This window comes from uncultured Flavobacterium sp., from assembly GCF_963975515.1.
GTDB lineage: Bacteria > Bacteroidota > Bacteroidia > Flavobacteriales > Flavobacteriaceae > Flavobacterium.
The window spans coordinates 1-115,343 of record NZ_CAXBGY010000010.1 but is presented as its reverse complement, the minus strand read 5'-3'; the positions used below and the strand labels follow the sequence as shown (position 1 = coordinate 115,343).

The 115,343-nt window shown below is 29.8% G+C and carries 103 protein-coding genes, 1 tRNA gene and 1 other RNA gene (1 of these 105 running past the window's edge); 42 read left to right on the top strand and 63 right to left on the bottom strand.

What is annotated here, in order from left to right:
• A protein-coding gene (gene ppk1, locus AAC008_RS11835; RefSeq protein ID WP_339889500.1) for a polyphosphate kinase 1 crosses the window boundary here: on the top strand, positions 1-343 show its 3' end. Its footprint begins 1,769 nt before the window's first position; only the last 343 of its 2,112 coding nucleotides appear in the window; its start codon lies off the left edge, out of view; its stop codon occupies positions 341-343.
• Positions 344-364: 21 nt separating this feature from the next.
• Entirely contained in the window at positions 365-1,255 is an 891-nt protein-coding gene (locus tag AAC008_RS11830; RefSeq protein ID WP_339889493.1) for an exopolyphosphatase, read from the top strand.
• A gap of 6 nt (positions 1,256-1,261) precedes the next feature.
• On the opposite strand, the gene AAC008_RS11825 is transcribed toward AAC008_RS11830, so the two are convergent.
• From AAC008_RS11825 to AAC008_RS11815, 3 genes are all read right to left on the bottom strand, one after another.
• Positions 1,262-1,666, bottom strand: a complete 405-nt coding sequence (locus AAC008_RS11825) for a BLUF domain-containing protein (protein ID WP_339889492.1) — start codon at positions 1,664-1,666, stop codon at positions 1,262-1,264.
• Positions 1,667-1,704: 38 nt separating this feature from the next.
• Complete coding sequence (locus AAC008_RS11820; RefSeq protein WP_339889491.1) at positions 1,705-3,549, bottom strand: DNA polymerase III subunit gamma/tau; 1,845 nt, start codon at positions 3,547-3,549, stop codon at positions 1,705-1,707.
• Between the two features lie 100 nt (positions 3,550-3,649).
• Complete coding sequence (locus AAC008_RS11815) at positions 3,650-3,946, bottom strand: hypothetical protein (protein WP_339889490.1); 297 nt, start codon at positions 3,944-3,946, stop codon at positions 3,650-3,652.
• Between the two features lie 117 nt (positions 3,947-4,063).
• On the opposite strand from AAC008_RS11815, the gene rnpB reads away from it, so the two are divergent.
• Positions 4,064-4,395, top strand: an RNA gene (gene rnpB / locus AAC008_RS11810) — RNase P RNA component class A.
• 23 nt (positions 4,396-4,418) lie between these two features.
• Positions 4,419-5,087, top strand: coding sequence for an FAD-binding oxidoreductase (locus AAC008_RS11805; RefSeq protein WP_339889489.1), 669 nt, complete (start codon positions 4,419-4,421; stop codon positions 5,085-5,087).
• A gap of 3 nt (positions 5,088-5,090) precedes the next feature.
• Here AAC008_RS11805 and AAC008_RS11800 read toward each other — a convergent pair whose 3' ends face one another.
• Genes AAC008_RS11800 through AAC008_RS11790 form a run of 3 tightly spaced genes read right to left on the bottom strand, consistent with a single transcriptional unit; the run spans position 5,091 to position 7,229 of the window.
• The gene (locus tag AAC008_RS11800) at positions 5,091-5,675 is read right to left on the bottom strand and encodes an RsmD family RNA methyltransferase (RefSeq protein ID WP_339889488.1); all 585 of its coding nucleotides are present in this window, start codon (positions 5,673-5,675) and stop codon (positions 5,091-5,093) included.
• Positions 5,672-6,484 carry a DUF3822 family protein gene (locus tag AAC008_RS11795; RefSeq protein WP_339889487.1) on the bottom strand — a complete coding sequence of 271 codons (813 nt, stop codon included), beginning with the start codon at positions 6,482-6,484 and terminating at the stop codon, positions 5,672-5,674. Before AAC008_RS11795 ends, AAC008_RS11800 begins: the two co-directional genes overlap by 4 nt.
• Positions 6,468-7,229, bottom strand: a complete 762-nt coding sequence (locus AAC008_RS11790; RefSeq protein WP_339889486.1) for a hypothetical protein — start codon at positions 7,227-7,229, stop codon at positions 6,468-6,470. The genes AAC008_RS11795 and AAC008_RS11790 overlap by 17 nt, the downstream gene beginning before the upstream one ends.
• A 123-nt stretch (positions 7,230-7,352) precedes the next feature.
• Between AAC008_RS11790 and AAC008_RS11785 the strand changes: the two genes are divergently transcribed.
• The 5 genes from AAC008_RS11785 (at position 7,353) to AAC008_RS11765 (ending at position 11,216) form a co-directional block, all read left to right on the top strand.
• Complete coding sequence (locus AAC008_RS11785) at positions 7,353-8,777, top strand: AAA family ATPase (RefSeq protein WP_339889485.1); 1,425 nt, start codon at positions 7,353-7,355, stop codon at positions 8,775-8,777.
• Positions 8,778-8,833: 56 nt separating this feature from the next.
• On the top strand, positions 8,834-9,391 hold the full coding sequence (locus tag AAC008_RS11780) for a DUF4126 domain-containing protein (protein WP_339889484.1): 558 nt from the start codon (positions 8,834-8,836) through the stop codon (positions 9,389-9,391).
• Between the two features lie 44 nt (positions 9,392-9,435).
• A complete protein-coding gene (gene kdsB, locus AAC008_RS11775; protein ID WP_339889483.1) occupies positions 9,436-10,161 on the top strand; it encodes a 3-deoxy-manno-octulosonate cytidylyltransferase in 726 nt (241 codons plus the stop codon).
• A 61-nt stretch (positions 10,162-10,222) separates the two neighbouring features.
• On the top strand, positions 10,223-10,693 hold the full coding sequence (locus tag AAC008_RS11770) for a hypothetical protein (RefSeq protein WP_339889482.1): 471 nt from the start codon (positions 10,223-10,225) through the stop codon (positions 10,691-10,693).
• A 34-nt stretch (positions 10,694-10,727) separates the two neighbouring features.
• Positions 10,728-11,216: a hypothetical protein gene (locus AAC008_RS11765; protein ID WP_339889481.1), complete on the top strand. Its 489-nt coding sequence runs from the start codon at positions 10,728-10,730 to the stop codon at positions 11,214-11,216.
• On the opposite strand, the gene AAC008_RS11760 is transcribed toward AAC008_RS11765, so the two are convergent.
• On the bottom strand, positions 11,200-11,862 hold the full coding sequence (locus tag AAC008_RS11760) for a fused MFS/spermidine synthase (protein ID WP_339889480.1): 663 nt from the start codon (positions 11,860-11,862) through the stop codon (positions 11,200-11,202). The two genes, AAC008_RS11765 and AAC008_RS11760, sit on opposite strands and share 17 nt — an antisense overlap.
• A 55-nt stretch (positions 11,863-11,917) precedes the next feature.
• On the opposite strand from AAC008_RS11760, the gene AAC008_RS11755 reads away from it, so the two are divergent.
• Entirely contained in the window at positions 11,918-12,466 is a 549-nt protein-coding gene (locus AAC008_RS11755; protein ID WP_339889479.1) for a 1-acyl-sn-glycerol-3-phosphate acyltransferase, read from the top strand.
• Between the two features lie 73 nt (positions 12,467-12,539).
• Here AAC008_RS11755 and AAC008_RS11750 read toward each other — a convergent pair whose 3' ends face one another.
• Positions 12,540-12,995, bottom strand: a complete 456-nt coding sequence (locus AAC008_RS11750) for a helix-turn-helix transcriptional regulator (RefSeq protein WP_339889478.1) — start codon at positions 12,993-12,995, stop codon at positions 12,540-12,542.
• Between the two features lie 292 nt (positions 12,996-13,287).
• Between AAC008_RS11750 and AAC008_RS11745 the strand changes: the two genes are divergently transcribed.
• From AAC008_RS11745 to AAC008_RS11735, 3 genes are read left to right on the top strand one after another with little or no spacing between them, the layout of a single operon-like run.
• Positions 13,288-14,448 (top strand): M14 family zinc carboxypeptidase, encoded by a 1,161-nt coding sequence (locus AAC008_RS11745; protein ID WP_339889477.1) that lies wholly within the window; start codon positions 13,288-13,290, stop codon positions 14,446-14,448.
• 58 nt (positions 14,449-14,506) lie between these two features.
• On the top strand, positions 14,507-14,986 hold the full coding sequence (locus tag AAC008_RS11740; RefSeq protein WP_026715565.1) for a winged helix-turn-helix transcriptional regulator: 480 nt from the start codon (positions 14,507-14,509) through the stop codon (positions 14,984-14,986).
• A gap of 46 nt (positions 14,987-15,032) precedes the next feature.
• The gene (locus AAC008_RS11735; protein ID WP_339889476.1) at positions 15,033-15,533 is read left to right on the top strand and encodes a DinB family protein; all 501 of its coding nucleotides are present in this window, start codon (positions 15,033-15,035) and stop codon (positions 15,531-15,533) included.
• Between the two features lie 46 nt (positions 15,534-15,579).
• On the opposite strand, the gene AAC008_RS11730 is transcribed toward AAC008_RS11735, so the two are convergent.
• The 4 genes from AAC008_RS11730 to aroB form a co-directional block, all read right to left on the bottom strand.
• The gene (locus AAC008_RS11730; RefSeq protein WP_339889475.1) at positions 15,580-15,927 is read right to left on the bottom strand and encodes a DNA primase; all 348 of its coding nucleotides are present in this window, start codon (positions 15,925-15,927) and stop codon (positions 15,580-15,582) included.
• Positions 15,928-16,014: 87 nt separating this feature from the next.
• Positions 16,015-16,986 (bottom strand): deoxyhypusine synthase family protein, encoded by a 972-nt coding sequence (locus AAC008_RS11725; RefSeq protein WP_339889474.1) that lies wholly within the window; start codon positions 16,984-16,986, stop codon positions 16,015-16,017.
• A 49-nt stretch (positions 16,987-17,035) separates the two neighbouring features.
• The gene (locus AAC008_RS11720; RefSeq protein ID WP_339889473.1) at positions 17,036-18,439 is read right to left on the bottom strand and encodes an arginine decarboxylase; all 1,404 of its coding nucleotides are present in this window, start codon (positions 18,437-18,439) and stop codon (positions 17,036-17,038) included.
• Positions 18,440-18,723: 284 nt separating this feature from the next.
• The gene (gene aroB, locus AAC008_RS11715) at positions 18,724-19,794 is read right to left on the bottom strand and encodes a 3-dehydroquinate synthase (RefSeq protein ID WP_339889472.1); all 1,071 of its coding nucleotides are present in this window, start codon (positions 19,792-19,794) and stop codon (positions 18,724-18,726) included.
• A 97-nt stretch (positions 19,795-19,891) separates the two neighbouring features.
• Between aroB and AAC008_RS11710 the strand changes: the two genes are divergently transcribed.
• The gene (locus AAC008_RS11710; protein ID WP_339889471.1) at positions 19,892-21,058 is read left to right on the top strand and encodes a proline dehydrogenase family protein; all 1,167 of its coding nucleotides are present in this window, start codon (positions 19,892-19,894) and stop codon (positions 21,056-21,058) included.
• A gap of 56 nt (positions 21,059-21,114) precedes the next feature.
• Here AAC008_RS11710 and AAC008_RS11705 read toward each other — a convergent pair whose 3' ends face one another.
• From AAC008_RS11705 to AAC008_RS11690, 4 genes are all read right to left on the bottom strand, one after another.
• Positions 21,115-24,000 (bottom strand): choice-of-anchor J domain-containing protein, encoded by a 2,886-nt coding sequence (locus tag AAC008_RS11705; RefSeq protein WP_339889470.1) that lies wholly within the window; start codon positions 23,998-24,000, stop codon positions 21,115-21,117.
• 127 nt (positions 24,001-24,127) lie between these two features.
• The gene (locus tag AAC008_RS11700; protein WP_339889469.1) at positions 24,128-27,886 is read right to left on the bottom strand and encodes a T9SS type A sorting domain-containing protein; all 3,759 of its coding nucleotides are present in this window, start codon (positions 27,884-27,886) and stop codon (positions 24,128-24,130) included.
• Positions 27,887-27,998: 112 nt separating this feature from the next.
• On the bottom strand, positions 27,999-30,401 hold the full coding sequence (locus tag AAC008_RS11695) for a thiamine pyrophosphate-dependent enzyme (protein ID WP_339889468.1): 2,403 nt from the start codon (positions 30,399-30,401) through the stop codon (positions 27,999-28,001).
• 167 nt (positions 30,402-30,568) lie between these two features.
• Positions 30,569-33,394, bottom strand: coding sequence for an aminopeptidase (locus AAC008_RS11690; RefSeq protein ID WP_339889467.1), 2,826 nt, complete (start codon positions 33,392-33,394; stop codon positions 30,569-30,571).
• Between the two features lie 148 nt (positions 33,395-33,542).
• Here AAC008_RS11690 and AAC008_RS11685 point away from each other — a divergent pair, with 148 nt between their 5' ends.
• Positions 33,543-35,528: an endonuclease gene (locus AAC008_RS11685; RefSeq protein WP_339889466.1), complete on the top strand. Its 1,986-nt coding sequence runs from the start codon at positions 33,543-33,545 to the stop codon at positions 35,526-35,528.
• Positions 35,529-35,589: 61 nt separating this feature from the next.
• Here the strand turns inward: AAC008_RS11685 and AAC008_RS11680 are convergent, their stop codons facing one another.
• Together AAC008_RS11680 and uvrA are read right to left on the bottom strand one after the other, a co-directional pair.
• A complete protein-coding gene (locus tag AAC008_RS11680; RefSeq protein WP_339889465.1) occupies positions 35,590-36,315 on the bottom strand; it encodes a TIGR00730 family Rossman fold protein in 726 nt (241 codons plus the stop codon).
• Positions 36,316-36,345: 30 nt separating this feature from the next.
• On the bottom strand, positions 36,346-39,177 hold the full coding sequence (gene uvrA, locus AAC008_RS11675; RefSeq protein WP_339889464.1) for an excinuclease ABC subunit UvrA: 2,832 nt from the start codon (positions 39,175-39,177) through the stop codon (positions 36,346-36,348).
• 105 nt (positions 39,178-39,282) lie between these two features.
• Between uvrA and AAC008_RS11670 the strand changes: the two genes are divergently transcribed.
• The gene (locus AAC008_RS11670) at positions 39,283-39,804 is read left to right on the top strand and encodes a hypothetical protein (protein WP_339889463.1); all 522 of its coding nucleotides are present in this window, start codon (positions 39,283-39,285) and stop codon (positions 39,802-39,804) included.
• A 41-nt stretch (positions 39,805-39,845) separates the two neighbouring features.
• Here the strand turns inward: AAC008_RS11670 and AAC008_RS11665 are convergent, their stop codons facing one another.
• The 3 genes from AAC008_RS11665 to AAC008_RS11655 form a co-directional block, all read right to left on the bottom strand.
• A complete protein-coding gene (locus AAC008_RS11665; RefSeq protein WP_339889462.1) occupies positions 39,846-41,663 on the bottom strand; it encodes a chloride channel protein in 1,818 nt (605 codons plus the stop codon).
• A 58-nt stretch (positions 41,664-41,721) separates the two neighbouring features.
• Entirely contained in the window at positions 41,722-42,387 is a 666-nt protein-coding gene (locus AAC008_RS11660; RefSeq protein ID WP_339889461.1) for a DNA alkylation repair protein, read from the bottom strand.
• A gap of 132 nt (positions 42,388-42,519) precedes the next feature.
• Entirely contained in the window at positions 42,520-43,107 is a 588-nt protein-coding gene (locus AAC008_RS11655; RefSeq protein ID WP_339889460.1) for an acyl carrier protein phosphodiesterase, read from the bottom strand.
• Positions 43,108-43,321: 214 nt separating this feature from the next.
• Between AAC008_RS11655 and glmM the strand changes: the two genes are divergently transcribed.
• Both glmM and AAC008_RS11645 read left to right on the top strand, forming a co-directional pair.
• On the top strand, positions 43,322-44,722 hold the full coding sequence (gene glmM / locus AAC008_RS11650) for a phosphoglucosamine mutase (protein ID WP_339889459.1): 1,401 nt from the start codon (positions 43,322-43,324) through the stop codon (positions 44,720-44,722).
• 67 nt (positions 44,723-44,789) lie between these two features.
• Positions 44,790-45,296: a hypothetical protein gene (locus AAC008_RS11645; RefSeq protein ID WP_339889458.1), complete on the top strand. Its 507-nt coding sequence runs from the start codon at positions 44,790-44,792 to the stop codon at positions 45,294-45,296.
• Positions 45,297-45,301: 5 nt separating this feature from the next.
• On the opposite strand, the gene msrB is transcribed toward AAC008_RS11645, so the two are convergent.
• Genes msrB through AAC008_RS11605 form a run of 8 tightly spaced genes read right to left on the bottom strand, consistent with a single transcriptional unit; the run spans position 45,302 to position 52,161 of the window.
• A complete protein-coding gene (gene msrB / locus AAC008_RS11640) occupies positions 45,302-45,742 on the bottom strand; it encodes a peptide-methionine (R)-S-oxide reductase MsrB (protein WP_339889457.1) in 441 nt (146 codons plus the stop codon).
• A 4-nt stretch (positions 45,743-45,746) separates the two neighbouring features.
• Positions 45,747-46,430 (bottom strand): aspartate/glutamate racemase family protein, encoded by a 684-nt coding sequence (locus tag AAC008_RS11635; RefSeq protein ID WP_339889456.1) that lies wholly within the window; start codon positions 46,428-46,430, stop codon positions 45,747-45,749.
• Between the two features lie 5 nt (positions 46,431-46,435).
• Entirely contained in the window at positions 46,436-47,362 is a 927-nt protein-coding gene (locus tag AAC008_RS11630; RefSeq protein ID WP_339889455.1) for an L-histidine N(alpha)-methyltransferase, read from the bottom strand.
• A gap of 8 nt (positions 47,363-47,370) precedes the next feature.
• Entirely contained in the window at positions 47,371-48,528 is a 1,158-nt protein-coding gene (egtB, locus tag AAC008_RS11625) for an ergothioneine biosynthesis protein EgtB (protein WP_339889454.1), read from the bottom strand.
• 3 nt (positions 48,529-48,531) lie between these two features.
• Positions 48,532-49,746 (bottom strand): alpha/beta fold hydrolase, encoded by a 1,215-nt coding sequence (locus AAC008_RS11620; protein WP_339889453.1) that lies wholly within the window; start codon positions 49,744-49,746, stop codon positions 48,532-48,534.
• A gap of 9 nt (positions 49,747-49,755) precedes the next feature.
• Entirely contained in the window at positions 49,756-50,271 is a 516-nt protein-coding gene (locus tag AAC008_RS11615) for a peptide-methionine (S)-S-oxide reductase (protein ID WP_339889452.1), read from the bottom strand.
• Positions 50,261-50,542 carry a DUF427 domain-containing protein gene (locus AAC008_RS11610; RefSeq protein WP_339889451.1) on the bottom strand — a complete coding sequence of 94 codons (282 nt, stop codon included), beginning with the start codon at positions 50,540-50,542 and terminating at the stop codon, positions 50,261-50,263. The genes AAC008_RS11615 and AAC008_RS11610 overlap by 11 nt, the downstream gene beginning before the upstream one ends.
• 53 nt (positions 50,543-50,595) lie before the next feature.
• Entirely contained in the window at positions 50,596-52,161 is a 1,566-nt protein-coding gene (locus AAC008_RS11605; protein WP_339889450.1) for a YdiU family protein, read from the bottom strand.
• A gap of 93 nt (positions 52,162-52,254) precedes the next feature.
• On the opposite strand from AAC008_RS11605, the gene AAC008_RS11600 reads away from it, so the two are divergent.
• On the top strand, positions 52,255-53,871 hold the full coding sequence (locus AAC008_RS11600) for a S41 family peptidase (protein WP_339889449.1): 1,617 nt from the start codon (positions 52,255-52,257) through the stop codon (positions 53,869-53,871).
• Positions 53,872-53,933: 62 nt separating this feature from the next.
• On the opposite strand, the gene AAC008_RS11595 is transcribed toward AAC008_RS11600, so the two are convergent.
• Together AAC008_RS11595 and AAC008_RS11590 are read right to left on the bottom strand one after the other, a co-directional pair.
• Positions 53,934-54,314 (bottom strand): PUR family DNA/RNA-binding protein, encoded by a 381-nt coding sequence (locus AAC008_RS11595; RefSeq protein WP_339889448.1) that lies wholly within the window; start codon positions 54,312-54,314, stop codon positions 53,934-53,936.
• 68 nt (positions 54,315-54,382) lie between these two features.
• The gene (locus tag AAC008_RS11590) at positions 54,383-56,134 is read right to left on the bottom strand and encodes an ABC transporter ATP-binding protein (RefSeq protein ID WP_339889447.1); all 1,752 of its coding nucleotides are present in this window, start codon (positions 56,132-56,134) and stop codon (positions 54,383-54,385) included.
• A gap of 190 nt (positions 56,135-56,324) precedes the next feature.
• Here AAC008_RS11590 and AAC008_RS11585 point away from each other — a divergent pair, with 190 nt between their 5' ends.
• From AAC008_RS11585 to yajC, 4 genes are all read left to right on the top strand, one after another.
• Positions 56,325-57,428, top strand: coding sequence for a Glu/Leu/Phe/Val dehydrogenase dimerization domain-containing protein (locus tag AAC008_RS11585; RefSeq protein ID WP_339889446.1), 1,104 nt, complete (start codon positions 56,325-56,327; stop codon positions 57,426-57,428).
• A 75-nt stretch (positions 57,429-57,503) separates the two neighbouring features.
• Positions 57,504-58,445 (top strand): transcription antitermination factor NusB, encoded by a 942-nt coding sequence (nusB, locus tag AAC008_RS11580; protein ID WP_339889445.1) that lies wholly within the window; start codon positions 57,504-57,506, stop codon positions 58,443-58,445.
• Between the two features lie 12 nt (positions 58,446-58,457).
• Positions 58,458-58,931: a DUF1573 domain-containing protein gene (locus AAC008_RS11575; protein WP_339889444.1), complete on the top strand. Its 474-nt coding sequence runs from the start codon at positions 58,458-58,460 to the stop codon at positions 58,929-58,931.
• 9 nt (positions 58,932-58,940) lie between these two features.
• The gene (yajC, locus tag AAC008_RS11570; RefSeq protein ID WP_339889443.1) at positions 58,941-59,213 is read left to right on the top strand and encodes a preprotein translocase subunit YajC; all 273 of its coding nucleotides are present in this window, start codon (positions 58,941-58,943) and stop codon (positions 59,211-59,213) included.
• A 6-nt stretch (positions 59,214-59,219) separates the two neighbouring features.
• On the opposite strand, the gene AAC008_RS11565 is transcribed toward yajC, so the two are convergent.
• The gene (locus AAC008_RS11565; protein WP_339889442.1) at positions 59,220-59,798 is read right to left on the bottom strand and encodes a DUF1801 domain-containing protein; all 579 of its coding nucleotides are present in this window, start codon (positions 59,796-59,798) and stop codon (positions 59,220-59,222) included.
• A 142-nt stretch (positions 59,799-59,940) separates the two neighbouring features.
• Here AAC008_RS11565 and rimK point away from each other — a divergent pair, with 142 nt between their 5' ends.
• A complete protein-coding gene (gene rimK, locus AAC008_RS11560; protein ID WP_339889441.1) occupies positions 59,941-60,813 on the top strand; it encodes a 30S ribosomal protein S6--L-glutamate ligase in 873 nt (290 codons plus the stop codon).
• A gap of 52 nt (positions 60,814-60,865) precedes the next feature.
• Here the strand turns inward: rimK and AAC008_RS11555 are convergent, their stop codons facing one another.
• The 3 genes from AAC008_RS11555 to fumC all read right to left on the bottom strand — a co-directional run bounded on the left by AAC008_RS11555 (position 60,866) and on the right by fumC (position 63,856).
• The gene (locus AAC008_RS11555; RefSeq protein ID WP_339889440.1) at positions 60,866-61,072 is read right to left on the bottom strand and encodes a VF530 family protein; all 207 of its coding nucleotides are present in this window, start codon (positions 61,070-61,072) and stop codon (positions 60,866-60,868) included.
• 74 nt (positions 61,073-61,146) lie between these two features.
• Positions 61,147-62,385 (bottom strand): peptidase T, encoded by a 1,239-nt coding sequence (pepT, locus tag AAC008_RS11550; protein WP_339889439.1) that lies wholly within the window; start codon positions 62,383-62,385, stop codon positions 61,147-61,149.
• Between the two features lie 73 nt (positions 62,386-62,458).
• Positions 62,459-63,856 carry a class II fumarate hydratase gene (fumC, locus tag AAC008_RS11545; protein ID WP_339889438.1) on the bottom strand — a complete coding sequence of 466 codons (1,398 nt, stop codon included), beginning with the start codon at positions 63,854-63,856 and terminating at the stop codon, positions 62,459-62,461.
• A gap of 187 nt (positions 63,857-64,043) precedes the next feature.
• Here fumC and AAC008_RS11540 point away from each other — a divergent pair, with 187 nt between their 5' ends.
• On the top strand, positions 64,044-64,217 hold the full coding sequence (locus AAC008_RS11540) for a hypothetical protein (RefSeq protein ID WP_339889437.1): 174 nt from the start codon (positions 64,044-64,046) through the stop codon (positions 64,215-64,217).
• Between the two features lie 63 nt (positions 64,218-64,280).
• Here AAC008_RS11540 and AAC008_RS11535 read toward each other — a convergent pair whose 3' ends face one another.
• Positions 64,281-66,740 (bottom strand): TonB-dependent receptor, encoded by a 2,460-nt coding sequence (locus AAC008_RS11535; RefSeq protein ID WP_339889436.1) that lies wholly within the window; start codon positions 66,738-66,740, stop codon positions 64,281-64,283.
• Positions 66,741-66,826: 86 nt separating this feature from the next.
• Positions 66,827-67,168, bottom strand: a complete 342-nt coding sequence (gene arsC / locus AAC008_RS11530) for an arsenate reductase (glutaredoxin) (protein WP_339889435.1) — start codon at positions 67,166-67,168, stop codon at positions 66,827-66,829.
• Between the two features lie 67 nt (positions 67,169-67,235).
• Between arsC and AAC008_RS11525 the strand changes: the two genes are divergently transcribed.
• Positions 67,236-68,171 (top strand): type II CAAX endopeptidase family protein, encoded by a 936-nt coding sequence (locus AAC008_RS11525; protein WP_339889434.1) that lies wholly within the window; start codon positions 67,236-67,238, stop codon positions 68,169-68,171.
• A 12-nt stretch (positions 68,172-68,183) separates the two neighbouring features.
• Positions 68,184-69,230, top strand: coding sequence for an AMP-binding protein (locus AAC008_RS11520; RefSeq protein ID WP_339889433.1), 1,047 nt, complete (start codon positions 68,184-68,186; stop codon positions 69,228-69,230).
• Here the strand turns inward: AAC008_RS11520 and AAC008_RS11515 are convergent, their stop codons facing one another.
• The 5 genes from AAC008_RS11515 to prfB form a co-directional block, all read right to left on the bottom strand.
• Entirely contained in the window at positions 69,231-70,847 is a 1,617-nt protein-coding gene (locus tag AAC008_RS11515; protein ID WP_339889432.1) for a M1 family metallopeptidase, read from the bottom strand.
• 7 nt (positions 70,848-70,854) lie between these two features.
• Entirely contained in the window at positions 70,855-71,379 is a 525-nt protein-coding gene (locus AAC008_RS11510; protein WP_339889431.1) for a hypothetical protein, read from the bottom strand.
• 91 nt (positions 71,380-71,470) lie between these two features.
• Entirely contained in the window at positions 71,471-73,114 is a 1,644-nt protein-coding gene (locus AAC008_RS11505) for a pseudouridine synthase (protein ID WP_339889430.1), read from the bottom strand.
• Between the two features lie 76 nt (positions 73,115-73,190).
• Positions 73,191-74,819: a carboxyl transferase domain-containing protein gene (locus AAC008_RS11500; RefSeq protein WP_339889429.1), complete on the bottom strand. Its 1,629-nt coding sequence runs from the start codon at positions 74,817-74,819 to the stop codon at positions 73,191-73,193.
• 89 nt (positions 74,820-74,908) lie between these two features.
• Positions 74,909-76,007 (bottom strand): peptide chain release factor 2 gene (gene prfB / locus AAC008_RS11495; protein WP_339889428.1). Its coding sequence is split into 2 segments (ribosomal slippage): positions 74,909-75,943 and positions 75,945-76,007, totalling 1,098 coding nucleotides; the frame shifts between segments, so codons are not numbered across the junction.
• Between the two features lie 47 nt (positions 76,008-76,054).
• Here prfB and AAC008_RS11490 point away from each other — a divergent pair.
• Positions 76,055-77,080, top strand: a complete 1,026-nt coding sequence (locus tag AAC008_RS11490) for a GntG family PLP-dependent aldolase (protein ID WP_339889427.1) — start codon at positions 76,055-76,057, stop codon at positions 77,078-77,080.
• A 64-nt stretch (positions 77,081-77,144) separates the two neighbouring features.
• Here AAC008_RS11490 and AAC008_RS11485 read toward each other — a convergent pair whose 3' ends face one another.
• Positions 77,145-77,468: a YbaB/EbfC family nucleoid-associated protein gene (locus AAC008_RS11485; protein WP_339889426.1), complete on the bottom strand. Its 324-nt coding sequence runs from the start codon at positions 77,466-77,468 to the stop codon at positions 77,145-77,147.
• A gap of 144 nt (positions 77,469-77,612) precedes the next feature.
• Here AAC008_RS11485 and AAC008_RS11480 point away from each other — a divergent pair, with 144 nt between their 5' ends.
• The 3 genes from AAC008_RS11480 (at position 77,613) to AAC008_RS11470 (ending at position 82,416) form a co-directional block, all read left to right on the top strand.
• A complete protein-coding gene (locus tag AAC008_RS11480) occupies positions 77,613-79,673 on the top strand; it encodes a S9 family peptidase (protein WP_339889499.1) in 2,061 nt (686 codons plus the stop codon).
• A gap of 80 nt (positions 79,674-79,753) precedes the next feature.
• Positions 79,754-80,794, top strand: a complete 1,041-nt coding sequence (locus tag AAC008_RS11475; protein WP_339889425.1) for a cysteine synthase family protein — start codon at positions 79,754-79,756, stop codon at positions 80,792-80,794.
• 134 nt (positions 80,795-80,928) lie between these two features.
• Complete coding sequence (locus tag AAC008_RS11470) at positions 80,929-82,416, top strand: aminotransferase class V-fold PLP-dependent enzyme (RefSeq protein WP_339889424.1); 1,488 nt, start codon at positions 80,929-80,931, stop codon at positions 82,414-82,416.
• Here AAC008_RS11470 and AAC008_RS11465 read toward each other — a convergent pair.
• Positions 82,413-83,288, bottom strand: a complete 876-nt coding sequence (locus AAC008_RS11465) for a lysophospholipid acyltransferase family protein (RefSeq protein WP_339889423.1) — start codon at positions 83,286-83,288, stop codon at positions 82,413-82,415. The genes AAC008_RS11470 and AAC008_RS11465 overlap by 4 nt on opposite strands.
• 83 nt (positions 83,289-83,371) lie before the next feature.
• Here AAC008_RS11465 and AAC008_RS11460 point away from each other — a divergent pair, with 83 nt between their 5' ends.
• Positions 83,372-84,013 carry a rhomboid family intramembrane serine protease gene (locus tag AAC008_RS11460; RefSeq protein ID WP_339889422.1) on the top strand — a complete coding sequence of 214 codons (642 nt, stop codon included), beginning with the start codon at positions 83,372-83,374 and terminating at the stop codon, positions 84,011-84,013.
• Positions 84,014-84,055: 42 nt separating this feature from the next.
• Positions 84,056-84,748, top strand: coding sequence for an SIMPL domain-containing protein (locus AAC008_RS11455; protein ID WP_339889421.1), 693 nt, complete (start codon positions 84,056-84,058; stop codon positions 84,746-84,748).
• Positions 84,749-84,803: 55 nt separating this feature from the next.
• Here AAC008_RS11455 and AAC008_RS11450 read toward each other — a convergent pair.
• From AAC008_RS11450 to AAC008_RS11430, 5 genes are all read right to left on the bottom strand, one after another.
• Positions 84,804-84,884 (bottom strand) — tRNA-Tyr (locus tag AAC008_RS11450).
• A 175-nt stretch (positions 84,885-85,059) separates the two neighbouring features.
• Complete coding sequence (locus AAC008_RS11445) at positions 85,060-86,184, bottom strand: TlpA disulfide reductase family protein (RefSeq protein ID WP_339889420.1); 1,125 nt, start codon at positions 86,182-86,184, stop codon at positions 85,060-85,062.
• A gap of 88 nt (positions 86,185-86,272) precedes the next feature.
• Positions 86,273-87,685: a rhodanese-like domain-containing protein gene (locus AAC008_RS11440; protein ID WP_339889419.1), complete on the bottom strand. Its 1,413-nt coding sequence runs from the start codon at positions 87,683-87,685 to the stop codon at positions 86,273-86,275.
• Between the two features lie 145 nt (positions 87,686-87,830).
• Positions 87,831-88,586 (bottom strand): sulfite exporter TauE/SafE family protein, encoded by a 756-nt coding sequence (locus AAC008_RS11435; RefSeq protein WP_339889498.1) that lies wholly within the window; start codon positions 88,584-88,586, stop codon positions 87,831-87,833.
• Positions 88,587-88,618: 32 nt separating this feature from the next.
• The gene (locus AAC008_RS11430) at positions 88,619-89,251 is read right to left on the bottom strand and encodes a Crp/Fnr family transcriptional regulator (RefSeq protein ID WP_339889418.1); all 633 of its coding nucleotides are present in this window, start codon (positions 89,249-89,251) and stop codon (positions 88,619-88,621) included.
• Positions 89,252-89,332: 81 nt separating this feature from the next.
• Here AAC008_RS11430 and AAC008_RS11425 point away from each other — a divergent pair, with 81 nt between their 5' ends.
• Together AAC008_RS11425 and AAC008_RS11420 are read left to right on the top strand one after the other, a co-directional pair.
• On the top strand, positions 89,333-89,920 hold the full coding sequence (locus AAC008_RS11425; protein ID WP_339889417.1) for a hypothetical protein: 588 nt from the start codon (positions 89,333-89,335) through the stop codon (positions 89,918-89,920).
• Positions 89,921-90,298 carry a YchJ family metal-binding protein gene (locus AAC008_RS11420; protein WP_339889416.1) on the top strand — a complete coding sequence of 126 codons (378 nt, stop codon included), beginning with the start codon at positions 89,921-89,923 and terminating at the stop codon, positions 90,296-90,298.
• A 100-nt stretch (positions 90,299-90,398) separates the two neighbouring features.
• Here the strand turns inward: AAC008_RS11420 and AAC008_RS11415 are convergent, their stop codons facing one another.
• The gene (locus tag AAC008_RS11415; protein ID WP_339889415.1) at positions 90,399-91,298 is read right to left on the bottom strand and encodes an SIMPL domain-containing protein; all 900 of its coding nucleotides are present in this window, start codon (positions 91,296-91,298) and stop codon (positions 90,399-90,401) included.
• A gap of 161 nt (positions 91,299-91,459) precedes the next feature.
• On the opposite strand from AAC008_RS11415, the gene AAC008_RS11410 reads away from it, so the two are divergent.
• The 4 genes from AAC008_RS11410 (at position 91,460) to AAC008_RS11395 (ending at position 97,574) form a co-directional block, all read left to right on the top strand.
• Positions 91,460-92,374: a hypothetical protein gene (locus AAC008_RS11410; protein WP_339889414.1), complete on the top strand. Its 915-nt coding sequence runs from the start codon at positions 91,460-91,462 to the stop codon at positions 92,372-92,374.
• 1 nt (position 92,375) lies between these two features.
• Positions 92,376-92,918: a hypothetical protein gene (locus AAC008_RS11405; RefSeq protein ID WP_339889413.1), complete on the top strand. Its 543-nt coding sequence runs from the start codon at positions 92,376-92,378 to the stop codon at positions 92,916-92,918.
• A 488-nt stretch (positions 92,919-93,406) separates the two neighbouring features.
• Complete coding sequence (locus tag AAC008_RS11400; protein WP_339889412.1) at positions 93,407-97,156, top strand: PAS domain S-box protein; 3,750 nt, start codon at positions 93,407-93,409, stop codon at positions 97,154-97,156.
• Positions 97,157-97,175: 19 nt separating this feature from the next.
• The gene (locus tag AAC008_RS11395; RefSeq protein ID WP_339889411.1) at positions 97,176-97,574 is read left to right on the top strand and encodes a response regulator; all 399 of its coding nucleotides are present in this window, start codon (positions 97,176-97,178) and stop codon (positions 97,572-97,574) included.
• Between the two features lie 77 nt (positions 97,575-97,651).
• Here the strand turns inward: AAC008_RS11395 and AAC008_RS11390 are convergent, their stop codons facing one another.
• Both AAC008_RS11390 and AAC008_RS11385 read right to left on the bottom strand, forming a co-directional pair.
• On the bottom strand, positions 97,652-98,077 hold the full coding sequence (locus AAC008_RS11390; RefSeq protein WP_339889410.1) for an SseB family protein: 426 nt from the start codon (positions 98,075-98,077) through the stop codon (positions 97,652-97,654).
• Positions 98,078-99,289: 1,212 nt separating this feature from the next.
• Positions 99,290-100,288, bottom strand: coding sequence for a metal-dependent hydrolase (locus tag AAC008_RS11385; protein ID WP_339889409.1), 999 nt, complete (start codon positions 100,286-100,288; stop codon positions 99,290-99,292).
• Positions 100,289-100,981: 693 nt separating this feature from the next.
• On the opposite strand from AAC008_RS11385, the gene AAC008_RS11380 reads away from it, so the two are divergent.
• Genes AAC008_RS11380 through AAC008_RS11370 form a run of 3 tightly spaced genes read left to right on the top strand, consistent with a single transcriptional unit; the run spans position 100,982 to position 103,565 of the window.
• Entirely contained in the window at positions 100,982-101,758 is a 777-nt protein-coding gene (locus AAC008_RS11380) for an ABC transporter permease (protein WP_339889408.1), read from the top strand.
• 10 nt (positions 101,759-101,768) lie between these two features.
• Positions 101,769-102,545 carry an ATP-binding cassette domain-containing protein gene (locus AAC008_RS11375; protein WP_339889407.1) on the top strand — a complete coding sequence of 259 codons (777 nt, stop codon included), beginning with the start codon at positions 101,769-101,771 and terminating at the stop codon, positions 102,543-102,545.
• A 27-nt stretch (positions 102,546-102,572) separates the two neighbouring features.
• Positions 102,573-103,565: an MlaD family protein gene (locus AAC008_RS11370; protein WP_339889406.1), complete on the top strand. Its 993-nt coding sequence runs from the start codon at positions 102,573-102,575 to the stop codon at positions 103,563-103,565.
• Positions 103,566-103,865: 300 nt separating this feature from the next.
• Here AAC008_RS11370 and AAC008_RS11365 read toward each other — a convergent pair whose 3' ends face one another.
• The 11 genes from AAC008_RS11365 to AAC008_RS11315 form a co-directional block, all read right to left on the bottom strand.
• Positions 103,866-104,540, bottom strand: a complete 675-nt coding sequence (locus tag AAC008_RS11365; protein WP_339889405.1) for an ABC transporter ATP-binding protein — start codon at positions 104,538-104,540, stop codon at positions 103,866-103,868.
• Position 104,541: 1 nt separating this feature from the next.
• On the bottom strand, positions 104,542-105,804 hold the full coding sequence (locus AAC008_RS11360) for an FtsX-like permease family protein (protein WP_339889404.1): 1,263 nt from the start codon (positions 105,802-105,804) through the stop codon (positions 104,542-104,544).
• Positions 105,801-106,796, bottom strand: a complete 996-nt coding sequence (locus AAC008_RS11355) for an efflux RND transporter periplasmic adaptor subunit (RefSeq protein ID WP_339889497.1) — start codon at positions 106,794-106,796, stop codon at positions 105,801-105,803. The genes AAC008_RS11360 and AAC008_RS11355 overlap by 4 nt, the downstream gene beginning before the upstream one ends.
• Before the next feature lie 1,121 nt (positions 106,797-107,917).
• On the bottom strand, positions 107,918-108,319 hold the full coding sequence (locus AAC008_RS11350; RefSeq protein ID WP_339889403.1) for a hypothetical protein: 402 nt from the start codon (positions 108,317-108,319) through the stop codon (positions 107,918-107,920).
• A gap of 113 nt (positions 108,320-108,432) precedes the next feature.
• Positions 108,433-108,996, bottom strand: coding sequence for a hypothetical protein (locus AAC008_RS11345; RefSeq protein WP_339889402.1), 564 nt, complete (start codon positions 108,994-108,996; stop codon positions 108,433-108,435).
• Between the two features lie 11 nt (positions 108,997-109,007).
• On the bottom strand, positions 109,008-110,024 hold the full coding sequence (locus tag AAC008_RS11340) for a hypothetical protein (protein ID WP_339889401.1): 1,017 nt from the start codon (positions 110,022-110,024) through the stop codon (positions 109,008-109,010).
• 4 nt (positions 110,025-110,028) lie between these two features.
• Positions 110,029-110,703, bottom strand: a complete 675-nt coding sequence (locus AAC008_RS11335; RefSeq protein WP_339889400.1) for a DUF4280 domain-containing protein — start codon at positions 110,701-110,703, stop codon at positions 110,029-110,031.
• A gap of 17 nt (positions 110,704-110,720) precedes the next feature.
• The gene (locus AAC008_RS11330; RefSeq protein WP_339889399.1) at positions 110,721-111,497 is read right to left on the bottom strand and encodes a hypothetical protein; all 777 of its coding nucleotides are present in this window, start codon (positions 111,495-111,497) and stop codon (positions 110,721-110,723) included.
• Positions 111,494-113,299 (bottom strand): DUF2235 domain-containing protein, encoded by a 1,806-nt coding sequence (locus tag AAC008_RS11325; RefSeq protein WP_339889398.1) that lies wholly within the window; start codon positions 113,297-113,299, stop codon positions 111,494-111,496. The genes AAC008_RS11330 and AAC008_RS11325 overlap by 4 nt, the downstream gene beginning before the upstream one ends.
• A 3-nt stretch (positions 113,300-113,302) precedes the next feature.
• A complete protein-coding gene (locus AAC008_RS11320) occupies positions 113,303-114,394 on the bottom strand; it encodes a DUF2931 family protein (protein WP_339889397.1) in 1,092 nt (363 codons plus the stop codon).
• Positions 114,395-114,561: 167 nt separating this feature from the next.
• Positions 114,562-115,343 (bottom strand): phage baseplate assembly protein V (locus AAC008_RS11315; protein ID WP_339889396.1); only part of this gene is annotated, 782 nt, incomplete at its 5' end.

The following is a 115,343-nucleotide window of genomic DNA, read 5'->3' as shown; positions in this document are numbered from 1 at the left end:
CATTAGGGCAATTAGTATTGTTGATAATTATTTGGAGCATTCAAGAGTCTATATTTTTTCTAATGAAGATAATCCAGAAGTTTATATCTCTTCTGCAGATTTTATGACAAGAAACTTAGATGCTAGAGTAGAAGTAACTTGCCCTATTTATGATGATGAAATTAAAAAAGAGTTAATCGAAACTTTTCAGATTTCTTGGAAAGCAAATGTAAAAGCTAGATTACTTAATGGAAGTTTAGAAAATAAATACAAAAAAATAAATGGTGAAAAACCTTTTAGAGCTCAATTAGAAATGTATAATTATTACAGAGATAAATTAGATGTAATTTATCAAAATTTATAAGCCAAAATTAAAAAAATCTAGATGATTACTATAAAAAAATATGCTGCAATAGATATTGGTTCCAATGCGATGCGACTTTTGGTAACCAACATTGTTGAGCAAAAAGATAAGCCTACACAGTTTAACAAAAGTTCATTAGTTCGTGTGCCTATTCGTTTGGGTCAAGATGCTTTTACTGTAGGAGAAATTTCTGAAGAAAGTATCGATAGAATGATTGATGCTATGAAAGCTTTTAAATTATTAATGAAAGTTCATAAAGTGGAACGATATAAAGCTTGTGCAACTTCAGCAATGCGTGAAGCTTATAACGGAAAAGATATTGTAGAGTTAATCAAGAAAAAAGCCGATATAAAAATCGATATTATTGATGGAAAAATGGAAGCTGCTATAATTGCTGCGTCTGAATTAAAACATTTCATCAACAAAGATAAAACTTATTTATATGTTGATGTTGGTGGTGGAAGTACAGAGTTTTCTTTATTTAATGACGGTAAAATTGTAGCTTCGAAATCATTTAAAAATGGTACAGTTCGTTTACTAAATAATATGGTAAATGACATTGTTTGGACAGAAATTGAAAAATGGATTAAAAACGCTACTGCAGAATATGATAATATTACTCTAATTGGCTCTGGTGGAAACATCAATAAGTTATTCAAATTGTCCGAAAAACATCAAGATACTCCTTTGTCTTATGTGTATTTGAATGCGCAATACCAAAAGCTTAACGCAATGACTTATGAAGAAAGAATTTCAGAAATGGGTTTAAATCCTGATAGAGCCGATGTAATTATTCCTGCAACGAGAATATATCTAAAAGCCATGAAATGGAGTGGTGCAAGACAAATTTATGTGCCAAAAATTGGACTTTCGGACGGAATTGTGAAGGCTATGTATTACGGTAGAATTTAAGTTTTTTTATTTTTTACTATCCAAAATTTTCTCAACAGAAGCCCAAAATCTTAATGAAGCTCCTATTGATTTATCAGCAAAACGAGATAATAATTTATAATTGTTGACGAATATTATTTCACTCTCATTTTCTGGTGAAAAAAAGCCCATATTCCAATTTTCAAAATACCTTTTTTCAGAATTGTTTTCCCATAGCAATTCTATTTTATGATGACTTTTATCTTTTAATATTCTATCATAAGTTGATAAAACACTTTTTTTATCTCCTTCTAAAATTTGAATAAAAAAATTATTGTAATAGATTAAACAATCTGTGATTTCTAACTTTGAATTACAACAGACTGACTCATCTAAAATTAAATTCAAAATATTTTGATTTAATTCAGTCATTGATATTGATTGATACGTCAATTGGTAAATTTGTATGCTGTAATGTTAAGGCGTTTTATTTAAACATCCAAATCAAAAGTTTTTCTCAATAAATCTATAGCAGGATTTATGTTTCTTAATCTTTCGTATTTATCATCTGGTGTAAAAGCGTATTTCTTTTCAACAGTTTCATTTACTTTTACATTAATTACAATGTCGTGATTGTGTAGTTTTCCACGTAAATAACCAATTAATTCAACACAACCTGATAAAAAATCTTCTTTAGTACTTTCGTTTGGAAGTTCTAAAGTAATTGTTGTTCCATCTAAAATTGGTTCATTCATTAACATATAAGTTGATAATAACATTTTACCAGTATCAGACATTCTTTGAGCAAATTTATTCCAGAGCAAAAGCATATCCGTCTCAGTAAATTTTTCAGAAGGCAATTCTCCTAAGTGTTTTAAATGTTGACTTTGTTTGGCTTCCAACTCTTTTTTAGCACGCAAACCAGCTAATGATAAAGCAGAAATAGGTTTTTTTGTTGCTAATTGTTGCCCCAAAGTTTCGGGAATGATTGCAGAAGTCTCTTTTGCCTCAGAAGGTTCAACAGTTTGTTTTATTTCAGTAGTATTTTCTGTAATTTGTTCAGTTTTCTCTGTCAACGGAACACTTTTTTCTTCAAGCTCAGCACTAATCACTGATGACTTAACACTTGCAACTGAAATCTGCTGACTGCTTTCTGCAACCTGCTCACTGACTATTGAAGACTGAACACTGCCAACTGATTTAACTTCAGTAATAGAATAAGAATTGTTTCTAAAATGAGTTGCAGGAATTATAAATGTGTTAGGCTTTTTTTTTTCTCCATCAAAAGTGATAGAGGCTAATTGCATCAAACATAATTCGACCAATAACCGCTGATTTTGACTGATTTTGTAATTTAAATCAGTTGTATTGGCTAAATCAATTCCTTTTAGTAAAAAGTCTTGCGAAGCTTTTTGAGATTGTGCACTATATAAAGCTTTAGCTTGTTCTCCAGAATCTAACAAAATTAAAGTAGAAGGAGTTTGACAAACCAATAAATCTCTAAAGTGTGAAGCTAATCCAGCAATAAAATGATGACCATCAAATCCTTTAGCTAAAATATCATCAAAAGCTAAAAGCAATTCTGGAATTTTATTTTCTAGAATTAAATCAGTAACTCTTATATAATATTCAAAATCAAGAACGTTTAGATTTTCATAAACGGCTTGTCTTGTCAAATTATTTCCACAATAAGAAACCACTCTATCAAATATTGATAAGGCATCACGCATGGCACCATCAGCTTTTTGAGCAATAATGTGTAAAGCATCATCTTCAAAACTTACCCCTTGTTCGGTTGCAATTTCTTTTAAATGTTCTTTAGCATCATTAATGGTAATTCTTTTAAAATCAAAAATCTGACAACGCGATAAAATCGTAGGTAGAATTTTATGTTTTTCTGTAGTTGCTAAGATAAAAATTGCGTGTCTTGGAGGTTCTTCTAAAGTTTTCAAAAACGCATTAAATGCAGCTTGAGATAACATATGAACCTCGTCGACAATATAGACTTTATATTTTCCGGTTTGTGGTGGTATTCTAACTTGGTCAATGATATTTCGAATGTCATCCACACTATTATTAGAAGCCGCATCTAATTCAAATACATTGAAAGAAAAATCTTCATCAGGATCATCATAACCTTCTTGATTGATTTTTCGAGCTAATATTCGAGCACAAGTTGTTTTTCCAACACCTCTTGGTCCTGTAAAAAGTAAAGCTTGTGCTAAATGATTATGTTCAATGGCATTAAGTAATGTATTAGTAATAGCTTTTTGCCCTACAACATCTTTAAATGTTTGCGGACGATATTTTCTGGCTGATACTATAAACTGTTCCATTGAATTGAATTGGTATACAAATGTAATTTTTAAATCATCAAATCACAAATTCCAAATTCCAAAAAAGGGTTAATGTTACTAAAAGTTATTCACAATAATTTTATGAAAAATCTCTAATAGATAAGTCAATTAAAATTTTATCAGCACCATTAAATGAATTTGCAGCAAAACCAGCTACAAAAACACCTTTTTGCCCTGATTTTGATTTTATTCCATAAACCATAGACTCATCGTCAGGATTTGAATTTCCTTCATATCTATAAATATGTTCAATCTCAAAATTATCAGGATTGTCTATGATTTCTTGATCGTTGATGTTATAGTCGTATTCAAATCCTTTTTCTTTTAATAGTTTTAAAGCCTCAATTACTGTTGCATAATGATATACCTTTCTCATAAGAACTTAATTTTCAATTAATAATAGTAAATAAATATACATAATTTAAATATTTAATGAGCCCAAATAATTGTTAAAATAACAAATAAATAATTCTATTAAAATCCTTACATTTGCAGCGCAGACCGCTTTATCGTCGTTCCGATTCGTTGGAAGGGAGGAAAGTCCGGACACCAAAGAGTAGCATAGCGGGTAACACCCGTCATTTCGATTTATCGAGATAGGACAAGTGCAACAGAAAGTATGTACAGGTAATGCTGTAGTGAAACCAGGTAAACTCTATGTGGTGAAATGTCAAGTATATCAGCATTTAAGGATTACTCGTCCGTTGTTGAAGGGTAGACAGCTTGAGTCATAAAGTAATTTATGATCTAGATAAATGATAAAGAATCTTTTTATTTTTCGAAATAAATTGAGAACAGAATCCGGCTTATAGGTCTGCTTTTTTTTAATTATATTAGTTTTAATTTTTATGAATAAAGTAATTGTTAAAGTAAAAGAATCACAGTTTATTAATTATGATGTTAAACGATTTGTGGTCGAAAAACCTGAGGGATATGAATTTATTCCAGGTCAGGCTGTAAATATTTCCATTAATGAACCTGATTGGAAAACTCAAAAAAGGCCTTTTACTTTTACAAATCAAAAAGAAGCTAAAGATTTAGAGTTCATTATTAAAATCTATAACGATCATAATGGTGTAACTAATAAGTTAGCTGGAATTAATGCAGGTGATGAATTAATATTACACGATATATTTGGAGCTATTCATTATGAGAAACCTGGAGTTTTTATTGCAGCTGGAACTGGAATTACTCCTTTTTTAGCTATTTTTAGAGACTTATATAAACAAAATAAGTTACGTGGTAATAAGTTGATTTTTGTCAATAAAACATCATTGGATGTAATTGCAGGTCAAGAATTACAGCGAATGTTTAAAGAAAATTTTAGACCAGTTTTTACAAGAGAAGGCGTTGTAGGATTTAGAGGCAAACGTATAGATAGAAACTTCTTAATTGAAAATATAGTAGACTTTAGCCAACATTTTTATGTTTGTGGCCCTTCTGAATTTGTAGAAAAAGTTGTTAAAAATTTAAAAGATTTAGGTGCTAAATCGGATAGTTTGATTTTTGAAGAATAATCTTTAAACATCATTTTCATTTTCTTCCACAAAATCATCTTCTTCCTCTTCTTTAAATTCAAAGAAAGAGAAAACAGTTCCTCCATATCTTTTAGCAAATGAAAAATGAATCATGTGTTCTAGAGAAGTGTCTTTAGAATGTTCAATAATAAACATGCCTTCTTCATCTAAAATATCATTTTCAAAAATTAATGTAACGATTTTTTCAAAGTCAACTTGAGTTAAATGATAAGGTGGATCTGCAAAAATAATATCATAACTATTTTTACATCTTTCCAAATAGGTAAAAACATCTGACTTTAAAGCTGTAATGTCAAAATCAAATTCAGTTGCGGTTTTTTTTATAAACGAAACACAGCCAAAATCACCATCAACAGCAGTAATTGGATGACTTCCTCTTGAAGCAAATTCATAGCTAATGTTTCCTGTTCCTGCAAACAATTCTAAAACACGTAATCCAGCAAAGTTAAAGTTGTTGTTTAAGACATTAAATAAGGCTTCTTTTGCCATATCTGTTGTTGGTCGAACGGGCAACTTTTTTGGTGCTTGTATTCTTCTACCTTTATGCTTTCCTGAAATGATTCTCACGAGTTGAATAGTATAAAATGACGTAACATATCTTCATTGGTTACATCATGTGTTTTTGATTGATTTGAAACATCTAATAAATTACAATTTCTAACAAACTTGTAAGCTATTTTATAAAATGAATCTTCTTTTGAAATGTTTCCAAATAATGAAATTCGAATTACTTCGGGATTTAATTGCAATTGTTCAAATGTAAATAATATATAATAGATAAAATCTTCGGGTGAATTATATTCAAATGAGTTAAATAAAAGCAATTCTTGATTTCTAACAACTACAATCTCAAAATGGTTTTCTTGAAGATGAACAAAAACTTGTTTTTCATCTACATTTTTTGATCTGTCTAATATTTTTTGAACTAATAAAGTATTTGTGTTCTTGTACTCAAAACTCTCAAATTGATCCAATAAAAAATTATTAATATTCACAAAAGGAACATAGACATTGTTAATTTCATAATTATTTAATTCATCAGCAACAAAAAAATCAGTTTCAAAAACTTTGACATTATACTGAAGATAACTTGCTATATTATCTTTGTCAAATAAAGGCTTTGGAACAAAAGTGTTAATGTTATTATCATGAAGAATAATTACTTCATCATATGCTTTAGTTAAAATAGAGTTATCAATAAAAGCATTCCACAATTGACCATCAATTACTTCATTTTGTTTAAAAGGAACCGAATTTTGAACTAATACTTTATTGGTAATTGTATCAAAGACACAAAAAGAAAGTCCACTCAAGGAAACCTGAATGGACAACTTTTTATAATTACGTTGAGTTATGTCGTTAATCGTTACTACCATATTTTTTTGGCCAATTTCCAGTTAAGGTAACATCTTCTAATGAACCTAAAACTATTTTATCTCCATTAATTTCGTCAATAGATACCTTTTTCTTTTCTTGTTCTAATAAATCTTCATCCATTCCTTTTAAGACAGCATTTTTGTCTATTTCAACTTGTAAAGTAGGGAAGGCTTTATCTTTAACAATAATTGAACTTGTTTTCATAGAAACTGGAACTTCAAAATCTTTTATTTTAAGAACATTCATTCTTTTATATCTTTCAGAATTTTTAAATAATGAATCTTTTACAGCTTTAAAACCTAGTGATCTAGTTACAACTTCATCTTTAAAATAACCACCTTTACCTGATGCGTCAGTAGTAATTCTAAAAGCTGCATTTCTAGCAACATCTGGCACAGATGTATCTTTTCTAGTGATAATTTCAAATCGAGCAGTTTCAATAAAGTTAACTAATGAATCAAATGTAGGTGCATAATTACCTTTAATTGATTTATAAGCCATCTGAGACTTTTTAATATCTTGCATCTTATTTACTGCAGTTTCATATCGAATAGCCTTTTCTTCATCAAAACGAATAGGAGCCATAACAGAACTGTAAATTAAATAACCAAAAACTCCAGAAACAATCCATAATAATATAGAAAAGAATATTCTGTTTTTTGGTGTTGCGATTTTATCAAAAATCTTTACCAATGCAAAGATTACAATAATAAGTAATACAAAAAAGATAGCTAATTTTAACATTTGATTTCTTAATTTTTTAGTTTAATAGGTAGGCAAATCTACAAATTTTTTTTCTTCTCAAAAGAATTTCTTAAAAAAATCATCAGTATATTTGAAAAATAATAAAAGCCAATACAAAAAATAATGACTTCAAACCTGTTTTACAAACTTTTACGTGATAATTTTCCATTTGAACCAACATTAAAACAGGACATTTTTTTTCAAAAAGTAGCCGATTTTGTAATTAATTCTTCTAATGACGAACTTTTTGTGCTAAAAGGCTATGCCGGAACTGGTAAAACAACCGTGATTTCTACCATAGTCAATCAACTTAAGAACGTAAACCAAAAGTATTTATTGTTAGCTCCAACTGGTAGAGCAGCAAAAGTGATTAGTAATTACTCCCAAAAACCTGCTTTTACTATTCACAAGAAAATATATTTCCCAAAAAAAGCAAGTGGTGGTGGAGTCAGTTTTACCTTACAGCCAAATAAATTCACAAACACTGTTTTTATAATTGACGAAGCTTCTATGATTTCTGATACAAATCAAGAATCTAAATTATATGAAAACGGTTCACTTTTAGATGATTTATTGTCATTTGTAGATTCGGGTAAAAATTGTAAAGCTATTTTCGTTGGAGATACAGCCCAATTACCACCAGTGCATTTAGATGTAAGTCCAGCTTTAAATATTGATTCACTTTCGCTTCATTATAACAAAAATGTACATCATATAGAATTAGACGAAGTAATGCGTCAAGAAGAAGATTCAGGAATTTTATTTAATGCAACCGAATTACGTGAGATTTTAAAATCACATTTCATAGATACTTATAAGTTTAATCTAAACGGCTTTAAAGATATCGTTCGTTTGCAAGATGGTTACGATATTCAAGATGCTATTCAAGATGCTTTTAGTAATTATGGTTTAGAAGAAACTGCGTTTATTGTTCGATCTAACAAAAGAGCCAATCAATATAATGAGCAGATTAGAAGCAAAATTTTGGGAAAAGAAAACGAAATTTCTTCTGGTGATTATATGATGGTTGTAAAAAATAATTACTTTTGGTTAAAAGATTCAGATGAAGCTGGTTTTATAGCCAATGGTGATATTATTGAAATCTTAGAAATCAGAAATATTAAAGAACTTTACGGTTTCAAATTTGCAACTGTTAAAATAAGAATGGTCGATTATCCCAATCAAATTCCGTTTGACACTATATTATTATTAGATACTATTAAAAGTGAATCACCATCTTTAACGTATGAAGAGTCAAACAAGTTATATCAAGAAGTAATGCTTGATTACGAAGATGAAACTACAAAATATAAAAAATTTCAAAAAGTAAAGAACAACGAATATTTTAATGCATTGCAAGTCAAGTTTTCTTACGCAATTACTTGTCATAAATCACAAGGTGGTCAATGGAACACGGTTTTTATTGAACAACCATACTTACCAAACGGAGTTGATAAAGATTATATAAGATGGTTGTACACAGCAATGACAAGAGCCAAAGAAAAGTTATATTTAATAGGATTTAAAGATGAGAATTTTATAGAATGATTTTCAGAAGACAGATTTTCAGATAGCTTTTTAACCTTTTAACCAAAATAGAAATAATGACAGAAACAATAATAAGCATATTACTAGGATTTGGATTAGCTGCTTCAGCTGGTTTTAGAGTATTTGTACCTTTATTTGCCTTGAGTTTAGCTACTCATTATGGTTATGTTCCTGTTGGAGATTCCTTTACTTGGATTGGTGGTTTACCAGCTATTATTTGTCTTGGAATTGCAACTGCTGTAGAAATTAGTGCTTATTATATTCCTTTTATTGATAATTTATTAGATACAATTTCAATTCCGTTAGCTACAATTGCTGGTTCTGTAGTTATGGCTTCAACTTTAATGGATTTAGATCCAATGCTAACTTGGGGATTAGCCATAATTACTGGTGGTGGAACTGCTGCTGCCATTACAACATCAACTGCTGCTGCACGAGCCACTTCAACGATAACAACTGGTGGATTAGGAAATAATTTAGTTTCCTCAACCGAAACTGCAACAGCTTCTTTTGTATCTATTTTAGCAATTTTTGCTCCAATTATAGCCTTTATTGTAGTACTTCTGATTATTTTTGTCGGAATTAAGATGTTTAAAAAGGTTTTTTCTTCTTGAAAATAGATTTTCAGACAACAGACAACAGACAACAGACAACAAAAATGAAAATAATAGCCGTAATACCAGCAAGATATGCTTCTACAAGATTTCCAGCTAAATTGATGCAAGATTTAGGAGGAAAAACTGTAATTCTAAGAACGTATGAAGCCGCAAAAAAAACAAATCTTTTTGACGATGTTTTTGTAGTAACGGATTCTGATTTGATATTCAAAGAAATTATTTCCAATGGTGGAAAAGCCATTATGTCTATAAAAGAACACGAAAGCGGAAGTGATAGAATTGCAGAAGCGGTTAAAAATATGGATGTTGATGTTGTGATAAACGTTCAAGGAGACGAACCTTTTATTGACGAAAATCCATTAAAAGCTTTGATTGAAGTTTTTAAAAATGATAAAGATAAAAAAGTAGATTTAGCTTCGGTAATGTGTCAGATTACTGATAAACAAGATGTTGAAAACCCAAATAACGTAAAAGTAATCACAGACCAAAACGGATTTGCCTTATACTTTTCACGTTCTGTAATTCCTTTTCCAAGAGAAGAAAACGTTGGTGTTCGTTACATGAAACACATCGGAATTTACGCTTTTAGAAAAAAAGCTTTATTAGATTTTTACAGTTTGCCAATGCTTTCTTTAGAAGCTTCCGAAAAATTGGAGCAACTTCGTTATTTAGAATACGGAAAACGCATTAAAATGATTGAAACCAATCACATCGGAATTGGAATTGATACCAAAGAAGATTTGGAACGAGCTAGGAAGATGGTTTAGACAATATTTATAGTGTAAAACACGTTTATAGAAAAAGATTAACAATTAATAAATATGAATCATGAAAAACTTAAAACAACTTAAATTTAGTTTAGTAATTACCATTTTATTTATGTCAACATTTTCATCATGTAATAATGACGATGATAGCTCTTCTTCCAATGTAAATAATCCAAATGATGTGATCAATATCGTTAATAATGGAACTTGGCGAATTACTTATTATTTTGACACAGATCAAGAAGAAACAAACACATTCACAGGTTATAATTTTACTTTTGGAGCTAATAGTGTTTTAACAACGACTAATGGAACTAATACTTATACAGGTATTTGGTCAGTAACGGATAGTAATAGTAATGATGACAGTATAAGTGATTTGCATTTTAATATTGCTTTTGCATCACCAACTGAATTTGAAGAATTAACTGATGATTGGGAAATAACGGAGAAATCGGCAACGATTATAAAACTTAGAGACGTTAGTGGCGGAAATGGTGGAACGGATTATTTAACATTCACTAAGAATTAAAATGTAATATAAAATCAATTTCCGGATAATAATTATGGATAAAAATTTAAAGGAAATTTCAAAAATTTACTTATTTGGAATTGCACTTTTTTCATACTTGGCACTTATTAGTACTGTATATTTAATTTGGATGATTTTTACAGATATTTTTTTAATGAATGGTATTCCTTTTAAAACCTCATTTTGGATTAATAGCTGTATTTCATTATTCTTATTTATAGTTGGAATAATTTTTTCATTAAAGTTTATAAAAAAAACGAAATCTGTAAATTATTTTAAATATTTAATTATTGTAGTAGTAATATTAATTTTAGCTCAATTACTACAATTCCTATTAGCTATTTTTCATATTGAATTTCTGTTAGAAAATTATTCTGGTGAATTTGATAAATATTATAATGGTGAAAATAAAAAAGCAATTTATGGAACTTATTATGCGCTTTTTGAATATTTACAATATCTTTCAATTGGATTGATAGTTTTCATAAATATAAAAAAATCAAAAATCAATTCAATTTCTTAATTGTAAACAACTCATTATGCTCTTCAATTTTTGGATACATTCGTAAAGAATACTCTTCCTTAAATTTTGAACGATACAATTTGTTTCTTTCTTTATCTTTTTCGGTTAAAACCATTGTGTTGAATAAAATAAATCCGTTTACGTTCAATAATGTATTTACGTGATTGATAAAAAAGTCTTCAAACAAAAAATTAGGCATTACTGTGTCTTGAAAAATATCTATAATTATTAAATCATATTTCTCTGTAGTTTTTAGAACAAATTCAAAAGCATCATCATTTACCAATTCTAAATTTTCAACTTCATTTAATTTGAAATATTGATTAGCTAATTCAAGTACATTTTTGTCTAATTCGACACCAGTAATTTTTCCATTATATTTTATTTCGTCCACTAGTGTTTTTATAACACTTCCACCAGCAACACCAAGGACCAAAATATGTTCAAAATTTTTGATTCTTTCAAAACCAATAAAGCGCAATCCTTTTTTTAGAGCTCTTTGTAAACTTCCATAAGAATAATTTGTGTTTTTAGAATCTAGAACCAATTTACCATTATTCCATGTAACTTCTAGGGTTTTATTTATATCAGAATTTTGTTTGTGTATATTTATAGGAAATAAATAACTCAATAATTTTTGAAACATTATCTTTGTAATTGGTTGTAGCGTAAAGATAAAATTTATTTTAAGAAATAAAAACATGAAGAAAACGATATATAAGTTTATTTTTTCAAACCTATTTGGTTGGAAAGTTGTGGGTGACATAGATGATAATATAAAAAAATGCATTGTCATTGCAGTTCCACACACAAGTTGGTGGGATTTTTTCTTGGGAATTTTTTCAAGAGCAATTTTAGAGAAAGAAATTAATTATGTTGGAAAAAAAGAATTATTTGTTTTTCCTTTTGGCTATTTTTTTAAATGGACAGGAGGAACACCTTTAAATCGTCAAGCCAAAGAAAACAAAGTTGATTCTATAGCTAGAATATTTGAAAGCAAAGAAGTTTTTAGATTAGCGATTGCACCAGAAGGAACAAGAAAAAAAGTTTCAGAATGGAAAACCGGATTTTATTATATTGCTTTAAAAGCAAATGTTCCAATTCTACCAGTAGCATTTGATTATGGAAAAAAAGAAGTGGTTTATCACAAACCATTTTATCCAACAGGAAATATTGAAGAGGACATGAAAATTCTTCATTCTTACTTTATAGGTGTAAAAGGTAAAGTAGCCGAAAATAGTTTTGAATAATTAAATAGTCATTTTAATAAAAAGAAAAAATCTTCAATTTATATTGAAGATTTTTTTTTTACGCTTATGTGAATTATGGGATGTAATTTTTAAAAGTACCATTTTTAAAAAAGACAACGATTCGATCTATTTCACTTTCAGAATGATTTTCAGAAGTTGAAATTTGTGTGACTTTTTTCTCTTCATGAACTTCATTTTTTTCTTCAACTTTCTCTTCATTTTTATTTGAAAATAAATCTTCATTTAGATTAGGTTCAGTTTTTCTTTCTGGTTGAATAATTGTTGGAGCAGGAGTAAAGTCATCTTTTGGAAAACTTCCTTTTCCATTTAAAATCCATTCTAAAGTTACTTCAGGAAACTCTTCCGCTAGTTTCATAATGAAATCTAAACTAGGTTTATTTCTTCCTGAAAGTAGGTGTGACATACTCGAACGTTGCACACTAATTTTATCTGCAAATGATGAGGCTGTTAAACTATAATATTCTAAAACTGTTTCTAATCTTTTGATGAAATCTTCGATGTTTACCATTGTAAATAGTGTAAATGAAATAACTTGTTACAAATGTAAATAAATAGTATTTGAAACGCAAATTTACTTTTGTAAACATGATTTTTACATTTAATTAAAACATTAGATAAAGATATTTATACTCCTGGTTACTAATTACTTAATTGTATTTTCTTGTTTGGTGTATTATTGTAAACATTATGGTTCTTAATAGGTGTTTTGTACGTTTACATAAGTAAATTATCTATTGATTTTAATTGTTTACAAATGTAAATTATAAGTTGTTTACATTTGTAATTCATAAATGTAAACTATGTTATACGAAGAAATATTCTCTACTTACACTAATAAAAATATTAAAGGTAGACATATCATAAACAAGTCTATTGAACCAATTTTAGAAAAATTAAACACTGATTTTAAAGTTAAGATTGAAGGAAAGTCAGTCTTAGAAAAGCCAATTTATTCTGTGCAATTTGGTCATGGAAAAACTAAAATTTATATGTGGTCTCAAATGCATGGTGATGAATCAACTTGTACAAAAGCCATTTTAGATTTGTTTGAAATCTTATCAAATGATAAAGATTATGCTACTTTTATTCAATCAACTTATACCTTATATATAGTTCCGTTAGTAAACCCAGATGGTGCAGAAGTTCATACAAGAGAGAACATAAATAAGGTTGATTTAAATAGAGATGTAAATGAATGTACGCAACCAGAAAGTAAAATTTTAAAGCAAATATTCGAAAACTTTCAACCTGATTACTGCTTAAATATGCACGATCAAAGAACTATTTATGGAATTGGAGAGACTAATAAATCGGCAATTATTTCATTTTTAGCTCCAGCTTATAATCAAAATCGTGAGATTAATCAATATCGTTCAAAGGCAATGCAAATTATAGGAAAGATGAATAATGTGTTGCAAAATTACATTCCTGGTCATGTAGGAAGATATAATGATGCTTATTGTGACAATTGCTTTGGAGATTACTTTGCCTCTAAAAATGCAGTTACAATCTTATTTGAAGCTGGTCATCATCCAAATGATTATGCAAGAGATATTACGAGAAAGTATATTTTTATAGGACTTTTAGTAGCTTTTGATAAAATTCACGAAAACGATATAGTTGATGATAATAATTCAGAATATTTCATTATTCCTGATAATAAAGTCAGTTTTTTTGATATTCTTTACAAAAATGTGAAAATAATTGAAAATGGTAACGAAAAAATAATTAATTTTGCATCTCAATATAAAGAAGTAGTTAAAGACGGAATTATTGTTTTTGAACCTTATATAGTAATTATTGAAAATAATACTCAAAATTACTTTGGACATATTGAATATGATTTAGAAGGAGAACTGTTTTATTCTACTTATTGTTCTATTCCTGAAAACGATGTTAAATCTGATTTTTTTATCGGAAAAAACAATGAATTCATCGATGGAATACTAAAAATAAAATAAATACGTTCTTTTATTTAAAAAATTTTATTTTTTTTGCACAAAATTTATAAATAATAATATGAGTAAGTATAGATTAGACGAGGTAGATCATCAAATTTTGGATATGTTGATTGATAATACTAGAGTTCCTTTTACAGATATAGCTAAAAAGTTGCTAATTTCTGCAGGAACAGTGCATGTAAGGGTGAAAAAGATGGAAGAAGCAGGTATTATTCAAGGTTCTTCATTGACATTGGATTATGAAAAACTAGGTTATTCATTTATTGCTTATGTTGGGGTTTTTCTTCATAATACATCACAAACTAAATTTGTTTTAGAGCGTATTAGTGAAATCCCTTTTGTTACTGTTGCTCATATCACAACCGGTAAATTTAATATTTTCTGCAAAATTAGAGCAAAAGATACTAAACATGCCAAAGAGGTTATCTTTATGATAGACGATATTGAAGGAGTTTATAGAACCGAAACAATGATTTCTCTGGAAGAAAGTATCAATGACAAAAAACGATTGATGCATACAATATTTAAAGAAATGTAAAATTATATAAGCCTCTTAATCGAGGCTTTTTTTATAACTATATATTATGAATAAAAATGAATACGCTCCCTACTTTGAGACTTACATAAGTTTATCTAATGACTTAAATATGCCAAATGATTTTATATCTAATATGAAGAGTTGTGTAGATTTTTTTCAATCTTTACCAACTGAAAAATTAGATTATCGTTATCAAACAGGAAAATGGTCCATAAAAGACATTTTATTACATTTAATTGATTGCGAAAGAATATTTCAATATAGAGCTTTGCGAATTTCGAGAAACGATAAAACAGCTTTACCAGGCTTCGAAGAAAATGATTATGCAATTGAAGCAAAGGCAACAAATCGTTCTTTAGATAGCTTATTAGACGAATATAAATCGGTAAGAAATGCAACTGTTACGTTATTTAATTCTTTTACTGATGAAGAATTGAAGCGAGTAGGTAATGCTTCTGGAAAAGATATTTCGGTTAGAGCAATCGGCTTTATTATTCTGGGACATGAATTACATCACATAAATATTATTAAAGAAAGATATTTATAAATTTATTAAATAAAAAAAGCACTCATATCGAGTGCTTTTTTTGTTTTTATTCTTCTTCCTCTTCTTCATCAGAAGGTTTATCTGAAATGTTTTCTTCTTCATCGTCTTCATCATCAATTTCTAATTCTAAATTGTCTGTTGGTGTTTCAACGTCTAAATCATCATCTACTTCATCTTCATCATCAAAATTTTCAATTCTGTCAGCTAGTTTAGTACTTACTTTTACTAAAAAAATAGTATCTTCTGTTCGTACTTCAACTGCTTCAATAGCTTCATTTTTAGCGTTTTTAAATCTAATGATATCTGAATCATCATACCCATCTGGAAATCTATCCACTAGTAGTGTAAGGATTTCGTTTGTTAATTTAGCGTAATCAACAATTACTCGTTTCATTGTGTAGGTTTTAATCTTAATATATTTTTCAAAAGTAACACCCAATTTTATATTATCAAAGAATTATTTTCAAAAAAATAAAAATAATTAATTTCCTAATATATATGCAAAAATAAGCGGTGCCACTATGGTTGCATCAGATTCAATTATAAACTTTGGCGTATCAATATCTAATTTACCCCATGTAATTTTTTCATTTGGAACTGCTCCTGAGTAAGAACCATAACTAGTTGTTGAGTCAGAAATCTGGCAAAAATAGCTCCAAAAAGGAATTTCAGTCATTTCCATATCTTGATAAAGCATTGGAACTACGCAAATAGGGAAATCACCTGCGATTCCACCACCAATTTGGAAGAAACCTAATCCTTTTCCATCAGAATTTTTTGGATACCAATCAGCTAACCACATCATGTATTCAATTCCACTTTTCGTGGTTGAAACTTTTAGTTCTCCTTTAATACAATATGAAGCAAAAATATTACCCATTGTACTATCTTCCCAACCTGGAACAACTATTGGTAAGTTTTTTTCTGCAGCTGCAACCATCCAAGAATCTTTAGGGTCAATTTCGTAATATTGCTCTAAAACTCCCGAATTAATCATTTGATACATAAATTCATGTGGAAAAAAACGTTCTCCAGATTTATCAGCTTTGTTCCAAATATCAAATAAATGCGATTGCAATCTTCGAAAAGCTTCTTCTTCAGGAATGCAAGTATCAGTCACACGATTGAAGTGGTTGTCTAATAAATCTCTTTCTTCTTGTGGTGTTAAATCTCTATAATTTGGAATTCTTTTGTATGAATTATGAGCCACTAAGTTCATAATATCTTCTTCCAAGTTTGCACCTGTACATGAAATAATGTGTATTTTATCCTGACGAATCATTTCGGCTAATGATTTTCCCATTTCAGCTGTACTCATTGCACCAGCTAAAGTTACCATCATTTTTCCGTTATCTAATAAATGTTCTTCATATCCTTTTGCTGCGTCAACTAAAGCTGCTGCGTTAAAGTGTAAAAAATTATTTTCTATAAATTGACTAATTGGTCCTTTCATTTTCTTTTGTTTATTTGTTTAACTGCTAAATCATTAAACTGTTTGATATTTATTCTTTTTTTACGTACCCTAAAATATTCATAATATCTTCAGCTTTTTGTTGTTCTGAAAATAATTCTGTTGCTATAATTCCGTTTTCATCTCTATCAATTAGGATATGTTTGGGTTGTGGAATTAAACAGTGATGTAAACCTCCAAATCCACCAATTGTTTCTTGATAAGCACCAGTGTTAAAGAATCCAATGTATAAAGGTTTTTCTTTATTATATTTTGGTAAATATACTGCATTCATGTTTTGTTCAGAGTTGTAGTAATCATCACTATCACATGTTAAACCTCCTAGCAAAACTCTTTCGTAAGTGTCATTCCAACGGTTGATGGCTAACATAACAAAACGTTTGTTAATTGCCCAAGTATCTGGTAAAGTAGTTATGAATGAACTATCAATCATGTTCCACTTTTCTCTATCATTTTGTTGTTTTTGGTATAAAACCTGATAAATTGCTCCACCACTTTCTCCAACAGTAAATGATCCAAACTCAGTAAATATATTTGGAACAGCAACTTCTGCATCATCACAGGCAATTTTGATTTGATTGATGATTTCGTCAATCATGTATTGGTAATCATATTCAAAAGCTAATGAATTCTTAATAGGAAATCCACCACCAATATTTAAACTATCAAGTGCAGGACATTCTTTCTTAAGAGCAATGTATACTTTTAAACATTTTAATAATTCATTCCAATAATAGGCAGTATCACGAATTCCAGTGTTTATAAAGAAGTGAAGCATTTTTAATTCCACTTGTTTATTATCCTGAATTTGTTTTCTGTAAAAAGGAACAATATTTTTATAACCTATTCCTAATCTAGAAGTATAAAATTCAAATTTTGGTTCTTCTTCGGCAGCAATTCTAATTCCTATCTTGAATTTACCGTCAATTTGTTCTTGTAATAAGTCTAATTCTTCGTAATTATCAATTACTGGAATTGTATTTTTTTGTCCGTTATTAATTAAACGAGCGATGTTATCTACATAAGCATCACGTTTGAAACCGTTACAAATTACATAAGTTTTCTTAGTAATTTTTCCTTCAGCTAAAAGGTTTTCAACGATATTGATATCAATTGCTGATGAAGTTTCAATGTGAATGTTATTTTTAAAAGCTTCATTCATTATAAACTGAAAATGAGAACTTTTTGTACAATAGCAATATTGATAATTACCTTCATACTTATGTTTTTCCATCGCTTTTCTAAACCAACCTTTTGCTTTGTTGATGTTGTTAGAAATTTGAGGTAAATATGTAAATTTTAAAGGTGTTCCGTATTGTTCGACCAATGCCATTAAATCAATATTATGAAACTCAAGATTGTCTTTATTCAGTTTGAATTCTTCTTGAGGAAAATAAAATGTTTGATTTATTAAGTCGTAATATTTAGTGTTCATTAGTTTTTGTTCTATTTGTTGTTAATTAAAAATTTGAAAATCAGTATTTTAGATAATTCAAACCCTAATATTAGCAAATATAACTACTAATTTTTCTTTAAAAGTTTTGGACAGTAAAAACAATTCAACGTTTAATTCATAAAACAAAGAAGTATTCAATTTTAGTTCAATTGATTTTTTGTCTTTTTTCTCTGAAGAGTTAGTATTAAATGTATATGCGTTATCTTTCATTGCAACAAAGGTAAAAATTAATTTACTTTTTTGTAAGGTATTGTATTATTTTTTTACAATGCCTTATAATCTTCAAAAGATTTGTAAATCAATTGATTACCTGCTTCTTCGTTGATTTTTGATTTTCCAATTCCATCTAATAAGGCAAATTGTATTTTTCCGAATTCATTTTTCTTATCATAAATCAATAATTCGATGATTTTTTCAATGTCATTTTTTTCAAATGAAATAGTATCAAAAATGTCTTTGATGATGAATTTTATTTCTTGATACTCTTCTTTAGAAAGCAAGTTTTTTTCCATTGAAATATGACTTTCTAATATCATTCCAACTGCAACAGCTTCACCGTGAAGTAATTTGGTTTTAGCTTCATTTTCTAAAAAGTAACTTTCAATTGCATGACCTAATGTATGTCCAAAATTTAAAGCTTTTCTAATTCCATTTTCAGTTAAGTCTTCAGAAACTATCTTGTTTTTTATTTCAATGGATTCATGGATTAAACTTTCTAAATCTTCTGAATTTAAGGCTGATAAATCTTTGAATTTATTCCAATAGTTCACGTCATAAATTAGACCATGTTTTAACATTTCGGCTAAACCAGAGCGCATTTCTAATTGGGGTAATGTTTCTAAAAAAGAAGAAACAACTACAACAGCTTTAGGTTCACGAATGATTCCAATTTGATTTTTTAATTGACCTAAATCAACGCCATTTTTTCCACCAACAGAAGCGTCAACCATTGATAATAGTGTAGTAGGTACATTTATAAAATCAATTCCTCTTTTAAAAGTACAAGCCACAAATCCACCTAAATCAGTAACAACGCCACCACCAAGATTGATTAAAATACTTTTTCTATCGCCACCTGATTCAGTTAAGGAATGCCATAATTGCAAACAAGTTTCGATGTTTTTATGTTCTTCACCATTTTCAATTTCAATGATTTCAATTTCAACTTCAGTCGCTAAGTTGGCTAGAAAAGTAGGTAAACAATATTGGCTTGTATTTTCATCAACTAAAACAAAAATCTTCGAATAAGCTGTTGGTTTTAGGATTGATGACAAATAAGAATAACCATCTTCATTAAAAAAAATAGAATAGGTAGTGGCTTTTATAGTTTGCATTTTTATAAAGATTCAATTTAGTGCAAAATAAGGTAAATTTTATTTAAAAATAAGTAAGACTAACGTATATTTGCATAGATTTTTTGAATTTAAAATAATGGAAAAAATATTTACAAATACACAAACTGCTTTTGCGTTAAAAAGTGATTCTGAATTAGAAAGGGCTTACTTTTTGTTTAAAATGATTGAAAGTCAACCACTTGTTAGAATTGGAACGGCTGTAACTAACTTTGCTTTAAAAGCTCATTTACCAGTTGAAGGATTAATTCGTTCAACGGTTTTTGATCATTTTTGTGGTGGAGTTAATGAAAAAGATTGTTTAACTGTTGTAGATAACATGTTTACAAAAGGAGTTTCTGCTGTTTTAGACTATTCAGTGGAAGGTAAAGAAGCAGAAGATCAATTTGATGCAGCTTTTGATATGGTTATGAAAACGATTGAATTTGCTAAAGAACGTGATGCTATTCCGTTTGCTGTTTTTAAACCAACTGGTTTGGGACGATTATCTTTGTATCAAAAAGTTGGGGAGAAGAAAGAATTAAATGCATCTGAACAAGCAGAATGGAATAATGTTATATCTCGTTTTGATAAATTATGTAAAGTGGCTCACGAAAAAGATGTTGCCGTTTTAATCGATGCTGAAGAAAGTTGGATGCAAGATGCAGCTGACGATTTAGTAGCTCAAATGATGAAAAAATATAACAAAGAAAAAGCTATTGTTTTCAATACCTTGCAAATGTATCGTTGGGATCGATTAGATTATTTGAAAAAATTGCATGATGAAGCTAAAAATGAACATTTTGTAATTGGAATGAAATTGGTTCGTGGTGCCTATTTAGAAAAAGAAAACGAAAGAGCTAAAGAAAAGGGCTATAAATCTCCAATTTGTGCTTCTAAACAAGCTACAGATGATAATTTTAATGCAGCTGTTGATTATATGTTAGATCATATTGATTCCATGTCCATTTTTGCTGGAACGCATAATGAAGAAAGCTCATATATGTTAATGCAACAAATGAAAGAAAGAAATATTGCTCCAAATGATACAAAAATTTGGTTCGGACAATTATATGGAATGAGCGATAATATTAGCTACAATTTAGCGGCTCATGGATATAATGTTGCTAAATACTTGCCTTTTGGACCTGTTAGAGATGTGATGCCTTACTTAATAAGAAGAGCAGAAGAAAACACTTCTGTAGCTGGACAAACTAGTAGAGAATTAAGTTTGATTAAAGCAGAAAAACAAAGAAGAAAATTATAAATATGAAAAATCCCGATTTTAATTGAATCGGGATTTTTTTTGAAGTTTATTTTGGTCTAATTCTTAATTAACTTCTTTGTTATTTTTCCATTATTTTCTGTTGAGATAGCAATTATATAAATACCACTATTGAAATTTGATAAGTCAATACGTTCAACTTTTGATTGACTTTGATAAACTACTTTTCCTAACATATCATGAATTTGAATTGATTTGATATCAATAGTTGAAGTTCCATAATTTATGTTTAATATATCATTTGTTGGATTTGGATAAATTGAAATTTCATTTGATAAGAAATTTTCAGTTGATAATGGATTAACAAATGTAGTTTGAAATGTATTTGTAATGATTGCAGGATTAAAATCAAAGTAAATTTCGGCTGTATTTGGAATCATATCGTTAACAGCAAAACCAGGATTTGGCTTAATTTTGAAAGAAACATAGCCTTGACTTAATTCTTCACTTACCGAATTGCTTGGTAAATTAATATCAGCAAACTTCCATGTTAGTTGGTTATTATCCTTTGTTAAAATATAATTATGACTTGCATCAATCATTCTTAATGTTGTTGGATTTAACTGTGAATTTAATGCATCTTGAATTTCAACGTTTATGGCATCAGCCGTTCCTGTATTTTGAAAACGAATGGTGTAGAATAAATAATCATCTGTTGTAAATGAATTGATATTTATGGTTTCACCGTGAGCCTCCATTTTATCATTTGGATCATAAGCACCTATAATGACTTGATTTATATTAAATGAATTATTAAATGAATTAACATCTGTAGCTGTTGAAGTTATTGTGGCAGAATTAGTTATTATATCACCTAAATTAACAACTGGAATATTTGGAACATACATTTCTACAGAAAGATATCTAGTTTCTTGAGGTAATAAATTAGTATAATTTAAAGTAAAACCAGAAGAATTTATAATTGCTGAAGTGTTACTAACACTGGTTATGGCTACATCAGGGTCTTTTGTAAATGATATTACACCACTTGAAGTAATTGTTCCGTTGTTCTTAAAAACTATTGTGTTATAATATGTGAAACCAGGTCTTGGTGAACTTCCACCAATGTATAAACTTTCATCAAGAAATGGTTGATTAACGCTGATTGGAAAAAAGTATTCGTTATTGCTTGGGTTTGTTGAAATAATTAAATCATCATATATTGATAAAGATGACAAATAACTGCTATATTCTGAATCAATTATAAAACTAGCATCAACTAGTTCAACAGAATAAACTTCGTTCAAATTGGTTATGCCCGAATATGCATTTCTAAATATAGGACTTCCAGAATTATTTTTCTCTAACTGGAATGTACCATTAGTAAAATAAGGTTCGTTATTCTGTTTTACAGTGTCATTGTTTAAATCAAGAAATGCTTTAAAAACCATATCTTCAAAATCACAACTCAATTGGGACATTGTATTACTATATATAAAACAATTTGCATCTTGTTGGTTTTGTAGATGAACATTTACATTAGTTCCATTTGTAAATGGTCCAAACTGCATTGTTCCTGGTGATGTTATTGATGGAACAACTGTTGGAGAAGCAGGTGTACTTGTTCCTACTATAGAAATAGCAGTTCCCATATTATAAATATTTGCTTCAATGAAAAAAGTATCTGGAATGTTATTACAATTTGAAACTTTTTCAAAATCAACATACATGTTAATACAACTACCCTCCTGAATTGTTAAAGTATAATCTACAGTTTGAGGCTGTGCCAAACTAGAAATTACTATGTAATAAGTTTGTCCAGCAGTTGGAGTAAAAATAATTCTATCTGGTGTTGTAGTTCCATTTCCTCCAGTATTACCAGCAACACAACTAACACCCACATTTGAACATGAATTATAGATAAATAATCCTGACCAAGTAGAATTTGTTTGCGAACTAATTATTAAAGAATTTGAGCTTGTTGCTGTAAAACTATAAAACACATCATTTCCATCTAAATAGGTTCCAGTTGTTCCACAACCAGAACTACCGGGAATTCCGTCAATCAAATCTGAATGATAAGCTGTGTTACCTGTAGATTGAAATGGTAAGTTACTAACAGGGAAAGGTTCTGCACAACTTGAGCCTATATTTAAAGTACAAAAATTATATGGTCCAACCCATTCACTTTTATAGATAGAGGTGCACAAGCTTCTTACATAATAATCATAACAGGTATTTGAAGTTAAACCTGTAACTGTATACGGAATAGTATTTGTTATTGTTCCAGTACCGGAAGGATTTGTTCCTGCAGGAATAATTTCAACTTCCCATTGTGTAGCGCTACTTGGGTTAGTCCAACTTAAATCTGCTGATGTTGTTGTGTTATTTGTAGCTGTTAAATTTATAGGATCTAAACATTGTTCTGCAAAATCAACATCATCAATTATCCAACGATCACCATTATTATTTGTCATTACAAATGCAACATAAACTTGTAGGCCAGCAAAAGCAGATAGTGAAACTATTTTTTCTTCACATACATTATATACTGCATTTAAATCTGTTTCATCCCAAGTTTGGATAGTTGTAAAACTTGCAACATCAGTTTGAGAAACTGTAGATACTCTAATAGTATAAATACTGCCAAAATTTGCAGCTAAAGTTTGTTTTGTAGAAAATCGAAGCTGGCCGTTATTTGGAATCAAGACTTGTGGTGTAACTAACCAATCTTCTGCAAAAGTTCCATTTGCAACTGTTTCTTTGCTTAAATATGCGGAACGACCATTACAAGAACTTGGTGAAGGAATAACGCTCCAAGATTGAGCAAGTCCAATTCCATTATCAAAAACTTTCCATGTACCTGAATTTAAAATCCAATTTCCTCCAGTTGGAACTGATGTTCCTTCAAAATCTTCAAATTGTGCATAAGAAGCGAAAGAAAACAGCATAAACATAAAAATGTAGAAAGTAGTTTTATTCATATTTGAAAAAGCTTGTTAGTTGGTTAAAAATCAAATATAAACATAATTTATTTTTAAAAATTCGATTTGTAAAAAAAAAATCCTCAAAAATTAATTTGAGGATTTATAGTACTTATTGAAATCTATATCAATTTTTAATTAATTTCTTAACTATTTTACCACTATTTTCTGTTGAAATTGTTATTAAATAAATTCCACTATTTAAAGAAGATACATTTATTAATTCCGTTTTCGATTTAGTTTGATAAACCACTTTTCCTAATAAATCATGAATTTCAATTGATTTTATGTCAATAGTTGAAGTTCCATATTTAATATTTAATATTTCATTTGTTGGATTTGGATAAATTGCTATTTCATCCAACAAGAAATTTTCATTTGACAATGTATTAACAAAAGTTGTTTGAAATGTATTTGTAATGATGGCTGGATTTGAATCAAAATAAATTTCAGCAGTGTTTGGGATTATATCATTTACAGCAAAACCAGCATTTGGTTTTATTTTGAAGGAAATAGATCCTTGACTTAATTCTTCATTTTGAGATAATGGTGGTAAGTTTATTCCAGGAAAGTTAAAAGTTAAATTATTTCCATTTCTTACTACCTGATAGTAATGAGTTGAGCTTAATATTCTAATTGTTTCAGGATTTAACTGAGAATTTAAAACATCTTCTAATCTAACATTTAAAGCATCTGCTGTTCCAGTATTTTGAAAACGAATCGTGTAGAACAGATAATCATCGGTTGTAAACGTATTTATTAAAATTTGTGGTCCATGATTCTCAATTTTATCATTCGGATCATAAGAGTTAACAATAGACTGAATAAGTTGATCATCATTGTCGCCTAAGTTAATATCAGTAGTAGATGAAGTTATACTTACATTTGCAGCTACTGAATCTCCAATATTTACAATAGGAACATTCGGCAAAGACATACTTACAAAAACAGTTCTTGACTCTTGAGGTTGTAAGTTGGTATAATCCAAAGTAAAACCATTAGTATTAATGATAGCAGATGCATTATCTGTAGTTACCATGGTTGCTTGACTTGGTTTTAGAAATGTAACAGTTCCATTTACTGCAATTACTCCATTATTTTTTATGACAACTTTGTTTTTGTAGGTTAAATTTGGTCTTGGAGGAGTTACAGGAAGTATATTAACTCTAACATCTGTAAAAGGCTGAACTACACTTATTGGAAAATAAAAAAGATTGGAAGCTGTTAATGCTGCAATACTTAAATCATTATATGTAGTTGTAGAGTTTAGAAAACCATTATATTCAGAATTAACTGAGAAACTAGCATCAATTAAATCAGTAGGTAAGGCAGGATAAATTTTATATTTTCCTGTAGAAGAAATATAATTTGTAAATGTTCCTGAATTATTTGTATCAACTAAGAATTCACCACTATTAAAATAAGTTTCGTTATTTTCTTTTGTACCGTTATTATTTAGGTCTAAAAAGGCTCTTAAATCAAGATTGTTATTAGCTGCTCCATTTAATTCAATATTTACAACACCAACTTGGTTGCTAAAATTGGTTACTAAAATTATGTAATATTGACCAGCTATTGCATTAGGAATACTTATTTGTTCTACTGATGCTGCAGAATAACTACAGCCAATTACATTATTTGGAATGTTTATATTTCCATCAGGAAAATCATATAAACTACCACAACTTGTTGCTAGCTCTTGAGCTGTAAATGGACCCCATAATGAATAGTCAATATCAATTCCGCTACCACCACTTGTTACTTGGGTAATAACACCAGATAAATTACCAGTTTCATTTACTTGAAAATAGAACCAATTTGGATTAGGTGTTGTGAATAAGCAATTAATATTTCCATAACTTGGAAAGCCAACTATATTTTGATATTGTACTCCAAGACCAGTTATTTCACTTGAATTACCACAATCTAATGATCTTATACATATATCAAAATTAAGTATTTGATTTTGTAGCAAAAAAGTGTTAAATATTCTAATTTTATACTCTTGCCCAATTACTAAATTTGATGCAATTCCACTTGTAGTATTGCTGCATAAAAATTCTATTTGATTTGAGCAGTCATTATTGTAAACAGCAAAAGAGATATTATTGTTATTGCCAATAATATTGTTTAATGATATACTATGAGAAGTATTTAGTGCCGTAAAATGAAACCAAACATCATTTGTTGATGCAGTACCACAAGTATAAGTTGAACTTGAAGGTGTTGCACTAGTTAAAGTTCCAGAAGTAGCCGATTGACATTCAGTAGAGCTATTAACAACTACATTAATTGAATTTGTACATAAATCATTTGAAGGAGAAGGAGGAAATGTAGAAACACAGATATCAAAAGTTGTTGTTTGTAAAGGTGTAGCCGTTTCTGAATAAACTCTAATATAATAAACTTCTCCTACTATAAAACTATTGTAACTACTCATGTTAAGTTGAGTACATTGAAGCTGAGTTAAATTATCACATGCATTTGTTGTACTAGATGAAGCATAAACAGTTAGATTTAAATTTTGAGTCGAACCAACTATATTTTGAATATTTATTATGTGTGAGGTTTCTGTAGCTGTAAAAGAATACCAAACATCGTCATCAGCTGTTCCAAGACAAGCATTTGTTTGTGGAGATGAAGTTGCTCCATAAACAGAGCCAGATGTTACATTTGTACATACTCCATTTGCATTAACATTTAATACGAAAGCATTATCACAATTGTCATTAGATGGAGCAGGAGGAGGAACAATACAACTTGTATTTAAAGTAAAAACACCTTGATTGGTTCCAAAACCAAAAACATAGACATAATAAATAGTTCCAGTAGTAGTTGCAATTTGAACTTGAGATTGATTTCCACAAGAATTATCATTTCCTGTAACACAAGTAAAAGCTCCACAACTTCCTGTAAAAACTTGAATTTTAGTATCAAATGCAGATCCACATAATGAAAAAGTAGTAATATCACCATTTCCTACGTAAGAATACCAAAGTCCTCCAGAACCAGCAGAAGTTCCACATGTAGTCGTTGGAGCACCTGTAGTTGTTGCTCCTACTGTTGTTTGTGTTACTGTACTTGAACAAGTGATAGGTATCGCACCAGAACACAAATCATTTATTGCAGGACAAAATGTCTGAGTTAACGCTGTACTATTTTTAAAACAATTTACATCTTGTTGATTTTGAAGGTTAACTTGAACATTGGTTCCGTTTGTAAATGGGCCAAATTGCAATTGCCCACTACTTGTCAAAGTTTGAGATGTTGAAGCAGGTGTTGTAGTTCCAACTATAGAAGTTGCTGAACCCATACTTGTAACATTAGCATTTACAAAAAATGTGCCAGTTCCACTAGCACAATTAGAGGCAACTGCAAAAGTTGCATTCATATTAGTACAGGTGTTTTCTGTTATTGTTAAAGAATAAGGAATATTTTGGTTATTAGTATTAGTAGCCCAAGTTGAAATTACTATATAATATGTTTGACCAACTGTAGGGTTTATAATTACAGAATCAGCAGTAGTAGTTCCATTTCCTAAGGTACTACCTGCAACACAACTAACTCCTATATTTGCACAATTATTATAAACAAATAAACCAGACCAAGTTGAGTTTGTTTGTGAAGTTATTGTAATTGGATTTGAATTAGTTGCTGTAAAACTATAAAATACATCATTTCCATTTAAATATGTTCCTGTAGTTCCACAACCACTAGAGCCAGGTGAACCATCAACTAAATCTAAATAATTAGATGTGTTATCTTGGGCAACATATGGAATACTAGTTATTAGAATTGGATCTTGGCAAGTAGTACCAATTTGTGCGTACGTTTGGCTAATAAAAAACGAAAATAAAATGAATAACTTAATGGTAGTTTTGTTCATAGTTGATTGAGGTTTGGGTTAATGTTTTGATAGTCAAATATAAACAAAAAAGTTTTGGAAAATAAAATTTGTAAAAAAAAACCTCAAATTTAATTTGAGGTTTTTTTTATTTCTAATACAAACTAGAATATTTACTAGGATTAGCTTCATTCATTATTTCATAAACCTTTTCAAAGACATCTTCAATACTTGGTTTTGAGAAATAATCACCATCAGTTCCATAAGATGGTCTGTGTGGTTTTGCAGCTAAGGTTTGTGGTTTGCTGTCTAAATAGTTATAAGCTGATTGATTTTCTACAATTTCTTGTAACATGTAAGCACTTGCTCCACCAGGAACATCTTCATCAACCACTAATAAACGATTTGTTTTTTGAATACTTTTTACGATATCATGATTTAAATCGAAAGGTAATAAAGATTGAACATCAATAATTTCTACATTGATATCATGTTCTTGTAATTCTTTAGCTGCTTGTTCAACAATTCTAATCGTTGAACCATAAGAAACTATTGTTATGTCTTTTCCTTCTCTAATGGTTTCAACAACTCCAATTGGTGTAGTGAATTCTCCTAGATTAGTAGGCATTTTTTCTTTTAAACGATATCCATTTAAACATTCAATAACTAAAGCTGGTTCGTCTGTTTGCAATAATGCATTATAAAAACCTGCAGCTTTGGTCATGTTTCTTGGTACTAAAACGTGGATTCCACGAATAGCATTGATAATCATTCCCATTGGTGAACCTGAATGCCAAATTCCTTCCAATCTGTGTCCACGTGTACGAATGATTAAAGGTGCTTTTTGTCTTCCTTTAGTTCTATATTGAAGTGTCGCTAAATCATCACTCATGATTTGAATAGCATACAATAAATAATCTAAATACTGAATTTCAGCAATTGGTCTTAAACCTCTCATTGCCATTCCAATTCCTTGTCCTAATATAGTTGCTTCACGAATTCCAGCATCTGAAACTCTGAATTCGCCATATTTTTCTTGCATTCCTTCTAAACCTTGGTTTACATCACCAATATTTCCTGCATCTTCCCCAAAAACTAAAGTTTCAGGATATTTTGAAAAAATAGCATCAAAATTATCTCTAATTACAACTCTTGCATCAACATCTTCTGCTGCATTATCAAAAGTTGGTTTAATTTCGTTTATTTTTGAAATAGCATCTTTTGATGAAGAGAATAAATGTGAACTAAATTTAGGTTGTATAGTTTCTTTATAACCAAAAATCCAAGTTGATAAATTAGCTCTACTGTCTTCATTTTTGATAAGACGTAAAACTTTTCTAGCTGTTGAAAGTGTATCTTTTCGGATTGGTTCTTTGATAGATGCTAAATCAGCAGCATATTTATCAATAAAGACTTTGTTCGAACTTGTTGAAGCAATAGTGTTTAACAATTCTACTAATTCATCACGTTCTGTTTTAATAGGGTTTAAATAAGCATTCCAAGCTGCCTTTTTACCTTCTAAAACTTCTTTTTTGATTGATTTTTCTAACTCTTCAATTTCTTCAGCTGAAGTAATATTATTTTCAATTGCCCACGTTTTCATTTTGGCTAAACAATCAAAATCAGCTTCCCAAGCTAAACGATCTGCATTTTTATATCTTTCGTGACTTCCAGAAGTAGAATGTCCTTGTGGTTGTGTTAATTCTTGAACGTGAATTAAAACAGGAACGTGTTCTTCTCTAGCAATTTTTGAAGCTTTTTGATACGTTTCAATTAAAGCTGGATAATCCCAACCTTTAACTCTTAATATTTCGTAACCATTATTATCTTCATCTCTTTGAAATCCTTTTAAAATTTCAGAAATATTTTCTTTTGTAGTTTGATATCTTGCGTGAACCGAAATTCCATATTCATCATCCCAAACACTCATTACCATTGGTACTTGTAAAACTCCAGCAGCATTTATTGTTTCAAAAAATAAACCTTCAGAAGTTGAAGCATTTCCTATTGTTCCCCAAGCAACTTCATTTCCATTTATTGAAAAGTTAGTTTTATTGGTAATTCCGTTTACGTTTCTATATATTTTTGAAGCTTGAGCTAATCCTAACAAACGAGGCATTTGTCCAGCAGTAGGAGAGATATCAGCACTTGAATTTTTTTGTAAAGTCAAGTTGTTCCAATTTCCATTTTCGTCTAAACTATGAGTTGCAAAGTGTCCACCCATTTGACGACCAGCACTCATAGGGTCATTTTCCAAATTGGTATGACCATATAAACCAGCAAAAAATTGTTCGATATTTAATGCACCAATTGCCATCATAAAAGTTTGATCACGATAATAACCAGAACGGAAATCACCATTTTTAAACGCTTTCGCTAAGGCTAATTGAGGAACTTCTTTTCCATCACCAAAAATTCCAAACTTAGCTTTTCCTGTTAGAACTTCTTTTCTACCAAGAAGACTACATTCTCTACTAGTAATAGCAATTTTTAAATCAGAAAGAACTTCTTGCTTGAAATCTTCGAATGAAATATTTTGTTTGGTTTTTGCTTCCATAAAGTATACAATTGGGTTTGGTACAAATTTAATAAATAGAATGAATATTTTACGCTTTTTGAAATAGTTTTTTAAACATAAAATAAATTATTCATAAAATATAGCTTTTTTGTTAAATATATGTGACAAAAAGTTACTTATATGTGATTATCTTTCAATAAATATAACTAAAACCATTTTCGGGTAAATAGAGAAATTAATGTTTTTGGACTTAATGTAACTACAAAACGTATTTTTTGACTATAATTTGGTTGATTTAGTTCAAAACCATTAGTTGACTGAACAGGAAAATATAATTCAAAGTAATCTGGCACAAGGTTTAAGCGAATTCCACTGTCATAAATAAATTTAGGTTTTATAGATTTGTTTTTAAACAACCCAACATCACTATATACTTCAATCCAATTCCAAATGTTAAAACTTCCATTAATAGTAGAAATCCATTGGTTTGCATATCTAGTATCAAACTTAGATTTAAAACCACCTTCTCCCATAACGTATTGTTGGCTAAATATTCCAGTTGACTCAGAACGACCTAATAAGCTATAATTGAATAAATAATCAGTAGGTCGATCCACTCCAAAACTAAAAAAATCTGAATTTGTGCTTCTATACATGAAAGTTCCAATATAAAAACGAAGGTTTATTCTTCTGTTGTCTTCAAAAAGCTTTCTATATTCAATTTCAGCGGCTATTTTTCCAAATGAATTTGCAATTTGTAAATCGGTGTGAAAGGAGTAATATTTTGTTATTTCTGACTGAATATTGTAATATCTAGCATTAAAAACAGAGTAATTATCTGTATTTGAATCAGTTGTGAAACTAGATTTTTCTCTATTTACATAGTATTGCGTTAATTGAATGTATTCATTTTTATTGTACCTAAAATTATTATCTCTAAACCTAAACTGAATAGTTGGAATAATTCTAGTATATAAAGCCTCTGGTGCATAATGAGAGGTTGATGCAGACATAGAATAGCGTATATTGTACAAACGGCCTTCACGAACATTTTGATTTACCATTCCGGAAATGCCTCCAACAATTTTTTGTGTATTAGATGAATATTCTGGAGAAATATCAAAAGTAAAAGGTTTGTTTAAGATGGAACGATTGTTGATTTTCATTCCAATTTTTATACCATCATATAAATTATATTCGGCCGTTGGAACATAAAAAATTTGATTGTAATATGGGTTTTCTAAATCTTTAAAAAAAGTAAATTTTAAGGGTCTATTATTGAAAATAAATCCATTTAATGAGTGCCAATTGTTTCTTAGATTAAATTCAGGTACTTCTGTTTTATAGTTTAAGACTAATTTGTCAATATTATTTCTTGGAATTACAAAAGTTGTATCTTTTTTTATATTTGTAAGCCATTTTTTGTAAACAATAGTGTCGTTACTTATACCATACAAAGGAATTGGTACATTGGTTAAAGTTTTGTTTTTAATTGAAACACTTATTGAATCCTTTTGTTTTTTAATAACGCCAAATTTAAAATCAATTAAATCTCTTTTATTAATTACTGTATTAAAAAACCAATCAATGTCTTTTTGTGCATTTTGATTTAAAATATATTCAAAGTCATATCTTGAGGTTTGTACACTATTATTCATATTCAAAAATTCAACTATACTTTTTTGAACTATATTATTTTCTAAATAAGAATCTAAATAACGTAAACTTAAACCTGCTCTATATTTTCCGGCTATCTGTTCGTTGAATTTAATTAAAGAATTTTTATCACTTCCTATTGGTTGATCCAAGTTTTTTCTAGCCATTAATAAATAAACATAATAAAATTGATCATTAAAATCTGTAGTAAGAATATTATAGCCTTTTAATAATTTTATTTTTGATAAACTTCCCATCATTTTGAATTTTGGATAGTGATAATCAATGTAATTCATTAAAATATACTGTTGAATTCCTTCTTCAATCCAATGGTCTTTTCTGTGGTTTATTAGGATTTTTTCTTTTAATAAATTATTCAAATAAGTCTTTAAAAAGCGCACTTCAAATATAAACTCATCTGGAAAAGGATTTATGAAAGAAGGTAATTGATTAACACCATAAAAAGGATTTTTATTATAATCATCGTTGGAAACAATAATTTTATTTTCTTTTGGGCTTCCAATTTGACTAGAAACATATTTAGTAACTTTATCAATAACTAAAGCTATTTCAATTTCAGATAAACGTTTGTCTTCAAAATTAGAAATTACTTCTACATTTTCATTTTTATAACTTTTGAATGAAACTGCATTAATTGGTTCTAAAATTAAAGAAACTGTTTGTCTTCTTTTTGCGGTTAGGGTGTGTTTTTTACTAGCTAAATCTTCAAACAACTCTTTTTGATTAAAATCACTAAAAACCTGATAATTTTTCGGAAATTCAATATCAATTTTATAATCGCTAACAGCATTCGAAATGTCATCTAAATTTTCATTACTTTGAGCTATAAATTGTTTGTTTTCATATCTTGGAATTGATAGAAACCAATCTTTTAGGTTTATTTTTCCATTATTATCAAAACCGTATTTTGTAAATTTTTCATTTGGAATTTTTACGATATAATTAAAAAGAAATTTCTGTTGAGAATTTGGTAATATGGGTTTGTTTAAACAAAGTTTTATAAGATCGACCCTTTCATCAAAATATTCCCATATAACTTGATTAAACTTTTCGTCTACTACAGCGTTTATTTTTGTAAATCCTCTATCTTCCTCTTTGGCTAAGTGAAAAACTCTTGAAAATTCATCTGAAAATCGTTTAGCTAGTGCAGAATTTTTTGAAGAAAAGGCATTATTCCAATCATTTAATAAAATTGAATGCAGTGTATCACTTGTGTTATTTGCATACAAAATTTCTTGTTGAATGTATAAAAGGTGTTTTTCAGTATCAACTTTTACATTCAAATTTATACTATGTTGAGCCCAAACATTAGTTTGAAGCAATAGTATGATTAGTATGAAACGAAATGTTTTCAAATTTTAGCAATTTTTTGAGTGTAAATATAGCAAAATCAATAGTTAAGAAGCACTATATGCTCAATATTTTTATTATAAATTAATATTAGTTTAACGATGATTTCTTTTCATTCGCTATTAAAAGGTTATCTTTGAAAAAAAAAATATTATGTCAAAAAAAATACTCTTAATTTTTTCACTTTTTATTTCAAATTTTATTTTTTCACAAATAGTTATAAATGAAGTAGATGGTGATAATCCTAGTACTGATTTTTACGAATTTATAGAATTGAAATCAAGCACGCCAAACTTATCTCTAGATGGGTATGTGTTGGTTTTTTATAATGCAGGTAGTTCTGCACCTTATTCAGGAATTTCAAGCTATTACACTTTTGATCTAGATGGTTATGTAACGGATATAAATGGAATTGTACATGTTGGAAATACTCAAGTGTCTCCAGCTCCTGCAGGAAACATTCCAAATAACACCATTCAAAATGGTCCAGATGTAGTGGCACTATATTTAGGAAGCGATACAGATTTTCCATTTTTCACAGCAGCTACTAATGTTAATTTAATTGATGCAGTAGCTTATACCAATAATGCATCTAATTATCCTACTGCTTTAATGAATATTTTAGGAATAACTATTTGTTCTGCAGATATTGAAAATGCGACTTCTACATCAAAGTCAGTTCAAAGAAAAAACGATGGTACTTATGAAGTAAAAATTCCAACTCCAGGAGCAAATAATGATGGCTCAGGGATTCCTATAACAAGAATAAATATAACTACATCTTCAGCCGAAGTTGATGAAGCAACTAGTTTAACAATAACTTTTACTGCAAATTTGGCAATCTCTGGAAGCGATTTAAGTTTTACCTATGTTTTAGATAATGGAAGTTTTAATTCAAGTGATTTTACAGGAGATTTAAATGTAATTATTCCAGTCGGACAAACAACAGTTGTTAAAACAATACAATTGTTAAACGATGGAGTTAATGAAGATGATGAAACATTAAATATATATGTAGCCACTGTTCCTACGGGCTATATGATGAACCGAAATAACGTTAAAGTAAGAGTTCATGATGCAAATTTTATTGTACAACCTTGGGGAACACCTTTGAATCCAACTTTTGGAATTGTATCAAGTACAGCTCCAGCTGGATATTATAGTACAATTAATGGTTTATCTGGAACTACATTAAAACAAGCTTTGCAAGATATTATTGCCAATCCAAGTGTTGTACATGCTCAAAATTATGGTGATGTAGAAACTATATTAAAAGTTAGTGATATTAACCCATTAAACAGTAGTCAAGTTTGGTTAATGTATGTGGAACAATCACGTTCAAAATTAGATTATCAAACGAGTAACTATAATATTGGGGTTTGGAACAGAGAACATATTTTTGCACAATCTAGAGGTGGTTTTCAAGATGGAACTTCTTCCACAGCAGACGGAATTGATATTTGGTTGCCAACAAATGCAAATGATTTATTGACAGGTCATGGTGATGCGCATCATATTAGAGCAGAAGATGGTTCAGAAAACAGTTTTCGTAGCAATAAAAATTTTGGAAATGTAAATACTTCTACAATGTATGCTGGACCAACTGGTACATTAGGTTCGTGGAAAGGTGATGTAGCAAGAGCGTTAATGTATATGGATGTAAGATATAATGCTTTAAATGTTGTTAACGGTGATGTTTCAGAATCACCAACAGGTTATATTGGAGATTTAGCTACATTGTTACAATGGCACCAACAAGATCCACCAGATGATTTTGAAATGAATAGAAATAATTATATCTATACATGGCAAATTAATAGAAACCCATTTATTGATAATCCAGATTTAGCGAGTTATATTTTTGGAAGTAATGTGGGACAACCTTATACTTTAGGAAACGATAATTTTGTAGCTTCAAAAGTTGTGGTTTATCCAAATCCAACAACAGATTATATTATAATTGCTGGAATTGAATCTGAAGCTAAAGCTGAAGTTTTCTCAATCACTGGACAAAAGATAAAAGAAGTTAAATTTACAAATGAAGTTACACTTTCATTAAATGATGTAACGGCTGGAGTTTATTTGGTTAAGGTTTCAAATGAAAACTCAAGTATTATTAAAAAGATTATTGTTAGATAGTTAGATTTTTAAAATAAGTCATAAAAAAAAGTCCTTCGTTTTGAAGGACTTTTTTGTTTTATTAAAAGTTAGGAGACAAATTATATTTCTTATAGAAAGTATCTAAAGCCTCTAAAACTTGATCTTCATTATCTACAATCTGAATCAAATTTAAATCATCTGGACTAACTGTTTTAAACTTTTCAATTAACATAGTTTTTACCCAATCCATTAAACCGGACCAAAACTCTGTACCTACTAAAATAATTGGAAATTTAGCGATTTTCTTAGTTTGGATTAAAGTGATTGCTTCAAACAATTCATCTAATGTTCCAAATCCACCAGGCATTACTACAAAACCTTGTGAGTATTTTACAAACATTACTTTTCTAACGAAGAAGTAATCAAAATTTAAGTTTTTATCTCTATCAATATAAGGATTAAAATGTTGTTCAAAAGGTAATTCAATATTTAAACCTACTGAAGTTCCACCACCAAAATGAGCTCCTTTATTTCCGGCTTCCATTATTCCTGGACCACCACCTGTAATTACTCCATAACCTCCTTTACTTATTTTGTAGGCAATTTTTTCGGCTAATAAATAATTTGGATCATCTGATTTTGTTCTAGCTGAACCAAAAATAGATACGCAAGGACCAATTCTTCCCATTGCTTCGTATCCATTTACGAATTCGGACATAATTTTAAAAATTGCCCAAGAATCGTTAGTTCTTATTTCATTCCAAGTCTTTTGCTTTAGTTTTTCTTGTATTCTTTGATCGTCATTTTCGTATTGATCTGTTGACATATTCTTTTCTTTTATAATTAAACAAACATGCTAAATTAATTCTTTTTTCAAGAATTGCGCTGTGTAACTTTTTTTATTTTTTACAATTTCTTCTGGTGTTCCTTTTGCAACTAATTGTCCACCGCCTTTTCCACCTTCATAACCAATATCAATTACATAATCGGCAAGTTTGACTACGTCTAAATTATGTTCAATAATTACAACAGTATTTCCTCTGTCAACTAATTCATTTAAAACACCCATTAATACTCTAATGTCTTCAAAATGCAATCCTGTTGTAGGTTCATCCAAAATATAAAAAGTATTTCCTGTGTCTTTTTTAGATAATTCTGAAGCTAATTTAATACGTTGTGCTTCACCACCAGAAAGTGTCGTACTTTGTTGTCCTAATGTAATATAACCTAATCCAACATCTTGAATGGTTTTTACTTTTCTATATATTTTTGGAATCAATTCAAAAAAATCAACCGCTTCATCAACTGTCATATTCAACACATCTGAAATTGATTTTCCTTTGTAACGAATTTCTAAAGTTTCCCTATTAAAACGTTTTCCCTGACAAGTTTCGCATTCTACATAAACATCAGGCAAGAAACTCATTTCAATAGTTCTAACTCCAGAACCTTCACATGTATCACATCTTCCACCTTTAACATTAAAACTAAAACGACCAGCTTTGTAACCACGAATCATGGCTTCTGGTGTCATGGTGTAAAGTTTTCTAATTTCAGAAAACACATCAGTATAAGTGGCTGGATTACTTCTTGGAGTTCGACCAATCGGACTTTGATCAATCTCAATTACTTTATCTATATGTTGAAGTCCTTCAATCTTTTTGTAAGGTTGTGGTTTTTTTACACCATTAAAAAAGTGAGCATTTAAAATAGGGTAGAGTGTTCCGTTAATCAAAGTAGATTTTCCTGAACCTGAAACTCCAGTAACGCAAATCATTTGGCCTAATGGAAATTCAACCGTAACATTTTTTAAATTATTTCCTGTTGCACCAGATAGTTTTAAGATTTTTCCGTTTCCTTTTCTTCTTTCCGTTGGAACTTCTATTTTCATTTTACCACTCATGTATTGAGCAGTTATGGTATTTTCTTTTAATAATTCTTTTGGTGTTCCTTCGCTTATTATTCTTCCACCAAATCTTCCTGCTTTTGGACCAATGTCAATTACGTAATCAGCACGTTCAATCATGTCTTTGTCGTGTTCTACAACTATGACTGAATTTCCTATATCACGTAAGTTTTCTAAAGATTTTATAAGCCTTTCATTATCTCTTTGATGTAAACCAATGCTAGGTTCATCTAAAATATACAATACTCCAACTAATTGTGAACCAATTTGTGTTGCCAATCGAATTCGTTGTGCTTCACCACCAGAAAGTGATTTTGAACTTCTGTTTATGGTCAAATAATTCAATCCAACATCTAATAAAAATTGCAAACGAGCTTCAATTTCTTTGATAACTTCAACAGCGATTGCATTTTGTTTTTCGGATAAATATTGCGGTAATTCTTTGAACCAATCAAATAATTCATTGATATCCATGTGAACTAACTCACCGATATTTTTTTCGTTAATTTTAAAATAAAGTGATTCTTTACGTAAACGACTTCCTTCACAAGCTGGACAATCATTTTCGTCCATGAATTCCTTTGCCCAACGTTTTAAAGAAGCTGTGTTGCTTTCTTCATATTGATTTTTAATAAAATTTGAAATTCCTTCAAAATCAATTTTATAGTCTTTGGTAATTCCCATTACTTTTGAAACTACTTCGAACTTTTCATTTCCACCATTCAAAATCATATTCATAGCTTCTTGAGGAATAGTTTCAATAGCATCAGAAAGTTTGAACTCATATTTATGAGCAATAAGTTCTAATTGTTTGAAAATCCAAGTCGATTTCATTTCACCTAATGGAGCAAAACCACCAGCTTTTATGGATAATTTTGGATTTGGAACAATTTTTTTCAAATTAATTTCATTCACAACACCAAGACCGTTACAGTTTTCACAAGCACCTTTTGGAGAATTGAATGAAAAATTATTTGGCTCTGGATTTGGATAAGAAATACCAGAAGATGGGCACATTAAATTACGACTAAAGTATCGTACTTCTTGACTTTCTTGTTCAATAACCATTAAAATATCATCACCGTGATACATGGCTGTTCTGATAGTTTCAGTCAAACGTTTATCAGTGTCTTCTGTTTCGTCAATTGCCATTCTATCAATAACGATTTCGATATCATGCATTTTATAACGATCGACTTTCATTCCGACATCTAAATCACGAATTGTTCCATCAACTCTAACTTTTAAGAAACCTTGTTTAGCAATTTGTTCAAAAAGTTCGCGATAATGACCTTTACGAGAACGTACTACTGGAGCTAAAATATTGATTCGTTTACCATTGAAATCATTAAGAATCAATTCCTTAATTTGTTCATCAGAATAGGAAACCATTTTTTCTCCCGTATTGTAACTATAAGCATCACCAGCTCTAGCGTACAAAAGACGTAGAAAATCATATATTTCAGTAATCGTTCCAACGGTTGAGCGTGGACTTTTACTAGTAGTTTTTTGTTCGATGGCAATAACCGGAGAAAGTCCGTCAATTTTGTCGACATCTGGACGTTCTAAACCACCTAAAAATTGGCGTGCATAAGCAGAAAAGGTTTCAATGTACCTTCTTTGTCCTTCAGCATAAATAGTATCAAAGGCTAATGATGATTTTCCTGAACCTGAAACACCAGTGATTACCACCAGTTTTTCTCTTGGAATTATTACATCTATATTTTTTAAATTATGGACACGAGCTCCAATAATTTCGATAGTTTCTTCTGTTTTCAACATAATTTTTGGCAAAAAGCAAAGATACTATTTTTAAAGAGAAATTTTGAATAACATATTATAGAATTTAGTTAAGATTTTCTATTTTTGAATAAAAAATTATAGAATATGAAGTTACTAGGAATAGGTTCAAGAATAAAGCATAACGAATATGGTGTAGGAGTTGTTACAAACGTTTCTCCAAAATTTTATTGGGTAACTTTTATCGAAAATGGATTAGAAACTATAGAATTAGATTCTGAACTTGAAGTTATTGAAGCTTTAGAAGACGAAGTAGATTCAGTTAGTTTTTTTGAAGTAGAAAAAGCTCTAAAAAATTTGTTAGAAAAATATAGTGACATTGGACCTAAAGTCTCTATTGCTGACAAATGGAAAGGTGGAAAAATACTTTTAGAACCAGGAACGCAAACTCAAAATAAAGAAATTCCGATTGATACTTTTTTTAACAAAATTGTAATGGTTAGAGATCGATTACGTGTTATGGAACAAAAAATAAATTCAAGTAATTTAGAATCTTCAGAAAAAATTGAATTACAGCAATACATTACAAGATGTTATGGAAGTTTAACTACTTTTAATGTCTTATTTAAAAATTCTAGTGACTTTTTTGTGGGAGAAAAATCGAAATAATGTACCAAGTCTTTCTGAGTGTTAATTTAGAAAGACTTTTTTTATTCAATAATCATTTCTTTTAATTTTTCTCGATACTTTACAAGTACAAATTGTTTAGAAACAAAACCAATAAATTTTCCGTTTTTTAAAATAGGAAGAATAGTTGAACCACTGTTTTCAAACTTTTCCATGACTGTTTCCATAGTCTCATCATAAAAAATGATTTCTTTTGGCTGTTGCATTACTTCATTTATCGTAGTGTATTTTATTTTAAATGGAGAAAATATATACTTCCTAACGTTATCTAAATAAATTAGTCCTTCTAACTCTTCTTTATTATTCAAAACAGGAAATACAAATTGATCAGTTTGCTGAATTTTTTCAATTAATTCCTCTAGATTTGGAGTAATTGAAATAGTTATGTAATCTGTTTGTATAAGTTTTGATAATTCTAAAGAAGTCAATATGTTTTTGTCTTTGTTATCTGTAAAAACTTCTCCTTTGTCTGCTAAATGTTTAATGTCAAATGAATAAGGTTCAAAACGTTTGGAAATAGCATAACTTACAGAAGAAACAATCATTAAAGGAACCATTAATTCATAACCACTTGTTATTTCAGCAATCAAGAAAATAGCTGTTAACGGTGCGTGAAATAAGCCACTTAAAACTCCAGCCATTCCAACTAAAGTGAAATTTGTAATAGGTAATTTGGCTAGTCCAATTAAATTCACAAAATAGGCTAATACAAATCCTAAATAAGAACCCACAAATAGAGAAGGAGCAAAGTTTCCTCCATTTCCACCAGAACCTAATGTTAGTCCAGTTGCAAAAACTTTAACCATCATTGTTGCTCCAACGAAGAATAATAAAATCCATTTGTTGTCTCCAAAACCATGTAGTAATGTGTTTTCTAATATTTTTTCGGGATGATTATCTGCAATGGTTTTAATACTGGCATATCCTTCACCAAAAAGTGTTGGAAATAAGAAAATTAATATCGCCAATAATCCTGCACCAAATAAGGCTTTTTGATATATTCCCAATTTACTTTTACCAAAATAGTTTTCAATTTTTCTAAAATTACGAGCATAATAAATGGAGACTAATCCCGATAATAAACCCAATAAAACATAAAAATGAATGTTATGATAATCAAAGCTTTGTACGTTTTTAAAAGAAATTAAAATATCTTCATCTAATACAATTGTTGAAATTAATGCTCCAGTTGCAGCACTAATCATAATCGGAATAAAAGCGGTGATACTTATTTCTGCTAAAACGACTTCAATCGCAAATAGAACTCCAGCAATTGGAGCGTTAAATGCAGCTGCAATTCCGGCTGCTACACCACAAGCTAATAATAAACTTCTATCTTTATAACTTAATCTATAATTTTGAGCATAGTTGCTACCAAAAGCAGCACCAGTAACTGTAATTGGTGACTCTAATCCGGCACTTCCTCCTAAACCAACAGTTAAGGAACTGGTTATAATTTGCGAATACAATTGTTTTTTTGGAAGAATTCCATCTTTTTTTGCAACTGCATACATGATGTGTGAAGTTCCTTTTTGAATGCTTCCGTCTAGGAATTTTTTTACTACAAAAACAGTTAAAATAATTCCAATGACAGGTAAAATACTATTACTGTAAGGTAAATGAAGATAACCGTCTAAATATTGTGAAAATTGATAAACTTTGTGAGCAAAAGCTTTAAGAATTATTACTGCTAAAGCCGAAGAAATTCCAACCAAGACACAAGAAAAGTAGATAAATTGTCTAGGCGTTAAAAATGTTTTTAAAAGAAAAATAAATCGCTCTAATCGCTTAAAGTTTTTACTTATAAATCGAAAAAAAGGATTGACTTTTTTCGTGGACATTCTTTTGTTTTTTGAATTCTTGCGAAATTACCATTTTTGAATGGAATGTGAAAGATTTTTAGAGTAAACGTATCGCTTCTTTTTGACTTAATGGTTTTAAGTTGGTTGATTCAACATATTGTTTGACACCATTTGGATTGAAACGACTATAATCACGCAAAGCCCAACCGATTGCTTTTTGGATAAAAAACTCTTTAGAATGCTTGTGTTTTTCACATTCAGCTTTCAATAAATCGAAATTAGTATTTTCTTTATAGCTCAATTGAAATATTATTGCACTTCGATTTAACCACATGTTTTCTGAATTGGAAAAACGTTCAATAACTTTTAGCATTTCCTCTGGAAATTGTTCTAAATAACCACCAACTAAATATTTGGCAATAAAATCAACAGTGTCCCACCAAGAATTAGTAATTACTAGGTTTTCAATTAGTTTTATATCTTCAAGAATAAAATTCTTTTTAATTTCTTTTTGGATTAAATCAATGGCACAATGATGAAATTCTCGTTCTTTTTCTTGAAATAATTCCCAAGTAATAGTTCTGTAATTTGATTTGATTTCTGGTTTATGTTTTAAGTAAACTGATTTAAAAATAGTTCTTCGTTGTACAGTTTTAATTCCCAAACACGAAAAATTGTTTTTTAAATAATTTTCCATAGGAATTGCCATTTCACGATTGGAATTTTTATGCAATTCAAATTTAAGTTCTTCTACAAAAGGCATATTTATATTTAACACAGATTAGCACAAATTTACACAAATTAAATAGTATGATAGAATTAGCTCAAAAAATACAGTTATGAAATTTTCGGATAAAAAAAAATCTGTGATAATTTGTGTAAATCTGTGTAAAAATTAATTTAGTTCAATCAATTTTTCTTTTACATGATTTCGTAATTCTTCAAAAAACAAAGTAAATTCATTTTCAAAATCATCATAAAACGATTCTAACTCTTCTACTGAAAATTGCATTTTAGATTTGAATTTTGTTCGATAATCCATTTGAAATAAAATCTTTGAAATACCTTCAATTGTAGCATAACTTTCCAACCAATTTTGCTCAATCATTATAGGAAGAATTCGTTGTGTTTTTGGTGTTAAAGCTTCAAAATTATCTTCAAGAGATTGGTAAAAACGAAAAACAAAACTAGTTAAAGATTCATCCGAATATTTTGTCCAATTCTTAGCTAAAAAATGATCATATAAAATATCTACAATCACACCAGAATAATGTCCATAACGTTCATGAAGTCTGTGTTTGCTGATTCTAAACGTTTTATTTGCATCTGTGAATGTATCAATATAACGGTGTAAAATAATTCCTTTTTTAATTTCTTCTGGATACTCCAAATAATCGTTTCCACGAATTCCATCAGCCATAAAATTGCCAATTTTTATAAAATCGTTATTGTCTGAAAGGTAAATGTGGGCTAGGAAATTCATTAAATAGGTTAAAAAGTTAAAAGGTTAAAAGGTTAAAAGGTTAAAAGGTTAAAAGGTTAAAAGGTTAAAAGGTTTTGCAAAAAATGAAATGTAAATGTACAAATTTTTAAATCACTATTATTTCTTATGTATTACTTTACTTATATTTGTCAATATTTAAAAAATAGGACAACTCATAACCTTTTAAACTCTTAAACTTTTAAACCAAAAAACAATGACTTTAATAAAATCAATATCAGGAATTCGTGGAACTATTGGAGGAAAAGTAGGAGAGAACCTTACACCAGTTGATGCTGTGAAATTTGCTTCAGCTTATGGAACTTTTTTAAAGCAAAATTCCAATACTAAAACTCCAAATTCCAAACTGAAAGTGGTTATAGGAAGAGATGCGAGGATTTCTGGTCCAATGATTCATAATTTGGTTCAAAATACTTTATTAGGTTTAGGAATTGATGTAATTGATTTAGGTTTATCAACAACGCCAACTGTCGAAATTGCTGTTCCAATGGAAAAAGCTGATGGTGGAATTATTTTAACAGCTTCTCACAATCCAAAACAATGGAATGCTTTAAAATTGCTAAATGCAAAAGGGGAATTTTTAAGTGGTGCGGAAGGAGAATTAATTTTGGAAATTGCTGAAAGTGAAGCTTTTGATTTTGTTGATGTAGATTCATTGGGTGAAGTTACGGTGAATGATTCGTACATGGATATTCACATTGATGAAGTGTTAGATTTACCTTTAGTTGATGCTGAAGCGGTGAAAAAACGTAAATTCAAAGTAGTTGTTGATGGTGTAAACTCTTCTGGTGGAATTGTGATTCCGAATTTATTAGAACAAATGGGTGTTGAAGTCGTGAAATTATATTGTGAGCCAAACGGTCAATTTCCTCATAATCCAGAACCTTTGAAAGAACATTTAGGTGATATTTGTAAATTGGTTTTAGATGAAAAAGCTGATTTTGGAATTGTAGTTGATCCTGATGTGGATAGATTAGCTTTCATTTCTAACGATGGTGAAATGTTTGGGGAAGAATATACTTTGGTTGCTTGTGCTGATTACGTTTTGAGCAAAACCTCAGGAAATACGGTTTCTAACATGAGTTCGTCTCGTGCTTTGCGTGATATTACGAACAAGCATGGTGGAAATTACCAAGCAAGTGCTGTTGGTGAAGTCAATGTGGTGGAATTAATGAAGAAAACTAATGCTATTATTGGTGGTGAAGGAAATGGTGGAATTATTTATCCAGAAAGTCATTACGGAAGAGATAGTTTGGTTGGTGTAGCGTTATTCTTGACGCATTTAGCTAGTTTAGACATGACTGTTGCTGAATTAAGAGCAAGTTATCCTCAATATTACATGAGCAAAAATAAAATTGAATTAACACCACAAATTGATGTTGATGCCATTTTAGAAGCCATGACAGAAAAATACAAAAACGAAGACATCACTACAATTGATGGTGTAAAAATTGACTTTGCTGAAAATTGGGTTCATTTAAGAAAATCAAACACAGAACCAATTATTAGAATTTATACAGAAGCACAAACGCAACAATTAGCAGATGATTTAGCGAATAGAATTATTGGTGAGATTAAAGAAGTGGCTGGGATTTAAGAAAGTTAGCAGTGTTCAGTGTTTAGTTGGTAGTTGATTAAACCTAAAGAAAATAATAAATATTTGAATGATTGAAACGCTTACTTATTTAAGATATGTTCTAGTTGTCTTGATTCCGGTTGCCATACTGATTGGTGTTTATTTTGGAGTAAAACAAAGTCTTAATGTAAAATATATAAAAAAAGCAATATTATCATTAGTTACGTTTTTTAGTATTCCAGTCTTAATATTGCTTTTAAATATTTTTCTTGAAAATTTAATATTAAATGATATTAAGAAAAATTTAAAGAATGCAAATTTTAATAATTCTGAAATTACAATTAATGGTAAGCAAACAAATGTAACTATTAAAGGAATAAATGATTTAATTTCAAAAATGGATTATTCAGGTCATTTAATGAATAGAACTCATGATTTAGAACCATATAAAATAACAATTTATAATTATAACAAAGATAATTATTCATTTACATTTTATAGAAATTCAGAAGATAGTACTTTATATAGATTGTATACAAATGAATATAATTATGAACTAGAATTATCAAACGTTAATACAGATATTTTTAAATAATCTATTTAAACCTTCTTCATAGAAACAGCATTTATACAATAACGCAAACCACTTGGTTCTGGTCCATCAGGGAAAACGTGACCTAAATGAGCATCACAAGTATTGCAAACCGCTTCAATTCTAACCATTCCAAAGGAAACATCTTTTATGTAACCAACTGCATTTTCTGTAATGGGTTGAGTAAATGAAGGCCAACCTGTTCCGCTTTCAAATTTTTCACTTCCATCAAATAATAACGAATCACAACAAACACAACCGTAAATTCCAGGTTCAAAAAGCGAACATAATTCGGAACTGTGTGGTCGTTCTGTTCCTTTTAATCGTGTGACTCTATATTGTTCTTCTGTTAATTGGGCTTTCCATTCAGCATCTGTTTTTACTACTTTTTTATCTGGTTCAGGATTTCCGTTTTTTGCAAAAGCTATTAAGTCATTCCAGTTTAGCATAATTTTAATTTTTTAAAGTTTCTAGTGCTGCGTTACATTGTAAATCAATGGTGTCAACCCAATTTGTTTTATTTTTTATAGTCGCAAATGCCATTGATAATTCTGTACAAGCCACAATAAAAATAATATTTTCTGAATAGGTTTGTGTCAGTAATTGATAACATTTTTTTGTTTTTGCCTCATCAGTACTTTCAAAATATACTTTTCTCAAAGCATCAACTTGTTCAATAATTTTTTCAGTCGGAGTAATCAATTTATGCTTTTTTGGAACAAATGACTTTAAATAATCATCTTGCATCGTAAAAGCTGTTCCTAAAATTATAATATTTGAAACACCCTCAACTTCGTTTAATTTTTTGTTTATTAAATTTCCAACATGACAATAGGGTTTAGTTATTTTAATTTTATTTAAAACAATATCTAATGCCTTGTGCATTGTATTATTTACCAAAATAGCAGAAGTAATATCTTGTTGGTCTAAATACTTTATCGTTGGAGTAATTAAGTCAGCCACTTTTTCCATTTCATAAGGTAACAAAGCATTTATTTCTTTAAAATTTAAAGAAACGAGTAGGATAGGACACGAATTTCCTTTCCCATTCTTTTGTTCGTACAAAGCGTTTATTTTCTCATAAAAATAAGATGTTGCTCTATAACCAATGCCACCAATTATTCCAATGGAACTCATTTTTTTTACTTTTTGAATAAACTTATTGCATAATTTTTTCCTTCATCTAAAAAATGCTCCACGCTTTTAAAACCAATATTATTTTTAAAATTTTCAATGGTTTTTAAACTGTATTTTTGAGAAATTTCCGTGTGAATCATTTCGTTGGCTTTGAAATTAATTTCCTTATCTCCAATAGTTACAGTTTGCCTGATTGTGCTAAAAATATAACTATAAGTTGTTCCAGAAATTGGATCGTAATAAGGATAATGATCAAATTTTTCTAAATCAAAATTTCCGTTTAATTCACGATTAATTCTCTTCAACAGATTCATATTAAATCTTTTGGTAATTCCGTTTGCATCGTTATAAGCTGCCAATACTTTATGAGGATTTTTTTTCAAGTCAAAACTGACCATCAAAATATCACGTTCGTCCATCATGTCATATATTTTTTTCATGAACAACTCTGCGCTTTCGTTGTCATAATTTCCAATCGTACTTCCTAAAAACAAGATGATTTTTGGATTATCATGAACCAATCTATCTAAGGTTTCAAAATAATCACCAGCAATAGGATACATTTCGATAGATGGAATATGTTCAGTTATGTTCTTCTTATTTGTTTCTAAAACATCGGCAGAAATATCCAAAGGATAATAGACCACTTTCTTGTTTAAATCTGAAATTCTTTTTAGAAAATGCTTTGTTTTTGAACCATCTCCAGCACCTAAGCCTACTATGTCAAAACTATCATAGCCAAAACTATTTACAATTTTTTCCGTTTGTTGATTCAGGATTTCTAATTCACATTTTGGAAGATAATATTCTTCCATTTGCATTATTTCTTGAAAAATCTTGTCACCAGCATCATCATAAAAATATTTAGACGACAATGTTTTTTGAGGCTTCGAAAGTCCTTCGATTATTTCTTTGTAAAATGTTTGATTCATTTATTTTTTTATTTTTTTGCAAGTCTTATTCCAGAAAAAATCCAACGTGAACTGGTGTGGAAGAAATTCCTATAGGTTTTACGACTGTGATTTTGTGATGTTGCTATAGAAGAACCTCTTAAAACGTGTTGGTTCACCATGAATTTACCGTTGTATTCTCCCAATGCTCCAGCTGCTTTTTCAAAATTAGGATAAGGTAAATAAGCACTTGATGTCCATTCCCAAAGTTGACCATAATTCAATTTTTCAGAAGCAATTTCCCATTCAAATTCGGTTGGTAAACGCATTCCTTTCCATTCTGCAAAAGCATAAGCTTCGTAATAACTGCAATGCATTACAGGTAAATTTGGGTTTACTTTTTCTAATCCATTAAAAGTATAGTAATGCCAATCCCCTTCAATTTTATACCAATATAAAGGTGCTTTTATGTTATTTTGATTGATAAAATCCCAACCTTCAGCGTGCCATAAATTGAAATCTTCGTAGCCACCAGCATTTATAAATTCAATAAATTCAGCATTTGTGACTAATTTATTCGCTATTTCTGTATTTTGAATATATGTTTTATGAACGCCTAATTCGTTGTCAAAACAAAAGTTGTCATTGTTGTGTCCAATTTCGTAAACACCTTCTTTTATCTGAATAAATTCTGGTTTTTGTAATTCTTCTTTTAAATGCATTTCAGTTTCAAAAGAAGGAAAAGTGGGTTGATTTCCTAAAATGAATTTTATGTCATAAGCCAATAATTCCTGATGTTGTTCTTCGTGATTTATTCCAATTTCAAGTAAGTTCAGTATTTCATCGGAAGGATTATTTTTAACTAAAGCAATGATTTTTTGGGTAACATATTCTCGATAAGATAAAACTTCTGAAACAACAGGTCTAGTCATTAAACCTCTGTTTGGTCGTAAAACTCTTTTTCCTGCATTGTTGTAATAACTGTTGAATAGAAATCCGAAATCTTCATGAAAAACTTCGTAATTTTTATCAAATTGAATCAAAATAAATTGTTCAAAAAACCATGTAGAATGTGCTAAATGCCATTTTGGTGGTGATACATTTTCATTAGGTTGAACCGAATAATCTTCAATTTCCAAGGGTTTACAAAGGTTTTCTGTATTCGTTCGAGTTATTTTAAATTTTTCTAGTATTGTTTCAATCTTCATATGTTATTGTTCAATAATTTCTGTTTCAAATTTTACTTCACTTGCCAATGTTTTGTGTACAGGGCATTTTGAAGCTATTTCTTTCATTTTTGTTTTTTGTTCAGAAGTCAAATCACCTACAAATTTTAATTTTTTTGTGATAAAATCAATGGAACCAATCTTTTCACCTAAATCATCAACATGTTTTTTGGAATGTGTGATGTAAACAAAAACTTCTTCTAGAGGCCATTTTTTTCGTTCAGCATATAATTTTATGGTCATAACCGTACAAGCTGCTAAACCAGCCGTTAATAATTCGTAAGGTGAAGGTCCAAAATCATCTCCACCAACACTTGAAGGTTCATCAGCTATTAAAGTATGATTTTTAGTTTGAATTTGTGTAGTGAAATTGTCTTCCAATAAATTAAGATGTCCAACTAATTGTTCACCTTCAGTGGAAAGCATGGAGTTTTCTTTTGTTTCAAAATAACGTTGCACCCAAGCACCAATTAGATTTCCTATGTAAACACTATCTTCTTTTTTAGACAACAAATGATCGGCATTATCTAATGAAATAAAACTTTTAGGATGTCTTGCTTTTATATAAAGTTGTTCTGCATTTTCAATTCCAACAATGGTATCCGTTGGGGAATGCATTATCAATAAAGGCTTGCGTAGTTTTTTTACGATTTCTGGTAAATCTGTTTTATCAAAATCATCTACAAATTCTTGATCAACCACAAAGGGTCTTCCTCCAATATTTACTGAAATATCACCTTTAGTTGGAACATCATCTAATTGATGAGAAAATAGATTTTTAACGTGATTTACAGTTGCTGGAGCAGCAATAGTTACAACGGCTTTGATATCATCTAGTTTTGAAGCTGCTGTTAAGACGGCTGCACCACCCAGAGAATGCCCAATCAATAGGCTAGGAGCGTTGTAATTTTCTTTGATGTACTTATGAACGCTGATTAAATCATCAACATTTCCTGAAAAATGACTTTCTGCAAATTCACCTTCGCTATTTCCTAAACCTGTAAAATCAAAACGAATTACTCCAAAACCATGATTGGTAAGCGAACGGCTGATATTTCGAACGGGTCCAAAACTTCCGCTACACGTAAAACAATGTGCAAAAATGGCAAAATGATTTGGTTTTTGATTCGCAGGAAGTTCTAAATAAGCATTAAGAGCGTTTCCTTTTGTATTTATAATATTTAGTTTTTCGCTTTTCATGATTCTAATTTATTGTAATTTATTAAGTTTTTCCGTATTAACAAATGAGCTGAATTGATTTAACAGTTTTTTTAACTTTGGATTAACGATATTTTTACAAAATGGTTTTTCTGGATCTTTGTAGTAATAATTAAGTTGTTCTTTAATATTAAGTTGGAACGAATGAAAAGGTAAAACTTGAGTTATAATTTGTGCTTTAAAATCTTTTTGTAAAATTTTAATTATTTTTTCGGATTTTACTTGTTGTTCCTCATTAAAATAATAAATAGCGGAACGATACTTTTCACGCATGGAGTGATTGGAAGTACAACTATGAGTATGTAAATGAATTTCAATTAAGGTTTCAAGACTGATGCTGTTTTCATTAAAATCGATAAGTATAGCTTCTGAAAGACTTTTATTCTCGTTTGTAGAAGCAATCCAACCTTGTTCAACCTTGTTTATTCCAATTAAAGATTGAAAAATGGCTTCAGTACACCAATGACAACTTCCACCAAAACCAATTTTATGATGTTTATTTTTCAACAGTTACACCTTTCCAAAAGGCAACATATCCTTTTATGGGAGTAAATCCAGCTTTTACTTCTGGATAAAACCAAGCTGCATCTTTGTTTTCGTTTCCTTCTACGTTGATATTGTAATAACTTGCAACACCTTTGTAAGGACAAGTTGTGTGTGTTTGAGATTCTAAAAAGAATTCTTTTTTAATACTTTCAGCAGGGAAATAATGATTTCCTTCTACGACTTGAGTTTTATCACTTTCTGCGATAATTTGATTGTTCCAAATAGCTTTCATAGTTTCGTTTTTTTTAATCTGAACTTGTTTCAGATTCTGTTGATTATTAAAATTTAAGAACTACATGACAATGCAGAACAACCTACTTTATTTTTAGCCCAATCGGGTCTTTTCGTAAACCATTTTTCATATTGAGGTTGTTCCTCGTATGGTTTTAGAAGCATTTCATATAATTCGTTGAGCAAATTATAGTCTTCTTTATCAGCATCATCAATAGCTAATTGAGCCATATAATTTCTCAAAACGTATTTTGGATTAACCAAATTCATGGCTTTTTTTCTGTCTGAATCGGATTGATTTTCAGATTTTAAATGATTGATATACAAAGTAAACCAATACATCCAAGTATCATAAATCGTGTCTTTTACTTCACCTAATTTATAAAATGAATCTTTGATTTTCTCAAAAGTATTTTCAACGGAATCATTTTTAGAAACTTGACTTAAATTTCGAAAGAAAATAGTCATGTCTGTTTCTGTTAATTTTAGATTCTCAGTTAAAAGATAGACGATATTTTTAGACACTTCGTTTAAAATTTCAAAACCTAACTTATTGTGCATCATATGAATATAATCAACTTCATACTTAATAGGAAAGTTATTCAGAATTTTCTCTAGAGGTTTCACTTCTTCAATTAAAGGAAACAAAGCATTGGCTAATTGCAATAAATTCCACTGAGCAACTTGTGGTTGATTTCCAAAACGATAGCGTTTATGCTCATTATCTGTTGTATTTGGTGTCCAATTTGGATTATAATCCTCAAGCCAGCCATAAGGCCCATAATCAATTGTGATTCCGTGAATGGACATGTTATCTGTATTCATTACACCATGTACAAAACCAACACGTTGCCAATGCACAATCATTTCACGAGTTTTATCAGCAACAGCTTCAAAGAATTCCAAATATTTTTCTTTTCCTTCAGTTTTAATTTCAGGATAATAATGTTTGATGGTATAATCGGTCAATAATTGAATATTTTTACTGTCTTCGCGTGAAGCAAATAATTCAAAATTTCCAAATCGAATAAAACTTGGTGCCGTTCTACAAACAATAGCTCCTTTTTCATAATCGGAATTTCCGTTGTACATAATATCACGTAAAACCATGTCACCACTTGTAAATAAAGCCAATGAACGCGTTGTTGGAACTCCTAAATTAAACATAGCTTCACTACATAAGTGTTCTCGAATGGAAGAACGTAAAACGGCTAAACCATCACCACGTCTAGAGTAAGGGGTTTTTCCAGCACCTTTTAATTGAAACATTGTGCTTTTTTCGTTATGTGTTGCTTCAAAAAGTGTTATAGCTCTTCCGTCACCTAATTGTCCAGCCCAATTTCCAAATTGATGACCAGCATAAGCCATTGCATAAGGTTTAGAGTTTTCTAAAACAGTATTTCCTGTAAAGACATTTAAAAATTCTTCTGTTTTTGTTTCTTCTGAAGAAATGCCAAGACTTTTAGCAACTTCATTAGAAACATGAATTAAACTTGGTTTCTTTGGTTTCACTGGATTTACATAGGAAAAAGCAGCTTCTACGACTTGTCTTGTCTCGTTTGATTCAATTAAATCAGCTGGTAATTCATTTGTGAATGTGTTGTTTATTTTTTCTTTCAATTTTAGCATAGGTAAAATTACAAAAATTACATTTTATTTAACTTTCTCATTTCATAAAAAATGGTTAATTTGTCAATCAATCAATTGAAATTTATGAAAAAATACTTTTTTTACGGAATTCTTGTTTTATTTTTAAGCAATTGTTCATCATATCAAAAACATAATGCTTTAATAGGAGCTAACTTGTCTGTTGAAGATCAAATTGAAGATGTAAACTATTTAGAACAAAAATTGGAGAAAATTCAACCTAGTTTACATCAATTTATTTCAGAAGAAGAATTAAGAAGAAAATTTGATAGTGTTAGAAGTACCATAAATATTCCGTTAAAACCAAATGAATTTTATTTTAAAGTTAGTCCGCTTTTGGCTTCAATTCGTCAAGGTCATGCTGCTATGAGTCCATTAACTCTTAAATATTCTAATAAAGAATCAAAGGAAATGAAGAAAAAAGGACTTGGACCAGTTTCACAATTTGATTATAAATTTATAGAGAATAAACTATACATTGTAAAGAATAAATCCAAAGATTCAACGATTCAAGAAGGAACAGAAGTTGTTTCAATTGATAATGTGACTCCACAAGAATTATTTTCAAAATATAGAAAAACTTATTCCTCAGATGGTTATAATGAAACATTTATTCCTTACGCATTTACGATGCGTTTTGGTTCTTATATTTTTTATGAATTGGGATTAAAAGATAGTTTGAACTTTAAATTAAAATGTTATGATTCTGTTTCTACCAAATTAATTAAAAGATTTCCAGATAAAAAAACAGATGCAAAAGAAGTAAAAAAAGACTCAACTTCTCCTGCAAAACCAAAAGAGAATATTGTAAAAAAGTTGACTAAAGAGGAAAAAAAATTAGCTAAGAAAAAGAAAGAAGAAAAAGAAGAATATGAATATAATTATGGATATGACAAAGCAAATAAAGAATTTACTAAAACTTTAACCTTCACAGATATTGATAGTTGTACTGCTGTTTTTAAAATAAAAAATTTTTCAAAAGGAGGATATAAAACGGCATATAAAGATGTTTTTAAATTATTAAGAAAAACGGATACTAAAAATTTAGTTTTAGATTTAAGAGGTAATCCTGGAGGAAGATTAAATGAAATCCATGAATTGTATTCTTATTTAACAGCTGATTCCACTTTTCAATTGATTGAAGAAGCAAAAATGACTTCAAAAACTAGCTTGTTACAAGCTGATTATTTAGGATCTATGCCAAAATCATTATATATTTTAGCTATTCCTACTTATCCTGTTTATGCTACTGTTTTAATGTTGAAAACTAGAAAAGATGAAAATGGGGATTATCGTTTTAGAATGAAAAGCAGCAAAGAAAAACCTCATAATGCAGATTATTTTAAAGGTAAAATCTATGTTTTAATCAATGGTGGAAGTTTTTCTGCAGCATGTATAATTTCGTCTAAATTGAAAGAAAATCCAGAAATTACATTTGTTGGTGAAGAAACTGGTGGTGCTTTTAATGGAACAGTTGCCGGTAGAACTTCTACTTATGAATTACCTAATTCAAAATTAAGAACACGCTTATGGATTATGGATATTGCTGCAACTAATAAAACAGATGAAAAGGGAAGAGGTGTTTTTCCCAATAAAGAAATAATTCCGACAGTAGATGATTTGTTATCTGGTGCTGATCCTGAATTAGAATGGATTAAATCAGATATTGATAGTAAAAAATAAGAATTAAAAAAGCCATTATAAATTAATATAATGGCTTTTTCTTAATTATAATTTAGTTGAAATTAAATATCATCAAAACTAATATCGGTGAAGTTATTTTTTGTTGATTCTTCATTTACATCTTCTAGATTCTCAAAAATTTCTTTCTTAAAATCCTTTTGATGTCTTTCTGAAATAACTTCTTCTCCTTTATGTTCTAAAACATAATCCGTCATTTCGTCTAAAATTTCTTTAAATGCTGCAAAATCTTCTTTGTATAAATAGATTTTGTGTTTTTTAAAATGGTATGATCCATCTTCTTCCGTGAACTTTTTACTTTCTGTGATTGTAATATAATAATCGTCAGCTTTTGTTGATCTAACATCAAAAAAATAAGTTCTTCTTCCTGCTCTTAATACTTTAGAAAAGATATCTTCCTTTTCATACATGTCTTTATCGCTCATAATCCTTCGTTCTTTTTTACGTTTAAACTCAACCAAAATTCTAAAAAAAAATAGTAAAAAACAATAGTTTAGTAAATTTCTTTTTCTAAAAGTTGTTTATTATATAACTCCTTATAATATCCTTCAACTTCTATTAATTGATTATGAGAACCTTGCTGAATAATTTTACCTTCATCTAGTATAATAATTTTATCAGCATTTTTAGCTGACGAAACTCTATGACTCACAATTATTGTAGTTTTTTGTTGCGATAATTGCATTAAATTATTCAATATTTGTTCTTCAGTTTCTGTATCAACAGCGCTTAAACAATCGTCTAAAAGCAATACAGGAGCTTCTTTGATAAAGGCTCTTGCAATCGAAACACGCTGTTTTTGTCCACCTGAAAGTGTAATTCCTCGTTCTCCTAAAATTGTATCATAACCTTGAGAAAAATTAATAATATTATCGTGAACAGCAGCTTTTTTTGCGACTTCAACGATTTCCTCATCTGTAGCATTTTCTTTACCAAACTTGATGTTGTTTTTTATAGAATCTGAAAATAAAAAGGCATCTTGAGGCACAACTGCAATACTATCTCTTAAATCATTAATGTTTAGTTTTTTAATAGAAATATCATCAATTAAAATCTCACCAGTTGTTGTGTCATATAATCTACTAATTAAAGTTAGGATAGTCGACTTTCCTGAGCCTGTTTTTCCTAATATTGCTAATGTTTTTCCTTTTTCAACTTCAAAAGAAACGTTTTTAAGTGCTTCTATATTTGTGTCATCATAGGTAAATGAAACATTGTTAAACGAAATTTTTCCGTCAATATGCGACTTTTGAGTAGTAAAATTTTGAATATCAGATTCCGTATTTAAAAACTCATTTAATCTTTTTTGAGAGGCTTCGGCTTCTTGAATCATCGATGAAACCCAACCTAAAGAGGCAACCGGCCAAGTTAACATATTAATGTACAATATAAACTGTGCAATAGTTCCAATGTTTGGAATATTTCCATTGATATACATCATTCCACCAGCATAAATAACTACCAAATTCGATAATCCAATTAGTAATATCATCAGTGGTCCAAAATAAGAATGAGTTTTAGCCAGCGATAAGTTTTTGTTTTTACTTTCTTGAGTCAATTCGCTAAACTCTTTTGCTTTATTGTTTTCTAATGCATAGGCTTTAACAACTCTTATTCCAGAAAAAAATTCTTGAGCGAAAGAAGATAAAGTAGATAGGTTTTGTTGGTATAAACTACTTTTTTTATGAATTTGAGCACTAATTTTAAAAATACTATAAGACAATAAAGGCAGAGGTAGTAAGGAATATAATGTCAGTTTTGGGGAAATATTATACATATAAACAATTACTACTCCAAAACGAATAAAAGTATTAAGAGAATACATAACAGCTGGTCCAACGTACATTCTAACTTTACTTACATCTTCACTAATTCGATTCATTAGATCACCTGTTCTGTTTCTTTTATAGAAACTCTGTGATAATTTTTGATAATGATTATAGACTTCGTTTTTTAAATCAAATTCAATGTGCCTTGACATTACTATTAAGGTTTGTCTCATTAAAAAAGTCAATAAACCAGCAATAATTGTAGTTGCTAAAATTATTAAAATATTATACAATAGCTCTTTTCGGGCAAAAGCAGGGTTTGTTTTAGCAAATTCTTGAATAGTGTTTATTGAATTTCCAATGTATTCTGGAGTATATAAAGAGAAAATTTGAGCTAAAATTGTAAATAACAACCCTAAAAAAAATCTATATTTATATTTGATGAAATACTTATTTAGGTATTTTAATTCTTTCATTTTTGTAAAAAAAGTAATTTTTTAATATTAATTTAATAAAAAAAAGCAAAACAATGTAATTATTGAATTGTTAGTTAATGGTTGGATTATTAATAATTTATTAAAATAATTCAAGGTTTTTGAAATATCTCAAATTTATACTTAATTTTGTTCTTCAAAAATAAGAAAATAATAATTTAACAATACAACTATGACTTCAAACATTATACCTGTAAATGAAATCCATAAAGTTGATCCAGTTTTTGGTCAAATTTCATTCGATGGTCATGAACAAGTGGTGTTTTGCCACGACAAAGATACTGGTTTAAAAGCAATAATTGGTATTCATAACACAATTTTAGGACCAGCATTAGGTGGAACAAGAATGTGGAATTATACAAATGAATGGGAAGCACTAAATGATGTTTTACGTTTATCACGTGGAATGTCTTTTAAATCTTCTATTTCGGGATTGAATCTTGGTGGTGGAAAAGCAGTTATCATTGGTGATGCTAAAACACAGAAAACGCCAGAATTAATGAGAAAGTTTGGTGAATTTGTAAATTCTTTATCTGGAAAGTATATTACGGCAGAAGATGTTGGTATGGAAACTAAAGATATGGATACAGTTAGAGAAGTTACACCTTATGTAACGGGAATTTCTGAATCGAAAGGTGGTTCTGGAAACCCTTCTCCTATAACTGCTTATGGAGTTTATATGGGGATGAAAGCTGCATCAAAATATCAATTTGGTACAGATAACCTTGAAGGTAAAAAAATATTAGTTCAAGGAATTGGACATGTTGGTGAAGTTTTAGTTGAACATTTAACTAAAGATGGTGCAATAGTTACTATTTCTGATATTAACGAAGATAGATTACATCAAGTTGGAGCTAAATATGGTGCGAAAATTTTTAGTGGAGATAATTTATATGGTTCTGAAGTAGATATCTACGCTCCATGTGCGTTAGGTGCAACTATTAATGATGATACCATAAAAATGTTAAAAGCTAAAGTTATTGCTGGTGCTGCAAATAATCAATTGGCAAATGAAGTAATTCACGGACAAATATTAAAAGATAAGGGTATTTTATATGCACCTGACTTTTTAATTAATGCAGGTGGTGTAATTAATGTTTATTCTGAATTAGCTAAATTATCTAAAGCAGAAGTAATGGAAAAAACAGAAAATATTTACAATACTTCATTAGAAATTTTTAAGCATGCTGATGCAAATAACATTACAACACATCAAGCAGCGTTATTGATTGCTCAAAAAAGAATTGATGACAGAAAAAAAGAAAAAGCACAATAATAAACTATAAAAAGTGTATTTTTGCAGAGCGAAAGGTAATTCTTTCGCTTTGTTAATTAAAAAAGTTCTTATACAATGTTGAATAGAAGACATATTCGAGTTAAAGTAATGCAAAGTATTTATGCCGTTCACCAGCATAAATCAGACGATTTAAACAGAGAAGAAAAATTTTTGTTTTATAGTATTGAAGCTATTCAAGAACTATATCTTTTGCTTTTTTCAGCCCTTATTGAGCTAAAAAACAAAGAAGAAAACTATCTTAATTTAGCATCTAAAAAACATTTAGCAACTGCTGAAGAAAAAAAACCAAACAGAAAGTTTGTACAAAATGAAGTGCTAAACTTATTAGAAGATCAATCGAGTTTATCTGTAGCAATCGAAACAAAAAAAATCAATCATTGGAAATTAAATGATGATTTAATTTTGCAACTGTTAGAAGATATTAAAAAATCTGACATTTACATTGCTTACATGGCTTCAGATGTTTCATCTTTTCAAGAAGATGCTAAATTTGTTGTAGATTTATTTGTAAAAGTCCTAGCTCCTAATGATAGACTATATGATTATTTGGAAGATAATAAATTGACTTGGATTGATGATTATGCTTTAGTAAATACTTTTATTAGTAAACAATTAAAGCAATTAAAAAACCCATCTAGTATAATTGATATCCCTAGAGTTTATAAAGACGAAGATGATAAGGATTTTGCTAAACAACTTTTTGTTAAAACACTTTTAAATGAAAGTGAATTAGCTAAAGAATATGTAAATAAAACGCCAAATTGGGATTCTGAAAGAATTGCAGAAATTGACACTATTTTATTAAAAATGGCTATTTGTGAATTGTTAAAATTCCCTTCAATTCCCGCTAAGGTAACAATCAACGAATATCTAGAAATTGCTAAAGAATACTCTACACCAAAAAGTAGTATCTTTATCAACGGAATTTTAGATAATTTGATAAAAGATTATAAAGAAGAAAATAAAATGAATAAATCAGGAAGAGGTTTAATGTAAATTATAAATAATATGAAAATTAAATTATTACCAATTATTGCAGTTGCTACTTTGTTTTTAGTAACTTCTTGCAAAGAAAATGCTTCATCAAAAATTACAGAAGCAGACATGAAAGTCGCTAATGAAGTTTCTGCAACTTCAGGAAAATTACCTGTTTTAGAATTTGATAAAACAGAACATGATTTCGGAAACATTAACGAGGGTGACAAAGTAACAACAGAATTTATTTTAAAAAACACAGGTGATGCTGATTTAGTTATTGTAAGCGCTGTAGGAAGTTGTGGATGTACAGTTCCTGAACCACCAAAAGAACCAATTAAACCAGGAGAATCTGCTCCAATTAAAGTTACTTTTGACTCTAATGGAAAACCTGGTCAACAAGAAAAAACAGTTACTATTACATCAAATACTGCTGTTGGTAAAGAAACTTGTAAAATAAAAGCCAACGTAAAACCAAACCCAAACAAACCTGTTTTAAAACACTAAATACTAATTATGGATTCAAGTTTAATAATACAAATCGTTTTAATGATTGCTGTTTTTTATTTTTTACTAATTATGCCTCAGCAAAAAAGAGCTAAAAAAGAAAAAGCTTTTGAACAAGGTATAAAAGTAGGTGATAAGGTGATAACAAAATCTGGAATTCACGGAAAAATTGCAGAATTAGCTGCAGATTCAATTGTAATTGAAACAATGGCTGGAAAAATAAAAATGGAAAGAAGTGCTATTTCTATGGAAATGAGTTCTAAAATGAATGCACAGAAATAATATAAATTATTTTCTATATTTATCATGTAAACCGATGTTCGAAAGAATCATCGGTTTTATTTTTTCTAAACGATTAGTCTTTGTCTTCTCTTGTTTTGCTTCGTTAATATATTCCATAAATTCTCTTTGTTTATAAGGGGTAAATAGCTTGAAAGCTTTTTTTAAATTTAAGTTAGTTTTAAATTCAGTATCTAGTAGTTCACAAGATATTTCAGCTTTATTTTTTGGCTTTATTTTTAAACCTTTTTCTTCATTTTCTATGGCTTCATTAATATAATTTAGAATTATTTTTTCATCTATTTCTTTAATTGAGTTAAATCGCATTTGGCGTAAACCTTTAGTGTTTTCTTTATTTGCATTGATTAATAACTTATTTTCATCTTTTAAAAAAACACCATTGAAAAACCAAATTCCGAAATATGACTTAAAACTACCAACTCCAATTATATTTTTATTGATGTGTGTATAAACTGGTGTGTCCCATTTTATAGTTTCAACAAGTATTGTTTTATTGATGATGGATTTTAATAATTCTAATTCTTCTGCCCATTGATTGGTCTTGCCCCATGCTTTTTTTTCTGCCATTATGTATTTTTAATAAATATATAAAAAAAGACTGTAATTACATTACCTCACTTCATTTTATGTTTTTTTAATTATTTTCTTGATTTCACCAATAATAATCGTAACTTATCAGACTATAATTATAAAAAAAATAACACAATAAATGAAAATTGGAATTCTATCAAGAAACAGTAAATTATATTCAACAAGAAGATTAGTTGAAGCTGGTGAAAAATTAGGTCATGAAATGCATGTAATAGATCATTTAAAATGTGATTTAGTAATAGAAAAGAAAGCACCTTCAATAGTATATAAAGACACAAAGTTAGAAGGTTTTGATGCTATTATCCCAAGAATTGGAGCATCTGTAACGTTTTATGGAACAGCTGTTGTTCGACAATTTGAAATGATGAAAGTTTTTACTGTAGTAGAATCACAAGCATTAGTACGTTCAAGAGATAAGTTAAGAAGTCTTCAAATTCTATCTCGTGCAGGTTTAGGTTTGCCAAAAACTGTTTTTACTAACGACACAAGAAATGTTCAAGCAATTATTGAAGAAGTTGGTGGTGCTCCTTTGATCATAAAATTGCTTGAAGGAACTCAAGGTTTAGGAGTAGTTTTAGCAGAAAATGCAAAAGCGGCTGAATCTGTTTTGGAAGCTTTTCATGGTTTGAAAGCAAGAGTAATTGTTCAAGAATTCATCAAAGAATCAAAAGGTGCAGATATTCGTGCTTTTGTTGTTGATGGACAAGTAGTTGGTGCTATGAAACGACAAGCAAAAGAAGGAGAATTTCGTTCAAACTTACACCGAGGTGGAAGTGCTGAAATAATCGAATTAACAGATGAAGAAGAAACTATGGCAATTAAAGCAGCCAAAGCAATGGGCCTAGGTGTTGCTGGTGTTGATATGCTTCAATCTGCTCGTGGACCGTTAATTCTTGAAGTAAATTCATCTCCAGGTTTAGAAGGAATTGAACGTGCAACGGGTCAAGATATTGCTGGAAAAATAATGAAATATATTTCTAGAAACGTATAATATCTTAAATAAATAGAAAAAGTGTAAAGAAAATCAATTCTTTACACTTTTTTTATTTTATACTTTTCAAATATAATTGTTCTACTTTTTCTCTAGCCCAAGGAGTTTTTCTTAAGAAAGTCAAACTCGATTTTATAGTTGGATTAGAAGTAAAACATTTAATATTTATTTTTTCTCCTAAAATTTCAAAACCATAATCAGCGACTAATTTTTCTAAAATATCGACTAGTTTTATTCCGTGTAATGTATCTTTGTTCATCTTTTTGATGTTCAGATATTCAGAAAACGGATTTTCAGACGTCTAAATATCTGAAAATCCGAATATCCAAAAATCTATTTCTTAGCTGTTAACTCAACGATTTTTACAATAACTTCAGTTGCTTTTACCATACTTTCAACTGGAACATATTCATATTTTCCATGAAAATTATGTCCACCTGCAAAAATATTAGGACAAGGCAAACCTTTATATGATAATTGAGAACCATCAGTTCCACCACGAATTGGTTTGATTAGTGGTTCAATTCCTAATTCTTTCATAGCTTTTTCAGCAATTTCAACAATATGAAAAACAGGAGTTACCTTTTCTTTCATGTTGTAATATTGATCTTTTATAACCACTTCACAAATGTTTTCTCCAAATTGCTTTAGGTAAGAAGCATTAAATTCATCGGCAATAGCATAAATCATTTTTTTGCGAGCTTCAAATTTTTCTTTGTCATGATCGCGTATAATTAATTCAACAGAAGATTCTTCAAGTGAACCATTTAAATGATGCACATGGAAAAATCCTTCATAATCTGTAGTTCTTTCTGGAACTTCATTTTCTGGTAATTTTGCAATAAACTGACTTGCCAATAACATTGAGTTAATCATCTTTCCTTTAGCATAACCAGGATGAACGCTTTTTCCTTTGAAAGTAACTTTCGCTCCAGCTGCATTGAAATTTTCATATTCCAATTCACCAATCTGACTTCCGTCCATTGTGTATGCCCATTCAGCACCAAACTTAGCCACATCAAATTTATGAGCACCACGTCCAATTTCTTCATCTGGTGTAAATCCAACACGAACTTTTCCATGTTTAATTTCCGGATAATTAATTAAATGTTCCATAGCCGTCATGATTTCTGTAATTCCAGCTTTATCATCAGCACCTAATAGAGTAGTACCATCAGTAGTAATAAGGGTTTGTCCTTTATAAAGTAACAAATCTTCAAAATAACTTGGAGATAAAATTATATTTTGTTCTGCATTTAAAACAATGTCTTTTCCATCATAATTTTCAATGATTTGTGGATTTACATTAGCTCCTGTAAAATCTGGAGTTGTATCAAAATGAGAAACGAAACCAATTGTAGGAACTTCATGTTCAACATTACTAGGTAAAGTTGCCATGATGTATGCATTTTCGTCAATGGTTACGTCTTGCATTCCCATTGCTTTTAACTCGTCTACCAATTTGTTTGCCAAATCCCATTGTTTAGCTGTACTTGGTGTTGTATCTGAATTTGGATCAGATTCTGTATCAATTGTTACGTAACTAATGAATCTATCTATTATTTTTTGCATTTTTTATTTTTTATTTTTATTTTCCGTTGGCTAAAGCCGAACGGCAATTCAGCAGTAAACTGCTCGCTGAAAACTATTTTAAAGAGCCAACCATATCTTCGGGTTTAACCCAAGCATCAAAATCTTCTTCCGTTACATATCCTAAACGAACCGCTTCAATTTTTAAAGTTGTTCCGTTTTTGTGAGCTGTTTGAGCAATTTCAGCAGATTTATAATATCCTATTTTAGTATTTAAAGCAGTAACTAACATTAATGAATTATCAACTAATTCTTTAATTCTTGAATAATTGGGAACAATTCCAGAAGCACAATGCTCGTCAAAAGACATACATGCATCACCAATTAATCTTGCTGATTGTAAGAAATTAGCAGCCATCATTGGTTTAAAAACATTTAATTCATAATGACCTTGAGTTCCACCAATTGTGATTGCCACATCGTTACCCATAACTTGAGCACAAACCATAGTTAAAGCTTCAGATTGTGTTGGGTTAACTTTTCCTGGCATAATTGAAGAACCTGGTTCGTTTTCTGGAATAATGATTTCTCCAATTCCAGAACGAGGACCAGAAGCCATCATTCTAATATCGTTTGCAATTTTATTTAATGAAACAGCTAATTGTTTTAATGCTCCATGAGATTCAACAATTGCATCGTGAGCTGCTAAAGCTTCAAATTTGTTTTCAGCAGTTACGAAAGGCATTCCTGTAAATTTTGCAATATATTCTGCTACTTTTACATCATATCCTTCTGGAGTATTTAATCCAGTTCCAACAGCAGTTCCACCTAAAGCTACCTCTGATAAATGAGATAAAGTATTTTTAACCGCTTTTAATCCGTAATTTAATTGAGCCACATAACCAGAAAGTTCTTGTCCCAATGTAAGTGGAGTAGCATCCATTAAGTGTGTACGTCCAATTTTCACTACATTCATATATTCTTTTGACTTTGCAGCCAAGGTATCTCTTAATTTTTCAACTCCAGGAATTGTAACTTCAACCACAGCTTTGTAAGCTGCAATGTGCATTCCTGTTGGATAAGTATCGTTTGAAGATTGTGATTTGTTTACATCATCATTTGCTTTAACAACTGGTTCTCCTTCACCAATTTTGAATCCGGCTAAAACTTGAGCTCTGTTTGCAACAACTTCATTTACGTTCATGTTACTTTGTGTACCAGAACCTGTTTGCCAAATTACTAATGGAAATTGATCGTCTAATTTTCCAGCTAAGATTTCTTCACATACTTGTGCAATGGCGTCTCTTTTTTCAGTTGAAAGAACACCTAAATCACAATTTGCGTAAGCTGCAGCTTTCTTAAGGTAAGCAAATCCCATAATTACTTCTCTTGGCATTGAAGCTGAAGGTCCAATTTTAAAGTTATTTCTTGAACGTTCTGTTTGAGCTCCCCAATATTTTTCTGCAGGAACTTTAACTTCACCCATGGTGTCTTTTTCTATTCTGTATTCCATTTTATTTTGTTGTTTGATAATTAGATTTTTCGATATTTCGATTAATCGAAGAGTCCATTAATCGAATAATCAAATTCCCTTCAAATTTAATCATTCTAAAACCTTTTAAAAAATAATTTGAAGTATTTATTGTTAAAAATAATAATTACTCTATCTTTGAAGAGAATTCATTAAAATCCGGAAAAACATGTTTGAATTTGATCAGTATTTAGGCTTTTTATTATTCTTAACCATCTTAACGATTGGTTTTTGGGTTATGTTCTTTTTAGTTGCATTTGTTCCTTATTGGATTGGTGGTGCAATTATGGAATTAATCAAAGAGAAGAAAAATAAAAACAAAGAAGACGAAGACGAAAAGTAATTTTTGTTTTGAATCAAAAAAAAAGCTCTTTAGTACTAAAGAGCTTTTTTTATATTTTGTATATTATGGTGTTCCCATCATTTCATCTCCACCACCTTCATTACTTCGTTGATTCTCACGTTCTTTTTTCTTGTTGAATCTATAAGTAAAGGCTAAAGTTATTTGTCTTTGTCTCCATTGAAAAGTTGAATAAGAGGAAACATTATCTAAATCTACTGTATTTCTTCTTTTTCTTGTGTTAAATAAATCACTAACATTCAAAGCAAGTGAACCCTTGTCTTTTAAAATATCTTTACTAAACGATAAGTTTACAGTTGTCATATCTAATCGTTTACCTTGTGCATTCTTTTGTGCAGCATTATAAGTTGCATTTGTTTGCCAATCTATTTTATAAGGTAAAGTTACTCTTGATGTTAATCTAGTAAACCAAGTTGAAGCAACATTATCAAAGTTTTGAACTACTTCATCTCCTTGAAAGTTTGTATATGAATAATCTCCTTGATTTTCTACTCTATAAAAATTGAAATTACCATTTAAACGCCACCATTTGTAGGGAGTATAATTCGCATTCATTTCAAATCCTGTTCTATATTCTTTAGCCAAGTTAATTGGAGTACTAATGATTACTGGAGTATTTACAATTACACCGTCAACATTGGTCGTTACAAAGTCACCTGATTCTTTTCTGATGAATTCGAAAGTATTATCAGTAACATTTAAATATATAGAAGAGTTAAAAGTAATTCTGTCCCATTTTTTTAAAAAACCTAAATCTATCACATTGGTATAAGAAGGATTTAAATCTGGATTACCTTGAAAAATATTAATATTACTAGAAAAACTTGAAAAAGGATTTAAGAACCTTCCTCTTGGTCTATTAATTCTTTTACTATAACTTAAAGTAACATTGGTATCATCATTTATTTCATAATTTAAAGTAGCAGAAGGAAAGAAGTTATTGTATTTTTTGGTGTTGTAATCATTGACAGTAATTGAATTTACTTCAATATTACTATCTTCCCATCGTAGGCCAAAAAAGTATGAGAATTTATTAAATTTAGAACCATATTGAGCATAAAATGCATTTACATGTTCTTTATATTCAAGTAAGTTTGTAAAAACAGAATTTTCGTTAACTTTAAAATCGGTTAAGTTATTTTGAAAATTACCACGATAACCAGCTTCGAATCTTGAATCTTTTCCAATTGGTAATACATAATCAGCTTGTAATAAGTTTCTTAATTGCGATTGATTATTAAGCGTAACATCCGTAAAAAGAGTTGAAGGATCACCTACAATTTGGTCATAAATTATTGAGTTTTCATTATCTTGATTTTTAGAAAAAGCAACATTTGCGGTTAATTTATGATCTTCTTTTTCAAATTGTTTAGTAAAAATAGAAGAATATTCAATACTATATTCCTTGCTCAATTGGTCGTTTAAACGATTTCTAACGTAAGTTGGATTAAAATCAGCATCATAATAATTAAAAAAAACATCATCTGGATTTGAGCCTGATTCTTTAGAGAAAGTTAGGGCATGTGTCCAAGAAGCCGTTTTAGTTAAAAATAAATCAATTCCATAATTTGCATTGAATGTTCTATTTAAACGTTGATTAGTTCTTTTTTCATAAATAAAGCTATTCGTTGTTCCATCATTATTAAAATACTGTGCATCAGTTGAAGAATTTCCTGGTGCATCTCTATAGTTATATCCAAAATTTGAAAACAAATTAAACGATTCACTTCTGAAATTAATATTTGATGACAAGCCATAAGCAGCAGGATCACCAACAGAAGCTATAACAGAACCATTTATTCCTTGTGCTTTTCCTTTTCTTAAAACTATATTTATAATTCCACCACCACCTTCAGCATCATAACGAGCAGAAGGATTTGTAATTACTTCGACTTTTTCAACAGAATCTGCTGGTAAAAGTTTTAATGCATCAGCAATATTTATACCTGCTAATCCAGAAGGTCTACCATCAATTAAAATTCTTACATTTTCATTTCCACGTAAGGCTACTGTTCCATCAGGATCAACAGTTACGGAAGGAACATTATTCAAAACATCACTCATTGTGCCCCCTTTAACCATCATGTCTTGTCCAACATTATAAACACGTTTGTCTAGTTTGAATTCAACAGTAGATACATCTGCAATTAATACAACTTCTTGTAGCTGTGAAACATCTGGTTCTAAATAAACTATACCAAAATCAGTATCTGAGTCAATAACCTTATTTTTAACTACAACAGTTTTTAATGAAATAAATTCATAACTAATAGTATAAGTTCCTTTAATAATATTTAAACTGAAACTTCCTTTTTCATCGGTTACACCACCCGTTACTATTTCTGTGTTTTCTGTGTTTCTAAGAACAACTGTTGCATATTCTAATGGTGTATTTGTACTTTTTTCGTAAATTTTTCCACTTACGGTTACTTTAGCCATTTGTGCTATTCCTGAATACGAAATCAAAAGTAAAGTAAAGGCTGATAATAATTTTTTTAGTCTCATTAAATTTGCTGTTTTATTTTTTGTAGATAAGACTGCAAAAATACCCTTTGGTTTAAGCTACGAATCACAAAAGTTTGTTAAAAAATTTATAGAATTTCCTTAATTTTTTCTTTTGGTCTAGCAACAACTGCTTTATTTCCGTTTACAATGATTGGTCTTTCGATTAGTTTAGGGTTTTCTACCATGGCCATTATAATGTCATTATCAGAAAGTTTCTTTCCTTTATATTTTTCTACCCAAATAGCTTCTTTAGTTCTAACTAGTTCCATGGGTTTGTAATTTAGCTTTTTAAGGATATCAACCAATTCTTCTTTATTAAGAGGAGTTTCTAAATATTTTATAATTTCATAAGGCTGATTTATGTCGTCTAATTCGCAAATTCCTTCACGTGACTTTGTACATCTAGGATTATGGTAAATTTTTATCATGTTTTATTAGTTTTGGGTTATAATTTTCGGTAAAAAATACTATTTTAGACAAAAATAAAAAAATAATATGTTTATTGCACAAGGATTAAAAAAAGGTAACGATTTTTGGAAGTATTTAGTTGGTTCTGTTTTTGTAATTCTAGCTTCATTTATTGGTCAAATTCCTATAACGATTGCTGCTCTAATGAAAACACTTTTAGCAGGAAAACCATTACCTACTAATGAAGAAGATTTGTACGCTTTATTTGATTCAAATGCTCTACTTTTTCTAATGTTAATATCGTTTGTGTTTGCAATATTTGGATTATATTTTGTTGTGAGAAAATTTCATAATCAAGATTTTAAAGAAATTATTACTTCAAGAAAAAAGATAGATTGGAAACGATTTTTTGTGGCATTTTCTATTTGGGCAATTATTTCAATCTCACTAATTCTACTATCTTATTTTTCTGGTGATTCTGAAATTGTTTTGCAATTTAATTTAATTCCTTTTTTAATTTTATCAGCTATAGCGCTACTTTTAATTCCCATTCAAACTAGTACAGAAGAATTGGTTTTTAGAGGTTATTTAATGCAAGGTTTTTATAATTTATCAAAAAACAAATGGTTTCCATTAGTAATGACATCTGTAATTTTTGGTGGTATGCATTGGTTTAACCCAGAAGTTGCAGAAATGGGGCCAATTATCATGGTTTACTATATTGGAACAGGACTTTTCTTTGGTATAATTACCCTTATGGATGAAGGAACAGAATTAGCCTTAGGTTTTCATGCATCTAATAATTTAATTTCTGCACTTTTAATTACGGCAGATTATAGTGTTTTGAGAACAAATGCAATCTTCAAAGATTTGTCAAAACCAGAAGTAAATTACGAAATTTTTATGCCTATTCTTTTTTATATTATTTTACTAATAATTTTTACTAAAATTTATAAATGGACTAATTGGAAAGAAAAACTAACAGGAAATCACATAGAAAAATTTAATGAACCAACAATTTAATTTAAAATAAAGATGACAAAATATATTCCTAATTATAAAAATGTTCATAATAAATTTAAACTAAACGGCTTTCACCTTAAGGCAGAAGATTTATGCCGTGTAGCTTATAGTTTTATTAAAGAAGGTGAAGATTTTGAAAAACCTGTTGGTGATTTTATTTTAGATTGGTTTGATACTAAAGATTTTATTGAAATGAAAACTTCGGGTTCAACCGGAAAACCCAAAAAGATTAGAATAGAAAAACAAGCTATGGTTAATTCAGCTTTAGCTACAGGAGATTTCTTTGGTTTAGCAGCTGGTGATACTATTTTGAATTGTTTGCCAGTTCAATATGTTGCTGGAAAAATGATGTTCATTCGTGCCTTTATTTTAGGTTTAGAAATGGATTTTGTGGCACCAAGTTCACATCCTTTAGAAACCATTGATAAACAATACGATTTTACAGCTATGGTTCCGCTTCAGGCTATGAATTCAATTGATTTATTGCATAATTTTAAAACTATTATTATTGGTGGATCTGCAGTTTCTAAAGATTTAGAAAAAATATTGAAACCTATAAAATCAAACATATATGAAACTTATGGAATGACAGAAACCATTACACATATTGCTGCAAGAAAATTGGGAGAAAAAGCATTTACAACTTTACCTAATGTTGTTTTATCACAAGATGAAAACAATTGTTTGTTAATTCATGCTTCAGCTATTTCAGATGAAATTATTCATACAAATGATATTGTAGAGTTGCTTTCTGAAAATAAATTTGTGTTTTTAGGTAGGTTTGATAACGTAATTAATAGTGGTGGAATTAAATTAATTCCTGAACAAATTGAAGCAAAGATGCTACCTTTTATCAAAAACCGTTTTTTTGTAACAGGTAAAGCAGATAAAGAACTGGGAGAACATTTAGTGCTTGTTGTTGAAGGAAAAGAACAACCAATCGATTTGAGTAAAATTACAACTTTAGATAAATATGAAAAACCAAGAGAAGTTATCTTTATAAATAAATTTAAAGAAACTGCAACAGGGAAAATTATTCGAAAAGAGAGTTTGGTTTAATTAATGTACCTTAATATAATATTTATCCGTTCTAACTTTAATTTCATCTGGAATTGAAACAACTGGAATAGGTGATACCTGAAATTCATTAGTTGCCAACAATCTTTTTCTTTTTCCATTGATTTCTATTTCAACTAGCATTTCAAAGTTGGGCTCATCAGTTTGCCATTTGTATTTGAATCTATTTTTATGCTTTTTCAACACTAAAATAGGAATAGAAGTATGTTTTAAATATTGATTGAAAAAAGGTGTCATATCATGACCTAATTCTTGACTAAAAAAATCAATAACCGTTTTAGTATCAATAATTTGCTTTTTGTAAGTGTTCGAATATTTTAACAACATTGCCCACCATTTTGAATCGTTATTTGTGATATGTCTTAAAGTATTCAACATCAACGCTCCTTTATAGTACATATCACCTGAACCTTCTTTATTGACGCCATAAAAACCAATTACTGGTCTATCATTTTGTACATTTTTAGATTGACCGTTGATGTATTTTTGAGCTTCATCATATCCTTTTGTACATTCAACAAAAACTGATTCTGAATAGGTTGTAAAGGCTTCATGAATCCACATATCAGCAATATCTTTACTAGTTATACTGTTTCCAAACCATTCGTGACCAGTTTCGTGAATCGTTATGAAATCAAATTGTAATCCAATTCCTGTTCCAGATAAATCGCGACCCATGTAGCCTTTTTTATATTGATTTCCATAAGCAACTGCACTTTGATGTTCCATTCCTAAATAAGGAGTTTCTACCAATTTATATCCATCTTCATAAAAAGGATATTGTCCAAATTTCTCTTGAAAACAATTCATCATCGGTTTCACATCAACTTCAAAATGAGCTTTTGCTATTTCTTCATTTTCACGAAGTACATAATAATCTAAATCCAATCCATTCAAATTATCATGAATATGAACATAATCTGCAATATTAACCGTGATAGAGTAGGTGTTTATTGGATTTACAACTTCCCAATCCCAACGTGTATAGCCATTCTTCAAATCTTCTTGACCTTTAAATCTTCCGTTTGAAACATTCATTAATCCGTTTGGAACTGCTACTTTTATTGTGGCACCTTTGTCCGGTTCATCGGTTTGTGAATCTTTTACAGGATACCATAAACTAGCTCCAGTTCCTTGCACAGCAACAGCAATAAAATCTTTGCCACTTTTATCTTTTTTGAACACAAAACCACCATCCCAAGGAGCATTTTTAGCAACTAAAGGTTTTCCTGAATAGTAAAAACGAAGCTTTTGTGACGAATTTTGAGGTAAAGTCGAACTAAAATTAATAAAAATAGCATCATTATCTCTTTTATAAGTCAATTTTTGCTTGTTGAAGACAATTGAGTCTACATTCATATTCTCAAATAAATCCAATTGAATTTTCTTTGTGTCTTGTAAAACATCAAACGTAACTTCATTATAACCAAGAATACTTCTCTCTTCTGGATTGATTTTTATATTTAAATCATAACGTTGCACATCATAACAAGAACGCTCAAAACGCATTCCTCCTTGCAGAGAATCTCTACGAGTAAAATTTTGTGCATTGGTTTTAAAAAAACAAAGTGTTACTATAAGTAAGAGTAGGTTTCTCATATTTTATTTATGAATATAATTCATTAAGAATAATTTCAGCACTTTTTGAATATTGAACTTCTTTTGTTTTAGCGTTTAATAGTTCAGGATTTTCTATTGAGTCAAATAAAAATTTATCATCATAACTAACATAAATTTGATGAGTATATCCTTTATTTAAAATTTTCCATTGTTTTTTCTCTTTTTCAGTAAGTTCAATAATGTTGAGAATTGTTTTTTCTTTTACTATTTTGATTTTATTTTTTTTATCCAAAAATAGTTCTACAATTTTTAAATAAACTAAAACAATAGAAATCACACTAAAACATATCACAATTGTTATATAAACTGCCATTTCACCATGAATTTCGTATAATGTTTGATACTCACCCATTCGTCTTGCAGTCCTACTAAGAAAACCAATAGGAATTAGAAAAGTACCTAATGTGATAAAAATTAAAAAGAAAATAAAAGGCTTAGCTGCTTTTAAAGATTCTTTTAACTCTTTTTTAATAAGGTTTTCATCTTGCGAATTGAATGGTTTTTCTATCATTTTTTTTAAATCAAATATATAAAATATTTATGATTTAGTATTATGATTTTAAAAACAAAGATATGTTCAAAAATAATTTCAACAAAAAAACTCAAAACTCAGCTTCGACAGAAAAAGTCATTTCTTCTTTTGAAATTGGATGAATAAACGTCAATTGTTCTGCATGAAGATGAAGTCTGTTGGCTTTTTTTCCATATAAATCATCACCAAGAATTGGAGTTTTTAATCCTAATTCGTGTGAAGCATGAACTCGCAATTGATGTGTCCTTCCTGTAATGGGATAAAAATAGACTTTGGTTTTGTTGTCAATAACTTCAATTTTTTGCCATTTGGTTTTCGCTGTTTTTCCGTGTTCGTAACAAACTAATTGTCTTGGTCTATCATCTAAATCTACACGTAATGGAAAATCTATAAAGCCTTCATTTTCTTGAAGAACTCCGTCTAAAAGAGCAACATATCTTTTCTTAATAGTTCTTTTTATGAATTGACTTTGCAATTCTTTATAAACTTCTTCATTTTTAGCCAAAATCATGATTCCAGAAGTTGACATATCTAAACGATGAACGATTAATGGCCCAGTTGCTTTTGGATATAAATCTTTGACTCTTTGGTAAACAGAATCTTTAATTTGTTTTCCAGGAACAGATAAGAATTCGGCTGGTTTGTTGATTAAAACTAAATAATCGTCATTATAAACTATAGAAATAACTTTTCCTGCTGCAGGATTATTTTCAAACGGATTTTCTTCCATGTCTAAACCATCCAACATGTGTTGCATTAAAATAGGTTCGCATTTGCTTTTACAAGCCGGATAAAATTGTTTGTGCTTTCTGATTTCTGAATTGGGTGATTTTCCCCACCAAAATTCAGCCATAGCAATGGGTTTTAACTTATTGGCAAAAGCATAATGCAATAACTTGGGAGCAGCACATTCCCCTGCACCAGCTGGTGGATTTTCTTCGAAGATTTCTCCAATACTTTTTAGAATTCCAAATTGATTTAGAAAAGCATATTCAGCAAAAAGTCTTTGTTGTAAAGCAGCAGATTTTTGTTTTCTCTCTAATTTTAAAGTTTCAATTTTTGAATTAATTAAGTCGAATTCTTTCTGGGAATCTTGAATTTTGTAGTTCCAGAATTGTGTCATTTTTTTTAACAGAATTCCTTCTTGTTTACTAGCTTCTTTTAATTCTTCTTCGTTGAATGAATTTGATTTTCGAATTTCATCACGCAACTTTTTCTGAACTTTGATGTTATTCTTTTGGTTTTGAATATCGTTGAAAGCTTCTGTTTTAGTTTTTTCTAAATTTTTAAAAACCTTCTTATAATTTTCAGATTCTTTTAGGCTTTCAATTTCTGAAGTGATTTGGTTTAAATTCTCTTCACCAATTTTATAAAATCCTTTTGCATCCAACATATCATAAACCGTTGGAACAAATTTGTCATGATGATTAGAATCTGCTAATTTTCCAGAAAAAGCCCATAAATAACCTAATTCTCCAACTTCATTCTGACAAACTAAAACACCAAACATTTTTCCGATTATTAAACCTTTTTGAGTTGCATCTAAACCAAAATTATGTTCAAAATCAGTTTGTGTTTCTAAATAATTTTGTAATTCAGTTGAAGCAATTATGCTTAACTCATGAGGTTCATAATAAAATGGAAATGTAAATTTTTCAGGTAAAGAAATACCTGAGATGTTTGTTTTGAAAGGTTGAAATTTATGGCTAATCATTTGACAAATATACTTTCTAAAAAAGAAAAATCCACTGAAAATTCAATGGATTTTATATAATAATTTTAAGTTTGAATTATACTTGTATCACACCTAAATTAAATTTTTTCTCAATAGGTGAGTGGTTAGCCGCTTCAATTCCCATAGAAATCCAAGTTCTTGTTTCTAATGGATCAATGATTCCATCAGTCCATAAACGTGAAGCTGCATAATAAGGAGAAACCTGTTCGTCATAACGCGCTTTGATTTTATCAAATAATTCTTGTTCTACTTTTTCATCCACAACTTTTCCTTGTTTCTTTAAGGAAGAAGCTTCAATTTGCGCTAAAACTTTTGCCGCTTGAGTTCCACCCATTACAGCTAATTCAGCACTTGGCCAAGCAAAAATTAATCTTGGATCATAGGCTTTTCCACACATGGCATAATTTCCTGCACCATAACTATTTCCAATAATAACTGTGAATTTTGGAACAACCGAATTGGCAACAGCATTTACCATTTTGGCACCATCTTTAATGATTCCTCCATGTTCTGATTTACTTCCAACCATGAATCCTGTTACATCTTGCAAGAATACTAACGGAATTTTCTTTTGGTTGCAATTCGCAATAAAACGAGTCGATTTATCAGCAGAATCTGAATAGATTACACCACCAAATTGCATTTCACCTTGTTTAGATTTTACTACTTTTCTTTGATTGGCAACAATTCCAACTGCCCAACCGTCAATACGTGCATAACCAGTAATTATAGTTTGACCATAACCGGCTTTGTATTCATCAAATTCAGAATTATCAACCATACGATTGATGATTTCCATCATATCATATTGTTCGTTACGAGCTTTTGGTAAAATTCCGTAAATTTCTTTAGGATCTAAAGCTGGTTTTTGTGCTTTTACACGATTGTAACCTGCTTTGTCAAAATCACCAATTTTTCCAACGATATTTTTAATTCTATTTAAAGCGTCTTTATCATCTTTAGCTTTAAAATCAGTTACACCACTAATTTCGCAATGTGTTGTTGCTCCACCAAGTGTTTCGTTATCAATAGATTCTCCAATAGCAGCTTTAACTAAATAACTTCCCGCTAAGAAAATACTACCCGTTTTGTCAACAATCATAGCCTCATCACTCATGATAGGCAAATAGGCACCACCAGCAACACAACTTCCCATAACGGCAGAGATTTGAGTAATTCCCATACTGCTCATAATGGCATTATTTCTAAAAATTCTTCCAAAATGTTCTTTATCTGGGAAAATTTCGTCTTGCATTGGTAAATAAACTCCAGCAGAATCCACTAAATAGATGATTGGTAATCTGTTCTCCATTGCAATTTCTTGCGCACGAAGATTCTTTTTTCCTGTAATTGGAAACCAAGCACCAGCTTTAACAGTAGCGTCATTGGCAACGATAATACATTGTTTTCCAGAGATATAACCTATTTTAATAACTACACCACCAGAAGGACAACCACCGTGATCTTCATACATTCCATCTCCAACAAAAGCCCCGATTTCAATACTTTTAGACTTTTCATCTAATAAATAATCGATACGTTCACGAGCTGTCATTTTTCCTTCTCCGTGTAATTTTTCGATACGTTTTTGTCCACCACCCAATTTTACTTGAGCAAATCTTCGTTTCATATCAGAAAGTAATAACTTATTGTGGTCTTCGTTTTTGTTGAAATTTAAATCCATTTAATATATTTTTATTTATTTTCCGTTGACTAAAGCCGAACGGCAATGATAATTTTATTTTCTGTTATCTAATATCTGATAATCTTTTTTTATTCCTCCTCTTTTTGACCCATTAACATTAAATAGGCTTTTAAGAATTTGTCAATATCTCCATTCATTACAGCATCAACATCGCTAGTTTCAGCTCCAGTTCTTACGTCTTTCACCAATTTATAAGGCTGCATTACGTAATTTCTTATTTGTGAACCCCATTCAATTTTCATCTTACCAGCTTCAATATCACTTCGTTGCGCTAATTGTTTTTTTAATTCAATTTCGTACAATTGTGACTTTAGCATTTGCATGGCTCTATTACGATTGTCGTGTTGCGAACGTGTTTCTGAACATTGAATTTGAATGCCTGATGGTTTATGAAATAACTGGACTTTTGTCTCAACTTTATTCACATTTTGACCACCAGCACCGCTTGAACGAGCTGTTGTAATTTCAATGTCAGCTGGATTGATTTCTATTTCAATCGTATCATCCACCAATGGATAAACATATACAGAAGCAAATGATGTATGACGTTTAGCGTTACTATCAAAGGGAGAAATTCTTACTAACCTATGAACTCCATTTTCACCTTTAAGGTATCCAAAAGAAAAATCCCCTTCAATTTCTAATGTCACGGTTTTTATTCCAGCAACATCACCTTCTTGATAATTTAATTCCTTGATTTTGAATTTTTGCTTTTCGGCCCACATCATATACATACGCATAAGCATGGCAGCCCAATCGCAACTCTCTGTTCCACCAGCACCAGCCGTAATTTGAAGTACTGCACTTAAACTATCACCTTCATCGGAAAGCATATTTCTAAATTCAATATCTTCAATATGAGTGATTAACTCATCATAATAAGATTCAACTTCTTCATCGGTCATTTCACCTTCTTTGTGAAAATCCAACATAATTTGAAGTTCTTCATTCATTTCCACAGCTTTTGTGTAATCTTCTACCCATTTTTTCTTTGAGCGTAAGTCTCTTACAACAATTTCTGCCTCTTTGGCGTTATTCCAAAAGTCAGGTGCAAATGTTTTTTCTTCTTCGTTGGCAATCTCAATTAATTTTCTATCGACGTCAAAGATACCTCCTTAACGCACCAAGGCGATTAATAATATCCTTTACATGTTCTGTATTTATCATAATTTATGTAATTTTACACCACAAAAATAGTGATTCCTTTTGATTCTATGGAAATAAATTTAATAAGTGATACCGTAACAAAACCAAGTGTTGGAATGTTACAAAAAATGTTTAATGCAAAAGTTGGTGATGATGTCTATAAATCAGACCCTACTGTAAATCTTTTTGAAGAAACAGTAGCTGATTTATTTGGTATGGAATCTGCGCTTTTTTTTCCTTCGGGAACGATGGCAAACCAAACTGCTATAAAATTACACACCAATCCTGGTGAACAAGTTATATGTGATAAATATTCTCATATCTATCATTATGAAGGTGGAGGAGCATCTTTTAATAGTGGTGTTTCATGTAACTTACTTGATGGAAAAAGAGGCTTGATTACTGCAGATTTAGTTAAAACAGGGATCAATGATCCGGAGTTTTATCATGCACCTTTAACTTCTTTGGTAAGTATTGAAAATACAACCAATAAAGGAGGTGGAGCTTGTTATGAATTGAGAGAACTTCAAAAAATTAAGCAAGTTTGTGAAGAGAATAAGTTAAAATATCATTTAGATGGTGCTCGTTTATGGAATGCTATTGTAGCCAAAAAACAACATCCAAAAGAATTTGGAAAATTATTTGATACTATTTCTGTTTGTTTTTCAAAAGGTTTGGGAGCACCGGTTGGTTCTGTTTTGATTGGGACTAAAGAGGATATGAAACGCGCTTTAAGAATCCGTAAAATATTTGGTGGAAACATGCGTCAGTCTGGTTATTTAGCTGCAGCGGGATTATATGCTTTAGAAAATAACGTAACCCGTTTAGAGGAAGATCATAAAAAAGCTAAAGAATTAGAAGAGTTATTGCTTTCTTTTTCTTGGATTGAAAGTGTTGAACCTGTAGAAACAAATATTATTATTTTCAAATTGAGAGCATCCATTAATGAAAAGATATTTATGGAGAAATTAAAACAAAAAAACATTCATATTAGCTCAATGGGACACGGAAAATTAAGAATTGTGACCCATTTAGACTATAAAGAAGTGATGCATACTTATGTAAAAGAAACATTCAGTAAGTTTCATTTTTAAAAATTTCTCATAATAAAAATACACCAAAACTCATCTAGAATTATGAGTTTTGGTGTCTTTTGTTTTATCCAAACATGTCCATTCCTGGAATATTTGGCATGCCTTCTTTGGCTACAGCTGCTAATTCTATTTCGTTGATGTTAGTTGCTTTTTCAATAGCTTTATTAAAAACGGTAACTAAATAATCTTCCAGCATTTCTTTATCATTCAATAATTCATCACTAATTGAAACATTTTTTATAGTTCTATTAGCTGTTAAAGTAACTTTTAATAAACCATCATTGCTTTGTTCATCTACAAGAACGTGGTCTAATCTTTTTTTAGTTTCTTCAACTTTTTGTTGGGTTTCTTTAAGTTTACCCATCATATTCATCATATCTCCAAACATTGTTAATAATTTAATTGTTAATTAAAAAACAAAATTACTAAATTGCATTAGAAAATCAATCTAAAAAATATGAAAAACAACCTATTTATTATTGCATTATGCCTTATTTTTGCAACTTCTTGTAAAAAAAATAAAGAATCAAAAATGAGTCAAAATATTGCGCCTCCTATGGCAAAAGTAAAGGATACGATTTTAGAAAAACATGGTGACAAAAGAAACGATCCTTATTATTGGTTAAATGACAGAGAAAATCCAGAAGTTATTGACTACTTAACAAAAGAGAACGAATATTACGATAAAATCACAGCACATACCAAAGCTTTTCAAAAGGATTTATTTGAAGAAATGAAATCTCGAATTAAAGAAGATGATGAGTCTGTTCCTTATTTTTATAACGGTTACTATTACATGACTCGTTTTGAAAAAGGGCAAGATTATCCTATTTATACAAGAAAAAAAGGAAGTTTGTCGTCTAAAGAAGAAATTATCTTCAATTGTAATGAAATGGCAAAAGGACATTCTTATTTTAGCTTAAATGGTTTAAGTGTGAGTGAAGACAATAAATGGGTTTCTTTTGGTATAGATTTAGTTTCGAGAAGACAATATACTATCCAAATCAAAAATTTAGAGACTAACGAAATTCTTCCTGAAAAAATCGAAAACACTAGTGGTGGAGCAACTTGGGCAAGTGATAATAAAACAATTTTTTATGTAAAAAATGATGTTAAAACATTACGTTCTGATAAAATTTACCGTCACACTTTAAATACTCCATCTTTAAAAGATGTTATGGTATATGAAGAAAAAGATGATACTTTCAATACGTTTGTATATAAAGAAAAGTCAAAAAAATACTTAGTTATTGGTTCGTCAAGTACTTTGACAAATGAATATCAAATAATTGAATCAGATAATCCAACAGGAGAATTCAGATATTTTCAAAAAAGGGTTCGTGGTTTAGAATACAGTATTTCTCACTTTGGTGATAGTTTTTATATTGTTACCAATAAGGATAAAGCGACTAACTTTAAGTTGATGAAAACGAATGTAAATAGCACTTTACAAGAAAATTGGACAGATGTTATTCCGCACAGAAAAGAAACTTTATTAGAAGGAGTTGATATTTTTAAGGATTACTTGGTTGTTGAAGAAAGAACTGATGGTTTACATAAAATTCAAATTAGACCTTGGAGTGGAGTAGGAGCTTACTATTTGCCTTTTGAAAGTGAAACTTATACTGCTTATACAACAACAAATCCCGATTTTGATACAGATATACTTCGATATGGTTATCAGTCGCTTACAACACCTTCTTCAGTTATAGATTTCAACATGAAAACTAAAGAGAAGAAAGTTTTAAAAGAACAAGAAGTATTAGGAGGAAAATTTGATAAAGAGAATTATATAGAAGAAAGAATCTGGGCTACAGCAGAAGACGGGACAAAAATTCCAATTTCTTTAGTATATAGAAAAGGGATGAAAAAGAATGGTGAAAATCCTGTTTTACAATATGCTTATGGTTCATACGGATATTCAATGGATGCACATTTCTCGACTACTCGTTTAAGCCTTTTAGATAGAGGTTTTATTTATGCAATTGCGCATATTAGAGGAGGAGAAGATTTAGGAAGAGAATGGTATGAAAACGGAAAATTATTAAAGAAAATGAATACGTTTACTGATTTTGTAGATTGTTCAAAATATTTAATAGGTCAAAAATACACCTCACCTAAACATTTATATGCAGAAGGTGGTTCAGCCGGTGGTTTGCTAATGGGCGTTGTAGTAAATATCGCACCCGAATTGTACAATGGAGTTATTGCACAAGTTGCTTTTGTAGATGTAGTAACAACTATGTTAGACGAATCAATTCCATTAACAACTGGTGAGTATGATGAATGGGGAAATCCTAACGATAAAGTGTATTATGACTATATGAAGTCTTATTCACCATATGATAACGTAAAAGCACAAAATTATCCTAATATGTTAGTAACTACGGGTTTACATGACTCACAAGTACAATATTGGGAACCAGCTAAATGGGTTGCCAAGTTACGAACAAAAAAAACTGATAAAAATATTTTATTGCTACATACTAACATGGATGCCGGTCATGGTGGTGCTTCTGGACGTTTTGAACAACTAAAAGAATTGGCAAAAGAGTTTAGTTTTCTATTAGATTTAGAAGGAATTGAGAAATAATAAAAATTTTTTATAAATTTGCAAGGTTTTAAGGTTGCCAAAAAAATCTATAAAAGTTTACCTTGACTAACATATTATTTATGAAAGAACAAATAAACGCTTATAATAACGTTTTAGAACTTATTGGGAATACTCCTCTTATTAAGCTTAATAAAGTTACCGAGAATTTAGAAGGAAATTTCTATGCAAAAGTAGAAGCCTTTAATCCAGGTCACTCAACAAAAGACAGAATTGCATTATACATAATTGAAGAAGCTGAAAGGCAAGGAATATTGACTCCTGGAGACACTATAATTGAAACTACTTCTGGAAATACTGGTTTTAGTATTGCAATGGTTAGTATCATTAAAGGATATAACTGTATTTTAGCAGTTAGTTCAAAGTCTTCAAAGGATAAAATAGACATGTTACGCACAATGGGAGCAAAGGTATATGTATGCCCAGCTCACGTTTCTGCAGATGATGATCGTTCGTATTATAATGTAGCTAAACGTTTGCACGAAGAAACTAAAGGTTCTGTTTATATCAATCAGTATTTTAATCAATTGAATATTGATGCGCATTACAAATCAACTGGTCCAGAAATTTGGGAACAAACTAAAGGACAAATTACACACTTGGTTGCTTGTAGTGGAACTGGAGGAACAATTTCGGGTGTTGCAAAATACCTTAAAGAGCAAAACCCAAACATCAGAATTTTAGGAGTTGATGCTTTTGGTTCTGTATTGAAAAAATACCATGAAACAAAAGAATTCGATAACGACGAAATTTATCCATACAGAATTGAAGGTTTAGGTAAAAACTTAATTCCAACAGCTACAGATTTTGATGTTATTGATAAATTCATGAAAGTTACAGATGAAGAAAGTGCTCACACAGCTAGAGAATTAGCTAAAACTGAAGGGTTATTCGTAGGATATACTTCTGGAGCTGCATTACAAGCTGTAAAACAATTTTCAGAAGAAGGAGAATTTAACGAAAATAGCAATGTTGTAGTTATATTTCCTGATCATGGTTCGCGTTACATGAGTAAAGTATTTAGTGATGATTGGATGAGCGAACAAGGTTTCTTTGATAGTGTAAATATTGAAGAAGCGCAAAAAATAGAGTTTATAAAATAATACCAAATTATAAATACATAAAAACCTCCAAATTTTGGAGGTTTTTTGTTTTCAATAGAATTGTTACTTACATTTATTCGTTAAAAAATTCAGTGTTATTTATATAAACCTTATTTTTGCACAAACAATCAACTATGAATACCATTCAAAATAAAACTCAATTAGAAGAATATTTTCAAAAATTTAGAAAAAATATAATTGGAATTAATCAACAATTTGAAACTCCTTTTGGAAAAAAACCTATTATTTATACTGATTGGACGGCAAGTGGTAGATTATATCGACCAATTGAAGAAAAAATATGCAACGATTTTGGACCTTATGTAGCCAATACGCATACTGAAACTTCTGTTACTGGGAAAACTATGACTATTGCTTATCACAAAGCAAAAAATATCATAAAAAAACATGTTAACGCTAATGAAGATGATGTCCTAATTAATTTTGGAACAGGAATGACAGGTGTAGTTAATAAATTACAACGAATTTTAGGATTAAGGATTCCAGAAAATCTAAAAGAATATACAATAATTCCAGATGCTATTAAACCAGTGGTTTTTATTTCGCACATGGAACATCATTCTAACCAGACTTCATGGTTAGAAACTATTGCAGATGTTGTTATAATTCCAGCAGATAAAGACGGATTATTTTGTCTTAAAGAGTTTAAAAAACTATTAGATCAATATAACGACAGAAGTTTTAAAATAGCTTCTATCACTTCATGTTCAAATGTTACAGGAATTATTACTCCATATTATGATGTAGCTAAATTAATGCATCAAAATAATGGTGTTTGTTTTGTAGATTTTGCCTGTTCTGGACCATATGTTGAAATTAACATGCATCCAGAAGATAAAGAATGTTATTTAGACGCTATTTTCTTTTCTCCACATAAATTTTTAGGAGGTCCTGGAACTTCTGGAGCTATGCTTTTTAATAAAAATTTATATAAAAATAATGTACCAGATTGTCCTGGTGGAGGAACTGTTTCTTGGACAAATCCTTGGGGAGAACATAAATACATAGATAATATTGAAGATAGAGAAGATGGTGGAACTCCAGGTTTTCTTCAGGTTATTAAGACTGCATTAGCTATTCAGTTAAAAGAACAAATGGGTATTCAAAATATTTTGCAAAGAGAACACGAAATTGTAGAGTATGTTTTTGAAAGCTTAGGAAATACCGAAAACATTAACATTTTAGCCAAAGATCAAAAAGAAAGATTGGGTGTGTTTTCATTTTATATTGATGACTTGCATTTTAATTTAGGGGTAAAATTATTAAATGATAAATTTGGAATTCAAACACGTGGTGGTTGTAGTTGTGCAGGTACTTACGGACATTATTTATTGCATGTTGATCAAGAAACTTCAAACAACTTAGTTTGTCAAATAGCATCTGGAGATTTAATTCAAAAACCAGGATGGATTCGTATGTCAATTCACCCAACAACAACAACTGAAGAAATTCAGTTTGTATGTGATAGTATTAAAGAATTAGCACAAAACCATAAAGAATGGGCAAAAGACTACAGTTATAATTCAAAAACAAATGAATTTGATTATAACGGAAAAGTGGCTTGTGATCAAGAAATGGTAGAAGAGTTATTTAAGTTTTAACTATCACGTCTATGTTTCCAACGTTTATGTGTCCATAAGTAAAATTCTGGAGCTTCATAAATTTGTTTTTCAACTCTACTTATGAAATCGTCTGTAATTTCAAAACGTTTGGTTTCTTTTGGATTTTCAGCCATTAATTCGAAAGCTCCTTCATAATAACCTCTTTTTACTTTTTTGGTTCTTAGAAATATGACATTCATATCGTAGCGTTTGGCTAAAAATTCAGCTCCTGTATGTACTGGAGTTTCAATTCCCATAAATTTGCACCAATGCAAAGCTTTTTCAACTTTAGGAGATTGATCACTAGCAAATCCATATAAACTTAAAATACCTTCTTTCTTATTTTTATCTATAATCGAAGCTGTTTCTTTTGTAGTAATTAATGTTGCTTTAAACTTTGAACGAATATCATGAACTAATCTGTCAAAATATTTATTAGCTATTCTTTTATAAATTCCATATCCTTTAAAAGAGATGTAATGATTCATAGAAACTGTCCATTCATAACTCGCATAATGAGCACATAAAAGAGCAATACTTTTGTTTTGTTTTTCTAAGTCTTTATAGACTTCTAAATTAGTAAAAACATACCTTTTCTCAATTTGTTTCTTTGTTATGGAAAGCGTTTTAATCATTTCAAGAAACATATCACACATGTGTTTAAAGAATTTCTTTTCAATGATATCTCTTTCTTCTTTTGATAAATGCGGTAAAGCTAAAGCTAAATTTTCTCTAACGGTTCTTTTTCTGTATTTTATTATTCTATAAACAATAAAATATACAAAGTCTGATAATAAGTATAATAACCTAAAAGGTAATATGGAAATTAACCATAAAATAGGGTAAAATATAATGAAAATTAATAACTGCATTCTTTAAAATTTTTACAAATATACTTATAAATTATAGTATAGCATTACATCAATTTTTTTACATTTACAAAAAAACAAAATTAATGGATATTTTACTTATTGCTATTATTGCTATAAATGTAATTGTAAGTTTTAAAGGGTTTAACGACCAGTTATTTTTCAGAAAATACGAGTTTCATATTGGGAGTATTAGAGCAGGTGAACAAATAAGAATGTTAACATCAGGATTTATTCATGTGGATATTGCTCACTTAGCTTTTAATATGTTAACATTGTTTTTTTTTGCACCCATAATCTTAAATCAATTTAATGATCTTTGGTTTTTATACATCTATTTTGGAAGTTTAGTTGCAGGAAGTTTATTAACTTATTATTTTCACAAAGAGGAATACAATTATAGAGCTGTTGGTGCGTCTGGTGCTGTAACAGGAATTATTTATAGTGCAATTTTATTATATCCTGAGATGGATTTATACTTGTTTTTTATTCCTATTGGAATTCCAGGTTATGTTTTTGGAATTGGCTACTTGTTGTATTCTATTTACGGAATGAAAACGAAACGAGACAATATAGGTCACACTGCCCATTTTGGAGGTGCAATAGGAGGTTATGTTATTACTTTGGCAAAAGAGCCTCATATGTTCCTAGATAATACTAAAATGGTCGTTTTATTAGCAATTCCGATTATTATTTTATTCTATATGCATAAAACTAAAAAATTATAGCTTTTGGCATGCAATTTGAATTTGTATTAAAAAAAAAATATTATGAAAAAAATAATTTTATTACTAGTCATGACAACAAGTACACTGTTTGCTCAAGAAATTAAACAAGTTCCACAAATTTCTGTTTCAGGTGAAGGAAAGATAAAAGTCGTTCCAGATGAAGCAATGGTTACCGTTTCTATAGAGAACACTTCAAAAGAAGCTGCTGAAGCTAAAAAAGCAAATGATATTGTTGCTGATAAAGTTTTGAAGTTAATTAAAAGCAAAGGGATTGATGTAAAAGACTTTCAAACACAACGCATGAACTTATATCAAAACTATGATTACAATACAAAGAAGAAGAGTTATGTGGCTAATCAAACTATTGCGATACACTTAAAAGATTTATCTAAATATGATAATTTAATGATCGAACTAGTTGACACTGGAATAAACGGAATTCAAGGTGTTGAATTTATGTCTTCTAAAATTAAAGAATTAGAAAAACAAGCTCGTAAAAACGCTTTGTTAGATGCAAAATCAAAAGCTGAAGATTATGTTTCAGTTTTAGTAGGACAAAAATTAGGTAAAGTATTGTTGATTAGTGATAATTCTCAAACAAACTATCCACAACCTGTTTATAGAGGAGCTATGAAAGCTATGGCAATGGAAAGTGATGCTTTTTCAAGAGAAACATTAGCAGTAGGAGAAATTGAAATTATCTCAACAGTTTCTGCAACATTTGTTTTAGAATAAATTAAACCTTTTTGGTATAAATAAAAAAACCACTCAATTGAGTGGTTTTTTTTTGTGGGGAGAGCAGGATTCGAACCTGCGAAGTTTTCACAGCAGATTTACAGTCTGCCCTCGTTGGCCGCTTGAGTATCTCCCCGATCCCAGGCTTTAGTGCCTTAACGGGTGCAAATATAGAATAGTTTTTGATTCAAACAAACATTTTTTGCAACAACTTTAAACTTATTTTATAAAGATTTGAAAATGAAATAAATAAAAATTCCCATTGCATATAAATACAATGGGAATTTTATAAATTTTTAGCTTTTTGATTACTATTGAACTCCTAAAAGTTCTTTTACTTTAGCTTTTAATTCTTCTCCTCTTAAATCTTTTGCAACAATTTTACCTGAAGCATCTAATAAGAAAGTAGCTGGAATTGATTTTACGTTGTATTGTTCAGCTATTGGCTCTTTCCAGTGTTTTAAATTTGAAATATGATTCCAAGTTAAACCATCTTTTGCAATAGCATCTTTCCATTTTTGACTTTCTCCTTCTTTATCTAAAGAAACACCTATGATGTTTAGACCTTTTTCATGTAATTCATTATACATAGCTACTACATTAGGATTTTCTTGACGACATGGTCCACACCAAGAAGCCCAAAAATCAATTAAAGTAACTTTACCCATAGATTCTTTTAGAGAAATCATTTTTCCATCAGGAGACGGAGCTGAGAAATCTGGAGCAACACTTCCGATGTTAACAGAAGTCAATGCATCAATCATTTTTTTAATGTTTTTACCACTTTTAGTATCAACTATACTTTTGTCTAATTTTTCATAATATCCTTTAACTTCTTCTGGAGTTAAATAGCTTCTCATTAAAAAATTCTCTAATAATAAAGCAGAGATAAATGCATCAGGATTTTTTGTGATAAATGCTTTAGATTGCACATTCATATCATCTTGAAATTTATTGTACTCTTTCATCAAAACACTAACAGTTGCTGTATCTTGAGTTTGTTGAGCATCTGACATTTTTTGTTGATTAACTTCTTGAAATTTCATCATTTTTTTATAAATAACTTGTGATTCGTTATTGTATAATTGAAATTTATCATTGTTTTTTGTTCCTCCAATTTTTGAGTTTTGAATGGTATCTTTGTTAAATTCAACAGAAATATCACCATTTTCAAGAACTAAAGGTACAGATCCGTTTAAAGTTTCAATTCTAACGAAAGCTAATTCAACACCTTCTTTTAATTTTCCGTCAAATTTAAATTTTTCACTTTCAACTACTGCAGTGTCTAGAGTAACAGGTCCAGTTTCATTTTGAGTTTCTAAGTAAACTTTTTTACCGTTTTCAACTCCTTTTGCTAATCCAGTTATTTCATAACCATCTTTTTTACAAGATATTACTGTTAATGCAGCAAATACTAATAATGCGATTTTTTTCATTTTAATTTAATTATAAATTTTTTGCAAATGTATTTAAAATAATGTTTATAAATTATAATCTTATCATAAAAATAAGACGTTTATTAATTTATTTTTTAAGGGTTGTTGGACAAACAAAATCTGTTAAAGGAATTGAAGCATTTCTAATACCTGAGATTCCTTTTTCTACATTTATCATATTGTGATATCCTCTAGATTTTAATATAGAAGCCATAATTACAGAACGATAACCACCAGCACAATGAATATAAAAAGTTTCTTCTTTTGGAACTTCAGCTAATTGTTCGTTCACAAAATCCAAAGGAATATTAATAGCATTTTCTATATGTTCACCACTATATTCTGAAGGTTTTCTTGAATCTACAACAATAGTTTCTTTATAATGTTTAGCAAACTCTTCTGGTGAAACTGATTCAATTGAATCAACTTCAAAACCAGCATCTTTCCATGCCTTTAAACCTCCTGATAAATAGCCTAAAGTGTTATCAAAACCAACTCGAGATAGTCGCGTAATTGTTTCTTCTTCTTGTCCTTCTGGAGTAATTAATAAGATAGGTTGTTTTACATCTCTAATTAATGCACCAACCCACGGAGCAAAACCACCATGAAGTCCAATAAATATCGAACCAGGAACATGTTCTTTTACAAAATCATTTTCATTACGTACATCAAGTACTACAGCTTCTGTTTGATTTGCAACAGCTTCAAATTCTTTTGGTGTTAAGGGTTTATCAGCTTTAGACATAATACTATCTAAACTTTCATATCCATTAATATTCATCATAACATTTTGAGGAAAATAGGCTGGAGGAGGCGTTAATCCATCCAATAATTCAGCTTTAAACTCTTCTTTAGTCATATCTGCTCTAAGAGCGTAATTGGTTTTCTTTTGGTTTCCTAAAGTATCCGTTGTTTCTTTACTCATGTTTTTACCACATGCACTTCCTGCACCATGATTTGGATACACAATTAAATCATCTGACAAAGGCATGATTTTGTTGCGAAGAGAATCATATAAATAACCAGCTAATTTATCTTGTGTTAAATCTGCGGCTACTTTTTGTGCTAAATCTGGGCGACCCACATCACCAATAAACAAAGTGTCACCAGAAATTAAGCCATGTGCTTTTCCATTTTCATCAGAAACTAAATAACACGTACTTTCCATAGTATGACCAGGAGTATGTATTACTTTTATGGTATAATTTCCAACTTTATATTCCTGATTATCTTCTGCTGTTGTACAATCATAACCGCATTTTGCTGTTGGGCCAAAAATAATTTCAGCACCTGTTTTGTTTGCTAAATCGATATGACCCGAAACAAAATCAGCATGAAAATGCGTTTCAAAAATGTATTTAATTTTTGCATTGTCTTTTATTGCTCTGTCGATATAAGGTTGTACCTCTCTTAAAGGATCAAAAATAGCAGCTTCACCATTATTTTCAATATAATAGGCTGCGTGAGCGATGCATCCAGTATAAATTTGTTCTATTTTCATGTGTATTTTTTTTAATAGTTTATATGGAATCGTAGAATTTTACAAATCTCTTTTTTCAAAAAAAAACGTATTGTTCAAACTGATTTCATTTTATAATAATTTTTGTAAAAATAATAATTTTAAAAAGATGTATTTGTATGATATGTTACACAAAGTAAAATTCTTTTAATAAAATAAAGCAAGCCATTGCTAGTACAAAGTAACCAAATCCTTTTTTAAGTTGTTGTTCATTTATGAATTTGTTTACATATGTTCCTATAAAAATTCCGATTACCGATAAAGTTGTAAATTTTAGCAAAAATAACCAATCTATTGTTAGGTTTTGCACGTCTCCCATAAATCCTATTAATGAATTCATAGCTATAATAAATAGGGAAGTTCCAATAGCTTTTTTCATGGGTAATTTAGCAAACAATACCAAAGAAGGAATAATTAAAAAACCACCACCAGCACCAACTAAACCTATAATGACTCCAATAATAAAATTTTGAATGATTAAACTTAAAAGACTACTTTTCTTTTCTTTTAGTATTGATTTTTTTCTCTTTTTTAACATTGTAAATGCCGCAAAGATCATAATTAGTGCAAAAAACACCATTAAAAAAGTACCTTTCGTAAGTACAAAATCATTTATTTCAAAAATAGCTTCTGGAATTCTAGGCACAATTTGTTTACGTGTTATATAAACAGCAGTAAATGAAGGAATTGCAAACAAAAAACCAGTTTTAAAATCAACTAAACCTTTAAAATAATTTTGTGCAGCTCCAAAAACCGAAGTAGTTCCTACAATAAATAAAGAATAAGCTGTTGCAGTTACTGGATTTAAAAGTAAAATATATACTAAAATTGGAACTGTTAATATAGAACCACCACCACCAGTAATTCCTAAAATTATCCCCATAAGTAATGCACCTATATAGCCGAAGATTTCATTCAAAACTCTAAAATTTCTATATTATTCCTATTCAATTTAATTTTACCTTTTAATTCTAGGGCTTTTAAAAGCCTCGAAATTACTACACGAGAAGTATGCATTTCGTAAGCAATTTCTTGATGTGTATTGTGAATTTCAGTTTTACCTAATACTTTAGCCTTATCTGTTAAATACTTGTATAAACGCTCATCTAAATTCATAAAAGCCAAAGTGTCTATAGCCTCTAACATCTCTTTTAAACGCACATTATAACTATCAAAAACAAAATTTCTCCATGTTTTATATTTTGTTAACCAATCTTCCATTTTTTCTACTGGAATCATGATTAGAGAGCCATCCGTTTCAGCAACAGCTCTAATTTTACTTTTAGAATTTCCTAAACAACAAGTCAAGGTCATAGCACAAGTATCACCACGTTCTAAAAAATACAATAACAATTCATCGCCTTTATCGTCTTCACGAAGAATTTTAATGGCACCATTCAAAAGTAGAGGCATAGATTTAATATAATCACCAATTTCAATAAGATAGTCATTGGCCTTAAATTCTTTATATACTCCTATTTTTGAGATCTCTTCCAGTAATTCTTCCTCAAAAATATAATTATACGAATCAAATAGTTCTTGTTTCATTGAAATAAATCTAATTTCTGTAAAGATACATCATATCTTTATATTTGAAAAGTTACTTTTGTAACAATTAAAATTCTTTACTTGAAAACGAGATTATATACTAAATACAACTTTCATAAGCATACTTTTTGTGTTTTTAAGGAAGTTGATTCGACTACGATTCAAAATTTAAAACCTGACTATTCTAGTAAATCGGGGAGTAGTTATTACTTTACGGATGAAGGCTTATATAGAGTTTCTAATCACTGGGGAAGAGCTGCAAATTGTAGATGGAAATTGGATTCGAGTGAAGTTAAGAGTTCAATCTCAAATAATAGTTTGGTTGAAATAAATCTGAAACAAGTTCAGGTTAAAGTTGGTTATGCTAAATGGACTGACTTTTATCCAAATAACGAACAAGAAAACTTATTTTATATTGAGGTTGATTTTGAAGCCAAAAGTGTAGATTTTCAGCATAAAAATAATCCCAATTATGATGGTAAATTAATTTGTAGAAATGCTTCTGAAACTGCTAAACGAATTAAGATATGTAAGGAAGTTTTACAAGAAGATAAATGGTCTAATTATTTAGTATTCAATTTTATAGAAGAAATAAGAAAAGAAGTGATTCGAGAATTACTTTACACGAACACTTCTTTTATAGGGATTAAACAAAATTATTTAAAGTAAATGAAAAACTGTTATTGTAGTTCCGATAAAACTTTTAAAAACTGTTGCGAGTCTTTTCTTAAGCAACAAATAACTCCAACAACTCCTGAACAAGTAATGCGTTCAAGATATTCGGCTTATGTGCTTCATGATGCGGATTATTTAGTGGCTACAACTCATATTTCGGAGCGAAAGTATTATTCCAAAGCAGACATTTTAGAATGGTCTAAAACCAACACTTGGTTGAAACTAGAAGTTGTTGAAGCTTATGACAATATAGTTGAATTCAAAGCTTATTATCTAGATGAAAAACAACTAGCTCAAGTTCATCATGAAAGATCTACTTTTAAACAAGAAGGTAATGTTTGGTATTATGTGGATGGTGTGTTTTTTGCGTAAAAATTAATATATTTCAATTTTCCGCAGAGTTCAGATTTTCATAATTAACCTGAAACAGCCTAAAATCCTTGAAACAAAATAAACAAAATAAACAAAAAACCTAAATTGAAGTATCAATCTTATAAGAAACCGTCAAGGTCAACGTGTATTGAATACCTACTTCTGTTTGATTGGGATTTATTACCTTATCAAAACCAGCCGTTGAAACACCATCATAATAAAAACTCTTGTTTTTTCGGGCTAACTTTTTCATGTAATTGACATTTCTATTGTTGTAATTAGTTTCAATTTCAGCACTCTCAAATGCTTGATAAACTTTGTATTGGTTTTTCGGAAAATATACTTCAAAAACTTCATTTGCATCTGGTGTTCCTACAATTCTCTTTCTAAACGATTTTAAATACTTTTCTTTTTTAATAGCAGCCATTGCTAAAGCTTCATCGAATAATGCATTATGAATCTGATCTGAATTCTCATTGAAATAGTCCACTTTAATGATATCATGAATTTCATATTCAGAAGCCATCGTTATTATTTTTTCTAAATCACTTACGTTTTTTGTGGTTATGATTACGTTTTTCTTGATTTCAAAACCTTTTTCAAATTGTTTGGCTGTTGTCCCTTCCACACTAAAATCATATACTTTGGTTTGAGAAATAAAATCAATATAACTATCTTCCTTTTTAACGCCCAGCGTTTTAATTTTAGCCATAAATCCATCAATTCTAGTATTTATTTGAGCATTACAAACTTTAACGGTTTCGGCTTCTTGGTTTAGCCCCAAAGTCAGTACAAAACCATCAGCTTTAGAATTCATAAGAATAGAAATACTTACCGAAAGCACATTATTATTGACTGTAAGGGTTTGGCTATTTTGCGATCGATTGCTAATGGAACTTGAATTGCCATACACTTGATTACCGCTAATTTGAGCTTGACTAAAAGCACCAATAAATAAAAAGATTAAAAGAACTTTGATTTTTGTGATTTCTGTTTTCATTTTTTTAGATTTTAAATTATTTAATACAATAGTACTAATAGCCAATAAAAAGCGTTTGGTAAAAGAACTTTCCATTGACTATAAAGTTTTTTCTTTACTTTTACAGTACTTTTACAGTGGTATAGAAAACCTGTATGTTTATTTTTGACTCCAATTAATTAATGAATCCATTAGACCTTTTTCAAAACCTTAAAAACGATGTGCTTTTAGTTTATAAAGAGCATCATCCTTATTTTCAAGGCACATGGAAAACCTTTAGTTCACAAGACATACAAAACTTGATTGAACTTATCGAAATAAAGGTCAAACAAACGGTTAGTGAGAAGTGGATTTATACCCATTTAAAGCCAGAAACCAATGACAAATTACCTAGAAAAGACATGTTGAATATCTTATCGCAATTGGTTGGTTTTTCGAGTTGGGATGAATATGTGTTTAAGCATAAAATTGTTGTTACAGAACTTCATACTGAAGAAATGAAAAGCAACAAGAATAAGATAATATGGTTTACAGGATTACTTGTTTTAACTGCGATAAGTGCTTTTGTTTTTTATAATCTAATTTATGAAAATGACAATGTTCATTCACTAGAAGTAAAAGATTCCTATACCAATGATAAAATCAATATGGGTGATATTAAAGCCACTATTGTGAATGATAGTTCAGAAATTCCGGTAGAAATTATCAATTCAGAATTGCAAATAAAAATAAAAGATAGTATTAAGGTTGTTATAAATAGTCCTTTTTATGAAGAAAAGGAGATTATGGTTACCAATACACATCCGCATCCTAATATTGTATTAGAACCTAACGATTATGCTATGATGTTGAAAGGTTTTATGAAATCTGACATCAAAGACTGGCAAACCCGAAAAGAACAATTGGATAAAATTTTATCAGATGATCTAGAAGTGATTGTGATGCTTAAAAATAATTTAGGAGCTGAATATTTTAATAAGGAAGAATTCTCCGAGAAACTTATAATTCCAAGTGCTTCCCTAAAGAAAATGAAAGTTTTAGAAATTAAAAACCAAGCCAACAAACAAATAAATTTTATACGAATCATACAACAATAAGATGAAAACTAAAGGAGTTACTTTTTTACTATTAACTTTTGCACTGACTTCCTTTAGTCAGAGCAACAATACTAGTGCATCTTCTAAAGTGGCGATAAAATCTAATTTTAGTTTTCAAGCCATTAAAGTGTATCAAGAAAGTGCTGTTTTTAAAGTAAAAGATTATTATGCTTATTTGGAATTGTATGCCAACGAAGAAGCTACAGATTCATTAAAAGTAGAAATTAAAACCGCTATTCATAATTTATTCATACAAAAGCATATAAAAGTAGTTGATTTTGTGTCTTCAGAAAACAATCCCATCCTACTTGATAAATTATTAGATAAAATCGAAAACAAAAACTACAAGTTTAAACTGACCGCTATTGAGAATTCTATAGTAGCTTCGGACTTTTGGACTACTAAATACAACTTAGAAGTTATAGAAACTAACCAACGGTGCAGCATAGAGGTTTTTAGTAAAATAATTTTCAAACCTGTAGACAAGAAATTTGGTTCAACTACGAAAGAGATTTGGACACTTTTCTTGGGAGAAATGGAGTGATTTTTAGGTAGGAATTATTGATTATGAGTTAATTGTTTTTATCTAAATCAGTACACTTTTTGCTGACGATTTATAACCCTTTCAAACAAACCAATTAGTACTGGTGTCATGCCTAAACGTATTAATGAACTCAAAATAAACCACAAAGTGTATTTTTTTGGTTTAACAATAGACTATTGTTAACACAATAACAATATCTCTTCAAGGGAAATCAATATCTAAACTAAATAAGTTATTGTATTTATTATAACATGACGACTAAGATGGTCTAAATAATTAATTTTATAGTAGCTATTATTTTTTTATACTTAAATAGAAATTGTAAGGACAATTTTTTAAATTATTATGACTATTTTTGGCTTTATGAAATTAAGTAAATATGCAGCTTTTATACTAGTCAAATAATTATAAATTGTAAGTTTTAACCCCTTTTCACCTTGTTAAGTTCTTAATTAGTAAGAAGTAAACAAAAATAATGTTTCCCCCAATTGAATACTGAATTAAAAATACTTTACCTAGAAAATGAGTCATCTGTTGATAATTTAGTAGGAGTACTATTAAAAAAAAGAAACATTTATTTTGAAAAAGAGAATGTCTCAACACTAATAGCCTTTGAAAATGCACTTAATGATTTTAAGCCTACCGTAATTTTAGCAGACTTAGAAAATCTTTCACTTGATGTATACGAATTATTAAAGTTGCTTAAAAGAGAAAGATCAACATCACCATTAATATTTGTTGTTGACAACATCTCCGATGAATTTGCTGAAGATATATTGTTTGCTGGTGTTGATGATTACGTTTTTAAAGACTGCTTGCTACGTCTTCCTCAGGCAATTTTTAATGCCATAGCTAAAAAAAATGTTGAGCTTAAACTACACGAAAGTGAAAGATTAAATAATGACCTGCTTTCATCTATACATTTACAATTGGCTGTATTAGATTTGAAGGGAAATTTACTAACAATAAATAAAGCTTGGATTGATTTCACACAAAAAAAAGGAATAAACTCATTTCATTGTGCTGAAGTTGGAGATAATTTTTTTAATTGCTGCAATGACGCTATAAAAAAAGGGGATAATTATGCAGTAAAGGGTTTAGATGGTATTCAATCTGTTATAAATAAGGAAAAGGATTATTTTGAAATGGAATATCCTTCAATTTTTCTTGAAGAACAACAGTGGTTTATTTTTAGCGTCAAAAATTTTGGAATAGATACCAATAAGATTATAATTTCTCTACAAGAAATAACACAAAGAAAGATTGCCGAAAATAAGCAAAGAGATACTTCTGTAGAACTACAAAAAACACTTTTTGAACTTAATAACATACTCGATTCTTCATTAGATGTTATTTGCACAATTAATGTTAAAGGAGAATTTGTGTATGTTAACCCATCATCACTAAAGGTATGGGGATACAAACCAGAGGAGCTAATTGGTAATAATTTTATGAATCTAGTGCATGATGAAGATGCTGATGCAACTACTAAGCTAGCTGAAAAAATTACAAGTGGCTTTCCAAGTGCTATGTTTGAAAATAGGTATGTACACAAAAATGGAAAGATTGTCCCACTATTATGGTCTGCTAATTGGGACGAAAAACGCCAATTAGTTTTTTGCATAGCCAAAGATGTTACGGAACATAAACGTTTAGAACATTCTATTGAAAATAAAAGAGACCAATTTTATGACATGTTGGTAAAAGCACCTTCTGCAATTGGTATGTTAAAAGGGAGTGATCATATCTATGAAATGGCGAACCCTCTTTATTTACAAATGATAGGTAAAAAAAATATCATTGGAAAGTCCGTATCAGAAGTGCTTCCAGAGATTATTGATCAAGGCTACATTTCCATTTTAGACCATGTTTACCAAACTGGTGAATCCTATTCAGGTACGGAGACGTTGGTGAAGTTAAATGCAAACAATAATGATGAAATAATTGATTTCTATTTGAATTTTGCTTTTCAACCCTATAGAAATGGTAATGGAGAGATAGAAGGAATCTTCTTTTTTATTAACGACATTACAGAACAAATAATTTCTAGAAATAAACTTGAAAAAAGTGAAAAACAATACCGTCAGATTGTTGAAACTGCGCAGGAAGGTATTATGCAACTTGATGAGAACAGTAGAATAATATTTGTAAATAAAAAGATATGTGAGATTCTAGGATATACTGAAAGAGAGCTTATTGGTAGGGAGCATTTTAACTTTATGGATGCCTATGAAAAGGAAAATGTTTTAATAGCTTTTGAGAGAAGAAAAAAGGGAATATCTGAAAAATACCCAATTACATTTTTAACAAAAAAAGGGAAAGAAGTTCTTACGAACGTATCCGTTAATCCTATTTTTGATGAACAATCAAATTTTAAAGGGTCATTAGGAATGATCTCGGACATCACAGAAAAGAAAAAAGCAGATGAAGAAATTAAGTTTAAGGCTAATTTATTAAATACTATTGGTCAGGCAGTAATAGCAACCGATTTAAACGGTATTGTAAATTATTGGAACAAAGCCGCTAAAAATATTTATGGCTGGACTAAAGAAGAAGCTTTAGGCAAACCGATAGCTAATCTTGTTGAAACTGAGAATAATGCTATGGAAGTATCCCAGATTATAGCTGCACTAAAAAAAGGACAAACCTGGTCAGGTGAATCGATGATGCAAAAGAAAGATGGAATACCCTTTCCTGCTTTAATTACACATTCCCCAATTTATAATGAGAATAATGAATTATCAGGTGTAATTGGTATTTATTCGGACATTACTGAAATTAAAAAATTAGAGAGACTTTTAGAAAAAACAAATAGACTTGCAGCAATTGGTAGTTGGGAAATTGACGTACTTAAAGGAACTGTATATTGGTCTGATATTACAAAAGAAATACGAGAGGTGGATAAAGATTTTATTCCCAAATTGGATATAGGTATTAGTTATTTTAAGGAAGGTATTGATAAGGAAACGATTAGTAAAAAAGTTCAGGAATGTATAGAAAAGGGTACACCTTGGGATGAAGAACTACAAATTATAACTTTTAAAGGAAACTATAAATGGGTGCGTACAATTGGTGAAGGTGAATTTTTAAATGGTAAATGTATTAGGATACATGGTAGTTTTCAGGACATTTCTGATCGTAAAAAAATAGCTGAAGATTTGCGAATATCTCAGTCAAACTTACAAGCTGTTATTGAAAACACGGATGCAGCGATCTATTCGATCGATACTAAATTTAGATATATCGCTTTCAACAAATCGCTCTATAATTCTGTAAAACAGAATTTTGGTTTAGAAATAAAAATTGGTGATAACACCTATACCTTTCTTGAAAAATTAGATCCGCACGAAGCAAAAAAATGGAAAAAAATATATGCAAAGGCTTTTAAAGGTAAAACGGTTAAATTTGAAAATGAGTTTACCACAGACGGTGTTTATAAGTGTTATAGTTTCACTATAAATCCAATATGGACAAACAAAACCATAATAGGTCTTTCGTGTTTTGCTCAAGATATAACAATTCAAAAAGAGGAACAAAAGCAAAAAGAAAAAATGATTTATGATATTATTCAGCATAATCGCGATTTAGAGCAGTTTTCTTATATAGTATCCCATAACCTTCGTGCACCAACAGCTAATATTATGGGTTTCACAGAAATTCTACAAGAGGAAATTCTTACTCAAGATGAGCAAAAAGAACTGCTCCAAGGTCTATCCGCTTCCGTATTAGGGCTAGACTCCATAATAAAAGATATCAATATCATTTTGCAAAGTCAACGTGAAGTGCATAAGAAAAAAGAGGTTATAGTTTTTTCAAAACTTGTGGAAGATATCGTTGTAAGCATTGGAAATTTAATTGATAAAAAAACGATGCACATTCAGACAGATTTTTCAGAAGTAAATGAAATATATTCGCTGAAAGTTTATATATATAGTATATTTTATAACCTTATAAGTAATAGTGTTAAATATAGTAAACCCAACCAAAAACAATTTATAGAAGTTAAAAGCAAAAATGAAAATGGAAAAACAGTCATCACTTTTAACGACAATGGTTTAGGGTTTGATATAAATTCCAAAGGCGATAAAATTTTTGGTCTTTATAACCGATTTCATTCACACGTAGAAGGTAAAGGAATGGGACTTTTCATGGTAAAAACTCAAGTAGAATCACTAGGAGGTAAAATTTCAGTTGAGAGTGAATTAAATAAAGGAACAAAATTCACAATCGTTTTTTAAATATTAAATAGGCAATTCAATGGCTCAAATAAAAAGAAGATTCATTCTCATAGACGACGATAATATTAGCAATTTACTAACAAAAATGGTTTTAAAAAAGGCATTTTACAGTGCAGAAGTCCTTGTTTTTACTGTAGCTGAAGAGGGATTAGCATTTATTAAATCAGATTCAGAAAGTATTCATAACTTTGATAAAATAATACTTTTACTTGACATAAATATGCCTTCACTAACTGGATGGGAATTCTTAGAAGAATTTAAACTTTTCGATGAAGCCATTAAAAAACAATACCACATTTACATTCACTCTTCTTCAATTAATGCTATTGACATAAACCTAGCAAAAGAAAACAAACTGGTTTTGGATTATTTAGAAAAACCTATAAACAAAGACAAGTTCCTTAAATTACTCAGCTAATCCTATTAATTTTTCATCTTTAGTTTTTATCTAAACAGTAATGTTTTCACAAATCACTACTTATAATTCATAATTAACTAAACCGTTCTCCCCAAAACAAACATACTTTCCTGGTTACTATCAATAATAAGCTGGCTAATTCTATTCTCTACAGCAATCTCCAAAACCTCTTTGGCAGGAAGCGTTACAAAAGGTTTAGTTTCAGTAGCCCAACTCATTAAAGTGGTTTGTGAAGTAAAAACACCCATAACCAATTTACCTTCCGTTTCAAATACCGAAGTGAACGATAATTGCGCTCCTTTTTCTAAAGTAGTCCAACCTTTCTCAGGGTTTTCTCCAGTAACTGGACTAGAAGTTGGAACAAGTAAATACGCATTATCTCCTTGCAATTCTTCTAAAACAGCCATAAAAGTTTCTTGGTTTTGACTAACTTGAAAGTCTTTTATTGTGGCTAATAAATTTGTATTATCTGGTTTGAAAGTAGTATTATCTGTATTTGACATCTCATTTATTTAAGGTGGCAAAGATAGCTAATTAATCCTTTTTTCCATTAAATTACAGGAAAACCCTCATAACAATAGGGTGTTTTTCCTATCTGTTTTATTAGTTTTTTACTGACTTTTGTTAAAGCAACATTTAAACCTAATATAACCTTATGAAAAGCTCTTTGTCTATCCTATTTATATTGGTTTTTCTTGTTGGTAAAGAAAAAAAAAATTCGGATACTGATCTGAAAATAATTTCCAAAAAAACAGTTATTGAAAAAAGAATTTGGTTTAATAAAAATGGTATCATTTTTCCAAATTATACTATTGAATTTGAGATTGATAGTTTTGAAACAACAAAGAAACCTATTAATAAACCTCATCAAAGTCTCTTTTAAACAGTTATTATGATAGAACTATTATATACACCTTCGACCCTTAGTAAGCTTTTTATTTTACTGACTTTTATACATGCCTTACTAAGACTCAAAACAAAAAAAAGAATAAACAAATACTTGTTTTATATATTAGGAATAAGTGTTATTGCCGAATTAAGTAATACTTATTTAAAGTTTAACGATTTGCCTTATGGAACATTCGCAACACTTAGCGTTGTGATTAGTACAATCCTTTGGCTTCTAATTTTACACATGATCTTTATTGCCAAAAAAATGATTATTGCAACAATAGTTGTGTTTAGTTTGTTTGCCTTAATAAATATTTTATTTATGGAAGGCCCACTGCAATTTAATTATTACACATTGATTTTGGGAGCGTTTCTTTATATTTTATTCTTTGTATTTGAAAGTTTTAACCAATTGAAGAGAGATAATTTCTATTTCTTTCAATCCAACAAATACATTCTTATTATATCACCTATACTTTTCTTTTTAGGGTTAAGTTTACTGTTTTTCTTCAAGTCCTATTCCTTGACTTCCAATAACCTTATGGAAAACGTAAAGCTTTTTACATATTTCAATATTGTTGTAAACGTAATCTTCTATTCATCTTTAAATTATTATATACTTAAAGAAAAGAGGTGATTTTAATAGTAGTTATTAATTGTGAATTGTAAATTGTGAGTTGTGAAGAACAAACTAGGTCAACTCAAGTTAAAAGAAACCCACATCTAACTAAAAAAATCTGAGAAATCAACTGAATCAGCTTACCATTTCTTAACCACAAAAAAAAAGAAAAGTATTTCTATAGCAAAAGGTTATTAATATAATTTTAATTCCCTTTCATTCGAGTAAAAATGTTTTTCAATAAAGCTTTACCATCTCTTTTAGCCTTTGGAACTTCTTTTGCAGTCAATTTTCCATCATAACCAGATACAAACTGATAACTGAAAACAAACTTAGGTGTTTCGGCAGAAGTAGTCAATAAACCAAAGCGCAAATCGTTGAAACAAATCGTATGGTTTTCTTCCGTAACCAAATACCAACCTTCGCTAATGTCTTTTAATTTTTGAAAATCTTCAATATGCTCTATCTTTTTTTCTAAAGCTTTGTTTTTAGCATAAAATACAAATGAAATAGGTTGCGTGTCAAAAAAAGAATAATCAGCAATAAAATAACCATCAACTGAAGCGATATTAGCATTCCAAAGAACTGTGTTTAAAGCTGTTGGTTTTACAATTATTTCTTGATAACTTATGTTTTGTTGTTCCAATGCTTTTTCAAACTGATGTACAGCGACTAGTTTCAAAACACAAGTCAACAATAAATAGCCTGAACTAATTAGTAATCCTCTGTATAAATACTTTTTTCTATCAACAAAATTTTTGCTTTTCCAAACATAAATCAAAGATATTAATAAGGGAATCGTATATAAAGGATCAATAACAAAAATGGTTTTTAAGGCAAAACGATACTCCAAAGGCCATAAAATTTGTGTGCCCCAAGAAGTAAACATATCTAGTAAAACGTGTGTAACCAAACACCAAAAAGCCATCCAAGAAGCTCTTTTAAAATCAATCTTACCTTGCTCTATTTTTGCAATTAAAAAGCCTAAGATTGGTGCTAAAAAAACAAAAAAGAGTAGAGAATGACTCAATCCTCTATGAATTGCAACGCCATCCACAACACTCATAAATTTGCCAACAAGGATATCTAAATCGGGAATCGTTCCTAAAATTGCACCATATAAAAACGTCCTGTTTTGGAGTTTTTTTCCGGCTACTATTTCTGCAGTAACAATGCCTAGAACAATTTGGGTTAAAGAATCCATTGAGATTTTTTTTGAAGGGCTAATTTAGTGTTTTTTTTGATTGAAGGGAGAGTTTTAGAATTTAGGGAATAGGTAAAAGGGTAGAAAGAGTTTAGATTCCAGAAATATTAGATAAACTTCAATACAAACTCTTCATCCTGATAAAGGGTCTCACACAAAAAACTCCACAAACTAATAAATTATTAAAATTTCTAAAACCTGTGTTCCAAAAAAACTTTGTGAAACTCTGTGAAACCTTTGAGAACCTTTGTGTAACCATTCCTTAGCAAACCAAAAAATCCGTGACCATCAGTGTTTGACTAAGTCAATCCGTTTCATCCGCGTTCCTTTTTTTAACCGCAAAGTCGCAAAGTTTAACGCAAAGTTCGCCAAGGGTTTCCATATTGACGGTTCTCGATACAATCCCGATTGGCATCGGGACCACTCGAACTGACGGTTGGGAATTTGTATCGTTTTTATAACATTTAATCATTGTACTTTCCGTAACTTCGAGTGATTTCGATATTTTATCGGAATTGTATCGAGAAGTCGTGAATAAAAATCCATACCCATCAGTGTTTGACGCAGTCAATCCGTGTCATCCGGATTCCAACTCACAAAACCAGCACTACTAACATATATCATATAATATTGAATTAAAATTCTTAACTTTATGCAATAAGTCAAGATGTTTAAAACCCATTCAAATTATTTATGGAGCAATCTTCTCAAATAGCTTTAAATATAAAAAAATTCTTTATAGAAATAGGGGAGTTGACTTATTTTTCGAGTCGTTTTTTTCGAGAACTTTTCAGCAAACCGTTTGAATTTAAAGAACTGCTCAGGCAATGCTACAACATGGGTAACAAATCCCTTGGGTTAGTATTAATTACCGGTTTTATTATTGGATTAGTATTAACAATACAAACACGTCCCACCTTAGAACAGTTTGGAGCGGAATCTTGGATGCCTTCTATGGTTAGTATTTCAATCATAAGAGAAATAGGTCCAATAATTACAGCCTTAATATGTGCGGGTAGAATTGGTTCTGGCATTGGAGCCGAGTTAGGCTCCATGAGGGTAACGGAACAAATTGACGCCATGGAAGTTTCAGGAACAAACCCATTTAAATATTTAGTAGTCACACGTGTTTTAGCCACCACATTTATGATACCTATACTGGTCATTTTTGGTGATGCTATGGCTTTGTATGGTTCTTTTTTAGTAGAGAATTTATATGGTGATGTTTCTTTTTTCCTTTATTTTGATAAAGTCTTTCATGCCATAGAATATAGTGATTTACTTCCTGCAACCATAAAAACTTTTTTCTTTGGCTATGCCATTGGAATAGTTGGATGTTACAAAGGATATTATTGCGAAAAAGGAACAGTTGGAGTAGGAATAGCGGCTAATTCGGCTGTAGTTTATACTTCAATGCTTTTATTTATAATTGATTTTATTGCCGTTTTTGTAACGGATATTTTTATCTAAAACCTAAAAAATGATAGTAGAAAATTCAAATAGAAGATCAAAAGATAATTCAGAAATAGAACCTATTTTGGAAATAAACAATCTAAAAAAAAGATTTGGAACCAATCAGGTTTTAAACGGTTTTAATTTGAAATTAAAGGAAGGAGAAAATTTGGTTATCATGGGCAAGTCTGGTTCAGGCAAATCGGTGATGATTAAATGTTTGATAGGTCTAATTGAACCCGATTCTGGAAGTATTAAAGTAATGGGACAAGAAATAACAACTCTTAACCAAACTCAATTTGATAAATTGCGAAATGAGATTGGTTTCTTATTTCAAGGAAGTGCTTTATATGATTCCATGACGGTAAGAGAGAATCTGGAGTTTCCACTCAGACATCATAAAGAACGGTTTGGAAAAAACATAAACACATTAGAACTTGTAGAAGAAGCACTAACAAATGTGGGGTTATTGCATGCTATAGATTTAATGCCCTCTGAACTTTCGGGAGGAATGAAACGAAGAATAGCATTAGCCAGAACTTTAATATTAAAACCAAAAATAATTTTATACGATGAACCCACCAGTGGATTAGATCCTATTACATCCAAAGAAATTATTGAATTGATGAGAAACATACAAAAACAATATAAAACCTCCTCCTTAATCATTACTCATGATGTGGATTGTGCGCGAGTAATTGCCAACCGAATGATTCTATTAATCGATGGCATTAATTATATAGAAGGAAATTATGAGATATTAGAAAAATCCTCAGATGAGAAAGTGAAAGCATTTTTTAAATAAAACAAAAGGAAGTAAATTAAATACATTATGAGAAAAACTTCAGGTGAAAAACTTAAACTAGGTTTATTTGTAATTATAGGATTGTTATTGTTTACAGTAGCCATTTACCTTATTGGAGAACGCCAAAACCTATTTGGCAAAAGTGATCTTATAAGTGTTAAGTTCTCAAATACGAACGGTTTAAATAAAGGAAATAACGTTCGCTATTCTGGTATTAATGTCGGAACTGTTGAAGGAATTAGTATGTTGAATGATTCTGTAATAAAAGTAGATTTATTGATAGAAAAAAAGATGATGTCTTATATTAAAAAAGATGCCATTGCTACTATTGGAACCGATGGTTTAGTAGGAAACATGTTGGTTAACATTATTCCTGGTAAAGGAAAAGAAGCCAGTGTGGAACCTGGAGATTATATTAAATCCTACACCAAAATTGGAGCCGATGAAATGCTAAACACTTTAAATGTAACCAACGAAAATGCCGCTCTATTAACCGTTGATTTATTAAAAATAACCAATGCCATTAACAACGAAAAAGGAACTTTAGGCATGTTGATTAATGACAGTGTGACTTCAAACGAAATTAAACAAACCATTTTTAACTTGCAAAAAACCAGTTATAAAGCCTCAAAAACAATGGATGTCTTACAGTCCAAAATTGAATCTATTAATTTAGAAAATAGTGTGGCTGGTGTTTTGGTGAACGATAAGGAGCAAGCTCAAAAAATGAAAAACATTATTACCAATTTAGAAGTGTCTAGTCAACAAATTAATACTACGTTAGATAGTATCAATAAAACAATATCCCAAATTAAAAACGGAAAAGGAGCTGTTAATTATCTTTCTACGGATAAAGAGTTTGTCAAAAACTTAGATCAAACCATTAAGAACCTAAACGAAGGTACAGATAAATTTAATCAAAGTATGGAGGCCTTGAAGCATAATTTTTTACTTAGAGGTTATTTCAAAAAGTTAGCGAAAGAACAGGAAAAGGTGGAAAAGGAGCGGTTGAAGAAGTAGGTTTTTATTTAGTGATCAGTTTGCAGAATTAAGAAAAAAAGGGATTAGGGAATAGGGATAAGTTAGAAGTAAAAAAAACCTTTGTGAACCTCTGTGCAACAAAATAATCTTGACATCCGCGTTCCTTTTTTAACCGCAAAGACGCAAAGTTCGCGAGGGGTTTTCATATTAACGGTTCTCGATACAATTTTAATTCCACTGCGCTGCATTAAAACCACTCGAACTGACGGTTGGAATTATATTTCGTTTTTATAACACCGAATCATCTAGTACTATTATTTGCCAGCTGAACACTGCAAACTAACTAATAACCCTACCATCTTCCATCATAATAATGCGATCCGTACGTTTAGCAAAATCCTTATCGTGGGTTACAATTAATAAAGACAAATGCTGCTTGTCGCATAATTCTCTAAAGATTGTAAAGACATTATCTGCATTGTTGCTGTCTAGGTTTCCTGTGGGTTCATCGCCCATGATTATGGAGGGATTATTAATAAGCGCTCTAGCTATCGCTACACGCTGCTTTTCTCCACCTGAGACTTGCGAGGCTTTCTTAAGAGCCAAATGTTCAATCTTTAGGAGCTTCAGTTTTTCGTATGCGTCTTGTTCTATTTCGGGTAATGATTTTTCACCTAGTTTTTTAGCAGGAAGCATAATGTTTTCTAACACCGTAAAGTCAGCTAAAAGATAATGAAACTGAAAGACGAAACCAATATGCTTGTTTCTTATATACGATAACTTTTCACTTGATTGCCCACTTATGACTTCATTGTTTAATAATAAATTGCCTTCATATTCGGTATCCATAGTAGAGAGAATATAGAGTAGGGTAGATTTACCACAACCGGATTTTCCCATAATAGAAACAAACTCTCCTTTTTCAATTTTAAAGTTAATGTCTTTTAAAACTTGAAAACGTACTGGCTTTTCAAAATACTTGTTAATGTTTTGTGCTTCTAAAACTGTACTCATGTTATTGTCCTCTTATGATTTTTACCGGGTCTATTTTCTTAGCCTTTTGAGCGGGTAAATAGCCTGCAAAAAACGTTGATATTAATGCGAATACTATTCCAATACCATAAAACCAGGGATTGAAATTAATGGGATAGGTTTTAACTGTAGGCAAAGCTTCTGTTTCAAACGGAATGGTGCTAATGAGACTCGATAATCCAAAGCCTAATAGCAAGCCTAAAATACCTCCTACAAAACCAATAATCATGGCTTGACTCATAAATATCATTTGCACATCTTTTCCTGAGAAGCCTGTTGCTTTTAGGATGGCAATATCATTCATCTTTTCATAAATTAGCATGTTTAAGATGTTGTAAATACCAAAACCAGCAACGATTAATAAGGTTATGGAAACCGCATAAGTAATTAAATTTCTAACGGTAGTTCCTGTTTCAAACTGTGCATTTGCGGTGTTGAAATCTATGGCTTTGAGCTCAAACTGATGTTCTATTTTTTTAGCCATTGGAAAGGCTAATTCTATATCATCTAGCTTTACATTGATATCGGTAATATAGTTTTCTGCTTCCCCTAAGATGCGTTGCACCGTTTTAAGATTCGAAAAACTTTGAATGGCATCCACATCAGAAATACCACTTTGATAAAGTCCTACAATCCTTAACGGAAAAACATCTCCCTTTATGGTACTTATTTGAATTCTGTCTCCCACATGAAGCGACATCTTTTTGGCAACACCGACACCCAACAATATTCCGTTTTCGTTATTGTGTAAAGCTTCAGTCGAACCTTCCACAATATAATCCTTTAGATGAAATAATTTGGCTTCTTCTAAAGCGTTAATCCCTGTTAAGTTTCCTGCAATTTCAATAGAGCCAGCTATGTAAAAGATTTGTGCTTTAATTTGCGGAAGAGCTCCTTTTACATTCGCATCTTCTTCCAAATATTTCATTAAAGGCAAGGCATTGTGTATCTTTTTCTGACTTAGTTTGGGTTTTATAGAACGAACAATATGTGTACTGTTGGCTAGTTTATCATACAAGGCAATAGGTTGTTCTTTAGAAGGTTCTATTTCGTTATAGATATGAATATGAGGAGTTTGATTCATCACTAAATTGTCTAACATAGTGTTTAACCCGGTCATGAAACTAACTAGAGTGATGTAGGCACCAATACCAAACGTTACGCCCAATGCAGCCACAGAAGTTTGTTTAATCTTCGTGACTAAATGCGTTTTTGCAATCGTTAAGATAACGGGCCAGTTGATCATTTTTCTGTTTTATAAAGTAATGTTTTTTCGGTAATTCCAGATAAGATTTCTACGTATTCCATGTTGCGCATTCCGGTTTTAATGGCTACTATGCCTGTGTCTGTTTTTACTTTATCATCATCTAGTAAATACTCTAAAGGAATGGTCAATACGTTTTCTCGTTGGCCAATGACTATATTTGCTTCACCCGAAAGTCCTGGATATAAGACTTTAGGCTGGCTATCAAAGATGGCTTCCACTTTAAAAGTTTGGTTGCGTTCGTCTTTTTTGGGTAATATCTTCGTCACTTTGGCTGTAAAGACTTCTCCTTTGTAGGCATCTAAACTGATGACTACTTGTTGGCCCAAAGCTACCTTTACAATATCTACCTCATCAACCAACATTTCTACAATAAATTGACTGCCACTTCCTAGCGTTGCTATGGGTGTAGCCGTATTAATTAGTTCGCCTACGTTTTTGTTGATGGCATAGACTTTTCCGTTAATGTTGCTTTTTATGGTGTAATCTTTAGTCGCTACTAATGTGGTGGTGTAGTTGTTTTTAGCTTGTTTTACATTGATGTATAATTCGTTTTTTGTACGGTTTAATTTACTTTGAAGGGTTGTCAAGTTGTTTTTAGATAAGTCGTAGTTTAGTTTTTTGGTGTCAAACTCTATTTTAGAGCCTATTTTCTGATCCCACAGATTCTTTTGTCTGAAGTAGTTGATGGAATCATTCTTATATTTCAATTGGGCTGCATTAATTTCGTCCTTAATGCTTTGGAGCACCGTAATGCCACCACTATAATTATCATTGGCTAAGTCTAAGGCTAGCTTTGCGTTTTGAGCATTCAGTTCGGGAGCTGTGTTGGTTACTTTAAATAGGGCTTGGTTTTTAGTCACTACTTGACCTTCTTCTACAAAGGTTTTTTCTAATATGCCCGATATAACCGCATACACCTGATACAAACTATCCGGTTGTATGATAACGGAACTGTAAATAGATTCGGTCATGTTAATGCGTTGCAGTGTAATTGATTCTTCTTGTTTACAAGCAACTGCAAGCAGACTGAGTAGTACTAATATGGGTAGCTTTCGCATGTGTGTTTCTTTTGATAATAGAATAAAGGTAAGGTTTTTAGGGGTATGATTTGATGATAATTGTCATGAGTTAATTGGGGAGTATTCAGTGTTCATTTATCGGTGTTCAGTTTACAGAACTTAGAGATTAGTTAGAAGACAATTGATGTTTTGTTGTAAGCATTAGTAAAAAACTTTGTGGAACTTCGTGCCTACTTTGTGAAGCTCTGTGTTACTAATACCTCAACTGTTTATTTACCGTAGATTCTTAGATTTTAAGTGCAAAGTTCGCAAAGAAACTAATCTATGTAAACCTACCACAAGCAAAGCACTTCAAGCTAAAGAAAATATGCGGTTTAAAAATAATTCATGTCATCCGCGTCCAACTTGGAAGATTAAGAGGAAAACTTAACTAGGAGAAATAAGGCTAGGAGAGTACATGTTTTTCATTTTTCATTTTACTTTTTTATTTGCTTGCCATTCTCATCAAAGTATTGTCCTTTTCCAATACTATCCATTTTATTTTCATATAAAATATAATTATTATATTTTTCAATTGAATTTATAGTTCCATTTTTATAATACTCTTTTTTTCTCTATAATCTTTTCCAAAATCGGCATTATTGTAGTAAATTGTTGAATCCAAATTTTTGTTAGATTCAAAATAGAACCATGTTTCCATGAACATATTTGTATTAATATTATTATTTGAAATTATGCCTAGTACCCCTTTTTCTTTTAAATTACTATTATCATAAAAGCACAAATGCAATTCGGAAGTTCCTAAACTATCTTTGCTTAAAATAAGAATTTTATTTTTTTATTTGAATACAATTCTTTTAAAATTGTGTCATTTTGAAACTCAATTTTATCATTACTTACTAATATCATTACTATATTCATTGTTTTTCATCTTACAAGAAATACAAAAAACTATAAAAATAAAGCGATAGTTGTTATCATCTTAAAAATTATCAAGATATTAAAAATTTAATTTTAAAGTTTTTAGAAGTAGGTAAAACTTGTTAAATATAAAATTAAGTAATTTTTTTTTTTTAAATTACATTATAAAGCCTAATTCTGTTTTTATAATTAATTTTACTAGAGTTTGAAAAAAATAATTCATAATAAAAGGATTCAAATAAAGAGTATTTCTCATCTTTATATTTAAGTTCATTTTTAAACTCATCAAAAAGAATTTGTCTTAAATCAATTTTTTGTGTTGAAGAATAGGGTAAAATTAGAAAAGCAATATCAGCAGTTTTGTAATTATAACTATCTGCAATTCTAAAATTTGTAGTTGTTGTATCTAATAATTTTTCAACAAGACTTGGGACTATTGAATCTTTATTTTTTATTATCTTTTGAAAAACAGAATTTCCTTTTGGTAAATAATTTTCTTCAGGTAATCTTGCATAAGTTAAACTATCTAAAACAGGAAATTTATTATTGTTCATTAAATAATTTCCTTAACCTATATTACATGAAAGAACAACAGAAATGATAAATAAAAAGAATAAATGATATTTAGTTGATTTCATATCTGTTTTTAAAAAGGAGACTTTATTTGTTATTTTGCCGTCAATTGTAAAATAAATTTTTCTAACTTTTTACAAATATTTGAATAAAAAAGACAAAGGTTTGTACTTTCATTTTCTGACAAGATTTCACAATCTTCCTTAATAATTACTATTTTTTTTGTGATGGTCGATACTTTTATATTTTGAACGATCTTTCCTTGTTTATAATAGTTTACTTCTAAATCATAATGACTTAACAATGCAACACTTTTCTTATTGTAAGAACTCTGTTTTTTTAGTAATTTATTTAAATTTATATTGTTCTCTTCGGTTATTTTTTTTCTTGATAGTATAATAACTGTATCTCTTACTTCTTCTAAATCTTCATAATATGGAAGTGTAATAATTCCTGTAATAGTATCTTCAACAGGATGTTTAATTTTTGAAGCCAAAGGAACAACAAATTCTTTGCTCTGATATGAAATTTTAAACACAACAATGCTATCTAGTTTTTCTTGTGTTATAAAACTAGTGTCATTAAATTGCTGACCAGAAATGGTTTGGTTTAGTATTAAAAGAAAAAATACAATTAATAATGATTTTATTTTATTCATTGTAAATTAATTTAAGGGGTTAATAATTTAGTTACACTAGCTTTATCATAAATTCCATAATTTAGTTCCCCTAATGTTATCCCCAAATAAGTTTCAAAAAAACCTACATTCATTTTTGTGTCATCTGATATTCTAAAAACTTCAGGTGACCCAAAAGACGAATAAGTTGCGGGTAATGAATATTGAACTGTTACATCAACACTATAAGCTAACCATGCTGCATAATTTGAGCAATAATTGGTTGAAAATATTTTTTTTACTTGTAAAAGAGTTAATTTGATTTTACCATTTGACATAAAAGTAAACTGGTTAGAATCAATATATTTAGATAAAATTTCATGATTTGGAACAGCTATATCATTTATGATAAACTCATCAGTATCTTTTGTTGTGCCATCTTTTTTATATAACGGATTCTGCATTACTTTTTTAATTAAATAATTAAAAGGAGGATGACTCTGACATCCCCAAATTTTAAATACTCCATCATTTAAAAAAGCATTTTTAAAATTTGAATAATCAATAACTTTGTTTTTTATATCGTTTATTCTCATATCGAGATCAATTGCATCTTTTTGTGATGAGTTCGCTAATATTGGTCCTCCAGGATAGGCATGAGAAAAAATATTTACTTCTTGTAAAGTATTAGGATTACTTATTCCTATTTCTTCTATAGTTTTATATATATCTTTCTTTGTAATATATTTTAACTTCCCTATTGAATCAAATGCATGTCCTTTAGTTACAGGATAATTACTTTTTGAAATACTATCAAATTTTTCTATAGAAATTGATTTTCCATTTGAAATTGTTTCAACAGTACCTTTTAAGTCAATAATAATAAATGTTAAATCATTTTTACTTTTATTATTAGCAATAATTTTAGATTTATAATCATTACAATATTTAATAAATGAGTTCCCAGTGTGGTATTCTATACCAGCAACTAAAATATATTGTTTTAAAGTTGTGACTTGTAGATTTGCCCCTTTAAACCCATTTCTTCCACTTATTTCAAATGTTGCCATAAAATTATATTGTATGAGGCTTTTTTAATTCTGCACTTCCATCTGCTTTTACTATTCCAGCTACTGTAATTAAAGTTTTTCCATCTTTTACTTCTCCTCCGTCTTTTTCAGTTATGTCAAGAAAAACAAAATCTCCTTCTTTATAGTTTTTTGTTTTGACTAAAATATTGACATTATCACCTGTATTTGAATTTTTTATTTCTTCTTTAGTATCATTATCTATCCAAATTGCACTTATTATTTCTTTTGGACTTTTTACAATTTCCTCTACATTACTAGGAACATTAATTTGACCCGAATCAGTAATTTTAATTTCTGTGCCACCATAATTACACATAATTGTGCTTTGTTGTAATAATGGTTTTTGGTCTTGTATTAAAACGGTTCCTGTGTCTTTCCATTCACCTAATTGCATTACTGCAGCACATGGACTAGCACTGTTTGGACTTTTTGTACAAGTACCCATAAAAATTAGACTTTTTTTGTCTTTTTCTTTTACAGTTGCTGTTTTTTTTCCTTGTGTAGTTGGTGTATCAAAATTAACTTTTAATAAACCTATTGGGTTTGTACAAAGTTTGCATTCTAACTTTGCTCCATCAATTACTAGCAATAATTTTTTATCTGCTTTTTCTTCTTCTTGACGTTTTTCTCGCTTAGCGTTGTTGTCTGGTTTTGCCATGCTATTGTCGTTATAGTTTATCCTAATAAAAGGATGTTGTATTGTATTTTTTTATCTTCTTTTTGAGTTATCAAATAGGCTTCTTCTAATTGGAAATCAACATAAGATAATTCTCCGTTGTAAACATTAAATCCGTTTTTTAAAGGTTTTCTTTCTGTGTGTATTTCTCCAAATATGTGATAATAAATTTTATCTTTCTTTTCTGGATATATTTTTTCTTCTACTATACTATCGTAATCTAAAACTTTTTGCGCTCTAATAACTGGCATTTGCCATAAATTGTATTTCCCAAAAAAACCAGTAAAATATAATCCATACATTTTATAATCAGAAAGATACAAAATTAATTCTTCTTCATTTTTTAGTAAATTACTTATTGTTTCAAAAGCTGAAGCAATCTCTTGACCTTTGTTGTGTTCTAAAAGTTCGTTTTTAGTTTTTTCCCATCTTTGACTCATTTCTTTTAGGTTGTACACATAAAGTATTTGTCCTTTGTAATTAACTCCTACTTCAATTTCGTCAAAAGCATAACTCATTTGTTTTATTAAAAACTCGTTAGGCTCTGAAGTTTTACTTTCAATAGTTAGTTTAGAGAGAAATAATTGGAAATTTGATATAATCTCTGTTCTTTCATATAATGTAATTGCAACCTCTCTAATGTAACTTTTCTTTTTTATTCTTTTTGGATTGGAAAAATCTTCTACTATAGTTTCAAACCTATATTTATATGTTTTATCGAGTAAAGGTTCTAACGTGAAAAATTTTAGTCCGTTTACTAAGTTTATGTTTATCAATGTTCTCTTCTTTTTCTATTGGTATTTGGATCCATACCTAAACCAGCTCTAGTTGCAGACCAATGTAAATATTCATTTCTTAATTTTCTTAATAAACTCTGCTGCGAATATCCAATAACTACAACTTCTTTAAGCATTTGACCTTTTCCTACACTTTCATCTTGTTTATTATTTAGTAATAAGTCATTGTTTTGAATATTTTCAATAGGGATATTTGGTCTATAATTAGAAGGATCTAAATTATCATAAACTATTGGAGAATAAGAATCATTAACTAATAAGCCTTTTTCAATTTTTTCGTTTAATTCTTTTGCTTGTTTTTTTGCTTCTAATTCTTCATCGCTTTTAAATTCCCATGATGGTCCATCTTCAAAAACATAATCTCTTAAATATGATTTTGATTGTTTTAAAACTTGCTCTTCATCAGGTAATGGATATTTTGTTTCTGTACTTTGTTTTATATATTTCTTCATATAATCAGATCCAAACTCTTCCATGTAGTGCAGTGGAATATAACTATATTCTTTTTTTAAATTTCTTTTTCCTGTAATATATCTATATGCTAACCCACCTGTTAAAATTTTGGCAAATTGTCCATTTAATTCTATTTGATCATCTTTAAACCAATGCTGCTTTACTAATTCTTCTTTATATTTTCTTAATTTATGAAATGGTAAATGATTAGATGTTTCTATTTCAGAAACCGTTTCTTCTCCAGATTCATAGGAACCACCAATATCACAATGAACTCCTGGAAGTTTTCTCTCAACTACAAAACCATACTTTGGAGCCTTAGTTAGTGAAAAACTTTCTCTATGTTCATTTTCTGCGGTAAAATGAACCAATTTTGTAAAGCCTCCCAAATTGTTTAGTTGCAATTGTTCTACATCATTGTTAAAATAACTTGTAACTAAATGTCTGACACCTTTTATAAGTAGCGTAGGCATTTTTGCGTCTCCAAATTCTTCATATGAAGAAACTGTATCATAGATACCTATGAAACGGATACAAATTTCAAGTTCTTTAAGTTCTTCTTTACTTAAAACATCTTTTTCAAGTAAAGAATAGCCTAAATGTCCATAACGAGGAGTTTTGCCGTCTATTAATAAACTTTCATCTATTTCTTTACCATCACTATCTCCTTTAACTGTTTTAAATTTTTTTTGTGGCATTCCACTTTGGCTGTAAGGATTTACAGGATAATATCCATCTTGTACTCTTATATTTTGAGGAGTTATTGGCTTTTTTGAATTAATTTCATATACAAAATTTCTTGCAGCAGCAGCCCCACGACTAAAACCTGAAACATCTATGGTTATTTTTGTTAGTTTGGTATCTCCTTTTGTATTTTTAATAGATTTAATTCTTTTTGCTAATTTTTCACACGCTTTACGTACTTTTCCTCTTACTCCTGTTACACCCGAACCGTACATAAATCCAGCATCTACATCACTTTTCTCATCCTCTGTTCCAATACCTTCTACATATAATCCATAAGTATCTGAATCACAACAATTATACATTCGTGCAACATTGCTATAATCATTAGCATAACTGTTATCATCAATATCTGTTTTTTTTAGCCAAAGATTTGATGCTTTGCGCTCCATACCTTCTTCATTGTATGTTTTTTTTTCGTTAGCTGTAGCTTTTTCTGCTCCTTCGAGGCCATATACTTTTTTTCGAATTTCAGTGTTTCTTCTATTATTAAGTGTACCATCTAAAAATACACCAAATTCAAGTTGTAAAAACTTGTCTTCTGAATTATCTTCTCCTGTATTATATACATAAGTTGTACCCATAATTTACCACTTATTATCAGATTCAAAAACTTTTTGTTGGCTTTTTGTTATTGCTATTTCTTTGCCATTACCTTTTAACTTAACGGTAATAAAAGTATTGGTCATATTTACTTTAAATTCTAGTTCGGCTTCTGTATCTTTATTGTCTTTATATAGAATTGTAAATGCTTCAAAAATTTCGTTTTCATCAAATTCTACTTTCCCAGAATATAATTGCCCTTCCTTATCATACCAACTAAAACCTACCGATTTAGGAATGGCTTGTTTGGTATATTCTATTTTTAAATTATAATTATCTTTATAATCTGTTCTAATAGGAAAATTAAAATCTCTAATTGAATATCTTTCTCCGTTTAACAAATCCAGAGTTACTCGTTCATTCATTTTACCATCATTTTGTATAACGAAAGTAGGTTTCCACACATATTTAACTCTATAACTATCCCATAATCCGTAAGGAATGGGCTTATTTTTATTGGTTTGTTGTACTTCTAATGGAACAATTTTTTCGTTTTCCATTACTCCTTTTCTATAAACAGCATCAAAATATAATCGTTCATGACTGTCTAACCCTGGTGGTTCTTTTATTTCAATTTTTTCTCCTTGATATCGACCTACTTCTGTAGTTTTTGCTGCTCCTGCCATCCAAACAACTACAACGCCACCAGGAGCAAAACCTGCAATAATATAATAATAATCTTCATGTTTTAACTTTCCGCTAGCTCCTCTCATTTCAAAACCTTCTTGAAATAATTGTTCTATTTTTTTATGGTCTATTTCACACTTTATTGTGTAGAAACAATCTTCCGCAAAAGCTAACCAAGTTACCTGTAACCCTTGAGGTATTTGTTTGCTTTCGCTCATACTACCTCCTGTTTCTCCCCAACCAGCAGTTCCTACTCCTAAATGTAAGCTTTGATAAGGCTCAGCAAAACCACCACTATATACTTCAACAGGATACCCATCTGGGCATGTAAATGTAGGGTTCCAAGCAAATTTTTCTGTTTGTGTTGTTTCCATATTTTGTTGTTGTGTTTGCTTGTTTTGGCAAGCACTTAATTGTGTTATTAGTAAAATAAATAGTAGGTTTTTCATTTTTTACTTTTTAAGATATGAATAGCATTTTCATAATTTTATGTAGTTTAATAACTCTACATTTAGGCGAAATCAGTATTCCAGCTTTTTTTGAACTTTAAAAATTTTAAGCTTAGTTTTGTATTTTTATAAATTATTATTTTTGAAATTAAAATTTCAGAAAGCCATTACCCTTTATTGACTTTCGCATCAATAGCGCCCAATATTTTGGCAACACCAGCACTTTTAAATAAAATATCTCCTTGCTCTGCTTTGTGCGTTGTTGTTGCAGTAGTTTCTGTTAAATCTCCAGCAATTTTTACTGTTTTGTTTTCGTCTATAGTTTGATTGTATGTTTTTGCAGATAATCTATGTAAGTCTGTAACTGACAAAGAATTGTTTGCTCCAACAGAAGTATCCCTATTATTTTGTACACTTGTTGTCATATTGTTTCCAACACTTATATCTAAATTTTCTCCAACACTTATACTCATGTTTTTTGGTGCATTCACACTAATATTTCCTTTGCCGTCCATCATCCATGTGTTGCCGCTTGGGTCTTCTATGAAAACACTTCCTTCAGCATCGTTCATGATGATTTTTGTTCCGCTTCTGCTTTGGATGACTTTGTTGTCATTGCCAGAAGTTGCATAACTTGAACTTTCACTTCCATTGTACATGGTTCCTAAAACGAATGGTTTCTCTGCATTTCCAGCTTCGAAGGCTACTAATACTTCTTCTCCAATTTCTGGGATGAAATACATTCCTTTTCCTGAACCTGCATGTGGATTGGTCATTCGAATCCATGGTGTGTTGTCTTCTTGCCAAGCGAATTTTACTTGAACTCTTCCTAATCCTGCTGGATCGTTGTTGTCTGTCACAACTGCGGTTTGTGTATCAGCAATTGGGTGACTGTGCACATTCCCGTAAGGTGGTGCTAAAACATCTTCTGGAACCGCTTGAAAACTGT

Coding starts and splice junctions, on each gene's coding strand:
- AAC008_RS11520 (WP_339889433.1), top strand. CDS start 68,184: ATGACAAAATATATTCCTAATTATAAAAATGTTCATAATAAATTTAAA.
- AAC008_RS11740 (WP_026715565.1), top strand. CDS start 14,507: ATGAGTAAGTATAGATTAGACGAGGTAGATCATCAAATTTTGGATATG.
- AAC008_RS11365 (WP_339889405.1), bottom strand. CDS start 104,540: ATGAGTACAGTTTTAGAAGCACAAAACATTAACAAGTATTTTGAAAAG.
- AAC008_RS11335 (WP_339889400.1), bottom strand. CDS start 110,703: ATGGCAAAACCAGACAACAACGCTAAGCGAGAAAAACGTCAAGAAGAA.
- AAC008_RS11355 (WP_339889497.1), bottom strand. CDS start 106,796: ATGACCGAATCTATTTACAGTTCCGTTATCATACAACCGGATAGTTTG.
- AAC008_RS11350 (WP_339889403.1), bottom strand. CDS start 108,319: ATGAACAATAATAAATTTCCTGTTTTAGATAGTTTAACTTATGCAAGA.
- AAC008_RS11585 (WP_339889446.1), top strand. CDS start 56,325: ATGACTTCAAACATTATACCTGTAAATGAAATCCATAAAGTTGATCCA.
- AAC008_RS11670 (WP_339889463.1), top strand. CDS start 39,283: ATGAAGTTACTAGGAATAGGTTCAAGAATAAAGCATAACGAATATGGT.
- AAC008_RS11360 (WP_339889404.1), bottom strand. CDS start 105,804: ATGATCAACTGGCCCGTTATCTTAACGATTGCAAAAACGCATTTAGTC.
- AAC008_RS11410 (WP_339889414.1), top strand. CDS start 91,460: ATGAATCCATTAGACCTTTTTCAAAACCTTAAAAACGATGTGCTTTTA.
- AAC008_RS11510 (WP_339889431.1), bottom strand. CDS start 71,379: ATGATAGAAAAACCATTCAATTCGCAAGATGAAAACCTTATTAAAAAA.
- AAC008_RS11575 (WP_339889444.1), top strand. CDS start 58,458: ATGAAAATTAAATTATTACCAATTATTGCAGTTGCTACTTTGTTTTTA.
- AAC008_RS11385 (WP_339889409.1), bottom strand. CDS start 100,288: ATGGATTCTTTAACCCAAATTGTTCTAGGCATTGTTACTGCAGAAATA.
- AAC008_RS11440 (WP_339889419.1), bottom strand. CDS start 87,685: ATGAAAATAGAACAAATTTATACTGGATGCATCGCTCACGCAGCCTAT.
- AAC008_RS11420 (WP_339889416.1), top strand. CDS start 89,921: ATGAAAAACTGTTATTGTAGTTCCGATAAAACTTTTAAAAACTGTTGC.
- AAC008_RS11490 (WP_339889427.1), top strand. CDS start 76,055: ATGGAAATAAATTTAATAAGTGATACCGTAACAAAACCAAGTGTTGGA.
- AAC008_RS11435 (WP_339889498.1), bottom strand. CDS start 88,586: ATGGGGATAATTTTAGGAATTACTGGTGGTGGTGGTTCTATATTAACA.
- AAC008_RS11370 (WP_339889406.1), top strand. CDS start 102,573: ATGAGAAAAACTTCAGGTGAAAAACTTAAACTAGGTTTATTTGTAATT.
- fumC (WP_339889438.1), bottom strand. CDS start 63,856: ATGGAATACAGAATAGAAAAAGACACCATGGGTGAAGTTAAAGTTCCT.
- AAC008_RS11685 (WP_339889466.1), top strand. CDS start 33,543: ATGTCAAAAAAAATACTCTTAATTTTTTCACTTTTTATTTCAAATTTT.
- AAC008_RS11375 (WP_339889407.1), top strand. CDS start 101,769: ATGATAGTAGAAAATTCAAATAGAAGATCAAAAGATAATTCAGAAATA.
- AAC008_RS11515 (WP_339889432.1), bottom strand. CDS start 70,847: ATGAGAAACCTACTCTTACTTATAGTAACACTTTGTTTTTTTAAAACC.
- AAC008_RS11820 (WP_339889491.1), bottom strand. CDS start 3,549: ATGGAACAGTTTATAGTATCAGCCAGAAAATATCGTCCGCAAACATTT.
- AAC008_RS11525 (WP_339889434.1), top strand. CDS start 67,236: ATGTTTATTGCACAAGGATTAAAAAAAGGTAACGATTTTTGGAAGTAT.
- aroB (WP_339889472.1), bottom strand. CDS start 19,794: ATGCAAACTATAAAAGCCACTACCTATTCTATTTTTTTTAATGAAGAT.
- AAC008_RS11325 (WP_339889398.1), bottom strand. CDS start 113,299: ATGGGTACAACTTATGTATATAATACAGGAGAAGATAATTCAGAAGAC.
- AAC008_RS11340 (WP_339889401.1), bottom strand. CDS start 110,024: ATGGCAACATTTGAAATAAGTGGAAGAAATGGGTTTAAAGGGGCAAAT.
- pepT (WP_339889439.1), bottom strand. CDS start 62,385: ATGCAAAAAATAATAGATAGATTCATTAGTTACGTAACAATTGATACA.
- AAC008_RS11430 (WP_339889418.1), bottom strand. CDS start 89,251: ATGAAACAAGAACTATTTGATTCGTATAATTATATTTTTGAGGAAGAA.
- AAC008_RS11655 (WP_339889460.1), bottom strand. CDS start 43,107: ATGAATTTCCTAGCCCACATTTACCTTTCAGACAATAACGATTTTATA.
- AAC008_RS11505 (WP_339889430.1), bottom strand. CDS start 73,114: ATGATTAGCCATAAATTTCAACCTTTCAAAACAAACATCTCAGGTATT.
- AAC008_RS11665 (WP_339889462.1), bottom strand. CDS start 41,663: ATGTCCACGAAAAAAGTCAATCCTTTTTTTCGATTTATAAGTAAAAAC.
- nusB (WP_339889445.1), top strand. CDS start 57,504: ATGTTGAATAGAAGACATATTCGAGTTAAAGTAATGCAAAGTATTTAT.
- AAC008_RS11710 (WP_339889471.1), top strand. CDS start 19,892: ATGGAAAAAATATTTACAAATACACAAACTGCTTTTGCGTTAAAAAGT.
- egtB (WP_339889454.1), bottom strand. CDS start 48,528: ATGAAGATTGAAACAATACTAGAAAAATTTAAAATAACTCGAACGAAT.
- yajC (WP_339889443.1), top strand. CDS start 58,941: ATGGATTCAAGTTTAATAATACAAATCGTTTTAATGATTGCTGTTTTT.
- AAC008_RS11500 (WP_339889429.1), bottom strand. CDS start 74,819: ATGGATTTAAATTTCAACAAAAACGAAGACCACAATAAGTTATTACTT.
- AAC008_RS11320 (WP_339889397.1), bottom strand. CDS start 114,394: ATGAAAAACCTACTATTTATTTTACTAATAACACAATTAAGTGCTTGC.
- AAC008_RS11695 (WP_339889468.1), bottom strand. CDS start 30,401: ATGGAAGCAAAAACCAAACAAAATATTTCATTCGAAGATTTCAAGCAA.
- AAC008_RS11345 (WP_339889402.1), bottom strand. CDS start 108,996: ATGAATAAAATAAAATCATTATTAATTGTATTTTTTCTTTTAATACTA.
- AAC008_RS11465 (WP_339889423.1), bottom strand. CDS start 83,288: ATGCAGTTATTAATTTTCATTATATTTTACCCTATTTTATGGTTAATT.
- AAC008_RS11780 (WP_339889484.1), top strand. CDS start 8,834: ATGACAGAAACAATAATAAGCATATTACTAGGATTTGGATTAGCTGCT.
- AAC008_RS11475 (WP_339889425.1), top strand. CDS start 79,754: ATGAAAGAACAAATAAACGCTTATAATAACGTTTTAGAACTTATTGGG.
- AAC008_RS11395 (WP_339889411.1), top strand. CDS start 97,176: ATGGCTCAAATAAAAAGAAGATTCATTCTCATAGACGACGATAATATT.
- AAC008_RS11595 (WP_339889448.1), bottom strand. CDS start 54,314: ATGAGCGATAAAGACATGTATGAAAAGGAAGATATCTTTTCTAAAGTA.
- AAC008_RS11405 (WP_339889413.1), top strand. CDS start 92,376: ATGAAAACTAAAGGAGTTACTTTTTTACTATTAACTTTTGCACTGACT.
- AAC008_RS11770 (WP_339889482.1), top strand. CDS start 10,223: ATGAAAAACTTAAAACAACTTAAATTTAGTTTAGTAATTACCATTTTA.
- AAC008_RS11730 (WP_339889475.1), bottom strand. CDS start 15,927: ATGAAACGAGTAATTGTTGATTACGCTAAATTAACAAACGAAATCCTT.
- AAC008_RS11470 (WP_339889424.1), top strand. CDS start 80,929: ATGAATACCATTCAAAATAAAACTCAATTAGAAGAATATTTTCAAAAA.
- AAC008_RS11565 (WP_339889442.1), bottom strand. CDS start 59,798: ATGGCAGAAAAAAAAGCATGGGGCAAGACCAATCAATGGGCAGAAGAA.
- AAC008_RS11635 (WP_339889456.1), bottom strand. CDS start 46,430: ATGAGTTCCATTGGAATAATTGGTGGCATTGGTTATAGAGCAACATCT.
- AAC008_RS11445 (WP_339889420.1), bottom strand. CDS start 86,184: ATGAAAAAAATCGCATTATTAGTATTTGCTGCATTAACAGTAATATCT.
- AAC008_RS11735 (WP_339889476.1), top strand. CDS start 15,033: ATGAATAAAAATGAATACGCTCCCTACTTTGAGACTTACATAAGTTTA.
- AAC008_RS11620 (WP_339889453.1), bottom strand. CDS start 49,746: ATGAAAAGCGAAAAACTAAATATTATAAATACAAAAGGAAACGCTCTT.
- AAC008_RS11480 (WP_339889499.1), top strand. CDS start 77,613: ATGAGTCAAAATATTGCGCCTCCTATGGCAAAAGTAAAGGATACGATT.
- AAC008_RS11535 (WP_339889436.1), bottom strand. CDS start 66,740: ATGAGACTAAAAAAATTATTATCAGCCTTTACTTTACTTTTGATTTCG.
- AAC008_RS11380 (WP_339889408.1), top strand. CDS start 100,982: ATGGAGCAATCTTCTCAAATAGCTTTAAATATAAAAAAATTCTTTATA.
- AAC008_RS11700 (WP_339889469.1), bottom strand. CDS start 27,886: ATGAACAAAACTACCATTAAGTTATTCATTTTATTTTCGTTTTTTATT.
- glmM (WP_339889459.1), top strand. CDS start 43,322: ATGACTTTAATAAAATCAATATCAGGAATTCGTGGAACTATTGGAGGA.
- AAC008_RS11755 (WP_339889479.1), top strand. CDS start 11,918: ATGAAGAAAACGATATATAAGTTTATTTTTTCAAACCTATTTGGTTGG.
- AAC008_RS11415 (WP_339889415.1), bottom strand. CDS start 91,298: ATGAAAACAGAAATCACAAAAATCAAAGTTCTTTTAATCTTTTTATTT.
- AAC008_RS11645 (WP_339889458.1), top strand. CDS start 44,790: ATGATTGAAACGCTTACTTATTTAAGATATGTTCTAGTTGTCTTGATT.
- uvrA (WP_339889464.1), bottom strand. CDS start 39,177: ATGTTGAAAACAGAAGAAACTATCGAAATTATTGGAGCTCGTGTCCAT.
- AAC008_RS11705 (WP_339889470.1), bottom strand. CDS start 24,000: ATGAATAAAACTACTTTCTACATTTTTATGTTTATGCTGTTTTCTTTC.
- msrB (WP_339889457.1), bottom strand. CDS start 45,742: ATGCTAAACTGGAATGACTTAATAGCTTTTGCAAAAAACGGAAATCCT.
- AAC008_RS11785 (WP_339889485.1), top strand. CDS start 7,353: ATGACTTCAAACCTGTTTTACAAACTTTTACGTGATAATTTTCCATTT.
- AAC008_RS11630 (WP_339889455.1), bottom strand. CDS start 47,362: ATGAATCAAACATTTTACAAAGAAATAATCGAAGGACTTTCGAAGCCT.
- AAC008_RS11660 (WP_339889461.1), bottom strand. CDS start 42,387: ATGCCTTTTGTAGAAGAACTTAAATTTGAATTGCATAAAAATTCCAAT.
- AAC008_RS11805 (WP_339889489.1), top strand. CDS start 4,419: ATGAATAAAGTAATTGTTAAAGTAAAAGAATCACAGTTTATTAATTAT.
- AAC008_RS11725 (WP_339889474.1), bottom strand. CDS start 16,986: ATGAAAGGACCAATTAGTCAATTTATAGAAAATAATTTTTTACACTTT.
- rimK (WP_339889441.1), top strand. CDS start 59,941: ATGAAAATTGGAATTCTATCAAGAAACAGTAAATTATATTCAACAAGA.
- AAC008_RS11750 (WP_339889478.1), bottom strand. CDS start 12,995: ATGGTAAACATCGAAGATTTCATCAAAAGATTAGAAACAGTTTTAGAA.
- AAC008_RS11830 (WP_339889493.1), top strand. CDS start 365: ATGATTACTATAAAAAAATATGCTGCAATAGATATTGGTTCCAATGCG.
- AAC008_RS11795 (WP_339889487.1), bottom strand. CDS start 6,484: ATGGTAGTAACGATTAACGACATAACTCAACGTAATTATAAAAAGTTG.
- AAC008_RS11485 (WP_339889426.1), bottom strand. CDS start 77,468: ATGTTTGGAGATATGATGAATATGATGGGTAAACTTAAAGAAACCCAA.
- AAC008_RS11540 (WP_339889437.1), top strand. CDS start 64,044: ATGTTTGAATTTGATCAGTATTTAGGCTTTTTATTATTCTTAACCATC.
- AAC008_RS11720 (WP_339889473.1), bottom strand. CDS start 18,439: ATGAACACTAAATATTACGACTTAATAAATCAAACATTTTATTTTCCT.
- AAC008_RS11555 (WP_339889440.1), bottom strand. CDS start 61,072: ATGAACAAAGATACATTACACGGAATAAAACTAGTCGATATTTTAGAA.
- AAC008_RS11600 (WP_339889449.1), top strand. CDS start 52,255: ATGAAAAAATACTTTTTTTACGGAATTCTTGTTTTATTTTTAAGCAAT.
- AAC008_RS11745 (WP_339889477.1), top strand. CDS start 13,288: ATGTTATACGAAGAAATATTCTCTACTTACACTAATAAAAATATTAAA.
- AAC008_RS11610 (WP_339889451.1), bottom strand. CDS start 50,542: ATGAAAGCTATTTGGAACAATCAAATTATCGCAGAAAGTGATAAAACT.
- AAC008_RS11460 (WP_339889422.1), top strand. CDS start 83,372: ATGGATATTTTACTTATTGCTATTATTGCTATAAATGTAATTGTAAGT.
- AAC008_RS11760 (WP_339889480.1), bottom strand. CDS start 11,862: ATGTTTCAAAAATTATTGAGTTATTTATTTCCTATAAATATACACAAA.
- AAC008_RS11680 (WP_339889465.1), bottom strand. CDS start 36,315: ATGTCAACAGATCAATACGAAAATGACGATCAAAGAATACAAGAAAAA.
- AAC008_RS11590 (WP_339889447.1), bottom strand. CDS start 56,134: ATGAAAGAATTAAAATACCTAAATAAGTATTTCATCAAATATAAATAT.
- kdsB (WP_339889483.1), top strand. CDS start 9,436: ATGAAAATAATAGCCGTAATACCAGCAAGATATGCTTCTACAAGATTT.
- AAC008_RS11790 (WP_339889486.1), bottom strand. CDS start 7,229: ATGTTAAAATTAGCTATCTTTTTTGTATTACTTATTATTGTAATCTTT.
- arsC (WP_339889435.1), bottom strand. CDS start 67,168: ATGATAAAAATTTACCATAATCCTAGATGTACAAAGTCACGTGAAGGA.
- AAC008_RS11390 (WP_339889410.1), bottom strand. CDS start 98,077: ATGTCAAATACAGATAATACTACTTTCAAACCAGATAATACAAATTTA.
- AAC008_RS11765 (WP_339889481.1), top strand. CDS start 10,728: ATGGATAAAAATTTAAAGGAAATTTCAAAAATTTACTTATTTGGAATT.
- AAC008_RS11815 (WP_339889490.1), bottom strand. CDS start 3,946: ATGAGAAAGGTATATCATTATGCAACAGTAATTGAGGCTTTAAAACTA.
- AAC008_RS11455 (WP_339889421.1), top strand. CDS start 84,056: ATGAAAAAAATAATTTTATTACTAGTCATGACAACAAGTACACTGTTT.